The organism is Pseudomonas sp. 14P_5.3_Bac1 (genome assembly GCF_025466135.1).
Lineage (GTDB): Bacteria > Pseudomonadota > Gammaproteobacteria > Pseudomonadales > Pseudomonadaceae > Aquipseudomonas.
Map to the genome: position 1 here is coordinate 57,053 of NZ_JANLOF010000022.1, position 115,343 is coordinate 172,395.

General features: G+C 57.5%; 88 protein-coding genes and 4 pseudogenes (2 of these 92 running past the window's edge). 55 read left to right on the forward strand and 37 right to left on the reverse strand.

Annotated features, from left to right (window positions below):
• The 9 genes from NTD89_RS05380 to NTD89_RS05420 all read left to right on the forward strand — a co-directional run.
• On the forward strand, positions 1 to 1,583 hold the end of the coding sequence (locus NTD89_RS05380; RefSeq protein ID WP_262206660.1) for an amino acid adenylation domain-containing protein. 2,686 nt of this gene lie to the left of the window's left edge; only the last 1,583 of its 4,269 coding nucleotides appear in the window; its start codon lies off the left edge, out of view; its stop codon occupies positions 1,581 to 1,583.
• Complete coding sequence (locus NTD89_RS05385) at positions 1,580 to 6,910, forward strand: non-ribosomal peptide synthetase (protein ID WP_262206661.1); 5,331 nt, start codon at positions 1,580 to 1,582, stop codon at positions 6,908 to 6,910. The genes NTD89_RS05380 and NTD89_RS05385 overlap by 4 nt, the downstream gene beginning before the upstream one ends.
• A complete protein-coding gene (locus NTD89_RS05390) occupies positions 6,907 to 7,956 on the forward strand; it encodes a Gfo/Idh/MocA family oxidoreductase (RefSeq protein ID WP_262206662.1) in 1,050 nt (349 codons plus the stop codon). The genes NTD89_RS05385 and NTD89_RS05390 overlap by 4 nt, the downstream gene beginning before the upstream one ends.
• Positions 7,953 to 9,680, forward strand: a complete 1,728-nt coding sequence (locus NTD89_RS05395; RefSeq protein ID WP_262206663.1) for an ABC transporter ATP-binding protein — start codon at positions 7,953 to 7,955, stop codon at positions 9,678 to 9,680. Before NTD89_RS05390 ends, NTD89_RS05395 begins: the two co-directional genes overlap by 4 nt.
• The gene (locus NTD89_RS05400) at positions 9,677 to 11,365 is read left to right on the forward strand and encodes an ABC transporter ATP-binding protein (RefSeq protein ID WP_262206664.1); all 1,689 of its coding nucleotides are present in this window, start codon (positions 9,677 to 9,679) and stop codon (positions 11,363 to 11,365) included. The genes NTD89_RS05395 and NTD89_RS05400 overlap by 4 nt, the downstream gene beginning before the upstream one ends.
• A gap of 158 nt (positions 11,366 to 11,523) precedes the next feature.
• On the forward strand, positions 11,524 to 13,599 hold the full coding sequence (locus tag NTD89_RS05405) for a TonB-dependent siderophore receptor (protein WP_410017202.1): 2,076 nt from the start codon (positions 11,524 to 11,526) through the stop codon (positions 13,597 to 13,599).
• Positions 13,599 to 13,868, forward strand: a complete 270-nt coding sequence (locus NTD89_RS05410) for a hypothetical protein (RefSeq protein ID WP_145160526.1) — start codon at positions 13,599 to 13,601, stop codon at positions 13,866 to 13,868. The genes NTD89_RS05405 and NTD89_RS05410 overlap by 1 nt, the downstream gene beginning before the upstream one ends.
• The gene (locus NTD89_RS05415; RefSeq protein WP_262206666.1) at positions 13,865 to 15,352 is read left to right on the forward strand and encodes a PepSY-associated TM helix domain-containing protein; all 1,488 of its coding nucleotides are present in this window, start codon (positions 13,865 to 13,867) and stop codon (positions 15,350 to 15,352) included. Before NTD89_RS05410 ends, NTD89_RS05415 begins: the two co-directional genes overlap by 4 nt.
• 13 nt (positions 15,353 to 15,365) lie before the next feature.
• Positions 15,366 to 16,592, forward strand: a complete 1,227-nt coding sequence (locus tag NTD89_RS05420; protein WP_262206667.1) for a RhtX/FptX family siderophore transporter — start codon at positions 15,366 to 15,368, stop codon at positions 16,590 to 16,592.
• A gap of 117 nt (positions 16,593 to 16,709) precedes the next feature.
• Here NTD89_RS05420 and NTD89_RS05425 read toward each other — a convergent pair whose 3' ends face one another.
• Complete coding sequence (locus tag NTD89_RS05425) at positions 16,710 to 17,915, reverse strand: MFS transporter (protein WP_262206668.1); 1,206 nt, start codon at positions 17,913 to 17,915, stop codon at positions 16,710 to 16,712.
• A 141-nt stretch (positions 17,916 to 18,056) separates the two neighbouring features.
• Here NTD89_RS05425 and NTD89_RS05430 point away from each other — a divergent pair, with 141 nt between their 5' ends.
• The 7 genes from NTD89_RS05430 (at position 18,057) to NTD89_RS05460 (ending at position 28,739) form a co-directional block, all read left to right on the forward strand.
• Positions 18,057 to 18,968: a LysR family transcriptional regulator gene (locus tag NTD89_RS05430; RefSeq protein WP_262206669.1), complete on the forward strand. Its 912-nt coding sequence runs from the start codon at positions 18,057 to 18,059 to the stop codon at positions 18,966 to 18,968.
• A 163-nt stretch (positions 18,969 to 19,131) separates the two neighbouring features.
• Positions 19,132 to 20,850, forward strand: coding sequence for a hydrogenase maturation protein (locus tag NTD89_RS05435; RefSeq protein ID WP_262206670.1), 1,719 nt, complete (start codon positions 19,132 to 19,134; stop codon positions 20,848 to 20,850).
• Positions 20,851 to 21,433: 583 nt separating this feature from the next.
• Positions 21,434 to 23,020, forward strand: a complete 1,587-nt coding sequence (locus NTD89_RS05440; protein WP_262206671.1) for an SAVED domain-containing protein — start codon at positions 21,434 to 21,436, stop codon at positions 23,018 to 23,020.
• A 46-nt stretch (positions 23,021 to 23,066) separates the two neighbouring features.
• Entirely contained in the window at positions 23,067 to 24,236 is a 1,170-nt protein-coding gene (locus NTD89_RS05445) for a nucleotidyltransferase (RefSeq protein ID WP_262206672.1), read from the forward strand.
• Between the two features lie 1,020 nt (positions 24,237 to 25,256).
• Positions 25,257 to 26,381, forward strand: coding sequence for a DUF4062 domain-containing protein (locus tag NTD89_RS05450; RefSeq protein ID WP_262206673.1), 1,125 nt, complete (start codon positions 25,257 to 25,259; stop codon positions 26,379 to 26,381).
• A 5-nt stretch (positions 26,382 to 26,386) separates the two neighbouring features.
• Positions 26,387 to 28,156 (forward strand): alkaline phosphatase family protein, encoded by a 1,770-nt coding sequence (locus NTD89_RS05455; RefSeq protein ID WP_262206674.1) that lies wholly within the window; start codon positions 26,387 to 26,389, stop codon positions 28,154 to 28,156.
• Between the two features lie 34 nt (positions 28,157 to 28,190).
• Complete coding sequence (locus tag NTD89_RS05460; protein WP_262206675.1) at positions 28,191 to 28,739, forward strand: hypothetical protein; 549 nt, start codon at positions 28,191 to 28,193, stop codon at positions 28,737 to 28,739.
• A gap of 147 nt (positions 28,740 to 28,886) precedes the next feature.
• Here NTD89_RS05460 and NTD89_RS05465 read toward each other — a convergent pair whose 3' ends face one another.
• From NTD89_RS05465 to NTD89_RS05475, 3 genes are read right to left on the reverse strand one after another with little or no spacing between them, the layout of a single operon-like run.
• Positions 28,887 to 31,226 (reverse strand): AAA family ATPase, encoded by a 2,340-nt coding sequence (locus tag NTD89_RS05465; protein WP_262206676.1) that lies wholly within the window; start codon positions 31,224 to 31,226, stop codon positions 28,887 to 28,889.
• Positions 31,201 to 31,866 (reverse strand): ABC-three component system middle component 1, encoded by a 666-nt coding sequence (locus NTD89_RS05470; RefSeq protein ID WP_262206677.1) that lies wholly within the window; start codon positions 31,864 to 31,866, stop codon positions 31,201 to 31,203. Before NTD89_RS05470 ends, NTD89_RS05465 begins: the two co-directional genes overlap by 26 nt.
• Positions 31,863 to 33,089, reverse strand: coding sequence for an ABC-three component system protein (locus NTD89_RS05475; RefSeq protein ID WP_262206678.1), 1,227 nt, complete (start codon positions 33,087 to 33,089; stop codon positions 31,863 to 31,865). Before NTD89_RS05475 ends, NTD89_RS05470 begins: the two co-directional genes overlap by 4 nt.
• Positions 33,090 to 33,824: 735 nt before the next feature.
• Here NTD89_RS05475 and NTD89_RS05480 point away from each other — a divergent pair.
• A complete protein-coding gene (locus NTD89_RS05480) occupies positions 33,825 to 34,325 on the forward strand; it encodes a hypothetical protein (protein WP_262206679.1) in 501 nt (166 codons plus the stop codon).
• Positions 34,326 to 34,704: 379 nt separating this feature from the next.
• On the opposite strand, the gene NTD89_RS05485 is transcribed toward NTD89_RS05480, so the two are convergent.
• The 13 genes and pseudogenes from NTD89_RS05485 to NTD89_RS05545 form a co-directional block, all read right to left on the reverse strand.
• Entirely contained in the window at positions 34,705 to 35,547 is an 843-nt protein-coding gene (locus tag NTD89_RS05485; RefSeq protein ID WP_262206680.1) for a hypothetical protein, read from the reverse strand.
• Positions 35,535 to 36,773, reverse strand: a complete 1,239-nt coding sequence (locus NTD89_RS05490; RefSeq protein WP_262206681.1) for a hypothetical protein — start codon at positions 36,771 to 36,773, stop codon at positions 35,535 to 35,537. The genes NTD89_RS05485 and NTD89_RS05490 overlap by 13 nt, the downstream gene beginning before the upstream one ends.
• Positions 36,770 to 37,387, reverse strand: coding sequence for a condensin complex protein MksE (locus tag NTD89_RS05495; RefSeq protein ID WP_262206682.1), 618 nt, complete (start codon positions 37,385 to 37,387; stop codon positions 36,770 to 36,772). Before NTD89_RS05495 ends, NTD89_RS05490 begins: the two co-directional genes overlap by 4 nt.
• The gene (locus tag NTD89_RS05500; protein ID WP_262206683.1) at positions 37,384 to 41,166 is read right to left on the reverse strand and encodes an ATP-binding protein; all 3,783 of its coding nucleotides are present in this window, start codon (positions 41,164 to 41,166) and stop codon (positions 37,384 to 37,386) included. The genes NTD89_RS05495 and NTD89_RS05500 overlap by 4 nt, the downstream gene beginning before the upstream one ends.
• Before the next feature lie 168 nt (positions 41,167 to 41,334).
• Positions 41,335 to 43,050, reverse strand: a complete 1,716-nt coding sequence (locus NTD89_RS05505; RefSeq protein ID WP_262206684.1) for a DUF6119 family protein — start codon at positions 43,048 to 43,050, stop codon at positions 41,335 to 41,337.
• Positions 43,051 to 43,159: 109 nt separating this feature from the next.
• A pseudogene (locus NTD89_RS05510) lies at positions 43,160 to 43,336 on the reverse strand (transposase); the annotation flags it as partial.
• Between the two features lie 601 nt (positions 43,337 to 43,937).
• Complete coding sequence (locus NTD89_RS05515) at positions 43,938 to 44,963, reverse strand: hypothetical protein (protein ID WP_262206685.1); 1,026 nt, start codon at positions 44,961 to 44,963, stop codon at positions 43,938 to 43,940.
• A 433-nt stretch (positions 44,964 to 45,396) separates the two neighbouring features.
• Positions 45,397 to 46,608, reverse strand: a complete 1,212-nt coding sequence (locus tag NTD89_RS05520) for a phospholipase D family protein (protein ID WP_262206686.1) — start codon at positions 46,606 to 46,608, stop codon at positions 45,397 to 45,399.
• 55 nt (positions 46,609 to 46,663) lie between these two features.
• Positions 46,664 to 49,840, reverse strand: a complete 3,177-nt coding sequence (locus tag NTD89_RS05525; protein WP_262206687.1) for a UvrD-helicase domain-containing protein — start codon at positions 49,838 to 49,840, stop codon at positions 46,664 to 46,666.
• Positions 49,837 to 52,455, reverse strand: coding sequence for a PD-(D/E)XK nuclease family protein (locus NTD89_RS05530; RefSeq protein WP_262206688.1), 2,619 nt, complete (start codon positions 52,453 to 52,455; stop codon positions 49,837 to 49,839). Before NTD89_RS05530 ends, NTD89_RS05525 begins: the two co-directional genes overlap by 4 nt.
• 1,250 nt (positions 52,456 to 53,705) lie before the next feature.
• Positions 53,706 to 54,062: a type II toxin-antitoxin system RelE/ParE family toxin gene (locus tag NTD89_RS05535; protein WP_046036275.1), complete on the reverse strand. Its 357-nt coding sequence runs from the start codon at positions 54,060 to 54,062 to the stop codon at positions 53,706 to 53,708.
• Positions 54,063 to 54,064: 2 nt separating this feature from the next.
• Positions 54,065 to 54,355, reverse strand: coding sequence for a type II toxin-antitoxin system ParD family antitoxin (locus NTD89_RS05540; RefSeq protein ID WP_046036276.1), 291 nt, complete (start codon positions 54,353 to 54,355; stop codon positions 54,065 to 54,067).
• 201 nt (positions 54,356 to 54,556) lie between these two features.
• The gene (locus tag NTD89_RS05545) at positions 54,557 to 54,772 is read right to left on the reverse strand and encodes a hypothetical protein (protein ID WP_046036385.1); all 216 of its coding nucleotides are present in this window, start codon (positions 54,770 to 54,772) and stop codon (positions 54,557 to 54,559) included.
• A 519-nt stretch (positions 54,773 to 55,291) separates the two neighbouring features.
• Here NTD89_RS05545 and NTD89_RS05550 point away from each other — a divergent pair.
• The 7 genes and pseudogenes from NTD89_RS05550 to NTD89_RS05585 form a co-directional block, all read left to right on the forward strand.
• The gene (locus tag NTD89_RS05550) at positions 55,292 to 55,603 is read left to right on the forward strand and encodes a hypothetical protein (protein WP_262206689.1); all 312 of its coding nucleotides are present in this window, start codon (positions 55,292 to 55,294) and stop codon (positions 55,601 to 55,603) included.
• A 683-nt stretch (positions 55,604 to 56,286) separates the two neighbouring features.
• Positions 56,287 to 58,527, forward strand: coding sequence for a putative bifunctional diguanylate cyclase/phosphodiesterase (locus NTD89_RS05555; RefSeq protein ID WP_262206690.1), 2,241 nt, complete (start codon positions 56,287 to 56,289; stop codon positions 58,525 to 58,527).
• A 512-nt stretch (positions 58,528 to 59,039) separates the two neighbouring features.
• Positions 59,040 to 59,582 carry a redoxin domain-containing protein gene (locus NTD89_RS05565; RefSeq protein ID WP_078047885.1) on the forward strand — a complete coding sequence of 181 codons (543 nt, stop codon included), beginning with the start codon at positions 59,040 to 59,042 and terminating at the stop codon, positions 59,580 to 59,582.
• Positions 59,583 to 59,593: 11 nt separating this feature from the next.
• A complete protein-coding gene (locus NTD89_RS05570) occupies positions 59,594 to 60,133 on the forward strand; it encodes a DsbA family protein (RefSeq protein WP_078047886.1) in 540 nt (179 codons plus the stop codon).
• A 98-nt stretch (positions 60,134 to 60,231) separates the two neighbouring features.
• The gene (locus tag NTD89_RS05575; protein WP_262206691.1) at positions 60,232 to 61,332 is read left to right on the forward strand and encodes a low temperature requirement protein A; all 1,101 of its coding nucleotides are present in this window, start codon (positions 60,232 to 60,234) and stop codon (positions 61,330 to 61,332) included.
• Between the two features lie 228 nt (positions 61,333 to 61,560).
• Entirely contained in the window at positions 61,561 to 61,863 is a 303-nt protein-coding gene (locus NTD89_RS05580; protein ID WP_023047152.1) for a putative quinol monooxygenase, read from the forward strand.
• 194 nt (positions 61,864 to 62,057) lie between these two features.
• A pseudogene (locus NTD89_RS05585) lies at positions 62,058 to 62,240 on the forward strand (potassium transporter); the annotation flags it as partial.
• A gap of 38 nt (positions 62,241 to 62,278) precedes the next feature.
• Here NTD89_RS05585 and NTD89_RS05590 read toward each other — a convergent pair.
• From NTD89_RS05590 to NTD89_RS05600, 3 genes are all read right to left on the reverse strand, one after another.
• Positions 62,279 to 63,262, reverse strand: a complete 984-nt coding sequence (locus NTD89_RS05590) for an LLM class oxidoreductase (protein WP_078047889.1) — start codon at positions 63,260 to 63,262, stop codon at positions 62,279 to 62,281.
• A 1,022-nt stretch (positions 63,263 to 64,284) separates the two neighbouring features.
• Entirely contained in the window at positions 64,285 to 64,608 is a 324-nt protein-coding gene (locus NTD89_RS05595; RefSeq protein WP_262206692.1) for a type II toxin-antitoxin system RelE/ParE family toxin, read from the reverse strand.
• A 2-nt stretch (positions 64,609 to 64,610) separates the two neighbouring features.
• Positions 64,611 to 64,901, reverse strand: coding sequence for a type II toxin-antitoxin system ParD family antitoxin (locus NTD89_RS05600; protein WP_262206693.1), 291 nt, complete (start codon positions 64,899 to 64,901; stop codon positions 64,611 to 64,613).
• A gap of 364 nt (positions 64,902 to 65,265) precedes the next feature.
• On the opposite strand from NTD89_RS05600, the pseudogene NTD89_RS05610 reads away from it, so the two are divergent.
• From NTD89_RS05610 to NTD89_RS05620, 3 genes and pseudogenes are all read left to right on the forward strand, one after another.
• Positions 65,266 to 65,442 (forward strand): annotated as a pseudogene (locus NTD89_RS05610) (DUF3363 domain-containing protein); the annotation flags it as partial.
• Positions 65,443 to 65,672: 230 nt separating this feature from the next.
• Positions 65,673 to 66,833: an MFS transporter gene (locus NTD89_RS05615; RefSeq protein ID WP_262206722.1), complete on the forward strand. Its 1,161-nt coding sequence runs from the start codon at positions 65,673 to 65,675 to the stop codon at positions 66,831 to 66,833.
• Entirely contained in the window at positions 66,823 to 67,464 is a 642-nt protein-coding gene (locus tag NTD89_RS05620; RefSeq protein ID WP_262206694.1) for an alpha/beta hydrolase, read from the forward strand. The genes NTD89_RS05615 and NTD89_RS05620 overlap by 11 nt, the downstream gene beginning before the upstream one ends.
• A gap of 33 nt (positions 67,465 to 67,497) precedes the next feature.
• Here the strand turns inward: NTD89_RS05620 and NTD89_RS05625 are convergent, their stop codons facing one another.
• The 9 genes from NTD89_RS05625 to NTD89_RS05665 all read right to left on the reverse strand — a co-directional run bounded on the left by NTD89_RS05625 (position 67,498) and on the right by NTD89_RS05665 (position 75,288).
• Positions 67,498 to 68,094, reverse strand: a complete 597-nt coding sequence (locus NTD89_RS05625; RefSeq protein ID WP_262206695.1) for a TetR/AcrR family transcriptional regulator — start codon at positions 68,092 to 68,094, stop codon at positions 67,498 to 67,500.
• Positions 68,095 to 68,262: 168 nt separating this feature from the next.
• Positions 68,263 to 69,087, reverse strand: a complete 825-nt coding sequence (locus NTD89_RS05630; protein ID WP_262206696.1) for an HpcH/HpaI aldolase/citrate lyase family protein — start codon at positions 69,085 to 69,087, stop codon at positions 68,263 to 68,265.
• Positions 69,084 to 69,926 carry a MaoC family dehydratase N-terminal domain-containing protein gene (locus tag NTD89_RS05635; RefSeq protein WP_262206697.1) on the reverse strand — a complete coding sequence of 281 codons (843 nt, stop codon included), beginning with the start codon at positions 69,924 to 69,926 and terminating at the stop codon, positions 69,084 to 69,086. The genes NTD89_RS05630 and NTD89_RS05635 overlap by 4 nt, the downstream gene beginning before the upstream one ends.
• Positions 69,927 to 69,945: 19 nt before the next feature.
• A complete protein-coding gene (locus tag NTD89_RS05640; RefSeq protein WP_262206698.1) occupies positions 69,946 to 70,875 on the reverse strand; it encodes an electron transfer flavoprotein subunit alpha/FixB family protein in 930 nt (309 codons plus the stop codon).
• Between the two features lie 2 nt (positions 70,876 to 70,877).
• Entirely contained in the window at positions 70,878 to 71,627 is a 750-nt protein-coding gene (locus NTD89_RS05645; protein WP_262206699.1) for an electron transfer flavoprotein subunit beta/FixA family protein, read from the reverse strand.
• A gap of 49 nt (positions 71,628 to 71,676) precedes the next feature.
• The gene (locus NTD89_RS05650) at positions 71,677 to 72,879 is read right to left on the reverse strand and encodes a CaiB/BaiF CoA transferase family protein (protein ID WP_262206723.1); all 1,203 of its coding nucleotides are present in this window, start codon (positions 72,877 to 72,879) and stop codon (positions 71,677 to 71,679) included.
• A gap of 61 nt (positions 72,880 to 72,940) precedes the next feature.
• Positions 72,941 to 74,104: an acyl-CoA dehydrogenase family protein gene (locus NTD89_RS05655; protein WP_262206700.1), complete on the reverse strand. Its 1,164-nt coding sequence runs from the start codon at positions 74,102 to 74,104 to the stop codon at positions 72,941 to 72,943.
• A 69-nt stretch (positions 74,105 to 74,173) separates the two neighbouring features.
• Positions 74,174 to 74,770, reverse strand: a complete 597-nt coding sequence (locus NTD89_RS05660; RefSeq protein ID WP_262206701.1) for a thiamine pyrophosphate-dependent enzyme — start codon at positions 74,768 to 74,770, stop codon at positions 74,174 to 74,176.
• Entirely contained in the window at positions 74,758 to 75,288 is a 531-nt protein-coding gene (locus NTD89_RS05665; protein ID WP_041481079.1) for a thiamine pyrophosphate-binding protein, read from the reverse strand. The genes NTD89_RS05660 and NTD89_RS05665 overlap by 13 nt, the downstream gene beginning before the upstream one ends.
• Before the next feature lie 419 nt (positions 75,289 to 75,707).
• Here NTD89_RS05665 and NTD89_RS05670 point away from each other — a divergent pair, with 419 nt between their 5' ends.
• Positions 75,708 to 77,003, forward strand: coding sequence for a dicarboxylate/amino acid:cation symporter (locus tag NTD89_RS05670; protein WP_262206702.1), 1,296 nt, complete (start codon positions 75,708 to 75,710; stop codon positions 77,001 to 77,003).
• 481 nt (positions 77,004 to 77,484) lie between these two features.
• Here NTD89_RS05670 and NTD89_RS05675 read toward each other — a convergent pair whose 3' ends face one another.
• Positions 77,485 to 78,852: an MFS family transporter gene (locus NTD89_RS05675; RefSeq protein ID WP_262206703.1), complete on the reverse strand. Its 1,368-nt coding sequence runs from the start codon at positions 78,850 to 78,852 to the stop codon at positions 77,485 to 77,487.
• A 348-nt stretch (positions 78,853 to 79,200) separates the two neighbouring features.
• Between NTD89_RS05675 and NTD89_RS05680 the strand changes: the two genes are divergently transcribed.
• Complete coding sequence (locus NTD89_RS05680; RefSeq protein ID WP_262206704.1) at positions 79,201 to 80,124, forward strand: LysR family transcriptional regulator; 924 nt, start codon at positions 79,201 to 79,203, stop codon at positions 80,122 to 80,124.
• Positions 80,125 to 80,446: 322 nt separating this feature from the next.
• Here NTD89_RS05680 and NTD89_RS05685 read toward each other — a convergent pair whose 3' ends face one another.
• The gene (locus NTD89_RS05685; RefSeq protein ID WP_027616434.1) at positions 80,447 to 81,049 is read right to left on the reverse strand and encodes an XRE family transcriptional regulator; all 603 of its coding nucleotides are present in this window, start codon (positions 81,047 to 81,049) and stop codon (positions 80,447 to 80,449) included.
• A gap of 160 nt (positions 81,050 to 81,209) precedes the next feature.
• On the opposite strand from NTD89_RS05685, the gene NTD89_RS05690 reads away from it, so the two are divergent.
• Positions 81,210 to 81,905: a B3/4 domain-containing protein gene (locus tag NTD89_RS05690; protein WP_262206705.1), complete on the forward strand. Its 696-nt coding sequence runs from the start codon at positions 81,210 to 81,212 to the stop codon at positions 81,903 to 81,905.
• Positions 81,906 to 81,934: 29 nt separating this feature from the next.
• Positions 81,935 to 82,828: a dihydrodipicolinate synthase family protein gene (locus NTD89_RS05695; protein ID WP_027616436.1), complete on the forward strand. Its 894-nt coding sequence runs from the start codon at positions 81,935 to 81,937 to the stop codon at positions 82,826 to 82,828.
• Between the two features lie 55 nt (positions 82,829 to 82,883).
• Here NTD89_RS05695 and NTD89_RS05700 read toward each other — a convergent pair whose 3' ends face one another.
• Positions 82,884 to 83,366, reverse strand: coding sequence for a DinB family protein (locus tag NTD89_RS05700; protein ID WP_027616437.1), 483 nt, complete (start codon positions 83,364 to 83,366; stop codon positions 82,884 to 82,886).
• Between the two features lie 238 nt (positions 83,367 to 83,604).
• Here NTD89_RS05700 and thrC point away from each other — a divergent pair, with 238 nt between their 5' ends.
• The 13 genes and pseudogenes from thrC (at position 83,605) to NTD89_RS29475 (ending at position 95,460) form a co-directional block, all read left to right on the forward strand.
• Positions 83,605 to 85,008 carry a threonine synthase gene (gene thrC, locus NTD89_RS05705; RefSeq protein WP_027616438.1) on the forward strand — a complete coding sequence of 468 codons (1,404 nt, stop codon included), beginning with the start codon at positions 83,605 to 83,607 and terminating at the stop codon, positions 85,006 to 85,008.
• 14 nt (positions 85,009 to 85,022) lie between these two features.
• A complete protein-coding gene (locus NTD89_RS05710) occupies positions 85,023 to 85,460 on the forward strand; it encodes an Lrp/AsnC family transcriptional regulator (RefSeq protein ID WP_027606629.1) in 438 nt (145 codons plus the stop codon).
• Positions 85,461 to 85,577: 117 nt separating this feature from the next.
• Positions 85,578 to 86,627: a homoserine dehydrogenase gene (locus NTD89_RS05715; RefSeq protein WP_041021436.1), complete on the forward strand. Its 1,050-nt coding sequence runs from the start codon at positions 85,578 to 85,580 to the stop codon at positions 86,625 to 86,627.
• Positions 86,628 to 86,629: 2 nt separating this feature from the next.
• Positions 86,630 to 88,048 (forward strand): aldehyde dehydrogenase family protein, encoded by a 1,419-nt coding sequence (locus tag NTD89_RS05720; RefSeq protein ID WP_262206706.1) that lies wholly within the window; start codon positions 86,630 to 86,632, stop codon positions 88,046 to 88,048.
• Between the two features lie 51 nt (positions 88,049 to 88,099).
• On the forward strand, positions 88,100 to 89,302 hold the full coding sequence (locus NTD89_RS05725) for a trans-sulfuration enzyme family protein (RefSeq protein ID WP_027616441.1): 1,203 nt from the start codon (positions 88,100 to 88,102) through the stop codon (positions 89,300 to 89,302).
• A gap of 142 nt (positions 89,303 to 89,444) precedes the next feature.
• Entirely contained in the window at positions 89,445 to 89,762 is a 318-nt protein-coding gene (locus NTD89_RS05730; protein WP_027616442.1) for a DMT family transporter, read from the forward strand.
• 173 nt (positions 89,763 to 89,935) lie between these two features.
• A complete protein-coding gene (locus NTD89_RS05735; RefSeq protein WP_027616443.1) occupies positions 89,936 to 90,718 on the forward strand; it encodes a transporter substrate-binding domain-containing protein in 783 nt (260 codons plus the stop codon).
• A gap of 51 nt (positions 90,719 to 90,769) precedes the next feature.
• On the forward strand, positions 90,770 to 91,498 hold the full coding sequence (locus tag NTD89_RS05740) for an ABC transporter permease (RefSeq protein ID WP_262206724.1): 729 nt from the start codon (positions 90,770 to 90,772) through the stop codon (positions 91,496 to 91,498).
• A complete protein-coding gene (locus NTD89_RS05745; RefSeq protein ID WP_027616445.1) occupies positions 91,495 to 92,205 on the forward strand; it encodes an ABC transporter permease in 711 nt (236 codons plus the stop codon). The genes NTD89_RS05740 and NTD89_RS05745 overlap by 4 nt, the downstream gene beginning before the upstream one ends.
• Positions 92,206 to 92,257: 52 nt before the next feature.
• Positions 92,258 to 93,019: an ABC transporter ATP-binding protein gene (locus NTD89_RS05750; RefSeq protein ID WP_027616446.1), complete on the forward strand. Its 762-nt coding sequence runs from the start codon at positions 92,258 to 92,260 to the stop codon at positions 93,017 to 93,019.
• Positions 93,020 to 93,031: 12 nt separating this feature from the next.
• The gene (locus NTD89_RS05755; protein ID WP_051550466.1) at positions 93,032 to 93,535 is read left to right on the forward strand and encodes an Lrp/AsnC family transcriptional regulator; all 504 of its coding nucleotides are present in this window, start codon (positions 93,032 to 93,034) and stop codon (positions 93,533 to 93,535) included.
• A gap of 35 nt (positions 93,536 to 93,570) precedes the next feature.
• Positions 93,571 to 94,602: pseudogene (locus NTD89_RS29470) on the forward strand (cache domain-containing protein); the annotation flags it as partial.
• Positions 94,603 to 94,695: 93 nt separating this feature from the next.
• Complete coding sequence (locus NTD89_RS29475; RefSeq protein ID WP_373682479.1) at positions 94,696 to 95,460, forward strand: methyl-accepting chemotaxis protein; 765 nt, start codon at positions 94,696 to 94,698, stop codon at positions 95,458 to 95,460.
• Positions 95,461 to 95,487: 27 nt separating this feature from the next.
• Here NTD89_RS29475 and NTD89_RS05765 read toward each other — a convergent pair whose 3' ends face one another.
• Positions 95,488 to 96,123 carry a LysE family translocator gene (locus tag NTD89_RS05765; RefSeq protein WP_027616449.1) on the reverse strand — a complete coding sequence of 212 codons (636 nt, stop codon included), beginning with the start codon at positions 96,121 to 96,123 and terminating at the stop codon, positions 95,488 to 95,490.
• 371 nt (positions 96,124 to 96,494) lie between these two features.
• The gene (locus NTD89_RS05770) at positions 96,495 to 97,409 is read right to left on the reverse strand and encodes a LysR substrate-binding domain-containing protein (RefSeq protein WP_010210548.1); all 915 of its coding nucleotides are present in this window, start codon (positions 97,407 to 97,409) and stop codon (positions 96,495 to 96,497) included.
• 247 nt (positions 97,410 to 97,656) lie between these two features.
• Here NTD89_RS05770 and NTD89_RS05775 point away from each other — a divergent pair, with 247 nt between their 5' ends.
• From NTD89_RS05775 to pgm, 4 genes are all read left to right on the forward strand, one after another.
• Positions 97,657 to 98,679, forward strand: coding sequence for a zinc-dependent alcohol dehydrogenase family protein (locus NTD89_RS05775; RefSeq protein ID WP_106578091.1), 1,023 nt, complete (start codon positions 97,657 to 97,659; stop codon positions 98,677 to 98,679).
• Positions 98,680 to 99,402: 723 nt separating this feature from the next.
• On the forward strand, positions 99,403 to 100,836 hold the full coding sequence (locus tag NTD89_RS05780; protein ID WP_262206707.1) for a hypothetical protein: 1,434 nt from the start codon (positions 99,403 to 99,405) through the stop codon (positions 100,834 to 100,836).
• Entirely contained in the window at positions 100,833 to 102,239 is a 1,407-nt protein-coding gene (locus tag NTD89_RS05785) for a PLP-dependent aminotransferase family protein (RefSeq protein ID WP_262206708.1), read from the forward strand. The genes NTD89_RS05780 and NTD89_RS05785 overlap by 4 nt, the downstream gene beginning before the upstream one ends.
• Positions 102,240 to 102,344: 105 nt before the next feature.
• Positions 102,345 to 103,988 carry a phosphoglucomutase (alpha-D-glucose-1,6-bisphosphate-dependent) gene (gene pgm, locus NTD89_RS05790; RefSeq protein WP_106578094.1) on the forward strand — a complete coding sequence of 548 codons (1,644 nt, stop codon included), beginning with the start codon at positions 102,345 to 102,347 and terminating at the stop codon, positions 103,986 to 103,988.
• Positions 103,989 to 104,052: 64 nt separating this feature from the next.
• Here pgm and NTD89_RS05795 read toward each other — a convergent pair whose 3' ends face one another.
• On the reverse strand, positions 104,053 to 104,748 hold the full coding sequence (locus NTD89_RS05795) for a pirin family protein (protein ID WP_262206709.1): 696 nt from the start codon (positions 104,746 to 104,748) through the stop codon (positions 104,053 to 104,055).
• Positions 104,749 to 104,967: 219 nt separating this feature from the next.
• Here NTD89_RS05795 and NTD89_RS05800 point away from each other — a divergent pair, with 219 nt between their 5' ends.
• Positions 104,968 to 107,418, forward strand: coding sequence for a UvrD-helicase domain-containing protein (locus NTD89_RS05800; RefSeq protein WP_262206710.1), 2,451 nt, complete (start codon positions 104,968 to 104,970; stop codon positions 107,416 to 107,418).
• Positions 107,419 to 107,485: 67 nt separating this feature from the next.
• On the opposite strand, the gene NTD89_RS05805 is transcribed toward NTD89_RS05800, so the two are convergent.
• Entirely contained in the window at positions 107,486 to 107,758 is a 273-nt protein-coding gene (locus NTD89_RS05805) for a DUF1652 domain-containing protein (RefSeq protein WP_145160542.1), read from the reverse strand.
• A 256-nt stretch (positions 107,759 to 108,014) separates the two neighbouring features.
• On the opposite strand from NTD89_RS05805, the gene NTD89_RS05810 reads away from it, so the two are divergent.
• Genes NTD89_RS05810 through NTD89_RS05825 form a run of 4 tightly spaced genes read left to right on the forward strand, consistent with a single transcriptional unit; the run spans position 108,015 to position 111,788 of the window.
• Positions 108,015 to 108,824, forward strand: coding sequence for a helix-turn-helix transcriptional regulator (locus tag NTD89_RS05810; protein WP_262206711.1), 810 nt, complete (start codon positions 108,015 to 108,017; stop codon positions 108,822 to 108,824).
• Between the two features lie 49 nt (positions 108,825 to 108,873).
• Positions 108,874 to 110,280: an NAD(P)/FAD-dependent oxidoreductase gene (locus NTD89_RS05815; protein ID WP_262206712.1), complete on the forward strand. Its 1,407-nt coding sequence runs from the start codon at positions 108,874 to 108,876 to the stop codon at positions 110,278 to 110,280.
• A gap of 26 nt (positions 110,281 to 110,306) precedes the next feature.
• Positions 110,307 to 110,648, forward strand: a complete 342-nt coding sequence (locus NTD89_RS05820; RefSeq protein ID WP_262206713.1) for a cupin domain-containing protein — start codon at positions 110,307 to 110,309, stop codon at positions 110,646 to 110,648.
• A 60-nt stretch (positions 110,649 to 110,708) separates the two neighbouring features.
• Entirely contained in the window at positions 110,709 to 111,788 is a 1,080-nt protein-coding gene (locus tag NTD89_RS05825; protein WP_242196897.1) for a polyamine ABC transporter substrate-binding protein, read from the forward strand.
• A 264-nt stretch (positions 111,789 to 112,052) separates the two neighbouring features.
• On the opposite strand, the gene NTD89_RS05830 is transcribed toward NTD89_RS05825, so the two are convergent.
• A complete protein-coding gene (locus NTD89_RS05830; protein ID WP_262206714.1) occupies positions 112,053 to 112,838 on the reverse strand; it encodes a helix-turn-helix transcriptional regulator in 786 nt (261 codons plus the stop codon).
• A gap of 199 nt (positions 112,839 to 113,037) precedes the next feature.
• On the opposite strand from NTD89_RS05830, the gene NTD89_RS05835 reads away from it, so the two are divergent.
• Both NTD89_RS05835 and NTD89_RS05840 read left to right on the forward strand, forming a co-directional pair.
• Positions 113,038 to 114,402: an APC family permease gene (locus NTD89_RS05835; protein WP_262206715.1), complete on the forward strand. Its 1,365-nt coding sequence runs from the start codon at positions 113,038 to 113,040 to the stop codon at positions 114,400 to 114,402.
• Between the two features lie 9 nt (positions 114,403 to 114,411).
• Positions 114,412 to 115,343, forward strand: the 5' portion of a protein-coding gene (locus tag NTD89_RS05840; protein WP_262206716.1) for a P1 family peptidase. It continues 172 nt past the right edge of the window; 932 of the gene's 1,104 nt are visible here — the first part of the coding sequence; its start codon is at positions 114,412 to 114,414; its stop codon lies off the right edge, out of view.

Sequence of the window (115,343 nt, forward strand, 5' to 3'; positions counted from 1 at the left end):
CGAGCCTGGCCCGTGGTTATCGCAATGATCCGGTGCTCACCGCCCAGCGTTTTCGCAGTGATGCGCGCGGACGCTGGTATTACACCGGCGATCGCGGGCGCTTCTGGAACGACGGCACCATTGAGTTTCTTGGGCGCATGGACCAGCAGGTCAAAGTGCGCGGGCAGCGTATCGAGTTGGGCGAGATCGAAGCCGCGCTCACGGCGCATCCGCTGATCGACAGCGCCTGTGCCGCCGTGGTGCACGGCAGCCTTGGCGCGGCGGTGGTGATCAACGCTGGCTGTGTGCCGGTTCAAGCGCTGCCCGCGCAGTCGATGCTGGATGACAGCCTGGCAGCCGAACACCGCGTCACGGCTGAATTGCTGCAACGCCTGCTGCAAGACCCGCCGCCCAGTGCGCTGCTCGACACCTGGCGCGCGTGGCTCGCTAGCTACGTCGAGCCCATCAGCCTGAGCGATGCAGTGGCGCAGCTGGGTTGGCGCGAAGCCGACCTGCACCGCATGGTCGGCGCATTGCAGGTGCTGTTGCGCAGTGAAGACGGCGCCGCGCAGGTGCTGTTCGACCCGCTGCTGGCGCCTCAGGCCATGGCCTTGAACCTGCCAGCCGGTCGCCAGGTGCTGGACGCCATGAGCCGGGCCCTCCAGCAGCACGCCACACCGCTGAAGGTGGCGGTACTGGATGTGCGCGGTGGGCAATTGCTGGACCAATGGCTGAACCATGCACGCTCACGCGACCTGCAACTGACCGTGTTCGACACCAGCGCCGGCCCGCTGGCGGCCGCTGCCGGCCAGCGCCAGCGCGTGGCGAGCCAGCAGGTGGTGGACGGCGTATTGCCTGCTGAGCACTGGTCGCAGTACGACGTGGTGATCAGCTTCGCGGCGCTGCACAGCTACGCCCAGCCGGCCGATGGCTTGAACCTGGCGCAGGCATTGCTCAAACCGCACGGCCAACTGCTATTGGCAGACCTGCTGCGCGACTCGCCATTGCGGCTGGTCAGTGCGGCATTGTTGGATTCGCGTGAGCCGGTATTGCCGGACGCTCAAGCGCTGACGCAACGGCTCGGCCAGAGCGGCTTCAGCCATCTGGCATGCCTGTGGCAAAACCCCGCGATGGTGCTGGTGAGTGCGCAGGCAGCAGGCGAGGGTTTGACCTGCGAAAGCCTCAACCACTGGCTGCAACAGCGTTTGCCCCAGGCGATGCGCCCGGAACACCTGTGGTGCGTGCCGCGTTTTGCCCTGAATGCCAACGGCAAAATCGACCGTACGCGCCTGCAGGCCAACCTCGGCGACGCGTGGCAACGCCGCCAGCCTGCCCACCACGAAGACGCCGCATTGAGCACCGACCTGTTGCCACTGGCGGCCTGTTGGGAAGCCATCCTGGGGCGGCCGGTGCACAGCGCCCACGCGAGTTTTTTCAGCCTTGGCGGCGACAGCCTGCTGGCAACTCGCTTGCTGGCCAGCGTGCGTGAACAGGTGGGCGTGAGCCTGCGCATGGGCGACTTCTACCTGCAACCGACCCTGGCCGGCATGGCCGCGCTGCTGCTGCGCAGTGACGACGTGGCCATCGAGGAGGGCGTGTTATGAGCCTGGATGATTTGCTGCACCTCTGCCGTGAGCGTCAGATCGAACTCTGGGCCACTGCAGGCAAGCTGCATTTTCGCGCCCCCGAAGGCGCGCTGGACCCAGCCTTGGCCGAGCGTATTCGCGCCCAGCGTGAGGCCTTGATGGTGCATCTCTCGCCGCAGGATTGGCAGGCGCAGCCGGAACATGCGCTGCAACCGTTCGCCCTGAGCGCGGTGCAGGGCGCCTACGTACTGGGGCGCAACCCGGCGTTCGACTACGGCGGCAATGCTTGCCACTTGTACGTCGAATACCCATGGCCGGCGAATGTCGATACCGAACAACTGACCCAGGCCTGGAACGCGCTGGTGCAACGCCACCCGATGCTGCGCGCGGTGGTGCAAGACGACAGCCGTCAATGCGTGCAGGCCCAGGTGGCATGGCAACCATTGCCGGTGCATGACCTGCGCCAGGCCAGCCCAGAGGCCTTCGAAGCGCACCTGCAAGCGCTGCGTACACGCCTGGACCATGCCTGCCACGCGCTTGATCAATGGCCGATCCTGCTGCCCGAAGTGAGCCTGGGTCGCGAGCAGGCGATTGTGCATTGTTCGGTGGATTTCACCTTGCTTGATTACGCCAGCCTGCAACTGTTGCTGGTGGAATGGACCCAGCGTTACCTTGAACCGACGCGCCATTGGCCGGTGCTGGAGGCGACGTTTCGCGACTATTTGCAGCACGAACAACACGCGCGCACCAGCGCCGCCTGGCACGCCGACAAAGCCTGGTGGCTGGCACGCCTGGACAGCTTGCCCGGCCGCCCGGACCTGCCGCTGAGCGAGCACGCGGGCCTGGGCTCGACGCGCTTTATTCACCACCACGGCGTGCTCGGTACCGAGCAATGGAACACCCTGTGTTCCCTCGCCAGCGCCCAGGGCCTGAGTGCCGCGGGCGTGACCCTGGCCGCATTTGCCGAAGTGATCGGCCGCTGGAGCCAAAGCCCGGACTTTTGCCTGAACCTCACGGTGCTCAACCGCCCGAACCTGCACCCGCAACTGGGCCAGGTGATCGGTGATTTCACCGCCCTGAGCCTGCTCGCCGTGCACGGCGCCGAGGGCGCAAGTTTTGTGCAGCGCGCGCGGCGTATCGGTGCGCAGCTGTTTGATGACCTCGACCACAGCCGCTTCACCGGCGTTGACGTATTGCGCGAGCTGGCGCGGGTGCAGGGGCGTGGCGCCGACCTGATGCCGGTGGTGTTCACCAGTGGCATCGGCAGCGTCGAACGCTTGCTCGGCGATGCCGGGCGACTGTTGCAGCCGCCCAGCTACATGATCAGCCAGACCCCGCAGGTGTGGATCGACTGCCAGGTCAGCGACCAGTACGGCGGCTTGCAGATTGGCTGGGACGTGCGCGTCGGTGTGCTGCCGGACGGCATGGCCGCACAGATGTTCGAGGCCTATGTCGACCTGCTGCAACGTCTGGCCGCGGACCCACAGCTGTGGCAGGCGCGTGGCGACATCGTGTTGCCCGCGCAAGCGGCAACCCCGCAGATCGAGGCCAGCGCCCCGGCCCGCAACATCGCCGCCGGCTTCGCTCAACAGGCCGTGCGCACACCCGATGCCACGGTGATCAGCGATCGCGACGGCCGCTACAGCTACCGCCAGGTGGCCCAACACGCCGCGGCCGTGCGCGCGGCCCTGGAAGCGCTCGGCGTCGAGCGCGGTGCGCGGGTGGCGGTGATGCTGCCCAAAAGTGCCTGGCAACTGATGGCGGTCATGGGCATTACCCAGATGGGCGCGGCCTATGTGCCGGTGGACATTCGCCAGCCCGCCCTGCGCCGTGAAGCGATCCTGCGTGACGCTGGCATTGACGCCGTGATCACCCTGCACGCGCAGGCATTGCCGGACGCGCTTGAGCTGCCGCGCATTGCCATCGACAGCCTCCGGCCCGACCCGCGTTGGCCAACCCGCGAGCCGGTAGGGGTGGCGGCCGAGGCGCTGGCCTACATCATCTACACCTCTGGCTCCACGGGCACGCCCAAGGGCGTGATGCTCAGCCACGGCGCGGTGGTCAACACCCTTGACGATATCAACCAACGCTACGCGGTGAACGCCGACGACTGCGTGCTGGGCCTGGCAGAGTTGAGTTTCGACCTGTCGGTGTACGACTTTTTCGGCGCCACGGCCGTCGGCGCGCACGTGGTCCTGCCTGATCCGGAACGCGGCGCCGACCCTTCGCACTGGGCGCAATTGATGCAGGAGCACGGCATCACCCTGTGGAACTCGGTGCCGGCGCAAGGGCAGATGCTGGTGGATTACCTGGAGACCGAGCCGGCAACAATTCCCGGGCCGCGGTGTGTCATGTGGTCGGGGGACTGGATTCCCACCACGTTGCCCACCCGTTGGTGGCAGCGCTGGCCCGACAGCCAACTGTTCAGCCTGGGCGGCGCCACCGAAGCGGCGATCTGGTCGGTGGAGCATCGCATTCGCCCGGCGGACACCGCCTTGCCAAGCATTCCTTACGGGCGCGCCCTGAAACACCAGACCCTGGAAGTGCTCGACACCCTCGGCCGCCAATGCCCGGTGGGCGTGCGCGGCGAGATCCATATCGGCGGCCTTGGCCTGGCCCTGGGCTACGCCGAAGACCCACAACGCAGCGCCGAACGTTTTATCACGCATGCCAGCGGGCGCCGCCTGTATCGCACCGGCGACCAGGGGCGCTACCTCAATGGCGATGGCCTGATCGAGTTTCTTGGCCGCCAGGACGATCAGGTGAAGATTCGCGGCCACCGCATCGAGCTGGCTGAAATCGACGCGGGCTGGCTGGCCCACCCGCAGATTGCCGCGAGTACCACGGTGTTGCTGGGCGAGCGTCACGAGCGGTCTTTATGCAGCTTCGTCACCCTGCACACCGGCGCGCCGGCGCCACAGCTGCGCGATGAGCTGCAGGAGGTCCTGCGCCCGGCGCGCCAAACCCTTGAGCAAGCCGATTTCGGCCCGCGTGCCGACATCGAGGCGGCATTGCTCGCGCTGGACCGCGCGGCCGACGCTTCGCTGCTGCACTGGTTGGCGGGCAGCGGATTGTTGCTGCCAGGCCAGCACCTGGCATTTGCGTCGCTGTGCCAGGCGTTGAAGCTTCAACCCGGCCAGCATCGCCTGTTGCGACATTGGCTGACGCTGCTGGTCGAGAGCGGCTATCTGCAAACCGACGATGATGGCTGGCGCTGTCAGGTCGCTGTTTTCGATCAAGCGCAGGCGTGGGCGCAGTTCGCCCGGCTGGCACCGGCTGCTCTGTGGCCGGCAGCCCTGGTGGATTACCTGCGCGGCAGCGCGACCCGCCTGGCCGAGCAACTCGACGGACGCCTGAGCCCGGCCAGTCTGATGTTTCCGCAGGGTTCGGCGCACATTGCCGAGGCCATGTACAGCCGCGGTCAACACGCCCAGGTATTGCACCGGGCGATGGCCGAGGCGGTGAGCGCGATTGTCGCGCGTCAGGGCAAGCGGCGCTGGCGCATCCTCGAAGTGGGCGCCGGCACCGGTGCGGCGAGTGCGCTGATTATTCCGGCGCTGGCACCGTGGGTGGCGGACGGGGTGCAGATCGACTACGTGTTTTCCGACGTGTCGAGCTACTTCCTCAACGCGGCCCGCGAGCGTTTTGCTGCGTATCCGTGGGTGCGTTTCACGCCGTTCGACATGAACAAACCCGCCTGTGAACAAGGGTTGCCGGCCGGGTCCCTGGACCTGTTGCTCAGTTCCGGTGCATTGAACAATGCCCTCGACACACCGCGCCTGTTGGCCGGTTTACGCCAACTGCTGCAGGCCGATGCGTGGCTGGTGATTCAGGAACTGACGCGCGAACACCGCGAAATCAGCATCAGCCAAAGCCTGATGATGGAGACGCCCGAGGATGTGCGCGCGACCAATGGGCAACTGTTTGTGCACACCGCCCAGTGGCTGGCGTGGCTGAACAGCGAGGCCGGTGATCAGGCTGAGTCGCTGGCGCCCGCCGACAGCGTGTTGAAACTGTTGGGCTACGACGTGCTGGTCGCCCGCGTGAAAACCGACCGCCCATTGCTCAGCACAGACACCTTGCTGGCATTTATCGCCGAGCGAGTGCCGCGTTACATGGTGCCGGCGCAGGTGCGGGTGCTCGACCGGTTGCCGGTCACGGCCAATGGCAAGATCGACCGCCGCGCCCTCATCACCCAGGCCGAGCAACGGCAACTGCAGCCGGTGCAGCGCGCGAAGGTCGATGTCGCCGATGAACTGGTGCAGCGCTTGATCACGCACTGGGAGCGGGTGCTTGATTGCAGTGGTCTGTCTCCGGATCAGGATTTCTTTGCGGCCGGCGGCGACTCGCTGCTCATCGCCCAGTTGATCGCGGGGCTGCGCGAACAGGAACCGTTGGCGCAGGCGCAACCCTTCGACCGTTTGTTGCGGTGGGCGCTGAGCCAGCCGACCCCGCAAGGCCTGGCCCAGCGTTTGCGCAGTGAATCGAGCAGTGAAGCGCCGACGGCGACGACGGCGGCGCCAGTGCCGGATACGCGCCGGGCGCCGCTGGGTGGGCGCCTGCGTGTGGACGCGTTGACGGAGTTGGTCGACGGCGAAGGCACCGCACGTGTGCTGGTGCACGAAGGGCTCGGCACCTTGTTGCCGTATCGCACGTTGATCGCTGAACTGGCCGGTAGCGGCCCGTTGCTGGGGCTGGCGGTGCACGACAGCGACGACTATCTGCGCCTGCCTGCCGAGCATGTCAACGCGACCTTGGGCAAGCGTTACGCCCAGGCGCTGTGGGACAGCGGCCGGCGCAGCTTCGATCTGCTCGGTTACTGCTCCGGCGGGCTGGTGACCCTGGAACTGGCCAAGGCTTTGCTGCAACTGGGCGCCGAGGTGCGTCAGGTGGACATTGTGTCCAGCTACCGCATTCCGTATCTGGTCGACGATGAAGTGCTGATGCTCTACAGCTTCGCCGCCACCCTTGGGCTGGACGGTGCCGCGCTTGGCTTGCCGTCTGCCGAACAACTGCAAGCCCCGGCGGGGCTGAACCTGGATGTGGCTGTGCTCAAGGCCCGCGTGCTCGCGGCGGCGCAAGGCATCGCCGATGAGCAGCTGTATCGAGTGTTTGTGCATTCCGTTCACGCCAGTCACTACAGCGACGGCGCGCCGTATGTGGGCGCCATCCGCCTGTTTGTGCCCAGTGTTGCCAACCCGATGATCCCCGATCACCACGCCAGTTTGCAGGCCTGGTGGCAGGCGGCGTCGCTCGCACCGTTGACGGTACATACGCTGCGCGGCAATCACTTTGAATGCCTGAACGCCGGGCTGAGTCGTTATTTGCTGGAGGAACACCCATGACGTTCGCGTTGAAAACCCTGGTGGTGGGCTCGCGCTTCGGTCAGTTCTATGCGGCTGGGGTTGCCGCCGCCGAGCACTTGGAACTGGTCGGCGTGCTGGGGCAGGGCAGTCGGCGTTCCCAAGCGCTGGCGCGGTATCTGGAAGTGCCGAGTTTCGACGCCCTTGAGCAAGTGCCGACCGACACGCACTTGGCGTGCGTCGCGGTGGGCGGTGCAGCGCGGGGAGAGCAGGGCCCGGCCGTGGCACAAGCGCTGATGGAGCGCGGCATGCATGTGTTGATCGAGCATCCGCTGTTGCCCCAGGAACTGCACGAGGTGCTGCGCACGGCGAACCGCCTGCAACGGCGCTGCCTGCTCAACAGTTTTTACCCGCAGCTGCCGTGCGTGGCGCGCTTTATCGAACTGGCGCGGCAGCTGCATCGCCAGCAGGGCATTCGGCATATCGAGGCCAGCTGCGCAGTGCAAGTCAGCTACGCGACGCTGGACGTGTTGGCGGCGCTGCTGGAGTCGGTGGGGCCATGGTCCGTGGACTGTGTGGCGCCGGCACTCTCGGCCTGGCGCGATATCAGCCTGGTGATGGCGCAGGTGCCGGTGTCGCTGCGCGTGCTCAACGAACTGGCCGCCAATGATGACGGGCGCATGCAGATGTTGCTGCGCCTGAGCATCGCCACCGACAGCGGCACGCTGTTACTGGCGTCGCCCCACGGGCCGCTGCTGTGGATGCCCGCCGTGCGCGCGCCGCAGGAGGACGCCGAGGGGGTATTTGACCTGTTCGGCCCGCTGGCCGGCCAGCCGTTGCCCTGCGCCGAAGTGCTGGAGGCCGCCGCGCCGGATTGGGCGCAGGTTTACCGCAGGCTCTGGCCGGCCGCCGCGGCCAGCGCGCTGCAACCTTTGATCACCGGTGTTGGCCTGGCGCGTCTGCAACAGCGCAGCCTGGAAGTGGTCGGGCTGTGGCAGCAGGTGACGGCAGCTATCGGTTTTCCGCAGCAGCCGGCGCAGGCGTTGCCCGCGGCCAACCTGGCCCAGGCGCTGGAGTGCATTCGATGAGCCCTCTGCGCGAAATCCTGCGCCCGTTTCGTGGGCGCTTATACCTGGCGGTCGCGTTGCAGGCGGTCGCCGGGATCTGTTCGCTGCTGCCACTGATCGCGCTGGCGCACTTGGCCGACAGCCTGCGCCAGGCGCCGCCGCTGGCGGCGTCGGCCATGGCCTGGGTGGTGCTGGCGGTAGTGGCATCCGCCGTGTGGTTGTGTGGCCAGACCCTGGCGCTGCACCTCACTCATCAGGTGGATGCCGACCTCTGCGACCGCCTGCGCGTGCGCCTCGCCGAGCATCTGCAGCGGCTGCCGCTGGGCTGGTTCGCACGGCTGGGGCCGGATGGCGTGACCCGTTATGCCGAGCAGGATGTGCGGGCGCTGCATCAGTTGGTTGGGCATGCGCCGACCGACTTGGTCAACCTGTTGCTGATCCCCCTGGCGACCTTCGGGTATCTGCTGTGGAGCAACAGCGGTCTGGCGCTCTGGTGCTTGCTGCCGCTGGCGTTGGGGGGGCTGGGTTATTGGCGTCTGGGCTCGGCGCACTACCGCGAAGCGGTGGCGCAGCGAAACGGCGCGATCCAGCGCCTGTTCAGCGACTACAGCCAGTTTGCAAGCAACCTCGGTCTGGTCCGGCAATTTCCGGATGCGGGTATTCATCGCCGTGTGCAGGAGGCGGTGCAGCAGTTTGATCAGCGCTTCAGCCACTGGGTAAGCCGTGCAGGACACTTGGCGGCGTTGATCCAGGTGCTGCTGAGCGCGCCGTGGCTGTTGGCCTGGGTGGTGCTTGGCGCGTTGTTGATCGGGGTGGCGGATGTGGGAGCGGCGCAAGTCTGCGGCTTTTTATTGTTGGTGCGTGCGATGGCGGCGCCGGTGCTGGCGATGGGGCACGGTTTTGATGCGCTGAACTCGGCAGGCGAAAGTGCCCGGCGTTTGCAGGCCGTTTTGACGACGCCACCGCTGGCCGAGCCCGAGGCGCCGCAATCGCCCAGGGATGCCAGCGTGGAGATGCTTGAGGTGAATTTCTCCCACGGTGACGTGCCGGTCCTCAACTCGATTACGTTGCGCCTGGAACCCGGCACCACGACCGCGCTGGTCGGGCCGTCGGGTGCGGGCAAAAGCACCCTGGCCGGGTTGATCGCACGCTTTATGGACGTGGACAGCGGGCAAGTCCGCGTGGGCGGGGTGGATGTTCGGCAGATCGCCAGCCGTGCGCTGCAACAGCACCTGGCGCTGGTGTTCCAGCAGGCGGGTGCGTTGCGCCTGTCGCTGGCGCAGAACATCGCGTTGTATCAACCCGACGCCAGCCACGCGCAGGTTCGCCGCGCTGCCAAGGCCGCGTGCCTGGACGCCTGGATCATGGGGTTGCCCAAGGGCTACGCCAGCGTGGTGGACGAAGACGTGCGCTTGTCCGGTGGCGAGTTACAGCGCCTGGCGATTGCGCGGGCGCTGCTGTCGCCTGCGCCGATCATGTTGCTGGATGAACCCACGTCCGCCACCGACCCGCACACCGAGCGCGCACTGCGCGCCGCCCTGCACAACGACGCGGCCGGGCGTACGCGGCTGATCATCGCCCATCGCCTGGAAACGATCCGCCATGCCGAGCAGATTCTGGTGCTCAGTGACGGGCGCATCGTGCAACGCGGGCGCCATGCGGACCTGTTGGCCATGGACGGCCTCTACCGACAGCTCTGGAACGAGCAAACCTCGAACGCCGATCAACTGGAGCCTGTGTCATGAGTGTTGTTTCGCTGTTGCGTCATTTGCCCGACCTCGCCCGGCGCGCGCTGCGCGGCGCCTTGGTGTGGATGCTGCTGGCCGCCGTCCTCGATGGCTTGGCGGGCTTGGCGCTGGTGCCGTTGATACTGGCCTGGTTCGAGCACCAGAACTTGCAGTCGAGCGTGCTGGTGCTGCTGGGGTTGACGCTGCTGCAGGCGGGCGTCAGTTACGTCGCGCAGCGCCGTGGTTATCTGGCCGGTGCCGGGTTGGCTGCGGGCCTGGTCTGGCAGTTGGTGCAACACTTGCCGCTCCTGCCGCTGACCCGTCGAGGCCAGCTGGAAGGGCTGGTGAGCGGGCCGGTGTTCAACAGCATGGGCATTCCCGCGCACCTGCTGGCACCGTTGGTCACCGCGCTGGTCACGCCAACGGTGGTGGTGCTGGGACTGTTCTTTATCGAGCCGCGTCTAGCGCTGGTGTTGGCGCTGGCGTACCTGCCGCTGTTCGGCCTTTTACGTTGGGCCGGGCGGCGCAGCCTGGATCTTGAGCAACAGCGTCAGGCCGTGGATCGCCACGCCGCGCGGCTGCTGCAGGCGTTCGCGCAGCAACAGGCGTTGATCCGCAGTGCCGGCGACGCCAGCCTGGGCCAACGGGCCCTGCGCGAGGCGCTGCATGAGCAGCACCAGGCGACGCGCAAGCTCAATCGCCGGGGGTTGCCCGCCGGCCTCGGGTTTGCGGCCGCGGTGCAGATGGTGTTTGCGCTGGTGCTGGCAGGCGGCGTGCTGGCGGTGGCCGCGGGGCATTTATCCGGCGCGCTGCTGGTGGCGGTGCTGGTGCTGCTGGTGCGCTTTATCGAGCCGCTGTCGCAATTGGCGTATCTGGACCAGGCCCTGCGCATGGACTGGCAGGCGCTCTCGCAAGTCTTGGCGGTGTTGGCGGCGCCGACGTTGCACAGCCCGCAACCCGGTGAGCAACCGCAGGATGCGAGCCTGGAAGGGCAGCGCCTGAACAGCTTCGGTGAGGCGGGCGAGCACCTGCTCAAGGACCTCGATGTGCATTGCGCCGCGGGCACGTTCACGGCAATCGTCGGGCCCTCAGGGGCGGGCAAAAGCACCTTGCTGGCCTTGCTGGGCCGCGGCATGGACCCGCAGACCGGGCAAGTGCGCCTCGGCCAGGTGGACATCCGCCAGATAAGCGAACACACCCTGGCCCAGCACATGACCCAGGTGTTCCAGGACAGCGGCCTGTTCGCCGGCAGCCTGCTGTGGAACGTGAGCATGGCGCGGCCGCACGCCACGCCCGCGCAATTGCAGCAAGCCGCCCGGGACGCTGCACTGGACGACGTCCTCAGCCGCCTGCCGGAGGGTTGGCACAGTGAAGTGGGGCCGGGCGGCGCATTGCTGTCCGGCGGCCAACGGCAACGGGTTGGCCTGGCGCGTGCGTTGCTGTCACAGGCGCCGGTCCTGCTGCTGGACGAACCCACCGCCAGCCTCGATGCGCGCAGCGAGGCACGGGTCAATCGCAGCCTGCAGGCGCTGCACGGCAGGCGCACCTTGGTGTTGGTGTCGCACAACCCGACGCTGGTGCGCGATGCCGACCAGATCCTGGTGCTGGAAGACGGCAGTGTCAGCGGCTGCGGCAGCCATGAGCATTTGCTCGCTACACACCCGTGGTATGCGCAGTTCGTTGAGCAGCACCGAGGTAAATGAGTGCCGGGCAGCCATTGAAAAAGTCCCTAAATCGAAAAGTCGGCCCGCTCGTTTAAACGATACTAATGCGAATTATTATCGAATGGGGCGCAGCAATGTCACACCGGGGAGCAACAAAGGTTGGGCGGGGCTTCAAGCGTAACGGGGCACACGTGGGGATCGCGCTGGTACTGGGCCTGAGCCCGCTGGCGCCGGCGCGTGCCGCCGTGCAGTTGGACAGTATCGAGATTGCCGGCGACGACACCTCCGGCGATGTGACCCCGCCGGGCGTGACCACCCTGGGCAAGCTGCCACTCACGCTGCGGGAAACCCCGCAGTCGGTGAGCGTGATCGACCACGAGCGCATCGAGCAGCAGAACCTGTTCAGCCTCGACGAAGTGATGCAGCAAGCCACCGGTGTGACGGTGCAACCCTTCCAGCTGCTGACGACTGCCTATTACGTGCGCGGCTTCAAGATCAACGCGTTCGAGCTGGACGGTGTGCCGGCGATGCTCGGTGAAACCGCCGGTTCGCCCCAGGACATGGCGGTGTACGAGCGCGTCGAAATCCTGCGCGGCGCCAACGGTCTGCTCCACGGCAGCGGCAACCCGGCGGCCACGGTCAACCTGGTGCGCAAACGCCCGCAAAAGCAATTCACCGCCAGCACCACCCTCAGTGCTGGCAGTTGGGACCGCTACCGCGGCGAAGTCGATGTGGGCGGGCCGTTGACGCAATCGGGCAACGTGCGTGGCCGAGTGGTGGCCGCTTATGAAGACCGCGACTACTTCTACGACGTCGGCAAACAAGACACGCAGTTGCTCTACGGTGTCACCGAGTTCGACCTGAGCCCCGACACGCTGCTGACCCTGGGCGCGCAGTATCAGACCATCGACCAGGTGACCAATATGGCCGGCGTGCCGATGGCCAAGGACGGCTCCAGCCTGCACCTGCCGCGTTCCACCTACCTGGACGTGGACTGGGACCGCTTCAAGTGGACCACGCGCCGGGTGTTCGGCGCCCTTGAGCAGCAACTTGATCACGACTGGAAAGCCAAAGTCGCCGCCGAATACCAGGACGCTGACTCCAGCCTGCGTTACGCCGGTGCGTACGGCGCCATCGATCCGCTCACCGGCGATGGCGGGCACTTGATGGGCGCGGCGTATACCTTCAACAGCACTCAGAAGAGCGTGGATGCGTCGGTCGATGGGCCTTACGCGTTGTTCGGCCGCAGCCATGAATTGCTGCTGGGCAGCAACTACAGCCAGGGCGAAACCGAACAGCACAGCGCTCAGTTCACCACGCCGTTGAATGTGCCGGTGAATGTCTATCGCTGGGACCCGAGCAGCGTGCCCAAACCCGGGATCAGCGCCTACACCTCGCCGGGCTCGACCATCACCACCTCCAAAGGCGTTTACGCGCTGACCCGCTACAAACTGCTCGACCCGTTGACGCTGGTGATCGGCGGCCGTGCCAATTGGTGGGATCAGGACGCGCCGACCAGCCACTTCAAGCCCGGTCGGGAAATTACCCCGTATGGCGGCCTGATCTGGGACTTTGCGCAGAACTGGTCGTGGTACGCCAGCTACGCCGAGGTCTACCAGCCGCAAACCGGGCAAACCTGGAGCGGCGACCTGCTCAAGCCGGTCGAGGGCAAGACCTACGAAACCGGCGTCAAGGGCGAGTTGGCCGATGGCCGCTTGAATGTGTCATTGGCGGTGTTCCGCATCGATCTTGAAAACAACCCGCAGGTCGATCCCGAACACCCCGGCGCCGGGCCGAACACTTATTACATCAGCGGCGGCAAAGTGCGCAGCCAGGGCTTCGAGCTGGAAAGCACCGGCTACATCACGCCTGAGTGGAACGTCTCCGCTGGCTACACCTACACCACCACCGAATACCTCAAGGACACCAACAACGCCTCGGGCGAACGCTACGCCGAATTTACCCCGCGCCACATGGCGCGGGTCTGGACCGAATACCAACTGCCGTGGCAAGAACATCGCTGGAGCGTCGGCGCCGGCGTGCAGGCGCAAAGTGATTACTCCACGCAATCCGGCGCAGTGACCCTGGAGCAGGGCGGCTACGCCTTGCTCAACGCGCGCGTTGCTTATCGCATCGACGAGCATTGGACCGCCGCGGTGAACGGCAACAACCTGGCCGATCGCAAGTACTACCAGAGCCTGTCCAACGTCAATTGGAACAACCGCTACGGCGAACCGCGCAGCCTCAACATGACCTTGCGAGGTACGTTCTGATGCTCGGCGCCTGGCCGTTGCGCATCGGCCTGGCGTTGGCCGGCAGTCTGCTCAGCAGCCTGCAACTGGCGGTGCTGCTGGCGCGGCATTATCCGTGGGGCGACGGCCTGGAACGGCTGTATGCCGGGGTGTTCCTGGGGCTGGGCTTTCTGGTGACGGTGCTGCTGTGGTCGCTGCTGGCGCCGGATCGGCCGCGTGTGGTGTATCGATCCAGCGCCTGGCTGCTGCTGTTTACGCCCTGGCTGCTATGGGATGGAACCTGGTCATGAAACTGATGGGAGCCCCGAGGGCGCTGGTGCAGCGCGTACATGCCGGGATGGGCGCGGTGTTTGGCGTGGTGCTGTTTGGCATCCTGCTGACCGGCGCCTGGAGCATGGCCCATGAAGACTTGCGCGCCTGGTTTCGCGGGCCTTCCGCGTTAAGCCATAAGCCGGCGATGGCGGTGGAACAATGGCTGGAGGTCGCGCGTGAAAAGGGCATGGCGCTGGACGAATTGCGCATTCGTTTGCCCGACAGCCACCACTCGGTGGTCGAGCTGTGCGCTTCGCCTGGCGATTGCAGCGTCGCGCTGGACCCGGCCAACGGCCGTGCGGTCGCGTCGGGCGATGCGGCCGACATCCTGTTCAATCTGCACAAAAGCCTGTTCATCGGCTTCCCCGGACGGGTGCTGATCAGCCTGCTGGGCGTGGTGTTGCTACTGATGATCTGGGCCGGCAGCGCGTTGCACAGTGGGCGTCTGCAAGACCTCAAGCGCTTGCGCCGGGACCGTGGCGCGCGGGTGTTTGCCCATGACCTGCACAGCCTGATCGGGCGGTGGTGCGGGCCGTGGTTGCTGCTGTTCGGCGTGACCGGCGCGCTGTCGGGCCTTGGCGCGCTCGGCACGCTGGGCCTGGCCGGGCAGGCGTTTCCAGGCGCACCGCAGCAGGCCTTCATGCACTTGCTGGGCGCGCCGCCGCAGGTCAGCGCGCAGGCAAGTGCGGCGCGGGTCGATCTCGATCAGCTATTGCGCGAGGACGCCGCTGCTCATCCCGGGTTCTTGGCGCAAAACCTCGCCTTGCACCGCTGGGGCGAACCGGGTGCCTGGGTTGAAGTCAGCGGCATCCAGCAAGGGTTGCCCAGCACCGCGGTGTTTGAACGCCATGCCTACGCAGGCGCTGACGGCGTGGCGGTGGGCACCCGCAGTGCCAGTGGGCGCGGCCTGTGGTTGCAGGCGTTCATCGCCGTGCAGCCGCTGCACTTTGCCGATTACCGCTGGGTGCCCTATGGCGGGCCGCTGCTGCGTGCCGTGCATTTCGCCATGGCGTTGGCGGCGGCGGTGCTGGTGCTCAGCGGCTTGTACCTGTGGCTGGAGCGCAGGCGGCTCAAGGCGGGCGCCGGTTGGCAGGTGCTGTTGCGCCTGGTGGTCGGCGGTGGCGGCGGGTTGCTGACGGCCACCGCCGTGTTGCTGTGCGCGGGGGCGCTGGGCAGCGGCGCGTTGGCGGGGTGGTTCTGGGGCAGTTGGCTCGCCAGCCTGTTGCTGGCGTGCGTGATGCCGCCGCGCCGTCAACCGCTGCACCTTTTGTTGGCGGTGGCGGGCCTGGCCTTTGTCGCTGCGGGCGGGGTGCACATGGTGGGGAGTGTGAGGCAGGGCGGTCTGCCGCTGTGGCCCATCGACCTGGTGTTGTTGCTGTGCGGTGCGAGTGCCTTGTGGGCATTGCGCCGGTTGATTTCTTTTACGCGTGCGGCACGGGCTGCCGACGCCAACGTTGCCTGATGGGAGAGTTGTGATGCTGGAACTGTTGAAACACTGGCGCATGGTGCTGACCTTCGCACTGCTGTACCTGTCCCAGGGCATTTGCTTCGGCATTGCGATGGACGCCTTGCCGACCCTGCTGCGCCATGACGGCGCTGCACTCCATGCGCTGGCCTTCCTGCCGTTGGTGGGCTTGCCGTGGGTGATCAAATTCATCTGGGCGCCCCAGGTGGATAACCACTGGAGCCCGCGACTGGGACGGCGGCGCAGCTGGATCATACCTATGCAGGTGCTGGTCTTGATGTGCATCGTCACCCTGGCAAGCATCGGCCTGAGCGTGGCCACCGCAGGCGTGGCCGTGGGCCTGTTGATTGTCGCCTCGCTGGCCAGCGCCACGCAGGACATCGCCACCGACGGCATGGCCGCCGAGTACTTCACCGACAACATGCTGGCGCGGATCAACGCCATTCAAGTCGGCGGCACCATGGTCGGCTTTTTCGTCGGCGGCGCCGGCACCTTGTTGCTCAGCGGGGCTCTGGGGCAGACCACGGCGTTCAGCCTGCTGGCTCTGGTGCCGTTACTGAGCCTGGTGTGCGTCGGCTGGCTGCACGTGGCCCCCGCCAAAGACACACAACCGGACGTGGCGCATGCTTCGCTGTGGCGGTTTATCAAGCGGCCAACGGCGCTGGCGTTGGTGCTGCTGGCGCTGTTGTCAGCGATGACCTCGGTGTCCGGTTTCGGCTTGTCCAAACTGTTCTTGAATGACGCCGGCTGGTCGTTGCAGGCCATCGGCCAACTGGGCATGAGCGGCGGCATGGTCACCGTCGTCCTCGGCTGTGGCGGCGGCGCCTGGCTGATCCGTGTGCTGGGGTTGTGGCCGACGTTCATTCTGGCGGTCGGCATGGCCGGTATGGCTGCGTTGACCTGGCTGTTGCAAGCCACCGGCATGCTCGCCACGCAAACCGGGCTGATCTGGCTGGCGGTAGGCCTGGGTTCGTTTGCCACCGGTGCGACCTCTGTGGTAATCATGACCGCCTCCATGGCCTTCGCCGCCCAAAGCGATCAGGCGGGGACAGACATGACGGCCGTGCAAAGCACGCGGGATTTGGGCGAGATGCTGTCCTCGACCTTGCTGGTTGGCTTGACCGCGCAGGCGGGGTATAGCGGCGGGTTTCTAGCGGGAATGGTCATGGCCGTGCTGGCGCTGCTGGTGGCGTTGAACCTGTCGCGCCAGGGTAGGCGGGAGAGCGTTGCGGGTTGAGGCGCCAGGTTGAGCGTCGCGTGGTGCAGGCGGCTGGCGGGCCGGTTTTGCCCTTGGCGGTGACGCTGTCACGGTGGCTGCCGGCGCTGATAGTCTGTCCAGGCACTCAATGTGCGCTCACGTCACCGCCTCAGGCTTTGCCTCAACTGACAGGTGCACGCCTAATCCGTAGAGCGCTCCGCCGGCAATGATGAACAGCGCCAGCATGTAAAACATGTGGTGAGCCGGTTGTGTCGTCAGCATCACGCCACACAGCACCGGGCCTAACGCTGCGCCGACGTTGCTGAGGTTTTGCGCGGCGTAATACATGCCTCGCAGGTGATTCGGCGCAATGGTGTCGATAAACATGTATTCAGCCGGGAATACGATGATTTCACCCACGGTGAAGATGGCCATGGCGATCACCCACACCGTCAGCGTGCTCGACAGCGCAAAACCGCCCAGCCCGACGATGAACAGGCTCAGCCCAGCGGCCAGCCACAGGTTCAGGTGCTTGTGGGTAATCCGTTTGCCGAGGCTGTATTGCAGGCAGATAACCATCAGGGCGTTGGTCGCCACGACGGCGCTGATAATGCGGTAGGCCGTCTGCGGGTTGCTGGTGACTATCAGGTATTGCGAGAGGTAGGCGGTGAACTGGCCGAAGACCACCGCGCTCAGCACCCCGCCCAAGGTAAAGCACACCAGGCGGTAATCGCGCAGCAGCAGTTTGCCGACGGCCAAAAATGGAGTGGTTTGCCGGCTTGCCTCGGCCGTTGCCAGGCCTCTGTCGCCCCACACGAAGTAGACAAAAAAATAGCCGGTTCCCAGTCCCGCCGACAGCAGGAACGGCAGGCTGATGTCCAGCGCGGCCGCGCCGGCACCGAGGAACGGCCCGACGGCGTAGCCAATATTGGTCAGCGTGTACTTGATCGAAAACACCTCACTGCGCTGATCAAGTGGGAGCAGGCTGGCAAACCCGGCTTTCACCGCGATATCAATGACCGCATAGGCCAGGTTGATTGCCACCAGGCACGCATAAAACAGCCCGAGACCGGACGCGATGAAGGCGCCGAGAAAACCTGCCGTGAAGACGGCGCAGGCCGTAAGGATGAGCCGGTAACTAGACAGGCTATCGACCAGGAAGCCGCCATACAGGCTCAGCAGTGAGCCGATGATCAGCGTGCTGCCGATCACCAGGCCGACATCGGCAATGCTCAAGCCAAAGTGGCCGGACAAATAAATCACCAGGTAGGGCAGCGTAATGGCCCGGGCGAGGGTTAATACCAATGAAGCGCACAGCAGCAGATTGAGGGTGGCGGGATATTTTTTAAGCGTGGCGAGCATTCGAGCCTCATCGTCCATTTATAAGGTGCAAGCGTGGCAAGTCGCTCGTCCGGATCGACGCAGCTTACTGTTGATCTGAATTCTGATTTAGGATGCTTTTTATCAAAACGCACGAACTGAATTCATGAATAAGGCACGCGTATGTTTTCCTCCGAGCGCTTGAAGGGTATCGATGTGTTCGTCTGCGTCGCGCAGTACGGCAGCTTCACAGCGGCCGCGGAGAAAATGAACCTGACGGCGTCTGCCGTGAGTAAAGGCATCGCCAGGCTGGAAAAGCGCCTGGGCGCGCGACTGTTCCAGCGGACCACGCGCACGTTGGCGTTGACCGATGCCGGTGCCGCGTTTCTGCGTACCTGTACGGGGGTGCTGGCCGATCTGGAAGACGCCGAGCTGTCGCTGCAAGCCGAAAACACCGAGCCTCGCGGGCGCGTGCGCATCGACTTGCCAGGCCCATATGGGCGCGTGCAGGTACTCCCGGTGCTGCTGCCGTGGCTGCAGGCGCACCCGTTGGTGGTGCCGCATATTTCCTTCTCTGACGGCCATCTCGACCCGTTCAAGGAGGGCGTGGACATTGCACTGCGCATTGGTGACGGCCACGCCTGGCCGCACACGGTGGAGCATCGGCTGCTGACGCGTGAGTGGCACGTGTTTTGTGCGTCGCCGGCGTACCTGGCTCGCCATGGCACGCCGTTGTCCGACCGCGACCTGGAGCAGCACCAGTGCATTGCCTATGGCTGGGTGGATGGACGCATCAGCCCTTGGCGCTACACCGGCGAAGACGGCATCACGCTGCACAGGCCACTCACGCCGCAGCTGGTGGTGGGCAATGGCGAAGGGCTGGTGATGGCTGCGTTGGCGGGCTGCGGTATCGTCCAGTTGCCATCCTGGCTGGTCAAGCAGCAGTTGCAGGACGGCGCGTTGGTCGAGGTACTGCCGCAACTGGCGACGCCGGGGTTTGAGGTCAGCCTGGCCTGGGTCAAAAGCCGGCAAAACCAGCCCAAGGTTCGCGTGGTGCTGGAGGCGCTGATTGCCGGATTGAGTGCGCTCGAATGATCAGTGGCTTTGCGGATGGCCACGAATGCGCGATTGGCTGACACAAGATTGATCCTGATCAGGTGACCTGCCTGGCAGCGCCTCTAACCTTATGCTTCCATCAAAGGCCAGGGAGGGCTCAATTGAGTGCCTCGGGTCGCGTATTCTCAAGGAAGAGTCAGCTATGCGGTCATTGAAGATCCTGTTGTTATCGTCGGCGTTCAACGGTTTGACCCAACGCGCCTGGCTGGACTTGCGTCAGGCGGGTCACGCGCCCAGCGTGGTGCTGTTCACCGATGCCGCCACGGTGTGCGAGCAGGTTGAGGCGTCAGGCGCCGATGTGGTGATATGCCCGTTTCTGAAGGACCGTGTGCCACAGCAGCTGTGGAGCAACCCGGAACGCCCGGTCGTGATCATCCATCCGGGGATCGTCGGCGACCGCGGCGCCAGTGCGCTGGACTGGGCCATCACCCGGCAGGTCAGCCGCTGGGGCGTGACCGCCCTGCAGGCGGTGGAGGAAATGGACGCCGGGCCGATCTGGTCGACGCGTGAATTCGACATGCCGGCCGACGTGCGCAAATCCGAGCTGTACAACGGCCTGGTGAGTGACGCAGCCATCGATTGCATCCGCGACGTGGTGGCAAAATTCGCCCGGGGCTTCGTCCCGGCGCCGCTTGATTACACGCAGCCCAACGTCATCGGGCGATTGCAGCCCAACATGACCCAGGCTGACCGCAGCTTCAGTTGGTTCGATTGCGCACGCTTCATCAAACGCAACATCGACGCCGCTGATGGCCAGCCCGGTGTGCTGGCGAGCATCAGGGGCGGGCAGTATTACGTGTACGACGCGCACCTGGACTCACGCCACGGCACGCCGGGCGACATTCTGGCAGTACAGGACGACGCGGTGCTGGTGGCGGCCGGCGATCACAGCCTGTGGATCGGCTCGCTCAAACGCAAAGCCCAGCCCGGTGAGGAAACCTTCAAGTTGCCGGCCCGTCACGTGCTGGCCGAAAAACTCGCAGGCATTCCCGTGCTGGACAGCACCCTCGCCAGCCAAACGTGGAATGAACAGGCCTATCAACCGATTCGCTACCGAGAGTCAGGGCCTGTCGGCGAACTGACGTTTGAGTTCTACAACGGCGCCATGAGCACCGAGCAATGCCAGCGTCTGGTGGCTGCACTGCGTTGGGCCAAGGCGCGAGACACCCAGGTGCTGTTGATCAAGGGCGGGCGTGGCAGCTTTTCCAACGGCGTGCACCTCAATGTGATTCAGGCCGCCACGGTGCCTGGGCTGCAAGCCTGGGCCAACATCCAGGCCATCGACGATGTTTGCAAGGAGCTGCTCACGGCCCGGCAGCTGGTGGTCAGCGGCCTGACCGGCAGTGCCGGAGCCGGCGGCGTCATGCTGGCGCTGGCGGCCGACATCGTTTTCGCCCGTGAGGGTGTGGTCCTCAACCCGCATTACAAAACCATGGGCTTGTATGGCTCCGAGTACTGGACCTACAGCCTGCCACGTGCCGTCGGCAGCGAAGTGGCGCATCGGCTCACGCAAGAATGCCTGCCGATCAGTGCCGACCAGGCCCAGCACTACGGCATGGTTCAGGCCATCGGACCACGGTGCCCACAGGCATTTGGCCTATGGCTCATGCAACAGGCCACCTGCGCGCTCGACGATGAGCACTACGTGCTGGCGCGCGCACGCAAGGCAACGATGGACCTGGATCAGGTTGAACGCTGTCGCGAACACGAACTGGCACAGATGCAGAAAGATATGGTGCACAACCGCCAGCAGTTCGCCGAGAAGTGCCGCAACTTCGTGTTCAAACGCAAGACGTGCCAGACCCCGCAACGCCTGATGGCGCCATGGGCAGTGGCGCGCAAGGTGGCGTTGGTTGGTTGAGGGGGTTGCAGGTTGTTATCAGAGGCTGTCGGGGTCGCCAAAAAACATTTTGACTTGGCTCTAGAATGGTAGTTACAGCCTGACAAACTCCAATTATGCCCCCAGTTTTGCCCCCATTCATACCGGATGTGCGAGCGATCGCGAATGGCGATTTCTGACGCGGACCTGGGTGGCCGTGGCTGGTATTCAGAGCGCCTCCGTACACTGGATGACCAACCCGAAGCCGAAGTAAGCGCCTTCGCTGTTTCTCGTGCCGTCTCTCAATGAAAGATTGCGACATTTCAAGAGCGGTTGAGCTATCTCAAGCCAACATACAGATCGAGATGCATATTGAGAAATGGACCCAATTACTTCCCCTTTTTTGGTGGTTGCATGTACAGTGATAGCATTGTGCGTGGAGCGGTTGCGGTTTTCTCTCTTGGTACTACATGTTGTGTTTATTGTTTTTTATATTGGTATATGTTGTGTTTTTGATCTGGTGATGGCATATTTTGTCGAAAGCTAACTGATCTTCGCCGCCAGGCACATGAGCTGAAGAGTCCTGGTTAGTTTCCATGAACTTGGCAGGTAGTAGGGGTGGTATGTGTCGGTACCTCTTGATGCGATGTATGACCAACAGCTACGTGCCGCGCTTGAGGCATGGCAGTACTCTTCGACCAGTCGTGTGGTTCTGGCAACGGAAGCCGGTGGCTGGAGGTTTGCTTTTTTTCGGTTCGACGCAACCACCTCTGATCCGCAAGAAGCCATCACCGGGGATTTCGGAGTTTTATCCAGAGACCTGGTCTTGCAATGGGCAGGCGACAAACAACTCGTCGCCAAGCTCGAATATGCGGTAATGGACGACGTACCACATGTATCTGTTAACACTGAGTTGTTCGCGGCTCTACTGCTTGCATCTCTGCCCGCTAAGGCAACAAAGAAAGCTGTCCAAGCATTTCTGAAGCAGCGCGACGCTCTGCTGGAAGACATGAAGCGCCCCAACCTGCCGGGCGAAGTCATCAATTGGGTTTTCGCAAGGTCAGCCGGGATCTGTGAATTCGAGGGCTGCCCCGCTGAGCTGTTCAGGGATAACCTGGGCAACTACGGGTACTATGGTTACCTCGCCCACATCGTTGCAGCCAAGCCAAAAGGCCCGCGCGGTGATGACCACCTGTCAGCAGAACTGGCGCAGTCACCCTCGAATATCATGCTGTGTTGTGACATCCATCATCGGCTGATCGATAAGGTCGATCCGGATAGTTTTAGCCGCGAACGACTCCAGGGAATGGTCGCCACTAGGGTCAACTGGCGTACCAATCAAGCAGCTAGTTTGTCTTACCCGATTGTGCATGCCTTGGCATTCATAGGTGATATCGCCGGTCGCACAACGACATACTCACAGCACGATGGCCGACAGGCCTTGTTGGCCGCGCATCTTACGCCTGCGAGCGAACGTGTGGCCGAATATCTCTTACGCGATGCCCAAGGCGGGAACGATGTAAACGATCCCGGATATTGGGCTAACTTCTTGCGAGTTTTCCGGGCACAAATTCTCCACATCCATACCGCGATCAGGGGCGATGGTGCGTTCGGTGCTCAAGCCCAGGAGCTCGCAGTCTTCCCACTAGGCAACATGCCGGCAATGCTGCTAGGCGGGTGGTTGGTGGGAGAAGCGAGACGAGTAGAGCTGTTTAGCTTCCGACGTAACCCGGGAACCTGGGTACGCCCTGACGATTCCGAGCCTGCTGTGGAATTCGAGTGGACTAAGCCCCCAGGCGTGAAAGTTGGCTCGCATGTCTTGATCACACTGGAGATCACCTCAGAAATCACCGATGCAGCGCTAACGGCGGAAATGCTGAACATGTCTCGCATACGGATTTTTTCCACCACCTATGGTGTTGATGTTGTGGCACCCAAAGAGGCGATGGAGAGATTCAGAAATACCTGCCAGGAAGCATGGGCATATGCGGTCGATGTGCTCCACGCTTCAGAAATTTCAATTTGTACGATCGCCCCTGCGGCGGCAATTTTTGCTCTCGGCATGAAGCTTCAGTCGCGTTTGCACCCGCGAATCCACATGTTCCAAATGGCTCCTAAAGCCTTGCCGTTCCACGCCTTCACTTTGGATAGGCATGCGATTAGCGTGCGGCCGCATGCACCTGGCAGCGTGCTCCAGTTAGATGCCTGCTGAGTACAAGCAACATCTTTTCAACATTACCTTCATGAGGGCTTTCCACATGGATATTGAAGAACGCAGCTTGCTTGTCGCAGTAGAGGCTTTAGAGCTTCCGCCTAGTGCTTATGAGAAAGCGGTACAGCGGTATAAATCACTGGGCGAGTGGTTCAGCCGACCTGAATCAACCGTCGCCACGAACGATCCTCACATTTTTGTTCAAGGATCGTTCGCGTTGGGTACGGCCATCCGTCCGTTGCTTGCTGGAGAGAGCTACGACTTGGATCTGTCGTGCAAACTGAGGGAGGGGATTTACCCGCAGACCCACAGCCAGTCGGATCTGAAGGAGTTGGTGGGAATTGAGTTGGAGGGGTACCGCGAAGCCAAGCGTATTCAGGAAGCTCTGGAAGAAAAGAATCGATGCTGGCGTCTCTACTACCAAGATGGGGTCAGCTTCCATATGGACGTTGTGCCCGGAGTTCCCGTGGAAGAAGGTAGGCGCCAGGAGCTGGCTATCACCATGGAGAGCTATGGCGTCAAGCAGGTACTAGCTCAGGACGTTTCTAATCTTGCAGTCTACATTACCGACAAACGCCGTCCAGATTATAAGGACGTCAACGCTGGCTGGATGGTCAGCAATCCGGACGGTTACTGCAAATGGTTCGAGTCCAAGTCAGAGCCAGTTTTTGAGAAAGAATTAGTCACGCTGGAAGCGCAAGTTGATGAGGTCCCATTTTATCAACGAAAGACAAATCTTCAGCGGGCAATTCAATTGCTCAAGCGTCATCGTGATGTGATGTACCGTGACAATCCCGACTCAAAACCAATCTCAGTCATCATCACCACGCTGGCGGCGCAAGCCTATCAGCCAGGTGGCTCATTGAAGGAAGCCGTCGCCTCGTGCCTCGCTGCTCTTAGTACGTTTGTGGCCAGTAATTCCGACACTGTGCCGAACCCGGTGAACCCTAAGGAGAACTTCGCCGATCGCTGGAAGATGCCTGAGGGGGAGAAAGATCGATTGAAAGAGCACTTCCACCTTTGGGTTCGCCAGGCTCTTCAAGATTTCAAGCAAATCAGGGATCTGGATGGGCAACGTCTGGTGGAGCACATCGAGGATTGTTTCGAAACGCCGACCTCGACCGCCGCTCTGGGCATTGCGTCAGCACCGCCTCAGGTCGCCGCCCCTGCCATTGTAGTTTCTCAGCCGCCTCGTCCTTGGGTTAGCAACGGTTGATTAAGCATGGTTCGATGATCGAATCATTTTTGGCCGACTACCCGCGTATGAGGTTTAGGCCGACGGTGGACGGAACGATTTCACTTGTCGGCCGATTGCCATTTTCTGCGTCAGCTGCGGGGCTTCCCGATGTAACTGATGAGTACCGGATACGGATCGACATCGTTGATTCGTTAGACAAGGCGCTTCCTGTCATCTACGAGACTGGAGGAAGAATTTCATCTGCCAGGGACAATCACGTAAATCCGGATAGCTCATTGTGCCTAGGATCACCGCTTAGCCAACGGCTGCAGCTGGGTGCCACACCGACGCTTACTCGGTTTGTCGAGCTGTGTTTGGTGCCATTTCTATATGCGCAGTCATTAAGGGAGAGGGACATTGCTAATTTTCCTTTCGGGGAGCTTGCACATGGTTCCCAGGGGCTGATCGACGACTACAGGATGATATTTGGAGTGAAGGATACTGGCGTCCTCATGGGATTGCTTGATCTGCTTTCAAGGAAGCGCAGAAGGGCTAACAAGCTACCGTGTCCATGTGGGTGTGGCCGTCGATTCGCTTGTTGTAGGCTACATGCAACTGCACATCGAGCGAGGGCATCTCTGTCTCGATGGGATATCAAGCGAGCCTATAAAGAACTTCAGGAACAAATTTAGACCTGATTCGATTCTGAAATATTAGCTCGACTAGGTGCCGTTTTCAGCGCCAGCAGTTACTGTCAGAAGCCATGCTCTCAGGGTCGGAGCTATGCGTATATGATTCGCTTTTAAGTCATGAAGGACCGGTTGAATCCATAGCCAAAAGCGGACGCTCAGCATGAGCAGCATCGCGTACTAAATGCGACCTAACATTTAACTCACCTGAGCCCGGCAAGTACGTCACCACATCGGCGCCCAATAACCGGGCAGGTGTTTAGGCACCGCCAATCGGACTTGTCTGTAGCAGGTAATCGACCACTGCCAACGCCGCGTCTATTCATTGATCAAAGAATTTTGAAGCCTCGGAATTGGGGCAGGAGCAGGGATGGCCCAGTCAAAGAGAATCAAAGTAATGCTGTCCAGTCGTTGTAACGACCGCTTTCCCGCTGACAGCGATCAAACACTCAGCAGTATCCGAGAGCAGCTTAAGCGTGAGATAGAAGGCACCAAGCTGTTTGGCAAGCGGGTGTTTGAAGTTTGGATTAACGAAGATGCACCTCCTGCGGATGGCATGCAGGACAGTTGGGATGCCTGTTTGCAGGCGGTCAGGGATTGCGATGTGCTGCTTGTGTTGTCCAATGGCAATGCCGGGTGGGCTAGCGGTGACGGCGACATTGGTATCTGCCACGCGGAGTACATGGAGGGACTTGCCACCACTCGGGGGAAGGTGCGCTTCATCGCTATGCCAAATATCCCAGCAGGCGATAGCCGGGAAGCCGAGGCTGCACGTAACCAGCGCTTCCAGACGTTTGTTGCACAACAGACACCCTTCAGGGGGGGAATGGTTTCTACCGTGGATCAACTGCGTACCCGTGTTCAGGAAGCGCTTCTTGATGCGTTGGTAGTTCTGACCCAGCGTGGTGTAACCTCCGCGGCTTCGAGCCGTTTCGATATGGGTCAGGCGCTGGATTGGACACGGATGGACTTCCGTCAGCGCAAACGAGCGATGGAAGAGGTGTTACTGCAGGCGCTCAATGGTGGCAAAGTCCCTGCTAGCGAAGCGTTCGCCATTGTTCCAATTGCTGGAGTGAATGTCGTTGTGTTTGTCCATGCAATCCCGGCTGCGTTCACGGTTGCTGCTGCGCGTGAGCTGGTGGGTAAGCCTTTTCTACGTGACCATGAGCATGCTGATCTGTTGAAAGGTGCAGAAGGACCGTTGCATTTAATCGCCTGTCACCGTGGAGCGACAGAGACTCAGGCCACTGCGTTGTTAGGCTTTCCGGATGCTACGGTTGTAAGCGGTTCCTTCGGTATTTTTGTCGCTGATGATGTACAGAAAGTACAGTTTGCCTTCCTGGCCAACTGTCGCGATGCGTCGCAAACGCGCCATGCGCTCCAGCGTTTTAGGGAATGGTTGGATCAAACAGGTGAAGCGCAAATTCTGGCCAAGAGAGCCGCTTCACGCGCCAAGATTGTCAAAGTTATTGCCGCCGAACTTGAAGGGAGATAACAGGGATGTCAAAAGCACTTTTTACTGTGGGGCCCGTGTTGTCCTTCCGAGGCGTAAGCAAAACCGGGCAGTGGCAGGTGACCGCGTTAGTCGGAGTTGTAGCTGGCGCCGCATTTCCTGTTCTTTCTGTTGACGGCCAGGCTTGTCCGTCGCCGAAGGTTTTGATGGAGCGTCCGAAAGAAACGATCCTTCGTTACGACCTGAGCTGTGATCAGCAGGCGCAGGAGCGAACGGTTCAGTTTGGTGTAGGGCAGGGAGGGCCCCAATGGCAGTTCTCCATTCCCGGACAAGATTATGCCCCAAGAATGGCCTACGTCTCTTGCAATGGCTTTTCGGATCCTAGTGGAATGCGCAAGTTAGTGCGCCCTGAAAACGCCGTCTGGGCTGACCTGATCAGCAACCATGACAGTGACTTGCGTGCTGCGGGTTACGTGCTGGACAAGGAGCAGCTTTGGCACGAAGGGCGAATCCATGACAAGGGGTTGAAGCGGTTCCACTTGCTGCTGATGGGGGGTGATCAGATTTACTTTGACTCGATCTGGGAGGATGTGAAGCCTCTCAAGAAATGGGTCGGAATGTCGCGCAAGGAGCAGTTGGCGTTCAAGGTGAGCGTGGCGCTGGAGAAGGAGATCGAATCCTATTATTTCGGGCTCTATGCCAATCGTTGGCTGCCTGATACTCGGCGTGACTGGGGGCACTCCAAACCGAACCTTGATGCCGCTGATGCGATGGCGAGAATCCCTACGGTGATGATGTGGGACGACCACGACATCTTCGACGGTTGGGGGTCCTACAGCCCGGCTATGCAGCACTGTGAGTTATTCCAGGTGTTGATGCGTCATGCGCGTAGGGCGTTCTGGGTGTTTCAGTTGCAGCATGCCCTTGATGATTTGCCGCCGTTGCAATTGCTCCAGCGTGCAAACGTTTCCCAGCAGGATCCACAGTATGAGCCGATGCAATGGAGTGCCCGATTAAAGGGAGATCGATTGGCCTTGCCGCTCTTGGATGGTCAGCCGGGCTTTAGTTTCGGCTATCACTTGGGGCCGGTATCGTTGTTTGTTGCTGATCTGCGCACTGAGCGTTCACGTACCCAGGTACTGGGGGCCGATACCTGGACTGCTATGCAGGCTTGGCTCAACACGCTCCGTGACGGTAAGCCTGCTCATCCTGGAAGCAAGTGTCAGCACTTGATCTTCCTGTCCTCGGTTCCGGTCGCGCACCCCAAATTGTCGCTGGCTGAAGGGTTGCTCGATACGTTTGGGCAGGATCATGTGCTCGATAGTAATGCTGATGACCTTAAGGATCATTGGTCGCACGGGGATCACGAGGGGGAGCGTAAGCGACTCCTGGAGTCGCTGACTCGTATTGCTGAGCAGAGAATGCTGCGTGTATCCATTGCTTCTGGGGACGTGCATGTCGCGGCCTGGGGCAGTTGCTACCGAAGGGATATTCCGCCAACGTCGAACTGGGCGCAGATTCAGCAATTTACATCGTCAGGTGTGGTGCATCCGTCGTTGATTGGAGTGGCCGAACGACTTTTTCTTCAGTTGCTGAACCATACAGCCAGCAAGGTCCAATCCATTGATGTGCAGCACTGTGTCGAGATGATGTTGTTCCCCGGTTTTAATCGGTATGTGATGCCGGCCCGGAACTGGTTGGCGTTTGAGTTGGATATGGGGGGCGAGACGGGATGCAAGCTGTGGGCGACTTGGCGTTGTGAAACTGAGGCAGGTTTTTCCAACCATCTGCAGGCGGTGCATCCGGCTCAGAAATAGTGGTCCTCAGATGGGAGCTTTCAAGGGGGATGATGTGAAAGGCAACGTAGAAGTTGTATGTGATGGCTGTGCGGGGGGATCTTTCTTCGGCAGCGTATTTGTGATGAATGCGATATGGCCAAGTCTTATTGTGTTGATAGTGGATAACAGCTGCATGATGTCCTTGTGGGCGGCAGAGCATTTTTGTGAAGACATTGTGAGGCTTAATGGTAACGAACCCGTTGCAAACCTTTACACTCTCGTTACCAATCACGCGCCTTGGGGGGGCACCGAATTTTTGGAGTACATCGACGAGGATGATGAGGGGGCGGCTGCGAGAAAATACATCATTGAGGGCTATAAATACCAGTCTAGAGTTTACTGTGATGCAAGGCAGCTGGAGGTTCCAATGCTGCGAACGTTCATGACGAAGGCGCACGCGATGGAAACTGAAAAGTCCAACAGGGCAGAGATACGATTGACGGTTACGGTTATTTGGACTCACTTCTTGAAATCGCCCCTGATTCATTGGCTAGCGATGAAATCCGGCGATTCACCGACGAGATGCTCGATTGTATTGCCAAGGCTTACAATGCAGCGGTAACTCTCACATCTTAAGCGTCATTAGAGGCTGCCGAAGATATATAGGTACCAGCCTCTCGCGCATGATGTCTTTTGAATAGGATTTGTCCACGTTCCATTGAGTTTAATAATCAGGGGGGCAAATTGATTGTCCCCCTGCTAGTTTTGCTCAATCAGCAGTGGCCAGGGCGTCTTTGGCCAATCGTTGCATATTGAGGGATCGGGTACTGAGTCCTGCTTTGTTGAATCGGTAACGCATGTAAGCAGAGATGTCATCCTCATGCGAGGAAACGATCAGCTGGCGATTGTTGAATTCACATCGTAGCAGATCAGTCAGGGAGGCGATGTTAACCTCATCCAATGACTGTGATGGGTCATCGATCAGGATCAGAGGTACGGTCGAATAAACTCTATTCAGCGAGAGGAAGAAACCTAGGCTGAGCGCTGAAACCTGTCCTGAACTCATCGACAGAATCGCATCATGCTCAGACTTTTCGGCTGTAAGGAACTTGAGTTCTTTGCCGTCTTTACTCTCGATGAACAGACCTAAGCCGCGCTGATAATTCTGTATGAGACGACCGCTGTAGATATGGAAGATCAACTCAATCTCAGCGATGGTTTGCTCTGAGTAGCTGCGTTCCGTTTTCTCCAAGGTCGCTTTCAGGTTGTTGACCTTATCTTTAGCGACTTTTGCTGCTTCGTTCTCACGCTGGATCACCTGAAGCTCATTAAGGCACTGTTTTAGCCTAGTGCTTTGCGCCTCGTTGGCTTTAGCTGCGATGAAAAGCTCCTTGTCAGTCAGGGCTTGAAGCTCGACGACATAGAAATCCTGTAGGTCTTTGAATGCAGCGGTGATGACCTTTCTCCAGTCTTCCGGCAGAGGCTCAGTTTCGGGAGTTTTCTGTCGTCTAATGGAGGCTGTAAGCTCCTCAGTCCGGGTATCCACCACCTCCTCATTTTCGGAGAACGCGTAGTCGAACTGTACACCTAAAACATTAAGCCGAGCTGCAAGTTGGGCTACTGCAGGCAACCTGGCTTTATCGCGGAGTAGGGCGTTGTGTAGGGCACTGTTGTAACCTACGGATATCTGAGCTTCTCTAGCCTTGATCTGAGCTTCAATGAGCGCGAGCTCAGCAGTCATTAACCCTGCAAGAGTCAGAATGGTCTGGCCATCAGCGCTGAGCGCATTGTTGATTTGGTTCGATCGGAGCTCAATTTTTTGCAGCATGATGTCATGGGCTTGCCAGTCGGCACCGCACAATGGGCAGTGTTGATCGTTCGCATTGAGCTTGGCGTGTTCAGCCATCAGGTCTGCTTTCAGACGATTTAGCTCGGCAGCAGCGCTGGCATTAGTGGTGCTTTTTTGCTGAAGTGCGTCACGCCTTACTATTTGCTCTTGGAACCAATCCAAGCGCCCCGGGGCCCATCCGGAAAGACTCGTAGCCTCATCTGATTTAACTACTGTAGCGCCACGTTTGATGATTCCACCTGCTTTAGTGAGCCCGTTTAATTCATTTTTGATGAGGTCGAGCCCATCCAGTGTGCTCAAGTCGCTCCCAAAGCGTGCAAGGATTTTCACCGAGTCCTTGTTAAGCTCAATATAGTTTTCAATAGAGTCGTTTTTGTCCCTGATCTGTATTGCGCCCTTTAGTGGTACTAAACTTTGAAGTCGCTGAATGCTCTTAACAAAATCCGCATGTATTTCTGTAGAGTATGTAGGGAACGGGGACTCTTTATCCCAGCCCGGTTGCAACTCCGCGGTTGAGATTTTTTTGTATTCGATTGCGCCTAGTGCAGCTTGAATCATTCCTTTGAGTAACGCAGACTCGGTTTTTAATTTTGATGATTCAGCGGCGCGCTTTGGATCGCTCAGGAATTTTGTGAGTCGCAAAGCGATAGCTTTGCAATTGTCAGTTTCTGCTTTCACGTCACTAATGTTGAAGAGGTTGTTCAAAGCCTCCTTGCGCTTGTCTACTCTCGTGTGTAGCAGTTGGTTTTGGCCTTGTTCTAAATAATTCAAATAAGAAAAATTTTCTTTGAAATTTTTACCGAAGATTTCTTCGATGAGATCTTCGTTGCGCCGATTCCCTTCTGTGTAATCGCTAGATTTGAACTCAGGTAGTTCATATAGCTTAATATGGGTAAATTGGTTGGCCCGATTATTTGACTTCTCATCAAAATCCGCGGCGGGAGTGTGCCTTGCTAGAACAAGTTTTCGCGTTCCGTTGACGAACTCGATTTTTATAGCTAGATCTCTCTTTCCAGATCGGTTGTTCCAGAGCAGGTTGTCCTCGTAGTTTGTTCTATTGCCCATCATTAGCGTGGAAAATAACTGATTGATTCGTTTAATGCCGCCAGTTAGCAAAAGTTCGATAGCATCAAAGATGCTGGTTTTGCCGAATCCATTGGGGCCATCCAGCGTGAGAAGGGACGAGTCACTAAAGTCCAAATGAATTTTTTTAAAAGCCTTAAAGCTTGAAACCTCAATTTGGGAGATTTGCCAGTTCATCGCTAATCAGCTCCTTAATTAATTCTTCGACATTGGTTTGGCCCAGCTTTTGTATCGTGATATATGTTTTGGCAAGATCGATTTCGGCTACCGCTTCCTCTATCTGCCGACGCAGCGGCACTAGCTCAATTTTCTTGATGTTGAGCTGTAAGAAAGGGAGCTTGATGAAGATTTTTGCAGCTGCACTGTATTTAGTAGGGGCTGTCGGTTCATTTTTGTAAATGTTGAACTGGGATTTGTCTGAGATTAACTCGTTTATTTCTTCGAAGTTAAGTCCTTTGATGGCTTCAACTTCTGTATCGCTGTAGTAGAGGACATACTTTTTGTAGAAGTGCGGATCTTCTTCAATTTCAAAAATTTGCTCTTCATGGTTTTTGAATTCAGCCAGCTTGTTGAGGTGGTGAATACATATCAGATCGCAGTTTTTTTTGAAGGCTGGATCTGTTAGAAATGCTTCAGGTGCAGACTGGTTGATCATAGCGTTAAGATCGCTAGGTTTCATTAGTTCGTCTAGTCGATGCAAAACCGCGAACCGAATCGCCGTACCGCTTTCTCGAGCATAGAAGCTTGTATTGTCATTCTCGTGCACTTTTGAAAAATTGTGTGCGACCAAAGCTTGGTTAATAATTTCAATTATCATTTAAGTCGAGCCTCTGCGTCGTCCTTGGTTAAAATGCTGATGCATAAGCTTCTCGTGATATTGCTATCGATTCGATCATGATCGTCGATCGAGCTGTCATCGAAGCAATTGGTATATTTAGTATCGACTGTGAAGCTCTCCGATGCCTTGGCAGCGATCAGGTTGTTGAACTCGAATAGTAGTCGCCCCAAGTCGTCGTTATCTTTAACTTGAGCGACTATGTCGGAAGTACAATATTTTCTGTCTGTTGGCTCAGGTAGATATAGGGCCGTTGGTGCGTAGAATTTGTTGTCTCTATCCAGGTAGTGTGGCAGACGCTTAAAAACTGGTTCAGCATCTATCCTGTGCAGTAAATCTGAGTAATTTCGAATGTCAAAATTTTGAATGCGTGAGAATTTTTCGGAGGGCTTCATCAACTGACATAGTATTTTGAAATCGCCTCCTTCAGAGAGTCTAATCAGATCATAGATGCGTCGAGCTCTATCGTAAGCAGCGTCAGACATGCCTGGCAGAGATTCAGCAAGCCTCTCTTCAAGGTGGGAATGAAGGCGCGCCTTCAGTTCGATACCGTAGTAATCCTTTCTCTCGTATGGATTTGTATCAGTTATTCCCGAGAGGATGCATGCTGCAGTGACACGGTGTTCGTAAGCTGCTCTACGCTGAGTATCACCTTCATTTTGTATCCTGGCGTGGATCATTAGCGCTTGTGAGCTGATTCTATCTGACAATAAGCAGTAATTTGCATCTAACAGGTCGTCATCAAAAAGAATATTCTGATTGCCATAAATTTCTCTCATGACCTGCTTGGTCAGCTCTTCTATCTTGTCCAGTTCGCAGTGTCTGAAGTTGCCGTATGCATAAAACTCCACGCGTTCATTATTGGAGTCCACGTAATCACTGTGATCATTTATAGGTTGAGATATATGGAAATATCTTTTTATACCTGCAATGCGATCAAGTTCTAGGCTAGCCGATTTCGTTAAGGCGTCCTTGTAATTGCTACGGTAATCACCAATTTTTGCTTTTACTTGGTGCGCACTAACGAGTTTTTTATCTTTATAGATTGCGAAGTCGTCTGTGCTATCTAACTGCAGTTCAAAATCATTATCGCCGGTATTGATTAATTTGAGGGAGTGATAGAGCGCCACTTTCCCTTGATAAACAAATCCGCTCCAAGTAGAAATGGCACTATGTGGATAATTGCTTGCTTCCTCGTCGCTCACGTTGACTCCTTTCACCACACGATCATTTGATATTCAAAGGCTGACGATATCACGACGCCACTATGTATACACCACGTTCGAAAGCAATTAGCTGACTCGGACAGATGCTGAACCGTTCCGGCAGGCGGAGATCATTTGGTGCTTTTCGGACTGCTGTACGGCAGGAGAGCATCTGCGTAAAAGCTGCGGCTGGAGTAGGGGATCCGCATTGCAGCGTCGGGTTTCCGTAGACATTTGCCCAGGTGGGTCATTTGGCAAGAACCACCGTACAAACTGGGCGGCAAAGCGCTCCGTGGGTGTATGTGATGCTAAGGGCGTGTTCGGTATGCAGATACACTCGGATGTCTGGAGGTGTCCGGCCGGAGCAGCTTGCCCACCAACCTCGCGTCTGAAATCTAACCCGCTGTCTCGCTCAAGGGTAGGGAGTGGCTGTGCCGACCGCTGAAAAAAACCTGATAAATGGTAGCCTTGATGGTTATCTGCCTTGAATCTTGTGAGGGTTGGAATGGCGAAGCATTGCATCATGTGCGAAAAGGCTGCAGGTTCGAAGGAGCACGTCTTCCCCGCGGCTTTCGGGCGGCGGCGGATGAATAAAGGCATGTACTGCTACCAACACAATGAGGATGTTCGACATCATGTGAACGAGCTCATGCCTGCTTTCGTTCTCTTCATTAATCGTTGCTGCTCCGAGCAAAGCCAGCGCAGATCCAACAAGTACGCACGATGAGGATTGATATGTTCAAGGTTAAAAAAACACGTCCAAAATTGCACGTTGTTGCGAGGGCATCCCGGGAGCTGGCACTCGCCTTCGCATTGGGAGGAGTGCCAGTTCTGTTAAATTCAGAGTCGTCAGCTCAGTTTAAGGCAATGCTGGACCTTTTACTCGCCGCACCTTTTTTGATGGGCTACTACGCGTGGCTGTGTTTAGCATTCGCGGTGGCTGCAATTGTTAAATACAAGTGGCGGTTCATGTCCGCTCGGTATCAGCGTTGGCTCGACGCTTTGCATCTTTTTTTAGGTGACATTGGTGGAAGTTTTTTGACAGCAGGCAGAACGGGTTTAGGAGCGATACTGGGTTTTTTAACGGTTTGGCACTGGGTCGAACCGGACTCGTTGAGCGCTGAGAATGTAATTCGTACGTTTGTCATGGTTTTCAGTCTCACTTTACTTAGCGTGATGCTGGCGTTGGGCGAAGAGACTTTGAAAGATCCAAAGCAAGCAGCAGCCAGCAAATAGCTCATAAAAGTGGGAGCACTCTGGCGAGGGAAAACATCTATGGGGGCTAGTACTGCCACTGAGCGGCATTCAGCGTTCGCTGCACATTAAGGCTAAACTGAATTTGCTCGCAGGCTGCTCTGGCTTGCATCGCAAGAGGCATCCGCTGCTGAAATCAGCACCGGATAAGTAGCGGTTTCCACGTTCTCAAAAACGTAGCCAGCCATCTCACCTTTGATTACTTCATCACTCATGTGTTGGCGGTGATGCAGAATTGTCCTCCCTGCTGGGGCAAGACTGCCCCAACATGGATAGTAGATGTCCAGCACATGCGGCCGTAGCCTTGAAGGTTGCTTGGGTCAGCGTTTGTTCGGCAGATGGGTCAATTCCTCATCAGCGCCTACAGTTCTAGGCCTATCAGCTTTTCCTGCGGTAATGCCTTACCCGCCTTACGAACGAGCTGATAAACCCTGACAAGCTCAGGGTCAGTCAAGCTATCGAGAAAGGCCAGCTTCCCTGCGACCTGCTTCTGGTACCGATGTTCGGTATTGATCTCGTCCATGAGTGCCTGGAGGCACTCGTCTGAAGGCGCCAGATACCGAGAGAAGCCGGGGAGGGTGGCAGCAATGCAGATACCCTCAGGATCATAATCAGTGAAGGCTATTACTGGCAGCTTTAGCTCTGCCAACAACGTCTGGCTGCTATCCGTTTTGTAGCTTCCTGGCGCACCTCGAAATACCACTAGCGGATTGCCAGGCACCTGGTGGAGAAAGGGTGTCTCATGAGTAAGCTCAAAGTTTTCCCAGTTTTCGATAAGCAATATGCTGTCATGCGTGCAGTGCTCAATCAACCAATGGCGATCGAGATCCAAGCTTGCACCTGGAGGGAGGTGGACTGGGGTTGGGCCTAGCAATAACGGCCGACCGGGTAGGGCCTTTACTGCTACACGCTTACCACGCAGGCGTTTGGTGGTTAGTTTCTCATCACCGCCTTTCTTCAGCGCGCCATGGCGTGACTCTCCCTCCCACGCATCAAGCGATTGGTTTGGGTCGACCTTGGCCTCGTGCTGAAGGTAGGTTGCGATCTTCGCCTTGTGACTTTGACTGAATCGCCAAATAGATCCGACGCGGTGGCCGACGCTGTAATCCTCACAGAATTCGTTCAGCATCTTGCTTGGGCGAAAGTCTTGCTCCTCTGACTGGAAGATAGACAGGAGCTTCTTGGTGAGGGCTAGCGTTGGCATAGCAGCACATCCTCGATGATCACGTTTCCGCTGAGCGTATCGTCCTCATTCTTGGCAACGTGGTTTATGGACAGCCGCCTGATGATCCTGGCGTTGGCGTTGATCTGTTTCTCGACAAGCGTGAGGAAGCACATCATGCAGGACTCCTGATCCAGTACCTTGGTTTCCTCGGCCTGTATGAAGTAGCCAGCAGCCGAAATCGGGGTGGGGGATTTATCAGCCTCATTGAGAAGGCGCTGACTGACCACTACAAGTGGCGAGCCTTTGATGAGCGCAGCTTTCGGTGGCGCCTCATCGACCGGTGTGCCGGGTTTTCTGGTTTTGACGGGGACAGCCACCGCCTTTTCAATGCTCTTGGCAATATCGACCAATGAGTCTCTGATGTTTTGGGCGCCCAAGTCAGGCACCAGCTGAATCTTCAGAGGCTCGTGATGGTAAGCCCACTCCGGAATCTCAGAATATTCATCTGGGGATCGCACCTCGTACTCAGGATGCTTCTGAAGATAGAGCTGCAGCGCACGAATGCGACGCGCGCGAGGGGCGACTGTCCTGATTTTGTAGAGATAGGTCTTAAGCACATGGATGATGTCGACTGTCCTGGAGCGCCACTCTGAAAGCTTGTCCAAAATGTGGCTCTGATACAGAACCTCTAGGGTCTCGCGCTCCGGTGGAGTCAACTCGTCAAGGATTGCCTCGCCATCGAACATACTCAGGGCCTTGAGGATCCGCTCAAGCTGGTTGAGATAGTGCTCGGTCTGCTTTTCCTTCTCCTTATAGGTCGTAACGTTGCCGAAATTGTTCTCGGCCGCCGTGCGAACATGGAGGAGAAAGTCATTCATGGCCTCAGCCATCTCGTACAGGGTCGCATCGATATCGCCCTGAATGAGTAATGAGTCTTCGATGCGATTCTGTAGGCAGGCGTCGGTGTAGTCGTCCATCAGCTTGATGAGACGTGCCATCTGCTCACCGAAATCGGCCGAGATATCGTAATTCCGAGCACGATGGGTTGCTTCGTTCAGCAGACGATTGAGGGTAGGCGAGAGCCGGTAGGTGTTCTCAACTGCGGCGTTGATACGCACGGCTCTTATCTGCTGCAGCTTCGTTAGCGCTCGGGCATTGTGATCATCCCGGGTGACATACCCGGCCGAATACATCTGTGAGATCACCCTGCGATATTTATGCAAGAGCTCAAGATGATTGGCCACCGACTCTTCGAGCGTGCTCACGACTCGGCTCTCTTGTCGTACTCGCTATCTTCTTCAGAGATCTCGTCGTGCAGCATGAGGTACTCGATAGCTTCCATCAGCCACTCGATGCGGCCAGTGAATATGTAGATCTCGGACTCAGGATTGATGAGGAGCAGGTACCCCTCATTCTGGAAGCGTTTGACGATCTTGTTCAGACGCTCCCGATCGGAACCATCCTTGGTGTTGATGTCGATTGTCGTCTGGCGCAGCTGTAGGTACAGGCTGGGATTTTCAGAGATCCTGGCCATCATTTGATTTAGGTTCAAAACCTGGCCTGCAGCAACAGACTCATCATCCCCAGTGATGCGCATCACCAGTTCAAGGAAAGACACCATGGGGCGCAGAACATTCTTGACCTCTGTGAATCGCTTTTTCGCATCCTTTTTCCCCTCGATGTCGATGTCAGCATGCGCGGCAAAGAATGCACCGCCATCCCGCGTGGTGGTCAACCTGAGGTCAATGCGCCTGAGGTAATGATCTACATCGTCCTGGTTGACTGTGTTGGCCAGGAACTGATGGCCTTCGTAGTCGGTAATCTGGCAGATGAACCCACCCTGCATGAGAGCAGTCGCTACCCGGGCAAAAGTGCTCATTCGCCGTCCTCCCAGGCAAGCTCAAGCTCGCTGTCATCGATTGCTTCGTTTTCCAGGGCAAGTTCGCAATGCACCAGGCGTCGTTCCGCATCCAATTTGTATTTGTGTTCAAACAGCATCAGCGTCTCAGCGTCAGGATCGGGGAACGCGGTGCACAGAGTGATTCTGTTCTGGCCTAGGTAGTTGCAGAGCGACACGATGTTCTCGGCATCAATCGCCTTAAGCTCATCGACACACCAGGTCAGCTGTACAGGAGCGTTGCCCCGAACCTTACCAATGAACCCCAAGAACAGGATGATGAGCACCAGGTAACTGAGCCCGTTCGAAGAGATGTTTTCGAGCTCAGCACGATTGCGGAACTGCCGGAAGTTGCTCTGTTCTCGCACGGAGCCGCGGATACTGACCAACGATTTAAATTGAGCATTGATGCCACGATTGCCATCCCAGATCGCGAGCAACGCGTTCAGATGGGCAACGGCATCCGCGCCGGGCAGACTGTCCTCCTGCGTCCATTCCTCTCGATCATTGGTGATTTTTTTGATCACTGACCAATAGTCGAGCTCTTCAATACCCGAGTAGATGGAGACCTTCAGTTCGGAGAGGTTGTCGAACACCGTCGAGCTGTGCTCCAGATGCTCTTGCAGGGACGTATTGAAGCTGGAGAGCTTCTTGTTGAAGGTCTGCAGCTCACGGTGAAGGCCTTGGATTTCGCCGAAAATGGTTTTGGCATCTGCGACCAGAAGTCGTCGGCTCTTATCATGCTCGGTGGCGAACCAGTCCTCGACAACTCGAAGGGTCACGCGGGCATCGACATCCTCACCAGTTTCAGTGCGGATGTTGTGGAGGCGATCTTGGAAGTAGGTCGACGGGGCAGCAAGGGGTACCTCGTTGAAAGCAGTTCGCATTCTGGATGTAAGCTTGCGCAGTTGACCTTCGGCTTCCGAAATTTGTTGCTGGAACGTGAGCATAGCTGCGCGCAGGGAGCTGGCTTCCCAGGCGCTGTCATAGGCTTGGTGACGACTGGTGGGTTCGTAGAGCTTCAGCCTGTCATCAAGGCAGTTGGCAACGATGACCAATTGGCTCTCAATGGTTGAGATGGCTGTACGACACTCCTTAATGGCGGCGTTTACCAGTTCACGCTTTCGTAGCCAGGTCTCAGTCTCTTCCTTGACAAGCAAGGTGTCTCGGTCGAAGTCTGCCTGCTTTTGCTCTTTTTTGGCCTGAAGCTCAGGAGTCTGCGGGAGCATCTGGCTTTTCCAGACTTGCCACATGGATAAGAGCTCGCTCCACGACTGGATATCTTTGAGCGTTTTCAACAGTTCCGCACGCCGGCTTTCAAGTTCGCTGATGACGTCGACGTCTGCACCTTCGCCCGCGAGCTCTTTCTTCTGTTGTTCAAGGAAGAATTTAATACTGTCGTCGCACGTCCGCTTGTGTGCATCGATACCAGCTTGTATCTCGCGAACCGCGGAGTTCAGTCGTGCTTCATCCTCCGAGATCTGCTTCCTACATTGCTGGGCGAGAGCTGCTTTTTTGCTTGAAATGCGCTCATTGAAGTCGGTGTGAGCCTGTTGAGCATGCCCGTGGAGGCGTTCGCACTCATCCAGTTGAGCGTGGGCAAGCTTGAGAGCTTGGGCAAAAGCATGGCCCAGTTGTTCGTTCAGCCAATCGACATCTCTCTCCAAGCCCTGGGCAGTTGATTTGGCCTTCGTCAGGCTGGAGCGAGCCAGAGCGAGCTCTTCAGTCGCGGCTTTGATCGACTTGCGCAGTTCAAACTGCTCATGAACAGCACGTTCCAGCTGAGCCTCGAAAGCCTCTAGTGCTTGGTTCGCGTCTTCAAGTTTTTCGTGAAGCTTCGACTCGTCCGCCTCGTCAGTGGCCTCAACAAATTCCAGCTCCAGCGCGATCCCGTATAGGTTTTCAGACATCGCTGTCAGTTGCGGGTGGAGATCATTGCGGTATAGGAGTTTGGGGTTGATGACTTTAGCTATGTCTTCTGACCAACCTGGACGATTGGTTCGCAGAAACGCGAGGAGGCTATCCTGATCAGGGGTATGAGCTTGTCGGATGTCAGCAATCAGGCCTTTGTGTTTCTCGATGGAGTCTTTGATCGCTTTGATCGTCAGATCGTGACTGGCTGATCGGTCTTGAAGGTCGTCGACAGAGCGCTGCTGGTCACCGACTAATGTCTGCGAGGCTACGACGGCCTTGTTTGCATCCCTGATCTCGAGATTTTTGTTGTCGATCCTGGCTCGAATTGACGGGTCAACCTGTGGGTTTGCCACGAGCACTTGAGCACGTACCAGATCACCATGACGTTGTTGCGCCTCGCGTACCAAGCGCTGGAGTTCATCGGCAGATGAGTCGTCCACCACCTTCAGTGCATCTTTACAGGCGGCCTCGATCCTGGTCTGAGCCTCGCGAGCTTCTTCCCTGAGGTTGTTGGCTTTCTGGATGGCTACAGCGTGAAATTCGTTATGAAGCCGGTTCTCCTCATTGATCTGCTGCTCATACTTCGCCTTGACCTCCTGAGCAGCCCCTAGAGCCATATTCAGCTTGTTGCCAACGCTTCTGAGTTCGTCTTCATAAACGGCTTTCTGGGCTGTGCGAGCGCGCTTCTCCTCGACACCCTTCCTTTCGTAGTCCTGCCTGGCGACCTCAATTTCCTTGAGATTACGATCACATGAATCGATCTCAAACTGCGCACTATGGATGGCCTGGGTCAATGCCAAAGCGCGCTCGTCGTGGGCGGCGGTCTCGTCGTCGAGGTAAGTTTGCTTTAGCAATTGCTCGCTTTCGCGCTGAGCTTTTGTGAACTGAAGGTGGTCTTGAAGGAAGATGAATTTTTCCTTCACCTCTCGAATGGCATCCTCAGCAGATTCCAGCTCAGATCGCTGCGCCCGAGCGGTTTCGACCAGCGGGGTAATGTTCTTGATGCTTTGGTAGGCGTTGTAGTCTCGCGGCCAGTTTTCTACACGCTTGCGCTCTGTTTGGATGCCGGCGGAAGGTTTGCCTTCGAAAACCCAGTCGGCAACCACCTGCTGGAGATCATCAAAATTGGCCTTTCGAGAGAACATACCTTTGGTGAGCTTCTCAAGATGCCGCAAAGGACGGTTGTAGGTAGTGAATCCGTACATGTCCGACATCCCAAGCAGATAGCGCCTGTGCTTAGGGTCTACGTGCGGCGGCTGCCATCCCTGGATGATGGCCCTGTAGTCAATGTACGTATCTACCAGTCTGTCAGCATGGGGGATTTTCAGGTAGATCAGGCGCTGGCGGAACTCCTTATTGAGTACAAACTGGCCGTCATCGGTGACGAACATGTCACGTCGGAAATGGCTGTTCACGAACCTAAAACGGATCTTGTCGGCGGTAGAGTTGCTGAGCACGACCACGAGCCGGCGGGTTCCATCGGGACGTTTATACTCATACACGAGGTAGGAAGTCTGGTTCGGTAGGTAGTAGTCGATGAACGAATCCTTACCTTGCGAAACCACGTCGCGGGGTTCAACGCCGGCGAAGAGCAGCGCCAAAGAGAGGAGGGAGGTCTTGCCTCGGCCGTTGCGCCCGGTCAGCGCCATGCCACCATCAATACCCATCGTCTGAACTCGCCCGCGGGAAAGCGAATCGATGAGATGGATGTTCATCAGTCGGAAGAGCGCCTCCGGCGCGCTCTGCGGCGTTTCAATTTGCTCCCGGGCCGGCAGTGGCGGCTCCTCGGCCATTACGTCCTCTGGTACCAGAAGGTCGAGATCAGCGTTATGTGTTTCAATATTCATCGCAACTCCTTTGCCGTCCCCAAGTCCTGCTAGCACCAGGCGAGTCCACACGAGTGGATGGTCGTTTGGATGGCGACCAGGTTAGGGAATGTATAAACGTGAACGAGCAGTGAATGGATCGCTCTATCTGTAGGGAAGCGGTGCCCACTGGCGAGCTCATTGAGGGTTTCAAGGCGCTTTGGAGGGCTTCGCGGCGCCTGCCTTAGTAGCGGCCTTTGCTTTTTTCGTCCTGGTTGACGCACCTGACGTAGGTGAAATTTTCTCGATCAGCTCTTTGCCGATCTTCATACCCGTGCGTCGCAGTCGATCACAGGCTGCCATGAAGCTAACTTTGCTGAAGAACGGGATTCCCAAAGAGCCGCCTTTATAGGGTGGCCGCATGATTCCGTATACTACGGTGTAGTCACTACGATTGAAGTCAGATTTTCGCCCGTCCGGGAGTGACTTCAAAAATGCGCTTCCTCCCTTGGTCTTCGAGACGGTGTCCTTCAGCTTCGTGCGGAATTTGCTATCTGCCACGAAGGCCTCAGCACTGACCACACCTTGCATCCACAGGTGGCTGATGGGCCCTGATGAACCGCCATCCTTCAAATGGATGAAAATCTTGTCGTTTGAGTAGAAGTCACAAGGCTCAAGGTTGCCCGCAGTGACGCCCTCGGGATTGATTTTGGTACGGTCTAGCTTGATCAAGTCGGTACGCTTAGCAGTGATGTCCGCAATCAGCTCTTCTTCGTTCAGACATGAGGTTCGACCGATGATGCCGAAATCCGGAATACTATCGAAATGTTTTTCGACCAGATCTTTGAAGGTTGCGGAAATTTCGTACCATTTTCCTGCAAATAGCACGTAGTGCGTCCGCGTCGGCTTGGTTAGCGTGCACTCCCAGTTCAGGCAGTCATAAACCTTCCAGCCAATCGGTTCGCCAGACTTTTGGCTCACGGAACGAACCCGGTGCGAGGACTTCATGACCTCCATCGTTTGAGTGCAGGTCAGCCGATTTAGCTCGTCCACGTAATCGGTGATGGATAGCTTGGTGAACTCGCACTTGCGGCTACCAAAACCGGTGTACCCCAGTTCTGCGCCCTCTTGGTAATCAAGGATCTCTGGAGGGGACATGTGCAATAGGCTGTTGGCGCCTCCGCGAATCGCACGAATCTCGCTATAGAGCTGCCGATCCAAGATCTTCAACCGCTCAGAACTGGTCTCCTCCCTGACGTTGTCAAACCAGGCGTAATCGCGTTTGTAGGCGATTGACTTATAAGCCTTCAGAATTTCCGCGCACTTGTCGTGAAACTCGGACGGAGCCAGCGGGGCGTCTAGGCTTAGCGCGTCTTTGCCGGCAACAAACTTGGCAAATCCATCGTCACTGGGCTGACCGCCCGCCACCCTGGCCAGGTCTCGTAGTGTGTCCATACCAAACTGGCTGAAATCCGAGAGTTTGCTGGCTTGTATCCGCTTCTGAAATGTCACCGCGTCTGGAGTTGCGAGATCGAGGCTAAGCAAGCTACCTCGCGGCACAGTGTTGAGCGCCACCTTCAGTCCAAATTGGTGAACGAAGGCATCTTCCTCGAGCGCGAGGTGGGCATAGCCAAAACAAAAGGCCATCCAGCGGTTTTGTACGTACAAAAAGAGGATGGCTGCAGAACCGCTGGAGTGCAGGCTTCCGAGAGGATCTGATATGTGGGGCTCGAGCAGGGCCAGCCATTCAGGAGTTCGGTCATACACCTGGCCGTAGTAGAGGATGCCTTCTCCGCCACCCTCCCAGTCTTGGCCCTTCAACTCCTTAGCGCCGCTTGGCCCATATTTCGGGCTGAGGCCATCCTCTGGATCTAGGTTCGGCTTCAGTAGCCGCACCGTGATTGAGTTGACGCCAATCCTGCTCATTACCACTCCTTAGCAAATGACCAATTCAGACACATTTGGATCCGATTCTTGCTTATAGTGATGTCAAATTGCAATGAGTGCCGATGTTCTGGTGGCCAGACCGCAGTGACTAGGAACTGTACGAAAAGAAATGTCGCAAACACCGCCGGCAGCGGGCCAATGTGAGCATTCCTGCATAACTTGTTGCGAGCTTGCAGTAGCGAGTCGCCACGCGGCGGTGCTCCTTCAGCCAGCCAAACAAGCGCTCGATGACATTCCGCTCACGGTACTTGGGCTTGTCGAAGAGGGCGTGGGATAAGGCTAAAGTGTTATGCATCTACTGGTGGTGATGACACCGTGTCACAACAAGCTGTCCCTAGGCACTTAGTCTAGGACCTGGATACAGTAGACAGGTAAAGGGCAGGAAGGTGACCTGGTGTGGGCAGCTATTATCTGAGCGGGATAGCGAAGGCGCTGGTGGAGGATGTGGCGCATTCGATTTCTGTTTGTAAGCATTCGGCAAAGTCACCTTCCGAACTCCAGCATTAAGGGCGATGGTACCCGCGTATTTAGTGAACACCATGGCCTTCGGCGGTGGAGTCGGAAAGGTGTGGTCGCCGGCCCCTTACAGTTGACCTTAGACTGGGGGCATCCTTTTCAAACCATCCAAAGCATGCCCTCAGACCCAACGATACCTAAAGACTCTCAGGGTCGCCGCTGAACATCCCGCCTGGTCCGACGGGGTGCTGAATCATGGTGACGTCCATGTGTCGCTGTTTCCTCACGTTGAATAATCAAAGACCTGTAGCAGGCCACTTTCTACTGGGGGAGTACTACTCGACGACATTGTCTGGGCCAGTGCTTCCCAAGATGTTTCGTCCGTACGGGACGATCTGTCGAGCCTTGGTTCAACCTTTGCGCGCCACCCACACCGCTTGAATCGCATCTCGCATCTCTTCTGACGCGTTGAAAACCGTTTGACGGAAGCGATTGCTGGCTCCGGTTGCGGCATTGATCTCATATGCTTTGGGTGCTCGGGAGGACCAGGTATCGGGAGAAGGTAGAGCCCACTCAAATTGAAGTGGGACGAAGAATTTCTCGTCCGCATCCCCGCTGTAATCGGTGATCTGCACCCCCCCGGTTGCCTTACCTTTGGCGATCACCCCTACGCCGGTGTGGTAAAGGAATACAGTGGACCCTTTGCTAATGCGTCGAACCGCATTTTTGCGGTCGTAGTAGGCGGCCGCCTTACCTTTCTTTCCATCGCCAAGCATGTCGCGCCAGGCGTCGTCCATGTAGGTGCGGTTGGTGTTGACGATGAAGATGCCCGGGTTGACCTCCATCAACAGGTCTAGCTCGGGGTTGTAGGTGTCGAACTGGATGAATGGGTTGCCCGCCACCTGATACAGCTTGTACGTCAGGCTGTCGATGTGGACACCCTTTTTCGACCAATACTGAATCGCCTCCAGAGTGTCACGGTCGACACCATTCGTGACGACGACGAATCGCTGGTCTTGATTGAACTCTTGCTCCTTGAGAGGAGCCTCAAGCCCAAAATACTCTTGATGACGCGTACTCAAGGCACCCTCTAGGCGCTGTTGGCTCTGGACCATCGCTTCCAGTTGTACATAGGTATAGCGCCCGAATTTTTGCCCGTAGCGCATGACTTGAAGCAAGTTCTCGGCACTGGATTGCCACCGCTTCAGCTCGAATATAAAAAGGGTGCCCTTGCGGTCGAGGGCCAGAATATCAGCCTCTTCTTGGAACTGTCGTTCCTGGGCTAGCAGCATAAGCTGCTCTTCTGGGATCAACTCCACGAGGTGTGACGCCAGAAACTCCTCGATGTACTTCTCGCTGATGCCTAATGCATCGGGGCGTTCTATCGGTACGCGACGACTGCTAGCGAGAGCCGGTATGGTCAACTCGTAAAGCATTTGTGCTCTTCCTTAGCTCCGCGATCAGCGGGCGCAATGATGGCGATTCAGAATTATTTTGCAGTTTGCCTTCTGTTACGAAGAGTGGAAAGCCGGCTGTACCATCTATGGCGCTAGGGCAATGTCCGCCTCAAGCCTGCTTAGCTCACGATTGCAGGTCTTTGAATAACCAGGCCTTGAACTGCTCCACTGCGGCCTGCCGTCGTTGTCTCCGCGGAAGAACGACGTGATGCCCAACATAGCGCACCGATTCACTGCCACCTTTTAGCGGGGCAAAAAATTTGCCAGCAATCAGTTCTTGGCCTGCACTGCCAGGATGTAGATTTTTTTGACGATGACCAAGTCAGCGACTTCTTCACCATCGGTGAACCTCGGCGGTTTCAAGAGGGGATGGACGTGTCCTGCGTCCGCAGGAAGTCGAAGAGCTGCAGGCTCAACGGGGCGTGTAGTAGATGGCGTCCAGAAGCGCTGCGCGTCCCAACCAGATTTCGGCGTCAGCCGCATTGCTCGGCTGCGGATGTCTCCACCACGGATCACCGTGCATCGGCTCAATGATGCGCTGCCAGTAGTTCTCCAGGTTCGTTGTGCTCGGGCTGACACCGAAGTTTTCGCACAAGTCCTTTCGGTTGGCCGAATCGATGCACACGAATGCGTCAGGCCGCTTCATCGCCAAGAGCCTAGTCGCGGTCGGTAGTCCGCCGACTCGCCCGTCCTGATCGAAGGCTGCTCTGAACGCTTTGCAGTAGCGGTCGTAGTCGTCCTGCGTGACCGCGCCCATCAGGGGGATGAAATCGAGGGCGTGGGAGAGACCTGTGGGCGCTTCGATGACCAGGTTCGCGAACGTCCCACTTGCGCCCATGCTCCCGAAAAGCCCGTAGTCCACGCCTGGCTGCTGAGACTTCTTGCGCCCGAGAGTGCCGGCGACCAGCTTGCGGTCGTCCTTGTTCCACTTCGCGTAGGGTATGCCAGTCGCGAAAAGGGCGCGAGCCTTTGTCAGAACGCCCAAGCGCTCCTTAAACAGGTGCGCAGACGGGTGTGATGAGCTTCGGACCTGCACGAGGTAGTCCGCCCAGCTCATGTCATGTGGCGCTCGCTTGTTATTCAGCTTAGAAGGTGGCCGAACGTCAGCGAACTTGATCAGTTCCTGTCGCGCAGCCGTCTTAGCTGCGTACTGGTGACGGTACCGAAAGAGGAACTCGTGAGAGATGTCCTCCGCCCCTTTCCACGCTTCTGCGACGAAGCGACTGAGGTCTACTAGCGCTGCATCGTCGAGCGAGCCATCAAGCAGCACGCTCGCCTCGACGTTTCGGCTCATCGCCGCCTTCGTGAGATTCGGGCTCCCGACCACGCAGCGTATGCGTTGCCCGTTACGAAACAGGTAGACCTTCGGGTGGAACAGATCACCCGTAGGAGGAACGACGGCTGCGGCCGCTAGCGCTGCAGCCCGCTCAAGCACCTCGGGTTGCGTCTGGAACATATGAGTGCCGACAACGAAGTGCTCGAACTTCGAGCTGTCTTTCATCGCTGCCTCGAAGACCGCGTTCTCGGTAGTCCAGGCTACTGCCCATTGCATCGACTCGCAGTTCTCAACCAGCGCTATGAGTGTCGACTGCGTCTGCGAAGCCGACAGGAACTTCACATCCATCTCTGCTTTTCCTCGTGCTTCTATTGAACTAAGTCCGGTGCGCTTCTGGGAAACGTCAGGAGAGGCGGACTGCTCGTGCAGCGACCGGCATGTAGAGCCATCGCTCGCTCACGGGCTTGCCGGTTGCGTTGAGAAGGGCATGACCGTAGGACTCGAGCTGGGGGCCGTGCTCGGCCACCAGGTCCTCGTCTCTGGCTGAGCTTCCGGGGTTCGACTTGTGGTCCAGGAGAATCCAGCCGTCTGGCAACTCCACCAGCAAATCGATGCGGCCCCTGATACGAGTGCCGTTCGGGCCATCTGCTTCGATGGGTACCTCGACGTAAACGGGACAGTCGGGCCAGCGCTTGGCTATCCAAGCTTGGAACGCTGAGGTCTGGGTGCACACGGCATCCTTATCTACAGAACCAGCCACGGCCCAGGTCTTCAGAATGCCCTCGACGTCAGGGGGAGAAATACCGCCAAGCACGACGGCGCGTGCGATACACAGGTGAAGCGCCGTGCCCAGCGATGCCATGTCGGGCTTGCCTGCTAGGCTTAGCCGAACTCCGACGGCGTCGGTCTCGACAACCGTGAATGCACCGCCCGAAGCAGAACTCGGTCGGTGCCACAAAGGTTCGGCCTGCACGCGCGGACGAGTTGTAAACCAGTGGCAAGCCTCGGAGGCTTTGGCAGGTGGCTCCGTTGAGCACTCATCCTTGTTCCAGGACTTAGATAGCCTGGAAAGCTGCTTGCCTTCGGAAGTCGTTATTATTTCTGAGTCACCGAACAACAGCTCGGCTGCACCTTTAATCTCGCCGACCCAGGCGCGGCCCGGCCCTGACCTGCGTACGAAAGATAGTGCGACGTTCATGTCACGTGCGCGGGTCAGGCCCACATATAGCAGACGCTTGTTCTCCGCCAAGGCCTCTGCCTGCATGGCTTGGCCAGTTACGCTGGCTTCGGCATTGAGTGCGGCTTGGGGCTGGGACCGCTTGCCCCAGGTCTTCAGCCAGCAGTGTACGAAGCGGTTGGCGAGCGGCTGCTGCGGATCGAAACCCCCAACTGTCCTCGCGCGCACGCCCCAAAGTGAACTGCGTGCTGTCGCATCGAGGCTTGTCAGCACGACGATTGGCCACTCCAGCCCCTTGGCCCCGTGATAGGTGAGGACTGAGACCGAGTTGTCTTCTGAAATGGCCCGGTTATCGTCCTCTGCGCTGGCGAGTTCGTCTAGCCAACGAAGCATGCCGCTGACGGTCGCCGGTCGCTTCGCGGCGACACACTCGTCCTCGAAAGTCTTTCCGAGCTCGACCAGTGCCTCGACATTGGACAGCCTATTGCGGCTCTCGTGAGGGGAGGTGGACCATTCGCCGACCCGCCGCACTACTTGGGACTCGGCAGCAGCAAGTCGCAGTACTTCCTGTGGCGTCAAAGCCATTAGCGTTGGACGCAGCTCTTCCAATCGGGCCAGTAGCGGATGGGCGCCGTCACCCTTCGTCAGCCACTCGTGTGACCTCACCCCATCGGTGGCTAGGTATTGCAGCCTGTCTGCAAGCCAGGTCTCGATCGGAGTGCCATCGGCCAGGGTTAGTACCAGCGCCGTGGCGACGGTGTCGGTTGGGTCGTTCATGCGCCTCAGACAGGCCATGACATAGATGGCTTCGGCAGTTCCCAATAAACCGGAGCGTGGGCTGGCTGACGGGATGCCCCAGCGGGTGAGCGACGTAACGGAATATTCGACCTGGTCGTTGTAGCGACAAAGCACTCCGATATCGCCGGCCTGAATCGGACGGAGCTCCTCGGTGTCCTTGTCTTCGACCTTGACCCCGGACTCCAACAGCTCGCGGATGGCCTGGCCAAGACATAGGTAATCCGAGTCGTTTCGGCTGCTCTCGAAGTTCCAGTTCAACAGCGCGGGCTGGTCCGGAATGTCCTTGCGCAGTGGCTGCAACCGAACCTGTTCGGGCGTCAGCTCAGGCTCGAACGCAGAGATGAATAGACCATTAGTGAGCGAGACCAGGCTTTCGTTGGAGCGCCTGGAGGTGTCCAGGGCCTTCCCTACGATTCCGCCCCAGCCCTTGATGGCGTTGAGAACGCCGGAAATGAGGCTTGCGTCAGTTCCGCGGAAGCCATAGATAGCCTGCTTGGGGTCGCCGACCCACACCGACTTCTTAGCCAGCTTGGCCAGCTCGATGAAAAGCGCTAGCTGGAGAGGGCTGGTGTCCTGGAACTCATCAACCATGATGAGATCCAGTTCTGCCGCCAAGACTTCCCGAACAGATGGCTTTGTTCTCAACGCACGTAGCAGCAACACCTCTTGGTCGCTGAAGTCAACGGCACCCAGCGCCTTCTTAGCCTGCTCGTAGGCATTGAGAACGTCGGCGGCGAGGTTGAATATCTGGTCAAGGTACTGGCGGACTTCGGCATGAAAGGCCGGGTGAGACTCGTGGACCTGCGCTGCGGATTTGACTGGCGCCACGATATCTCTGACCTTGGCGCCAGCGTCAAATCCGGCTGCGCCGATCCAGTCGGGCCAGCACCATCGGCCTTCACGGAAGAGTCGATCTAGCTTCTGGAGTCCCTCTAGGCCTTTTAATAGGTTGTCTGCAACTTTGGCATCGACAGCTTGCTGCTGTTCTACGTATGCCGCTACCCCCTTGTGTGCTTCGGCCAGCGCAGTCGCCAATGCTTCGGTTGGGTCCAGCCCCGTAGCCGGAGCAGGCCAATTCGTGAGCATCGCGTCCGCGTTCTGGGAACCCATCACTCGAAGCTCCTCCGGTCCAATATCGTTGTCGAGCGCGGCCTTAACGACAGCCTCAACAGTCTTGGACCAGTCCGCCTGCTCGATGCCGAACCGCTCTGTGAGCCGAACAAGCTCCGTTTGAGCGTCGGCTTCCATCGACTCGGCAAGTGTAGCTTTGAGCAGTCTCTTGGATTGACCTTCGCCCAATACAGTCTGATCGGGAGACAGGCCCAGCTCAAAGCAGAACCGCTTGAGCATCTGGCCGCAAACGCTATTGACGGTGCCCAAGCGGGCCTGGCCGATAGCTGTGGCCAGGTCGATACGTCCATTTTCAAGCAGCCAGGAGCGGGCGCGTTCGCGCAGTTCGGTAGCGGCCTTCACGGTGAAGGTCGTGGCCAATATGGCGTGAGGGCGCGCTGTGCCCGATTCGAGAGCTTGAGCGAGTGTTTCGGTCAGCTTGTAGGTCTTGCCACTGCCGGCGCCTGCACTGATGAATTCTATGTTGTTCATCATTTCCAGCCTCCCAGCAAGATAAGGTGGTCTCGGTCCCATTTGTTTGGACCGTTGACCGGAAGGGTCCCCTCAGGGCCTTGGAACTCGTCACTCGGATCTTCCGGAACGACTTCGATGGTCCCCGCATCCAACTGCTGCTTGCGCCACTCCCACGTGGTGCGGGCACGGTCTAGTAGGTTGGAGACGGTTACGCCGTCGGGCGGTCTTCTGACTTGCGCTTTTGGGAAAATGTCGGCAGCGGTGATGTACAATCCCCCGCTTTCCAGGATGAAATAGCCAAGCGCGGCGGGTGCGACACCGCTTGTTTGCTCTATGAGGCTGGAATAGAGCGCCAACTGTAGGTGCTCACCAGAGCGAAGCAGCCCGGCGTAGTAGGTATCGCCTCTCCACTTTATGTCCACGGCGACAGTTCGCTTGTCACCAAGCGTGACCAAGAGATCAATTTTGCCGATCAGCGGAACTGCTCCCAAGGTTCCTCTGAACTCCACCTCAGTCTGAACCTGAATGGCACCTGCGAGCCTGAGGTGATCGAGGAGACTACCTATGGCTCGTTCGCAAACCTTCCGGAAGTGTTGCTGCGTTACCCCCGCGCCCTGCATGAGTAGTACAGCGCCTTCAGTCAGCAAGAGCGAGTCGGCTTCGGCGCGGAACCAGGCAACGGCATCGGCGTTTGACCAACTCAGGGCATCGTTGTGCGCGAAGAGTTTCTCGAGCACCCGATGAGCGAGGATGCCCAGCAGGCGGTTGCCCTCATCCACCCCCAGGACTGAAGTAGGATCTAGCTTCGCCACTCGTTTCAAAACGAATAGGGCCGCGTCATTGAAGAGCTCGTTGAGCGTAGTAAACGACTGTGAGGCGTCGCCGAGCTGCACGGGATGAGGGAGTTGGATGTGTCGTGGAATAGCGGGCAGCGACTGACGTGCAAGCACCTCGGCAGTTACCCCGAGAAGTGTGGAGTCGAGTGCAATGTCCAGGTCAAGCGAAGCGGACTCGATATCCGGTACGAGCTTCTTAAGAAGCTGGCGAATCGGATGTACTTCTGAACCGGGGGGAGGGTAGACGATGATGAATCTTTTTCTCGCAGCAAGTAGTGGCCGCAGCCACTTCAGTGCTAACGATACAAGCTCACGCGCCGGGTCTCGCAACTGCACACCTAATTGAGTCAGAGCATTCACCTCGGCAGGAGACCAAGGCAGAGGTGAGGGCAGGGCAGGCGTAGATGGCATCCACCAGATCACTTCATCAGCGGCTTCGATGCATGCGGCTGCCGTGCTGGTCGAGCGCATGCAGCCGACATGGGAAACCGCAGCGGGGTTGGTTGCCCCGGCGGGCGTGGCGTGGGCGACCAACTGCTCGACTTGCCGAGGCAGCACCGTGGCCAACCCTTGCCGAGCCAGCTCGATCAATGCTTCATGGACGGCCGCACATTGGCTATGCGCTGCCGTGAAGCTCGCCGCATCAGCGGATTCACCTGAAAGGCGAAGCCGCATAGCCTCCTTCATCCGGGCGACGCGAGCAATCAGTGCATCGACCGGCACTCCATCGGTGCGTGACCAGCGCTCTGACTCCAGCCAGAAGGTAATTTCATCTGCTATTTCCTGGGCATCGTCACCCGCTGCGATCTTGGCCTTAGCCGCCGTCCAGGCTTCGCTCCCAATTCCAGGCTGCTTGGCGACAGCACGAGCGAGCCTGCCTCTCGCAGGACGACTGAATGGGCCAACTGGGTGCGTCAGGAAATCCAGCAGTCGGTTCATGTCTATTGGTTCCCAGCACATTTCCAAGGCAAGGATTAGTGCCTGTAGGGCTGGGCGAAGCTGACTAGGGCGTTCGAACCCGCAGTTGACCCCGCCGGTCGCAGACAGCGACACATCTAGCGAGTCGCCAGCATCCTCAGCCAGGATCAGCCGGTCGCCGGGCTGGTGCGAGTGTTGTGCGCTCAACCAGTGTTCGGCGGTCGTGGCCGCGAGAGCGTGCACTAGCAAGACACTCCTGTCGGTCTGCACGGTCAGATTGCCCGCAGAGCGTCCAGCCAGAACGGTTAGGGCTTGCTCTTGCAACGCACGGAGTTGGCCTTCTCCCTGTGGCTCGGGAAGTCGGACTTCGACCGCTGGCAGGCGCTCGAGCACCTGCCGCCAGAGAAGCGGGAAGTCCTCGGGCGGGTCAACCAGGTGAACTGACTTGATGGGGCCGGGGCCGGACGCACTCAGAGCCTGTATCACCAGGTGCAAGCGCTCGGCCTCTCCGGGCGGCAGCGTTTCGAGAGCTGCCTTTTCAATGGCGGCAAGCTCCTGGATTCGCGAAGTATGCTCTGGATTCGCGCTCCCGTCCCAACCGCCAAGCCGCCACTCGTCACGCCAGGCCAGGAGGCGCGCAGCCGTACCAATACTGTCGGCCTTCAGAGACTCACTGTAGAAGCGCGAGTTGTTGTCATGGATGCGCAGCAGGCCAGAGTAGATGGTCACGCGTTTGGCCTTGGACGCTTCTGGCGCGCTTAGACCAAGGTAGGTCTCCAGCAGGGACAGGAATCCGAGGCGGCCCACTATCGGGGTGTTGAAGAAGTTCGTCGGGGACGGCCCTTGACGGGTATCCAAGAAAAGGCCAAAAGTGATGTGCATGCTACGGTTGACTTCCTTGACGACAATCCAATGCAGGCGTCCTATTGCATCTTGTTCCCCTGCTCCTAGACGACAAGACTAACCGAAAGCAACCATCACGTACGACCGAAAATTACTGAGAGCGGCTGTCAGACCACGACTGCCTGTGTGTCAGATATCGCAGCAAGGTAGACAAGGAACTGCGCCTACTGAATTTTTGCTCTTTACCGTTAGCAGCCTTTGTCCAACTAGAGGTCTGGTAAAGCCTGCTGGCCCACTGGAGTGAGCAGCCGACTTTTGGCAGCGTTTTGAAAAGCGTCGGAGTAATACCTGAATTCAGCTTGGCGACTTACACTTGAAATATTAATTGCACAGGAGGTATGACTCGGTTGCTCACGCACTTGGGCAGAGAAGAGCATCTCATCGGCCTACCTTCACACCGCGGTGTGTGGGAACAACAACGGGGGACTTTTCTAGAAGGGAGCTGTTGGACTTCAGGCTGGGGGCATCCTTTTCAAACCATCCAACGTATGCCCTCAGATGTGCCCCCAATGTTGCAATCTACCGGAAGTAAATGGAACTCCATGGTTTGTGGAAAGGTAGAAATGATCAGCTAAACAGCCTGCCCGACAACGCCTAAAGACTCTCAGGGTCGCCAAAAAACATTTTGACTGGGCTCTAGCACGGTAGTCGCAGCCTGAAAAAAACGAATTATGCCCCCAGTTATGCCCCCAGTTGCGCGTAGTGTTCGAGCGATCGCGAATGGCGATTTCTGGCACGGACTTGGGTGGCTTTGGCTGGTATTCAGTGCGCCTCCGTATACTGGATTAGCAACCCGTATCTGGCAAACCCTTGCTCGTCCGGAAGAGGATATGGGTAATGAGTCGATATCCTTAAATGGTGTTGTTGGGTCTTTCTCTCTGCACCTATCCTGAAATTGACTCCAGAGATGCTCGTGCTCTGCGTGATGTTGCCAGGGCTCTGGATGCTAGGGACGTTGATCCGCATGTCCATCGGCAGTTGCAGCGTAATGCGAGGCGCCTAGGCACGGAAAACGCCTACGAAGCGGTTGTTCAGCATTGAAAGCGGTGGGCAAAATTGAACATCGTGTTTCTTGTCGTGGATCTCGATATTCCGGTCGGGGCCAGAGCATCGTGCTTCAATTGGCCGCCGAATCGGCTGGCAGCGGGGGAGGGGCTCAGGTTGCGATGTAGAGGGGGCGCCTACCTTTGCTGTTCATGGCCGGTTAAACTGTTGTGCCCGGTCGGTGATCAGTCGTTCGGCAAGTGCAACTGCACTTCCATGGCGTCATGAAGGAGTCGGACGACCTCGATCAGGGCGTCATTTGCCACACGATAGAACACGATATGGCGTGGGCTTTTGACCCTCCCATGGGGGTGTTTGACCTGCTGGCGTGAATAGGTGAGGTGATAGCTGCGAAGGCCCGGTGCAAGCTCATCACGGTCGTGGCTGCCAATGCAATAAGGAGTGCTGGCAAGAGCTTGCAACGCCGTGAGTATCAGCGCCTGGTAGCGCTGCCGTGCTTGATCGCCGAACTGCGTCTGGGAGAGCCTGAGGATGTCGACAATGTCGGCGCGCGCCGCGTTGGAAATCCGATACTGCGGCATGCTCAGTGTTTCTCGCTCGCGAGAGTGGTGGCCTCCAGGCTCAAGCCCTCTAGGTAAAGCTCCAGATGCCCTTCGTTCAATTGAGTAAAGCGCCCGTGTTCAAGATCCATGATGCCGATCGAGGTCGCCAGACGCAGCGCCTCAATTTTGGCAGTGTCTTCGGCGACGCGCTGCTCCAGTAAACGCAAACCTTCTCGCATCACTTCGCTGGCATTTTGATAACGGCCGGACTGGACCAGGTCTTGGATAACCTGTTCTTGGTGAGGGGTGAGCACAACGTTTCGCGTCGCCATCATTAGCTCCAACTCTGGGCAAACATATTGTTTCGATCGTTGGCATATTATGCCATTTTACATAAACTCAGGGAGTTTGGGATTTGTATCTGACGAACTGTAAAGTGTGGGGTCATCCTTTGCGCCGAACAGATGGCCCGGACTGTATGCGCACAAAGTCCAAGCAAGGTTGTCGCATGCAGGACGTCGTGGACAGCTTAATTAGTGTGGGCCTCGGGCCTTCAGTTTTGCCAAGCCTTGTTTGATGTGTCCGGCGTTCTCTCCAATCGTTTGTAGCGCGCCGCGGATATTGTCGCCTGTGTCCGTCGTACCCTTGCGCTCAATCCACAACGTCAACTCCATCACCGCCGCCTCTAAGGCGAACTGGTTTTGGTACAGACGCTCAAGGACATCAGGCAGTGAATATTCAGTGGGTATTGTTTCGACTCCAATGAAGGAGCCGAAAGCGTAGCAGCGGGGGAGGCGGATGTCCCGAGCCTCCCGTGAGTTAAGTGAATGAAACGGTTTAGAGTGAGGGTCAGCATTCGCCAAAAACTGCCGTTGCGACAGGCAGCAGACGGCCAAAAGCTGACGTCACCCAAGCCGCTTCCGCTAACGTAGGACGGTCAGCCTGGGTGTGCAAGGTGACATCGGCAGACGCTTACCGAGGTACTTCAGCATCATGTAGATGTCCTCATTTTCGGTGGCGATCACCAGCAACCCCAGCGAATCGAAGCCGTGCGTTATGCGCGGGCCACGTCCGCACTGGAAGGCATTCGACCTACTGAACTTCTGCTCAAGCTGCAGACCCTATTCCTTGGAGGCGAGATCACGATCGAGGAGTCCAACGCTGAGGCGCGACGGCACTACGGTTTGCCCGTTCTGCCTGAGCCCCTGTCACGCCGTGGTGCATTACGAAGTTGATAATCTAGTGCCATACTCAAGGAACGGCGTTCGATGTATGTTTCTTTTAAAACAAATATTGGGAAGGGAAAAGTTATGAGTAGCGAAAATCCGAAAATTGAAGTTGTGGGGCCTAAAGGGACATATCAAATTTGCCTCAAGTCGGGTGCAACTGTTGTGCTAGATGGAGTTGAGCTGTGTACATATGCGCCTATCCCAAATCCTCCAGTTCCAGTAGAACCGCAGTATTTTTTCTTCCAGAAAGAGGGGGGGCGTGTCAGCTTTACGGCACATTTTGTGGGTAAAAATACACACGGAGAGAAGCCGCTGGATGATGTTATTGACGCGATTTTCCGTCTGAAATGATCTGAATGGTTCCCCGGCGCTTATCGCTGAGCAAGCGCAATGCCTTCGGCTTCTGTCCCGGCGCCCTGGAGGCACTCGACGTCGAAATAGAGGAAACGATCGACTTCCTACTCAATCATAGCTCTCGCCCAGGAACGGCGTTCGACGTATTTTCCTGGTCACGCCACACGCGGAACGCGTCCAGCAAATCGCCTTCCGGCCAGCGACCTTTCTCGACCCGCTCAGTAAGGCTGAATCGCCCCTAATTTCGTAGACACGCCGAGTGACCGCTTCTGGCCGATAGCTGCCGTCCACAAATGACTGCTTTCGGCCATAGGGAGTATGACGGGACTCCAGTAGAGCGGTCTGTAGGGCACGGACGAAATCGCTAGGGTGCGGCGTCGTCTTGGCATCGCCCACGCCGTAGCCACGGGTGAACAATCAGGCTTGAAAATCGCAGCGTTCGATGTGGCCACCTGCGGTGTCGTGAACGTCCGTAAAAGGGCGGATTTCCAAAAGTCGAGACAGCGAAGTCAGCCAGACGGCAACAATGTGATCCTGCTTTTTTTGTTAGATCTGAGTCTGTTTTTAACGGGGCGACGCTCTATAGACTGTATATCCGACGCACAAGTGGACAGTGATCGGCCCGCTACTGTTTCTGGCTCTCTGAAGACCGGACGAATCGAGAGTCTTCAGGAATCACCATGAATCCTCGTCCAAGTTTTCAGAGCAAGACCTTCCACCAATCGCAACGTGACATTCTCGGCATGATTGCGACCGATCAGCATCTGGGCGATGTACTCTGCGCCATCTGCCAGATGCTCGACACACAGACTCCCGAAACCTACTGCTCTATCTTGCTGGCGGATGCCGAGGGCAAACACTTGCTTAACGGCGCGGCACCCGGCCTGCCGACCGAGTACAGCGAGGCGATAGATGGCATGGCCATTGGTCCGCAGGAAGGGACCTGCGGCACCGCGGCGTTCCGGCGCGAGCTTGTGGTCACTGAAGACATCGCCCGGGACCCGAACTGGGACCGTTTCCGCAGCTTGGCGCTGGGGCATAACCTGCATTCCTGCTGGTCTGTCCCCTTGCTCTCCCATCAAGGAACGGTGTTGGGGACATTTGCCCTGTACCAAAAGAGCATCCATGCGCCGGACGAGGCGCAGATTCAACAACTGGTTTTTGCCGCGCAACTGGCCGTCATTGCGATCCGTCATGAGCGTGACGGTCGGCGATTGGAGGAGAGCGAACAACGTTTTCGTTCATTGTTCACCTATAACCCCAACCCGGTGTTCGCCCTCGATCTGGCCGGCAACATCCAGAGCGTCAATCCTGCAGGCCTGAAGCTGAAACCGCACACGGCCGTCAATTTCATTGGTCATCACTTTTCCCATCTGGTTCTCGATGAGGATCTGCAACGGGTTAGTCAGCATTTTTGCGCAGCCCGTGCCGGAGCGCCTCAGCGCTTCGAGGCACAGCTTCGCGACGAAAGTGAGCAACTGTTGACCATGGATATCTCCAACCTGCCCATCATGGTCAACGGAGAGATTGTGGGAGTATTCGGCATTGCCCGGGACATCAGCGCACAGAAAAATTTCGAACGCGAATTGAGCTTCAATGCCAGCCATGACCGGCTTACCGGTTTGCTTAACCGTGTTTCGCTTGAAGAGCGACTGGTTCTGGATTGCCACATCAGTCGTCGGCGTAATCGGCGGCTCGCGGTGATGTGCATTGATCTGGATGGATTCAAATCCATCAACGATTCGATCGGGCATTTCTTTGGCGATCAGGTGCTGATCGAAGTGGCGCAACGTATGACCCAGCAAGTTCGTCCCGGTGACACCATCGTGCGCATGGGCGGTGACGAATTCATTGTGCTCCTGCCTGACCTGCTGCGTGACGAGGACGTTGTACCCGTAGCCGAGCGCCTGATGGCGAGCATTGCCAGACCCTACTGCATCCAGGGTATTGACCTGCATGTGAGTGCAAGCGTCGGCATCACCCTGAGCGATGGTTACATCGAGCAGCCGATGCAACTGATTCAGCAGGCGGACATGGCCATGTACAAAGCCAAGCAGGAAGGGCGCAACAACTTTCAGTGGTACACCAGCGACCTCAATCAACGTTTTTGCGAGCACGCGAGCCTGCGCAATGACTTGCAAAAGGCTATCGAAACTCAATCCTTCCAGCTGCATTATCAACCGCAGATAGACGCACGCACGGGGCAGGTGGTCGGGATCGAAGCCTTGCTGCGCTGGGAGCATCCGGAAAAGGGATTTATCTCACCAGCGGTGTTTGTAACAGTGGCTGAAGACAGTGGTCAGATCATCCCGCTGAGCCTTTGGGTACTCGATACGGCCTGCGCGCAGTTGCGTCAACTGGGCGAGCAGGGCATCACAGGCATCTCGATGGCCGTGAATATTTCGCCGATGCATTTCCAGCGTGGGCAGTTCGTCGAGTGTATACAGGCAGTGCTAAACAGGTACGAACTTAGCGCCGGGCAGTTGGAACTGGAGATTACCGAGTCGCTCCTGTTGCATAACGTTGAGCAGGCGATCGACACGTTGCACCAGCTCAAGGCTCTAGGTGTACGCATTGCGCTCGATGATTTCGGCACCGGTTATTCCAGCCTCAGCTACCTCAAGCGCTTACCCATCGACAAAATCAAGATTGACCGTTCTTTCATCCGGGATATCGCTACCGACCATCACGATGCCGCGATCACCCAAGGCATTATTTCCATGGCCCATCACCTCAGCCTGACGGTGGTCGCCGAAGGTGTGGAAACCAAGTCTCAAGTGGATTTTCTCAAGGGCGGTCGCTGCGATGTTTTTCAGGGGTATTACTTTGCTAAACCGATGCCCTATGCTGACCTCGAAGCCTTCCTAAGCCTTCGCGCGTCCCGGTCCCTGACGCCCGATCTTGTCTGTTCCGAAGTTTGAAAAGGCGAATCTTCAGATTCGAACGAGTCCGGTTGCCCTGAACCACACTTCAGTTGCCACTTCGGTCCTGGAGCGTTCCTGTTGAGCGCTTCAGATCTTTTGCCGGGTCCAGAAGCGTTTGGGAAACTGAGCGCTTTAGACCCAAGCTCTGCTCAACACGCCTGGCCGTGGACGCATTAAGCGCGTGACTGTTGTTGGCACTGGAGGGTACAGAAAATTCGTTCAGTTACTACGGTAAGCGTCATCAACGACTATAGTCATTGGTGAGCCAGAGCGAATCCGACCATTCCCCTGCCAACCTGGCCTAATCCAATTCCGCGATTACACGGCGGATCTTCTTGTGTTCCTTGATGCGGAACGTAAACGTTTCGCTGCCGAAATTACTCAGGCTCAGGCTGAGATCGAGGCAGCGTTGTCTTTTTTTTCCCCTTGATGGTGGATGGAGTTATCCCGCCGGGCACGTCGTATCCCACTGAGCACGTCCCAACCACCCATCTGTCAAGGTTCAAGCAATGAATACTTCAGAGTTAGATGATGCACAAAAAACCAATGGCGACCTGGTTCAGGGTCCGCTGCCGGCCGGCACTGTCGCGCCCGACTTCACTCTTCACGCAACCCCTGATCAACAGTTGTCGCTGCGTGAGCTAAAGGGAAATCCCGTGATACTGGCGTTTTATCCCGCTGACTGGACTTCGGTGTGTGGTGACCAACTGACCTTGTACAACCAGTTGTTACCCACCTTCAGAGAATATGGTGCGGTGCTATTGGGTATCTCGGTTGACAGCGCCTGGTGTCATCAGGCCTTTGCCAAAGATCGAAATTTCCACTTCAGCCTGCTGGCCGATTTCGAGCCCAAAGGGGCGGTGGCACGACAGTATGGAGCGTACGAGTCCCAGCTCGGAGTTTGTAAGAGGGCACTGTTCGTGATTGACAAGGAGGGGGTGGTCGCCTGGAGCTACGTCTCACCAATGGCAATCAACCCTGGGGCGGACGGCATTCTGGATGCGCTGGATGCTCTGGTGAATTCGCCACAAAGCACGCCAACCAAAAATTAACAGGTGATTACATGGCCACTCTCAAAGTCCCGGTAAGTGCCAACGACCATCGCCAGGGAAGTGCGCATGCCAAGGTCACCTTGGTGGAATTTGGCGACTATGAATGTCCCTATTGCGGTGAAGCTTATTGGATGGTCAAGAATCTGCAACAGCATTTTCGCGATGACTTGCTGTTTGTGTTCCGTAACTTCCCTCTGACCACCGCTCACCCCCATGCATTGGGTGCAGCGGTCACCGCTGAGTATGCCGGGAGTCGAGGATTCTTCTGGGAGGCCCACGACGAATTGTACGAAAATCAGGATCGATTGGGCCTGCCGCTGTATCGCGCCATCGTTCTCAAACACGGCCTTCCCAAGGAGGAATTCGATCTTGCAATGCAAGAGGATACTTACATTCCCAAAATACAAGCCGATTTCAATGGCGGTGTACGCAGCGGCGTGAATGGCACCCCAGCGTTTTACATTGACGGGCTTCGCTATGACGGAGTTCCAGAGTTCATCGGGATGAGTCAGATGATTGAACTTTTGTTAGTGCGTGGACGAAATCGCTAGAGAGCCAAATCGGCTTAACATCACCCACATCGGAGCCGAGGAAAAACCAACGTTAGCTTCCTTTTACATTAAAGAGGTGGACACGGAGCCGGCAACTAATGAAATCTTTGAAGTATTATGAAGAAAATCGACACGCCACATGGTTGGAGTTGTTTTTTGACCTGACTTTCGTTGTTACGATAGGCCAGGTTACGCACACTCTCGGACATGTTCATGACGGCCACTTTGAACATAAGCAATTATGGACATTCTTACTGCTTTTTGTACCGTTGTGGTGGATCTGGTCCAGTCACACGATTTACTCCAACAGGTTCGATACAGACAGTAATCTTCACCGTTTGGCAACATTATTCATAATGCTCCTGCTCATTGTGCTATCGGCACGGATTGGGGAAGACCTGGAAGTGAACTACCCGCTTATTATTGCCTGCTATTTTGGTATACGAGCGATCATCAGTGTTATGTACATTTCATCCATTAGTAAACTCGATTCTCGCGGCGAACTTTCCTCAAGGCTTGGTTTCGCCCTATTAGTTAGCGCAGTTATTAGTCTTTCATCCGTTATTTTTGACCCGCCCTTGCGTTATCTTGTTGCTTATATTGGGATTGTTCTTGATATTCTGTTTCCTGTGTTTTTCTGGACTAAACTAAAGCCGTTGCCAGCACACACGGAACATATGGTTGAGCGCATAGGCCTACTCACCCTAATCTTATTGGGGGAGTCAATTATTAGCCTTTCCGGAGGCTTGTCTAACATTCAATGGGGTTATTATAATGTGATGGCGGCCATCACCGGATTTATCATGATTTGCAGTATCTGGTGGATCTATTTTGATAGTTTTTACTTATTGAACAAACATCAAAGCAGTATGAGTGGGCACGCCTTAATCTACTCGCACCTTTTTCTTTTTATGGGGCTGGCACTTCTGGCGAATTTGATTAGGCATGCGATCCTGAACGACATTGCGATACGCGATTTTCAGATTATGTCGATCACCGGCATGGCCTTGTTTTTCCTAGGTAAGCAATATGGCTATTTCATAGCCGTGAGTAGAATAAGGAAATACATACTACAAAACACGTTGATAGTGTTTTCTTTGGGCGGGTTAGTCGTGTTTTTACCCCGCGTCGAGTACATATTGGTCGGCCTGACAGCAACCATGATCTCTTATGTTTTTCTAAATTTCAGATATCGTTGAATCATTATTATCAGACCAGAGGGTGGGACCAAGTGAGCAAGCGGCTGACTTGCGGTTATATGCTGCCCACTACGTCGTTCTCACTGCCCGTGCGCTACTCGCCGCTACCCTTGGTCTATTTGGGTTTGTAATCCTGGTATCGTCGACCATAGTTAAGAGTCTCGGATACCCCTCTTAGCTGTCGCGATCTGATAGCGCCAGCCGCATCGTAACAACAGGAGCCACATCATGGTCAAAGTAGCGTTGTTCGTTCGCCTGGAAGCAAAACCCGGGAAAGAAAAGGATGTAGAAAGCTTTCTTTTGGGCGGCCTTCCGTTAGTGGAGGAGGAGCCAGCCACTACAGCCTGGTTTGGAATCCGCTTGGGGCCGTCCACCTTTGGCATCTTTGACGCATTCCCGGATGAAGCGGGCCGGCAGGCTCATCTTTCGGGCAAGGTCGCGGCGGCGCTTATGGCAAACGCTGCCGAGCTGTTTGCCGAACCGCCATCAATCGAGAAGGTTGACGTCCTTGCGGCCAAGCTGCCCGGTTAAGCAAATCCAACAGGAAGTTCCATTCAGTTCGGGGAGGCTCACGATGTCTTGTATGAAAATCAGGATCGCCTGGGCCTGCTGCTGTCCCGGGCGGTGATCAATTAAAACACTTGTATTGAAGATAAATGTCATGGCTAAAGTGCCGTGTCCAGGATTCATGCCATGCTTGCGCGCTCGGTAGAAGTGAAAGGATACGCGCGCAAATCGTGTCCATGGACGGCGTGGAGGCCGCACAGAATCTGCAAGGCAATGTGCTCATCACGGGTTTAGGCTGGGTAGGGTAGATTGTTTGCCGGGCACCGGTCGCTCATGCCGCGAAGATCTCCATCATTGATATAGAACCGGAGGTCATCCGCGCCGTGACACCTTATGGTTTCGTCAAGTGAGCATTCGTCGGCGTAGCAGTGACCGATGTTCAATGAGCTGCCTGACGCGGCTGCACTCCGAACTGCGCAACGATGTGCGTACCCAATTCCTCAATAACTTCCACCGCAGGGCGCTTGCCGTATTTGAGATTGAGAATGACGTGGTCCACGCCGATTTCCTCAAGCGACTCCAGCAAAAATCGTAGATGGTAACGTCCAAGTCTGAACCCCAAATGGATACGTGTGGGTGGCGTTGACGGATTCTCATCGAGATCGATGTACAGCGACTGAGTAAAGGGCTTATACACAGAGCCACATTGTTTCGTGACCTCCAGTCGCCAATCTTCCACGACCAGCCGCTGCATGTTCGGAATGCGTGGATAGTTGATCCATCCGTTGCTCTCACGCGCGATCCAATCCAGTGACTGGCGACTGTTGCCGGTCACGAGCATTGGAATGAATTGGGTGGTAGGTTTCGGAATCAGGTCTGCGCCTTGCATTTCACCAGTGCTCCAGTGGATGGGCTCAAAACTGGTGCTGTGGGCGCGGCGAATCACTTCGTAGTGTTCTCGAAAGATCTCTCCACGCCTTTCGGGATCGACGCCAAACGCCGAAAACTCCACTGGCCGATCTCCCGAAGCAACCCCCAGAATCAAGCGACCAGTGCTCAACTGATCGACGCTGGCTGACGCCTTGGCCGTGTGCAGGGGATGGTGCAGCGGGATGGCGATGGAGGCGGTGCCAAGTGCAATCTCCGAGGTATGGGCGGCCATATAACCCAGGTAAACCCAGGGGTCGAAGACTTGGCCGACATCGCCGAAGCCAGGGTCGCGAAGCGGCACGTCGCGAAACCAGAGCGCGCAGAAGCCCAGCGCCTCGGCTTTTTTAGCCAGTGTGACCTGGTTGAGCATGCTCGGAGTGTCCCCGTCGAACGCCTCCATGGGAAAGAATAATCCAAGGCTCAAATGCCCCTGAGTGAAGGTTCGGCTGAACCCTCGATGCTGCTGGTAAGGAATCGTGCTCGGCCGATACATACGGATTGACCTCATGACAGAACGTGAACAGCGCCCCCGTTTCCAGAGGTGCTGCGGCATCGGTCGCTTTTGAACGGCAGGTGGGGGTACTGGGTTTTACCCGTTGCGCCGTACTGCTGGTTGTGTGGACCGGACTCAGGGGGCAGTTGCTGGCGATAGGCGCGGGTTGGTCCGGGTGGGTATTAAGCGGACGGTCAAAGGAAGTCAGATCTCTCGGCTCTATACCACCAGATGGGCAAGGCGTTCGAGGAATCATTCTATAAGCGTAGGCGGTTTTGCAGCTCTCCGCCATATTCTTACAATCGAGCCGCTGGCGGGCGAAAGTCGCGTATCGAAGGCAGTTATCGGTCGTTTCCTGCCATTCCAGAACGGCCGCTATTGGCCGAGAGCTGTCAGTCATAACTGCTCCATGTTGACAGAGCTTCCAAAAAACATTTTGATAGGGCTCTAGAACAGTAGTTTCAGCTTAAAAAAATCGAATTATGCCCCCAGTTATGCCCCCAATTGCGCCGAGTGTATAAGCGATCGGGAATGGCGATTTCTGACGCGGATCTGGGTGGTCGTGGCTGGTATTCAGTCCGCCTCCGTATACTGGATGACCAACCCGAATCTGGCAAATTCTTGGTGGTTCGATAAGTCGATATCCTTAATCGGAGTTGTCCGGGCTGTCTTTCAGCACCTGTCCTGAAATTGGCTTCGTGAGATGCTCATGCTCTGTGAGATGTTGCAATGGCGGTGGTCGCCAGGGAGATCGATCCGCGTGTCCATCGACAACTGGAGCGTAATGCCAAGCGCCTAGCCAGGGAAAACGCTTAAGAAGGGGTTGTTCGGTATTGAAAGTAGCACGCAGCGTTGAGCATCGTACTTCTGGTCGTGGGTCTCGATAACCCGGTCGGCCCCAGAACCTCTCGCTTCAATTGGCCACTGAGTCGGCTGGCAGCGAGGGCGCTCAGGTTGCATATAGAGGTGGCGCCTTACCTTCGTTGTTCATGGCCATCTAAGCCTTTGAGCCAGATCGGTCATCAGTCGTTGGGCAGGTGCAGTTGCACGTCCATGGCGTTATGCAGGAGTCTGACGACCTCGATCAAGTCGTCGTTTGCCACACGATAAAACACTATATGGCGTGAATAGATGAGGTGATAGCTGCGAAGGCCCGGTGCAAGCTCACGGCGGTCACGGCGGTCATGGCTGCCAATGCGATAAGGCGTGCTGGCAAGAGCTCGCAGCGCCGCGAGGATCAGCGCCGTGTAGCGCTGGCGTGCTTGATCGCCGAACTGCGTCTGGGAGAGCCTGAGGATGTCAACAATGTCGGCGCGCGCCGCGTTGGTAATCCGATACTGCGGCATGCTCAGTGTTTCTCGCGCGTGGGGAGGGTGGCCTCCTGGCTCAATCCCCCAAGGAAATGCTCCAGATCCGCTTCGTTCACCTGAGTGAAGCGCCCGTGCTCAAGGTCCATGATGCCTATCGAGGTCGCCTGACGCAGGGCTTCAATTTTGGCGGTGTCTTCGGCGACGCGCTGTTCCAATAGCCGCAAACCTTCTCGCATCACTTCGCTGGCATTCTGATAACGGCCAGACTGCACAAGGTCTTGGATAACCTGTTCCTGGTGTGGGGTGAGCACAACGTTTCGCGTCGCCATCATTAGCTCCAACTCTGAGCAAACATGTTGTTTCGATCGTTGGCATATTATGCCATTTTAGATAAAAGCAGGAAGTTTGGGATTTGTATCTGACGGATTGTGTCAGAAGGGTAATTTTTTGCGTCGAACCGCTTGCTGACCCGACAGCGCGCTTAAGGTCGAGAAAAAGGCCATCCCAAGGATGTCCGCGGCAACTTGAATAGTGTGGACCTTGGGCCTTCAGTTTGGCCAGGCCTTGCTTAATGCGTCCGGCGTTCTCCCCGATCGTTTGTAGCGCACCGCGGACATCTTCGCCGGTGTCTGCCGTCCCCTGGCATTCAGCTCTTAAGGTCAGGTCCATTACGGCCACCTTTAAGGGGGCTGGCAGCGGGTCATCCTCGCTCGGAATCTGCTGGGAAATCTGCGCAATCGGAAGCTGACGCAGGCAGCCAGGAACATTGCCACCGGAACCGGCCTGGAGCACCGCCCGAACTAGGATAGGCAGCGCTTGGCTGGCATCTACAGGCGTAGCGTCATGTTCGCCAGTAGGTATGGGGTTCTCGCCGGTGTGGTGAAAGTCGGCGATCGAGATCGAACGACGGTTACCTGATATGCCCACATTGTTTAGCAGCTGCCGACCAAGCACTTTAAGATAGTCTCGCGCCATGAGTCCCCATCTGCGCTGCTTTCCGTCGTATGCCCTGCTTGCGATTCGATCCGAATGATTATTGAAGGTTTATCGTGGACGCTGAAGTTCGTCTTCCTGGGAGCCGCGGCGTTTTTTGCCTGGGCATGTTGCAGATTCTGGTTTGGGGCGGATCGTTCTTTCTGCTCGCCGTCATGGGGGAGCCGATCATTCGCGACACTGGCTGGGGCAGCCAGTGGGTGTATGGCGCATTGTCATTGAGCCTTATGATCTCAGCGCTGTTGGCGCCCCTCTCTAGCCGTCTGGTGGCGCGTTTCGGTGGTCGTGTGCAGTTAGCCTGCAGTGGTCTGTTAGTCGCGCTAGGGCTGTTGATCACCGCTGCCTGTCACACCTTGCCGGTTTTCCTGCTGGCCTGGGCCGTTATTGGTATCGGCATGGCCGCGGGGCTTTACGAAGCGCTGTTTTCCACACTCGGGGCGCTGTATGCGGAGCGAGCTGGCAAGGCGATCACCGGTATCACGTTGATCTCCGGGTTCGCCACTACCCTGACTTGGCCGCTGGTTGCATCGGCCGTCGAGCACGTGGGCTGGCGAGGGACATGCGTTGGATACGCAGTGCTACTTTTGCTCTCGACCCCCTTGTATTTGATCGTATTGCCAGGCGGTGGCAAGTTACGTCAGATCAGGGGCCCCAGCGAGCGGAACAACCCACCGGTAGACAAGCGCGTATACCTGCTGTTGATTTGGATCTTTGCGCTGGGCGCGATAATTATGACCGCGATCTCGGTGCAGCTGGTAACGGTGCTGCAGGGGCTTGGCTACTCATTGACAGCAGCGATCGCACTGTCGTCTCTGCTCGGCCCGAGCCAGGTGGCTTCGCGTGTTCTCCAAATGATTGCAGGCAAGCGTCATCCGATCTGGACGGCGCTGGTGTCGGCGATGCTGGTTGCACTAGGGGTAGTACTGGTTGCCTTCGCGCCGGGCGCAACGGCCGTCGGTTTAGTGTTGTACGGTCTTGGCAACGGATTGCGTGCGATCGTCCGAGGAATGCTGCCGCTGGTATTGATGCCGGCATCGCAGTACGTGGCGCTGATGGGCAAGATGTCGCGCCCTTCGTTGATCGGCCAGTCGTTGACCCCCTTGGCCGGAGGCTACTTGATGCAGCATTTCGGGGCGACGGGCGTCCTCGTCACGCTGTGCAGTCTGGCCGTGATAAACGTGGTTCTGGTGGGCCTGGTATTAACGTCTTTGCAACGTTCTCGCGCGGCGGATAAAACGGCAGTAGAGGAAAGTCATGATGGCCGATGAAAAACGGAGCGAGCATTTGATTGAAGGTCCCGCGGGCCTGATCGAATTCATCATTGATGAGCCGAACTGCCCCCCGAAGGGAGTCGTGCTCGTGAGTCATCCCCAACCGCTGCTGGGCGGCAGCCCGCATCACCTGGTGCCATTAACGCTGTCTCGCAAACTCAACGCAGAGGGGTGGCGAGTGGTCCGTCCGAGCTTTCGTGGTGTAGGTAAATCCACCGGTGCGCATGACGAAGGCATCGGTGAAAGCGAAGATAGCATCATCGTCGTCAATCACCTTCAGCGTTTATATCCACAGCTGCCCATCGCCCTGGTCGGGTTCTCATTTGGTGCCCATGTGTATGCACGGGTCGCGTGTGCGCTTAACGACAGACTGCACGCGGTAGCTCTTTTGGGGTTGCCGGTTGGCCTCGTACCTGGTGGACGACTGTACGAACCGCTGGCATTGCCTGCCGAGTGTCTCCTGCTGCATGCAGAACAGGACGAAATGGCCCCCTTGGCAAACCTATTTGACTGGGCGAGGCCGGAGCGTCGGGCGGTGATGGTGTTTCCAGGTAGTAATCACTTTTTTAAAGGTTGCCTGGCGCAAGTCGCGCAGCATGTGGCGACGCACCTGGACCATGCATTCTGATCAACGAGTGTGCATTGCCTCGAATCGTTTCCGTCACAGTGCGGGGCGGTCAGGAGTGTTGGGGCACGACAACAGCGCGATGCTCATTCGTACGATCCAAGCCTCTATCCATGCTTCATCGACCGGCATCGGTCGGTTGCGCATGCCATCGGTAGTGTCAATCAATGCGTAGATTGCCGCGATTGCGCTAGGGATATCCTGCACGTTGAAATGCCCGCACCTCAGCCCTTGTTCTATCGCCTGGCGCAAAGGCGCCTGCAACCTATCAAACGCCTGCGCTAACCAGATGCGGTGGCTTGCTTTGACATGTCGAGACTCATGGCGCAGCAGTAGCTCTTCGCAGGGATGGGAGCGTTGACGCGCCAGGAGAAAGCTAAGGTAACCCCGCAGGTCGCGGGTATAGGGGCCACTTTGCCAAGCCTCCAGCCGCTGCGTGAGTGTGCTCAGCAGAACATCAAGCAGCAGGTCCTGTTTGCTCGCGACATGGTGGTAGAGGCTGCCGGGTTGCAGGCCAGCACGAGCGGCTAGTTGGCGCATGCTCATAGCGCCGTAGCCATGCTCGGCCATCAGTTCACGGGCCGCCTCCAGCAGGAAATCCGGGCAGTACTGAGCGCGCGTGCCTTCAGGCATAGGCCGGCAATCTGGAAAGGGCACGCAGTAGCCAGCAGACAATGCGGCGGCAGCGGTTACGTGAAGGACTCTTGTTCATTATTTTTTCCTCCAAACTACAAATAGCCAAGCAAGCTGCCGGGTTTCTCAGATCTGCGAAAGTAGCCTGCCTGGGACAAACCGCTGTGCTCAGTCGTCTTGCGTAAAGCGCGCAAGCGTTGCACGAGCACGCAGTATTACGGGCGCATCAATCATCTGTCCGTCAATGGTGAACACCCCGGCACCACCTTCGGCGCCCGCTATAACTCGGCGTGCCCAGTCCACCTCTGCTGACGATGGCCGCAACGCCTGGTGAATTGACCTGACCTGGCTGGGATGGATGCACAAAGCGCCGCCAAATCCCATGTCGCGTACGAACTCGGTGTGCCGGCGCAGGCCGTCTGTGTCGTGGATAGAGGGGTACACTCCGTCCAACGGTGCGGCAAGATTCGCCACTCGTGTGTGCAGCAAGATGGCGTAGCGCGCGTGCGCCAACACCTGCTCGGCAGCGTTGCTGCCACTGCGCAGATTCAGGTCGAGCCCCAGGTCAAGGCTGCCGAAAGACAATCGCTCAACGCCGGCGCTTGTCGCCAGCTGGGGCAACGCGGCGAGCCCACGCGCGCTTTCGATAATCGGCCACACAGGCTTGCCTGTCGAGTATGCCAAGCGAACCTGCTCAACTGTCTCGGCCTTAGGCAACAGAATGCCACGTACTCCCGGATGACGCTGACAGAGGTCCAGATCAGCCTCATGTGACCAGTGCTCAGGTGCGTTTATACGGACCAGCACTTGGGCCTGCGGATGCCCCGCCAGGAAGGTATCGAGGTTGTCCCGGGCCTGCTCCTTGGCGCTTTCCTCGACTGCGTCTTCAAGGTCGACGATCACCCGATCGGCACCACTTGCCAGCGCTTTGGGGATGCGTTCCGGCCGGCTGGCAGGAACGAACAGGGCACTGCGTACGATTGCCTGGGTCATAGTGCACTTCCTGTGGTGAACTCAACTTCACCGGATTGCGCCATACCGGCCTCTGCGGTTGCCCAGATCTGCGCCTTGCCGGCGTCCATCAGCCGGCCACCGACCTCGAACGCCTGGGGTGAAATTAGCGGGCGCAAGCCGCGGAAGTTGAAGCGACGCACCCTGGCAGCCGGGTTGGCCTGCTGGAACGCGCGCAGGCTGAGCGTCGCGATCAGCGGGCCGTGTACCACCAACCCTGGATAGCCTTCGGTCTCAGTGACATATGGCCAGTCGTAGTGGATCCGGTGGCCATTAAAGGTGACTGCCGAATAGCGGAACAGCAGTGTTGCATTGGGAATGACGGTCTCCTGCCAGGCGCCTTCAGGGGCTGCCTCGGTGCCGCCGAGCTTGGGCGTGGATGGCTCTCGGTAGACGATATCCTGCTCCTCGACCAATACGTCACGGCCCTCCTGAACATACTCATGCTTGACCGTAACGAACAGCAGTGAGCCGGTGCTGCCGTGTTTGTCTTGTACATTGAGGATGGTCGAGCGCCGTGAAACTTCTGCATCCACCCGCAACGGCGAAAGGAACTTCAGACGGCTGCCTGCCCACATGCGGTTGCGGTTGTCCGCAGGCGGCAAGAACCCACCACGGGCAGGATGGCCATCGCTACCCAGGCCTATAGCGTCGACGGTGTCCTGGAAGAATGCCCAGTGCCAGAGCAAGGGCAGGGCATCGCCTGGACCGGGTGCCGGCTCGCTCAAGGTCGCTGCGATGCGCTTGACCAGGTTATGGGTGATGCGATCGTGGCTGGTTTCAGTGCGGCCGATCCAGGCGTTGAGGTCTTGTGTGGTCATTGTGTGTGTCCTTGTTTGTTCAAAGGTGGCTGGTAAGCGACGGGACTGCTTCAAACAGGTCCGCCACCAGGCCGTAATCAGCCACCTGGAAGATCGGTGCTTCTTCGTCCTTGTTGATCGCGACGATCACTTTGGAGTCTTTCATACCGGCCAAATGCTGGATCGCGCCGGAAATACCGACGGCGATGTACAGCTGTGGCGCAACGATTTTGCCGGTCTGGCCGACCTGCATGTCGTTGGGTACGAAACCTGCGTCGACGGCCGCGCGGGAAGCGCCGACTGCCGCGCCCAGCTTGTCGGCCAGGGCGTACAGGTGTTTGAAGTTGTCACCGTTCTGAATCCCACGGCCGCCGGAAACGACGATCTTGGCAGCGGTCAGCTCAGGACGATCCGACTTGGCCAGCTCTTCGCCAACAAAGCTGGAAGTGCCGGTGTCGTGGGCAGCGGAGACGGCCTCAACGGCAGCCGAACCACCTTCAGCGGCAACCGGGTCGAAACCGGTGGCACGCACTGTGATCACTTTGATGGTGGCGGTCGATTGCACGGTGGCAATGGCGTTACCGGCGTAGATCGGACGCTTGAAGGTGTCGGCGCTTTCGACCGAAACGATCTCGGAGATCTGGTCAACGTCCAACTGCGCGGCAACGCGTGGCAGGATGTTTTTGCCGTTGGAGGTGGCGGCAGCCAGGATGTGGCTGTAGCCAGCGCCCAGCTCAGCAATGAGCGGAGCAACGTTTTCCGGCAACTGGTGAGCGTAGGCGGCGTTGTCGGCCAGCAGTACTTTGCTCACGCCAGCCACTTTGGCAACGGCTTCAGCCACGGCGCCAGCGCCAAGGCCGGCGACCAGTACGTGAATATCGCCACCGATTTTAGCGGCAGCGGCCACAGTGTTCAGCGTGGCCGGGGCCAGCACTTTGTTGTCGTGTTCTGCGATTACCAAGATAGTCATGGTTAGATTACCTTCGCTTCGTTTTTCAGTTTCTCGACCAGTTCAGCCACCGACTTGACCTTGATGCCCGCGCTGCGTGCAGCCGGCGCTTCGACTTTGACGGTCTTGTTGGTGGAGGCGGTGGAAACGCCCAAAGCGTCCGGAGTCAGCACTTCGAGAGGCTTCTTCTTGGCTTTCATGATGTTTGGCAGGGACGCGTAGCGCGGCTCGTTCAAACGCAGGTCGGTGGTGACGATGGCCGGCAGTTTCAGCGAAACCGTCTGCGCACCGCCGTCGATTTCACGGGTGACGGCAACGCTGTCGCCGCTCACTTCCACTTTGGAAGCGAAGGTGCCCTGGCCGTAACCGGTCAGTGCAGCCAGCATCTGGCCAGTCTGGTTGTTGTCGCTGTCGATGGCTTGTTTGCCGAGGATCACCAGCTGAGGCTGTTCCTTGTCGACAACGGCTTTGAGCAGCTTGGCCACGGCCAGGGAGGTCAGCTCTTCTGCGGACTCAACCAGCACGGCGCGGTCGGCGCCCAGGGCCAGGGCGGTACGCAGCTGCTCTTGAGCAGTGGAAGGGCCGATGGAAACCACGACGATTTCAGTCGCTACGCCTTTTTCTTTCAGGCGTACGGCTTCTTCCACGGCGATTTCACAGAATGGGTTCATCGACATCTTGACGTTAGCAAGGTCGACGCCGGAATTGTCCGCCTTGACGCGAACTTTCACGTTGTAGTCGACCATACGCTTGATTGCGACCAGCACTTTCATGGGAAGTATGGCTCTCTGATTATTATTCTAAGGTTGCAAAAAAGAGGGTTCAGATAACCCCACACGTGCGCAGCTCCTCAATACGTTCGGCAGACAGGCCAAGCTGGGCGAGAATGCTCGCGCTGTGCTCACCCAAGTCAGGCACCGCATCCATGCGCGGGCTGAAGGCGTTGCTGCTGGCAGGAGGGAGCAGGCTGGGAATCTTGCCCTTGGGGGTCTCCACTTGCCGCCAGCGTTTGCGAGCCTGTAGTTGTGGATGTTGCCAAACCCCCTGCATATCATTGACGCGAGCGTTGGCGATGCTGGCACCATCAAGGCGGGCAATCACGGTGTTGAAGTCGAGCTGAGCAAATGCTTCGACGATCAGCGCGCGTAAGCTGTCGCGGTTTTCCACCCGTTTGAAGTTCGCCGCAAACCGCTCATCGTCGGCCAGCTCGGGCTGCAGCAGGACCTGCTCGCAGAATAGCCGCCATTCCCGCTCGTTCTGCAGCCCAAGCATGATGGTTTTGCCATCGCCGGTAGGGAAGGGGCCGTAAGGGTAAATGGTGGCGTGCGCTGCACCCGCGCGTGGCGGCGGCGTCGCACCCTCATAGGCGTAGTACAGTGGATAGTTCATCCACTCCACCAGACTTTCCAGCATGGATACGTCGACATGACTGCCTTTACCTGTCTTGCCACGCAACAGCAGGGCAGAAAGCACGCCGGTATAGGCATACATGCCGGCTGCGATATCAGCAATTGAGTTACCTGCCTTGGCCATTTGATCATCCCCAGGGCCGCCAGTGACCGAGAGGAACCCGCCTTCGCTCTGAATCAACAGGTCGTAGGCTTTCTTGTGTTCGTAGGGGCCGCCGGCGCCATACCCTGAAATGTCACATACGATCAGTTTCGGGAAGCGTGCATGCAACGTTTCAAACGACAGGCCCAAGCGTGCAGCGGCGCCCGGTGCGAGGTTTTGCACCAGCACATCGGCTTGCTCCAGAAGTTGGTCAAGAATGTCGCCGGCCACCTTCTGCTTAAGGTCGAGGGCGAGGCTTTCTTTTGAGCGATTAGTCCAGACGAAGTGAGAAGCCAGGCCATTGACCCGCTGGTCGTAACCGCGCGCAAAATCGCCGACACCCGGCCGTTCGACCTTGACCACCCGGGCCCCAAGGTCGGCTAGTTGGCGGGTGCAGAAGGGGGCGGCAATTGCGTGTTCAAGGCTGATGACGGTGATCCCGTCGAGTGGGCGGATGCCCGTGGACTGGCTCATGGTTGTTATCTCTCTTGTCATGGCAGGCCCCTGCCGCTTAAGCGACATGGGGCGACTTCAATCAGAACGAGCGGGGTAACTCCAGCAGGTGTTCAGCGACGTACGACAGGATAAGGTTGGTCGAGATCGGCGCGACTTGGTACAGGCGGGTCTCGCGGAACTTGCGCTCTACGTCGTACTCGTTGGCAAAGCCGAAACCACCGTGCGTTTGCAGGCAGGCGTTGGCGGCTTCCCAGCTGGCCTTGGCTGCCAAGTATTTAGCCATGTTGGCGGCGGCACCAGCATTCTTGCCGCTGTCGTACTCTTTACAGGCGCGCCAGCGCATCAGGTCGGCGGCTTCGATCTCGATGTGCGCCTCTGCGATCGGGAACTGCACACCCTGGTTCTGCCCGATCGGGCGGCCGAACACTACGCGATCACGGGCATACTGGCTGGACTTCTCGACGAACCAGCGACCATCACCGATACATTCCGCGGCGATCAGGGTACGCTCGGCGTTGAGGCCATCAAGGATGTAACGGAAACCTTTACCTTCTTCGCCGATTAGGCTGCTGGCAGGGATCTCCAGGTTGTCGAAGAACAGCTCGTTGGTTTCGTGATTGACCATGTTAGCGATCGGCTGCACGGTCAGGCCGTTGCCGATGGCTTCGCGCAGGTCGACGAGGAAGATCGACATGCCGTCGGATTTTTTCTTCACCTCGGCCAGAGGCGTGGTACGGGCCAGCAGAATCATCAGATCGGAATGCTGGATCCGCGAGATCCACACCTTCTGACCGTTGATTACGTACTTGTCACCCTTGCGCACCGCCGTAGTCTTGATCTTGGTGGTATCGGTGCCGGTCGTGGGTTCGGTAACCCCCATCGACTGCAGCCGCAGCTCGCCGCTGGCCAGCTTGGGCAAATAGTAGCTTTTCTGCTCTTCACTACCGTTACGCAGCAGCGTGAACATGTTGTACATCTGGCCATGGATGGTGCCGGAGTTACCCCCGCAGCGGTTGACCTCTTCAAGGATCACCGAGGCCTCCGCCAGGCCCAGGCCCGATCCGCCATATTCTTCTGGAATCATCGCCGAGAGCCAGCCCGCTTCGGTCATGGCTTTGACGAAGGACTCCGGGAAGCCCTTTTGTTCATCGATCTTGCGCCAATACTCGGCAGGGAAGTCAGTACACAGGGCGCGCACACCTTCACGGATGGCATTGAGTTCTTCGTTGTCGTAGTCGCTCATTATTGTTCTCCAGGCGAGACTGGCTTGCAGCGTCGTCGTGGTTCGGCCGCAAGCCTGTCTCCAACACGGTCAAAGAGGATGGAAGCCCAGGGCAGCGCGGAAACGGTTCTTAATGAAATGGCCATCACGCGGCGGCAGTACTCGTGGCGGGTTCTCAGCCTTGATTTTCACGGTGACCAGCTTCACGCCTTCGCGCGTGGCAAAGCGCTCGCGCAGGTCATGCACGCCTTCCATCTCACGAATTTCGGTAGTCCAACTGAAACCGCAGGTCTGGGCGACCTGGTCGAGCTTGATGCCAAAGCCGGCATGGCTCACCTGCATTCCGGTCTCGCCGAAGTGGCCGTTGTCCAGCACGACGATGGTCAAGTTAGCGGGCTTTTGCAGCGCAACCGTGGCAAGCGCGCCAAAGCCCATCAGTAACTCTCCGTCACCGGTAATCACCACTACTGATTTGTTCGGTTGGGCGTTGGCTAAGCCCAGGCCCACTGTGATGGCGCTGCCCATGGCTGCCCAGAGATAGTAGTTGCCGTCATGGTCACCTGCAGCCATCACATCGTAGGATGCAGAGCCCAATCCGGTGACGACCAATACATCGTTACGATCTGCCAGCAGTGTGCGCACCACTTCACGACGGCACAGGGTGTGGTTAGCGCTTACTTGACCCATTTTTTTTCTCCGATCAGACGCTGACCAAGCAGCAGGGCAGTGGCGGAGTCACCGTTGAAGGCCATAGTGGCTGCGCCATGCAGCAGTGGAGCGACGTCCTCGGGCACGTCCGCACGCCATGTCATCACCTTCATCAACTGCAGGGATGCTTCAGTAGCCTGACCCATCGGGTTCTGCCAGGCATTGAACTCAGCCCAGTCGCCTCGCATGGTGACGACCATCAGCAGAGGGAAACCGGCGCAGTTCTGCAGGGCCAGGGTATTGATGCAGTTACCCACACCACTTGACTGCATCAGCAGTGCACCACGCTCACCGCCGAGCCAGGCGCCGGCCAGATAGCCAATGCCTTCTTCTTCGGTGGTAAGGACGACTGCCTTGATATCAGGATCCTCATAGGACATGCGGATAGCGGCCGAGTGGCCGGCGTCCGGGACGAACACTACGTGCTTGACGTCGTGAGCTTTGAGGACGCGAAAAACGTCTTCTTGCCAGCTTTGTTCAGCTTCTTGCGATGACATGGTTGTCTCCAGTGCTGCTCTTGTTTTGCCTCATCATGAAGTCAAAGGAAGGTACCGACGACTACCGTTTTTCTCTTTGAGATATGCCCGCTCGGCATAGCTTTCGCGGCGCTGCAAGGAGCGTTGTGCTATCGCTAAGATGCATAGCTGTTAGGCCTAGAATGGCCTTAGTCGGCGTGGAGAACTTGGTTAGGCTGCTAGGTCGGTGTCCCTTATCACACCGTGCATGACCCACAAAAATAAAATCCGAGGGTACTACCATGTTCGAACGCCTCCTGCGCTGGCTCACGTCTGCTCAACTGTCCGCAGACTCGCAGCACTCCTCGGCATGTCCCACAGGACATCTTGCAACTGCCTACCTCATTCCGTAATGCGCCGCATGTCCGGCGATACTTTCATTACTCGATAACAGGTGGTCCATGAAATACCGTCTACCTCTAGCAGGTTGGATCCTGCTTGCTATGCTCATTGGTGTGCTGATCGGTTACACCATCTTCCTCAACGCCCCTACTAAAACTAGTGCAACCGAGATTGCCGGGTATATTTCGATTATCTCGGATGTGTTTCTGCGCCTGATCAAAATGCTGATCGGGCCACTGGTGTTTTCCACACTGGTGGTCGGCATCGCTCACATGGGCAATGCCGGTGCGGTTGGCCGTGTGTTCAGCAAGGCCATGCTGTGGTTCGTATCCGCCTCGCTGCTTTCGCTGGCAGTGGGGTTGATGATGGCCAATATTCTCCAGCCAGGTCAGCATCTGGCGTTGCCACTGCCTGACGTCAATGCCACTACGTCATTGCAAACCTCGGCGTTTACCTTGAAAGGCTTCGTCACTCACCTGGTGCCAAGGTCGTTCGCAGAAGCGCTCGCGACCAATGAAGTCCTGCAGATTGTGGTGTTTTCCTTGTTCTTTGGCGTGGCCTTGGCCGCACTCGGCGAGAAGGCCAAAGGTCTGGTTCGCCTGACTGACGAACTGGCGCAGGCCATGCTGCTGATCACCAGCTATGTGATGAGGCTTGCGCCCTTGGCGGTTATGGCGGCGATGGCCTCCACCGTTGCCATTGACGGGCTGTCGATTTTGGCTACCTTTGCCGTGTTCATGCGTGATTTTTACTTCGGCTTATCATTGCTTTGGGGTCTGCTGGTCTTGGCGGGAGCGTTGTTCCTTGGGCGGAGGGTGTTCAGTCTGCTGAGTCTGATCAAGGAAGCATTTCTGCTGGCGTTCGCTACAGCCAGCTCCGAGTCGGCCTACCCGAAGCTGTTGGCGGCGCTTGACCGATTTGGTGTTTCGCGCAAGATCTCCAGCTTCGTGATGCCCATGGGATATTCGTTCAACCTTGACGGTTCGATGATGTACTGCACGTTTGCCGTGCTGTTCATCGCCCAGGCCTATGGCATCGAGATGACACTTGGCACTCAGATTCTTATGCTACTGACGTTGATGTTGACGTCGAAGGGGCTTGCGGGTGTGCCGCGCGCCTCCTTGGTGGTTATCGCAGCCACTCTGGTACAGTTCGATATTCCTGAGGCTGGGTTGCTGCTGATCCTGGGCATCGATACGTTTCTCGACATGGGCCGTTCGGCGACCAATGCGGTCGGTAACTCGATCGCAACGGCGGTGGTGGCTAAGTGGGAGGGAGAACTGCTGGACGAGCCTGACGCGCAGGCACGCGCAATGTCGATGGAGCGTCAAACCAGTAATGTCGTTGCCGGCTAAGAGCCTGCACACTATTTGAGCCCAAACGTGTTTAGGGTTGCCTCTATTCAACTGCATAGCCGAATGGCGGGGTAAGGCAGGTCCATACGGTCTGTATGGGCCTGCCAAATCTTCCAGCAACGGGGTTAATACCCTCACAGGCCAGAAAGGGCCCCTCTCAATCTCATGCTGCCAGAGTTAGTCAAAGGCAGTTGTCGCATCATCCTTCCCCAAAACCCTCACAACCTCGTCCCTCGCAGGCTATCCTTGTGCGCTCGAGCAATGCATACCGGTGCGTGTGGACGCAGAACCGCAACTGATGCTCGGCCAAACGTTGGGTTCTCAGGATGTGCACACGCAGGACAACTTCGTGGAGTATGCCGAGCAGCGCTCGAGCGGGGTGTCGTCAGGCATTAGAAATAACACGGGCACAAAAAAGGGCTTAGATTCGTAACCGCCTATGGCGCGAACCTAAGCCCTTGAGATGTTGAAGCGCTAGCGATTATGGCCGTGCTGTCTGCATCTTGGTCACGGACATGCCTGTATTTTCTTCGATTTTGCCATCGCCACTGATATAGCCATGACGAGTCAGGTTAGGCATCATCATCGAGGCAACGAAGGTCACGCAGAGCACCGCGGCGACGTAGAAGAAAAAGTAGTCCTCGACACCTTCAGCGCGGAACGACAGGGCGACATACTCGGCGGTACCGCCAAAGGCGGCATTCCCGATGGCGTAAGGAAAGCCTACTCCCAAGGCTCTCACTGCAGGCGGGAACAACTCGGCTTTGACGATGCCCGCAATCGGCGTATACAGAGACGCCACCACCAGCCCGCCGAACACCAGCAAAAACGCCATTAATGGACTTTGTGTGCCCTTGATGGCGAACAGTAGCGGAATCACCAATAGAAGAGCAATTCCCGAGAACATCAGCATGTGAGTCTTGATACCCAGTCGATCAGCCATTAGTCCGAACAACGGCTGACAGAGCATGAATCCGATCAGCGCCGAGGTCATGATGAAGCTGACCGTCTGTGCATCGAATCCGGCCGAGATCACCAGGAATTTTTGCATGTAGGTGGTGAAGGTATAGAAGTACAGCGAGCCGCCAATGGTAAAGGCGATGACTAGGGCCACGGCGCGTTTGTGTTTGAACATGCCGCGTAGCGATCCGGCGCCCTCGCGGTTCATGTCTTTTTTGGACGCAGTTTCGTGCATTGAACGGCGCAGATAAACCACTACCACGGCACTCACTGCACCGATAAAGAACGGAATGCGCCAGCCCCACTCACGCAGCTGTTCGTCAGTCAGGGTCTGCTGAAGGATCACCACGGTGAACAACGCCATCAATTGCCCGGCGATGATGGTGAAGTATTGGAACGAACCGTAGAAGCAGCGTCGCCCGGGTGTGGCGATTTCGCTGATATAGGTCGCGCCGGTACCGTACTCGGCACCCACCGAGAGACCCTGGATCAAGCGCGCAACAACCAGCATGATGGGCGCCGCGATGCCTATGGTTTCATAGGTCGGTATCACTGCGATCAGCAGTGAGCCGCCGCACATCATGAACACCGAGATAATCATCGAGATCTTGCGGCCCTTTGTGTCAGCGAGCCAGCCGAAGATCCAGCCGCCCAACGGACGCATGAAGAAGCCGACAGCAAATACGCCCGCAGTAGCTAGCAGTTGGGTGGTGGTATCTCCTTTGGGGAAGAACGATGCAGCGAAGTAGATCGCTGTGTAGGCGTAGATAAAAAAATCATACCATTCGACGAGGTTGCCCGAGCAGGCGCCCATGATCGCTCGGACACGATTGGGTTGGCGGACGCGAGCGTCATCGACATCGGTATTGATTGGCAGTGGAGTGGACATGGTGGTCAACCTCTGGCAAGCACGAGACATCTCGAAGCGAAAACAGGCGCTCCGTGAACGGCTTGGGCATTTGTGTGAATCAGAGCAGGCGCTGGGTTTGCAAACAGATAGGGCGCGGGGTGAGCGGTCCTGCCAGGGGAGGGGGATAGGTGGGTAGCATGTTCAAGACCTCTAGTTTTATTGTTGTGAGGCATCGCGGATCGAGTCGCGACTTACTTGCAAGCTACTCCACAGCGCACGCATGAATAAGGGCGCCAGGCGACTATCTGATATGCTGAGATTCTATAGCTGCTAATAGTTGGGCTGATTAGACTGCCATCCACCCCTCTATCCTAAGTTGGTCTGCCCATGGACGTTGTTCAGCTCAAAACACTTATTCATGTTGCTGAGCTAGGCAGTCTCAGCAAGGCGTCTGATCGGCTGCACATCGCTCAACCCGCACTGAGTCGTCAAATTCGACAGTTGGAAAAAGAGCTGGGGGTGTACCTTTTTGAGCGCCATGGTCGCGGCATGATCATTACCGAGGCCGGGAATGAAGTTCTGCAACATGCCACCCGCATCATGGATGAACTGGAGGCCATTCGCAGTTCGGTCGCGAGAGGTCAAGGGGCCTTCCGTGGTGCCGTTGCTATCGGTACCACACCGACCATCGCTGAAATAATGACGGTGCACCTGGTAAAACGTATTCGCGAGGAAAACCCGGATTTGTCTATCCGTTTCTCCTCTGCCTTCAGTGGCTATTTACTGGACTGGATTCAACGCGGCGAATTGGAACTGGTGATTTCCTATGACCTGGAGCCCTTGCACACGCTGCGCATCGTTCCGGTAATGATGGAAAATCTGGTTTTGGTAGGGCCACCCAGTGCAGGTTTGAAGTTGGACGAGGCCGTTCACTTCTCTAGTCTTGCCCATGAGCATTTGATACTGCCTAGCCCGCGACATGGCTTGCGCAAGATCATGGATCGTTGCGCTGCAGACGTCGGTTTCAAGATTGTTGCCAACGTCGAGGCGGATTCGTTTGGCGCGATGATCGACCTGGTCCGCAACGGTTTCGGGCTAACCGCATTGCCATTGGCATCGATATACGGGCATCTGCAAAGCGGCAGCCTGTGTGCCGCGCCTCTTGTAGAGCCTACGCCGATGCGCAAACTGGTAATGGTGTCGCCCGCCGACAGAAAAGTCAGCCAGGCCACGCGCTATGTCGGCGAGACATTCGTCGAGTTGGCTTCGGAATTGGTGAAGCAGGGAATCTGGGCCGGTCACATGCTCTGAGCGCCCTGACAGAACTGCCTGATCGATTCACATGCCTGATTTAGATGTCGTCCGACATTTAAGCGGTTACGTGAGTGGCTACATGTTATCAGAGCTTCCAAAAAACATTTTGACTAGGCTCTAGGACGATATTTTCAGGCAGAAAAATATCAAATATGCCCCCAATTTTGCCCCCAGTTGCATGCGATGCACTCGCAATTGCGAGTGCACGCCCTGGCGGTGATGTTACGTGGGGCTTGATGGCTTTCGGTGGCGCAGCCCTTTTGAAATTGGCTGGTTCGCCCGCCTTACACATGCTCACTGGCTGCGAGTCTGCCGGTATCTACTGATGCATCTCCGTCACGGACATGGTGAACACCAACTTGGATCTGCCAGCGTTGGAATAGGAATGAGGTACATCGGTTTTCGCCACTGCCGAACTCCCCGCAGGGATGACCAACTCTGTTTCCCCTACCACGCATTTCAGCGTGCCTTTCTCCACATGAAACAGTTCAAGCGTGCCCTGAGGATGCCCCTGTGAAGCGAAAGATTCGCCTGGATGCATTTCCCAACGCCACAGCTCGATCATATTAGGGCCGGACGTTCCCGCCAGGAGGCGCGCCGTTCCTCCCAGGTCACCGGTCCAGAGCGTGGGGATGTCTTGGCTGTCGATGATATGGGCGGATGGGGCTTCGGTCACATTGACGATGTCTGCAACAGACAGTCCAAGCGCGGCGGCGATTTTGCAAAGGATGCCGATACTGGGGTTCGCCGTACATTTCTCTATTTCGACAACCATTCCTTTGCTCACACCAGCACGGCGGGAAAGTTCATCCAGCGTGATCTTCTGTGTTTTGCGTGCCTGTTTAAGTGTGCGCGCAACGGCCAGGCTGACGGCATGAGCATCAGCGCCAGGGGTAGTCGACAGGCTGGTATTGGTGGTCATTGATGAAGGTCATGAGAAAAATGTGCTGGGATTCTCGGCCTTTATAAGTAGCTCCGTCAATCGGCTCAGCCGTTATAGTAGATGATAATGGTCATTATATTGACTTTATTGGTCGTCGCTGACTAGCATGAAATGACATTTAGGTTCCTGGAGGTTTTTGATGCTGTCCGTACTGCCGTTAATCGATCAAGCCGTTGCCGAGCTGGCGCCGGAGTTCAGGGCCCTGAGTATCGTGGTGGAAGCTGCACCACTGGCTCATCCTGAGGTGGCCCAGGCTGCGCTGGACCGTGCTTGCAAGGCTGTGCAGAAAGGTGGGCCAAGCTGGGGAGAAGGCCATCTGGCTGCATGGGCTGAGACCTTTCGAAAGTTTGGGGCCAAGCCGCAGCGCACACCTTGTTCAGCTGAAGCGCTGCGTAAACGAGTTTTACGTGACGGCAGCTTGCCTAGCCTGGATCCCATCGTCGATCTCTACAACGCAATCAGCATTGAGTACGCCATCCCGGTTGGCGGGGAAAACATTGAAGCCTATGTGGGCTCCCCACGGCTCGTAGTCGCTGATGGCACTGAGGCTTTTGACACGATGAAAGAGGGGGCTGCTGCCTTCGAGTATCCGGATGCCGGCGAGGTTGTCTGGCGCGATGACAAAGGCGTGACCTGCCGTCGCTGGAATTGGCGGCAAGGTGTCAGGACCCGTCTCGGTGCTGACGCGAGGAGCATGTGGTTCATTCTGGAGAGTCTGCCGGCGATGCCGCTTGAAGCCCTGACGGAAGCGGGGGACAAACTCATCGAAGGGTTGCAGCAAATGATGCCAGGCGTCCAGATCGAAAGCTCACTGATTGGTCCTGGGTCCAAATAGTCCATAGACCACTGCAAGGAGTGATGACGATGTTTACCGGTCTTAGTGCATTTCCTCTGACCCCTATGGATGAGCAGGGTGTGGACGAAAATGCTTTTACTTGTCTTGTGCAGCAATTGGTGGCAGCTAAAGTAGATTCCATCGGGGCTCTAGGATCCACCGGAAGCTATGCGTATCTTTCTCGAGCCGAACGTTCTCGAGTTGCTCAGTTGGCAGTAGAGGCCGCGGAGGACGTGCCTGTGATGGTGAGCATCGGCGCGCTGCGTACACGCGACGTTTTGCTGCTGGCTGAGGATGCGCAAGCCGTGGGGGTCAAAGCCTTGCTGCTGCCACCCGTGTCATATCAAAAACTGACTCAGGACGATGTGTTCTCGATGTACGAAATGGTTTCGGCCAACGTCTCAATCCCGCTATGTGTCTATGACAATCCTGGTACCACTCATTTCGAATTTACCGATGAGTTACACGGGCGTATTGCAGAGCTACCCAATGTCAGCTCAATCAAAATCCCTGGCGTCCCCGAGGCGCCACATCTGGCCAGGGAGCGTGTGGAGCGCCTGCGGAAATTGATTCCGAGTCACGTGACTATTGGAATAAGCGGCGATGCGTTTGCCGCTGTTGGAATGAATGCCGGCTGCGATGCCTGGTATTCGGTCATGGGCGGTTTGTTCCCCAATACGGCGCTCGCCATCACACGAGCAGCATTGTCAGGTGACGCCTTTGAGGCTATGCGCCTCTCCGAATCCTTGAAGCCGCTTTGGGCATTGTTCAGCCAATTTGGCGGTAGCTTTCGCGTGATAGCCACTGCAGCGGAGCTACGCGGCATTACTCACTCTCCGAGCGTGCCTTTGCCGCTTAGAACCATCGAAGGGGAAGGACGCAAGCAAATTGCAGCGGTGATAGACGCGCTCGAATTGAGCTGAGCACTGCGGTGAACACTCTGCCTCATCATGGTTGAGGAGGCAGAAATCCAACTGCCTACAGTTTCAAAAACGTTGTGAAATGATCTTGGTGTCCCTCCAGGATTTCCCTGGGGAGGATCGTGCTAACACTTCCTCGATGCTGCAGGCCATGAGAAAGCACATGAGCAAGGATTTGTTCTTTGGTCATGTTGCCGGGTTTGCCATCCTTGAAAATAAATTCCACCGGTTCAGACAGCTCCTTTGCAGTGACTGATTTCGTGTAATCGACAAACCATTGATTTGCCGCTGTGAAAGCCTCTTCCAACTGACGAATGTCTTGCCGCTGCTCAGTGACGACGTCGTCAAATTCCTCCGGTTTTCCCTGCAGTCTGGCGATGAATAGTTGGTCCACAATATTGATGTGCCTGAGCCAATAACAGGCCTTCTCCATTTCCACAGGAAACGACTGCGAAATGGGCGCTTTCAAGCACCTGAATAACACATCCTCAGACCATGCCTTGTACTGATAAAGCGAGTGCAGCAGATTCTTGGCACACATGGTGTTCTCCCATTTCTAAGCATTGTCGGCCCTCGCACATCCCATGGGCTTGGACAAAAGGGGGGTTCGTGTAACGGGAACGGAATACCGTTAGCGAGATATAATAGTCGATATATTGACTTTTATGGTCATTGGTATGAAGCTGGATCAAAGGCGATTAACGCTACCGCATTGAATTCCGCAGAAGCCCCAGCTTGCAGGCGGCCGGCTCGGAAATGGCTTGAGGGTGTCTTGGATCATGAAATACGTCAGCACACGGACCCCTGGTAGAACGTACGAATTCAGCGAGGTGCTGATGGGGGCGTACGCGCCTGACGGTGGTTTGTACGTGCCGCACAAGGTTCCCCGCTTCAAAAAGGAGGAGCTCTCAAAGCTCGAATGGTTGCCCTTCCATGAATTGGCTCGCTACGTAATCGAGCCCTTTCTGGGGGGATGGATCGAGCAGGATCTGTTGTCTCGGATGCTTGAGGAGATTTTTGATTGTTTTAAAAGCAACGCAGTGACACCGCTGTACCAGACCGCAAGTAACGAGTGGATACTCGAATTGTTTCATGGGCCGTCAGGCGTCTACCAAGACGTTGGCCTTCAGTTGATGTCTCGCTTTATCGATCATGATTTACTCAGGTCTGGTAAGAAGGCGCTGATTATAGGTTGTACAGGTGGAGATACTGGCGCCGCAGCAATAAAAGCATTTTCGGGAATGAAGGGCGTTACGTTGTTGGTATTGCATCCTTCCATGGGGTTAACGGCGGAGGATCGCATACGCTTACTGAGTACGCACGAAGATAATGTTGTGAATGTTGCGGTCGACGGAGACTATTCTGATTGTCATCGTTTGTGTGAGCAGTTCCTGAAACAAAGTAATAATGCACGGCAGCATCTTATTTCGTTCAACTCAGTGCATTGGGTTCGCGTACTTGCGCACCTCTCCTTCTATTTCTATTCTGCTCTTCAGCTCGGTGCGCCTAAAAGAGAGATTGCTTTCAGTGTCCCGACTGGAAATTTTGGCGCCCTGTACGCTGGTTATATTGCCAAGCAAATGGGACTGCCGATTCGACAGCTTATCGTTGCCACGAATACTAACGCCGGACTGCATAACTTTCTCCAATCAAATCTGTACAGTCGAAATGAAATTCGTGCTACCAAAATTCCCACGATGAATGTTTCATTAGCCTCTAATTTTGAGCGCCTACAGTGGAGCATTTTAAATCGATGCGGAGAAAAAGTAGCTCGTAATATGCAGTTGCTAGAAGGCGAGGGAACTATTCAGTTAGCGCAGGATGAATGGTTGGAGGCACGCAAACTGTTTGACTCACTGGCTGTGGACGATGCAGACGCATTCAGTTGTATTCATGAGGTCTTTGCAGAGAGTGGATATCTGGTCAGTCCCAATACCGCCATCGGCTTGCGCGCTGCACGTGTAAGCAGACGCAGCTTGATGATCCCCATGATTTGCCTGGCAACCACACATCCGTCGAAAGTTGGCACTGCAACCCAAAAGTCAGAGATTGTTGGCCACCTAAATACAATTGGTGTTCCTGTAGTTGCTGAACAAGACTGTACTTCAATTCCCAACGACGTCAGGTCGCTGATCTCACTGGTCAGGGCATTATCAAAAGACACGGAGTCTCACTCGTTATAAGTCCGGAGCCAGAGATGAAACGTGTTTTAGATAAAGTTGATGAAAAGATTTTGGAGGAGCTAACTCGCAATGCACGGTTGGCCCACAACGATATTGCCCTAAAAGTCAATTTGTCCAGGAACGCAGTCAGGCTGCGGATTGAGCGATTGGAGCGCGATGGGTATGTCCGAGGCTACACAATTATTAAAGGTATGCCTTCAGCTGATGCAGGACCCATTAATGCATTAATCTTCGTTTATCGTAAGGATCGTATGCGAGATTCAGAAGTTGTTCGTTCCGTTGGTGCAATGCCTGAAGTTATTTCCTGCAATGTGATGAGTGGCGACCTCGATATTGTACTGACGGTTCAGGCGATGAATGCAGATCGTATCCACAGGGTATGGAGTGAGATCTCGACGCTGCCGGGAGTCCTGAATACCGTAACGTCTTTTGTTCTGTCGAGCACAAAATAGCAAGTTGCGCTGTTGTACGAGCATTTTGCTCGCAACAACGTTCTGTTTGCCATATTCGTAAAGTTAAGTTGGCGGCTTACTATCTCAGCACCACAACATAACAATGAGAACCCTGTCGTGACTGAATACAAAATTGCGTTGCTTGGATTTGGTGGCGTTAACCGCGCGCTGACCCAGCTTATTGCCGATAAGAATTCGCGTTGGGCCGATGAATTAGGTTTTACCTTGAAGATTGTCGGTGTCAGTGACCTTTACCTCGGTTCGATCATTAACAAAGACGGCCTGGACGCTCGTGAATTGGCAGCAGTGCCTGCTGCTAAAGGCAGTTTCAGGACCCTGGCCGGCGGGACTGCTGAGCCGGCAAACGAAACCGTTATCCGCTTCTCTGGCGCCGATATTGTCGCTGAGGCAACGTTCACCAATCCTGTGGATGGTGAACCGGCTACGACCTTCTGCCGCTGGGCTCTGGAAAAGGGCGTCAGTGTCGTGACCACGAACAAAGGGCCCGTGGCGCTGCATGCACAAAGCTTGAAGACGCTGGCCGATAGCACCGGCGCCCGCTTTGAATTTGAAGGTTCTGTCATGAGCGGGACCCCGGTTATCCGTTTGGCCAAGGAGTCACTGGCAGGCTCGGAAATCACCGGCTTCAAGGGGATCCTCAACGGTACTTCAAACTTTGTCCTCTCCAGCATGGAGACGGGGTTGGACTTCTCCAGTGCCGTCGCAAAAGCGCAGGAATTGGGGTATGCCGAAGCTGACCCAACAGCGGATGTAGAAGGGCACGATGTGCGCTTGAAGGTTGTCATCCTCGCCAATGAACTGCTAGGCGCAAAACTCAAACCAAGCGACGTCCTGTGCAAAGGGATTTCTGAAATCACGGCCAAGGATATTGCCGAGGCGACGAAAGCAAATGCCCGCTGGAAGCTGATTGGCAGCGCAGAGAAACGGAGCGATGGTTCGATTTCAGCATCAGTGAGTCCGAAGCTCTTGCCGGCGAGCGACGCGCTCTCAGCCGTGAGCGGAGCCACCAACGCAATTACCTTCAACACGGCCATTCTCGGTCCCGTCACTGTAGTGGGTGCGGGGGCAGGTCGTTTTGAAACCGCATTTGCCTTGCTCGCCGACATCGTAAGCATCCACAACCACAAAACCACGTCAGGTAAGTAATCATGAATAGCTTGAGTCTCTCGCTCGCTGCTGATTATAAGGCCATTACGGTGCTCAGCCCGTTTGACGGCAGCAAAGTGGGTGAAGTGGCAGACATACCCGCATCATCCGCTACCACGATAGTTGACACCGCCATTTTAGGTGCCTTGATTGCCAAGGATCTGCCGCGCCATGAGCGTGCGCGTATCTTGGAAAAGGCCGCAAGCTCAGTCGAGCGTGACAAGGACTCCTTTGCCAAACTGATCGTCGCGGAGTCAGGAAAAACGCTGAAGCAGGCGCGAAAGGAGGTGTTGCGATGCGTCAATACCTTGAAGTTGTCCGCCGAAGAAGCCAAGCGCAATGCCGGTGAAGTCATTCCTTTTGACGCCTATGTCGGGTCTGAATCCCGTCAGGGCTGGTTCACCCGTGAACCGTTGGGCGTCATCGTTGCCATCACCCCTTACAACGACCCGCTTAACCTGGTCGCGCATAAATTGGGGCCTGCCATTGCAGGAGGAAATGCAGTTGTTCTCAAGCCGTCTGAGCTCACACCGCTATCAGCGATCAAGCTGGTGGAGTGCTTGATCGACGCGGGTCTGCCTCCGGTTGTTGCCACCGTCGCAACAGGCGGCGCCGCCCTGGGCAAGGCTCTTGTGGCCCACCGTGCGGTGCGCATGGTGTCTTTCACCGGCGGCTTTGTCACGGGTGAGCAGATCGCTCGTACAGCTGGCCTCAAGAAGCTAGCGATGGACCTTGGCGGTAATGCGCCGGTCATCGTGATGGCTGATTGTGATTTGGATGAAACCGTTGATTCATGCGTGTCGGGGGCTTTCTGGGCGGCCGGACAAAACTGCATCGGTACCCAACGGATCCTCATTGAGGCCTCACTCTATGATGCCTTCAAAACGCGCTTTGTTGAACAGACCTCTAAGTTGATCGTCGGCAACCCTGCTGATGAGCAGACGGACGTAGGGCCGATGATTACCGAGGCGTCAGCCAAGCGTACCGAGGAAGTGGTCAATGACGCCATTGCCAAAGGCGCCACGTTGTTGTTTGGCAACACACGCAACGGCTCGCTCTATTCGCCTACCGTGCTGGAAGGCGTCGACCGCCAATGCAAGTTGTGGTGCGAAGAAGTGTTCAGCCCGGTGGTCATCCTCCAGAGCGTCGCCTCCCTGGATGAAGCGTTAGCGCTGGCTAACGAGCCTGAATACAGCCTGCATGCTGGGATCTTCACCAGCAATCTGAAGGTTGCAATGACCGCCGCTAAACGACTGGAGGCGGGCGGGGTGATGATCAACGACTCTTCCGACTACCGCTTTGATGCAATGCCTTTCGGCGGTTTCAAGTACGGGAGCATGGGCCGCGAGGGCGTACGTTTTGCTTACGAAGATATGACGCAGCCCAAGGTCATTTGCATCAACGGTGTGAGTGGAAGCTAAACAATTCGCTCAACTCAAGAATGAATTACACAACAATAACGAGGAATCGACATGCGCCCCGATAAGCACAACCTTTCGACATTATCTGCAGCGACACTTGCTGTTCATGGCGGCAATGTCGCGGATGTCACCAGTGGCGCCGTCCGTACGCCATTGGTTATGGCGAACTCCTATCTCTTGCCGGAAGACCCCGCGACCATGGACTGGTCGAGTCCGGATGGGCTCGTGTACACACGCAATCAAGGTCACAACCAGGTCTGCCTTGAGAAAAAACTCGCGGCCCTTGAAGGGTGTGAAGATGCGGTGGTATTCGCGACCGGTGTCGCGGCGTTGCACTCAGTGTTTTTTTCATTCCTGAAAAGTGGCGACCATGTCATTGTCAGTGACATCACCTACCAGGCGGTCTGGCGGCTTTTCGCTGAACTCCTGCCTGAGCGTTACGGCATTGAAGCCACCTTCGTGGATGTCGGTGACCTCGAATCGGTGCGTAATGCCATTCGGCCCAATACCAAACTGATCCACACTGAAACGATCGCCAACCCCACCACGAAAGTTGCAGACATTGCCGCATTGGCTGAAATTGCACACGCCCATGGCGCGCTGATCTCTGTAGATGCCACGTTCACGCCCCCTCCATTTTTCCGTGCAAGTCAACACGGCGTCGACTTTGTCATTCACTCATTGACCAAGTACATCAATGGTCATGGTGATGCCATGGGTGGGGTGGTGATCGGCTCCAACCAGTTGATCAACAAGATCAAGAACGATGCCTTGGTTGACCTCGGTGCGACCATTTCTCCGTTCAATGCATGGATGATAATGCGCGGATCGGTCACGTTGCCTCTGCGTTTAAAGCAATTGCTGAACTCGGCCGAGAAGTTGGCTCACTTTCTGGACAACGACGATCGGATTGCCTACGTCTACTACCCCGGTTTGTCCTCCCATCCACAGCACGAGTTGGCGCGCCGGCAATTTGCGGGCAAGGGCTATGGTGCAGTGATGGCGTTTGCCGTAGAGGGTGATCCTGATGCCCAGAACCGCTTTGTATCGAACCTGCGCATCATCACGTCGGCCGTTTCATTAGGGCACGACGAATCACTGATCGTGCACGTAGGTGCAGAGGGTCGAGGTGGCTTTGACAAGTACCCCGAAGAGTTCCGCCAGTACGGTCATTTGCGCTTTTCAGTCGGATTGGAAGATCCAGATGACTTGATCAAGGATATTGCGTTCGCGCTGGACGCAACATTCAAGTGATTGAGTTGAAAACATCACGAAACTAGGGTTTGGTCAACCCGTCTTTACCCCCGTCCTCGCGGGGGTCTTTTTAATAACGTTGACGTTTTAATTGCGTCTGGCGCGAACAGTCTATGCGTTTTTTATCGTTTAGGAGTTGCTCATGGCTTGGGTGAGTTTGATCATTGCAGGAGTATTTGAAGTGGTGTGGGCTTTTTCGATGAAGCAATCTGAAGGGTTTACGCGATTAGTGCCCACGGTCATTACATTTGTAACCGTGATTGCCAGTTTTGCGCTGTTGTCCTTCTCGATGAAGAGCTTGCCGCTGGGTACGGCATACACCATCTGGACGGGGATCGGCGCTGTGGGAGCTTTTGCTGCAGGTATTTTCTTCATGGGTGAACCCGCCACGCTGTTGCGTATCGTGGCCGCCGTATTGATTGTCAGTGGACTGTTAATGATGAAATTGGTGTCTGCTTGAAAGGCGAGCATTTTGCTCGTGATAACGTTCAATTTGCCATATTCGTAAAGTCGCCGTACTCAGGTAACGTTCAAGTCCAGACGCAGGTCTCGCTAAATAATAACGAGCGTCATGGTTAATGCTGTCGGATGTTTACTGCCCTTAATCCAACTACAATATCTAGGGATGTAATTATGATTTCGCTAAAGAAGCTATGTTTAGTAATGGGCTTGGCGTTGTGCACAAGTGCAGTGTCTGCCAAAGAATACTCCACCTTGCGTTTCGGCGTAGATGCCAATTACGCGCCGTTTGAGTCCAAGGCCGCCGATGGCAGCCTCAAGGGATTTGATATTGACTTGGGCAACGCGATTTGCGCCAAGCTTTCAGTCAAATGCATCTGGGTGGAAAGCGATTTTGATGGCCTGATTCCAGGCCTCAGGGCCGGCAAGTTCGACGGTATCCTGTCATCCATGACCGTGACGGCCACTCGTGAAAAAGCCATTGATTTTTCAAGCGAGCTTTTCTCCGGATTCACGTCCTATGTGTTCAAGAAGGGGTCGGACCTGAGCACGGATGTGGCATCACTCAAAGGCAAAACGGTTGGCTATTTTCAAGGCAGTATCCAGGAAGCTTACGCCAAGGCCGTGCTGGACAAAGCCGGGATAAAAATCCAGTCCTATCAGAACCAGGATCAGGTGTATTACGACCTGGTAGCGGGGCGGCTGGATGCATCCCTTCAGGATGCGCTTCAAGCCCAACTGGGTTTTATCAACTCCCCCCAGGGCGCTGACTACGAAATGAGCCCGTCGGTCGAGAGCCCTTATCTTCCCTCCAAAACAGCCATCGGCATCGCCAAGGGCAATACAGAGCTCAAGGCCTTGCTGGATAAAGCGATCCAGGCTCTTCACGACGATGGCACCTATGATTCGATCCAGAAGCAGCATTTTGGCGATCTGAATCTTTACAGCGGCAAATAACCACCCGGCGCTCGTCCGCTGGATGGGCGTTTTCGCTATAGGTTGTTGATCATGTTTGAACCATTATTAGGCGTATTGGGGCTCTCTGCATTCAGCTTGCAAGGCTTCGGCCCGCTGCTGCTCGAAGGCACCTGGATGACCGTCAAGCTGTCCCTGTGCTCTCTTTTGCTTAGCGTATTGCTCGGGTTGATGGGCGCCAGCGCTAAACTGTCCAGTCTCAAGCTGCTGCGTATGCCCGCGCAGCTCTACACCACACTGATTCGTGGGGTGCCGGATCTGGTGCTGATGCTGTTGATTTTCTACAGTCTGCAAACCTGGCTGACGGTCATCACAGTGGCATTGGGCTGGCAGTACATCGAAATCAATCCCTTCGTCGCAGGAATCATCACCCTTGGTTTTATCTACGGCGCCTATTTCACCGAAACTTTCCGCGGCGCCATGCTGGCCGTACCCCGTGGACAGGTCGAAGCCGCTACTGCCTATGGGTTAAGTCGCGCCCAGCGTTTTCGCTTTGTGGTATTCCCGCAAATGATGCGGTTTGCCCTCCCGGGGCTGGGTAATAACTGGATGGTAATTCTTAAAGCCACCGCATTGGTGTCGATCATCGGCCTGGCTGATTTGGTAAAGGCTGCCCAGGACGCAGGAAAAAGTACCTATCAATTGTTCTTTTTCCTGGTACTGGCTGCACTGACCTATTTGATCATCACCAGCATCTCCAACTTCGTCCTGCGCTGTCTGGAAAAACACTACGCCGCGGGTTTACGGGAGGCAGTGCGATGATCGAACTACTGCAGGAGTACTGGAGGTCATTCGTCTACAGCGATGGCCAGCAAATCACTGGTCTGGCCATGACACTATGGTTGCTCAGCGCATCGCTTTTCATCGGCTTTATCGTATCTATTCCATTGTCCATCGCACGCGTGTCCCCCAGGTTTTACGTGCGCTGGCCAGTGCAGTTTTATACCTACCTGTTCAGGGGGACACCGCTCTACATCCAACTGCTGATCTGCTACACCGGAATCTACAGCCTCGCCGCAATACGCGCTCAGCCTGTGTTGGACGCATTCTTTCGCGATGCAATGAACTGCACCATTCTTGCCTTCGCTCTGAACACGTGCGCTTACACCACCGAGATATTTGCCGGGGCCATTCGCAACATCGCTCATGGCGAAGTCGAGGCGGCAAAAGCGTATGGCCTCTCGGGATGGAAACTCTATGCGTTTGTGATCATGCCGTCAGCCTTGCGTCGCTCGCTGCCGTATTACAGCAACGAAGTGATCTTGATGCTGCACTCAACCACGGTGGCATTCACCGCCACGGTGCCGGACATTCTCAAAGTTGCCCGTGACGCGAACTCAGCGACCTTTTTAACCTTTCAATCGTTTGGGATTGCGGCACTGATTTACCTGGCGGTCACCTTTGCGTTGGTCGGAGTGTTCCGAATTGCCGAACGTCATTGGCTGGCCTTTTTAGGGCCGACTCACTGAGCCCTGTATCTGACAGGGCCGCTCCCAACCCGCTTAGAGGATGATTGCGAAAATGTACAAATTGACGGTTGACGGACTACACAAGAGTTACGGTACCCATGAAGTACTCAAGGGTGTTTCCCTGCAGGCCAAAACGGGCGATGTCATTAGCCTGATCGGCGCGAGCGGTTCGGGAAAGAGTACGTTCCTGCGCTGTATCAATTTTCTCGAAACACCCAACGACGGTGCCATGAGTTTGGATGGCAAACCAATTTGCATGGTTAAAAATCATGCTGGATTACGTGTGGCGGATGACCGCGAGCTGCAACGACTGCGTACCCGCTTGGCCATGGTCTTCCAGCATTTCAACCTGTGGGGACACATGACCGTGTTGGAAAACATCACCATTGCCCCGCGTCGGGTGCTAGGCATCAGCAAAAAAGACGCAGAAGACCGTGCGCGGCGATACTTGGATAAAGTCGGCTTGCCTGCCCGTGTTGCCGATCAGTTCCCTGCATTTCTTTCCGGTGGTCAACAGCAGCGGGTAGCGATCGCCCGCGCCCTCGCCATGGAGCCCGAAGTCATGCTGTTCGACGAACCCACCTCGGCGCTTGACCCTGAGGTGGTGGGCGAGGTGCTCAAAGTCATCCAGGGGCTTGCTGAAGAGGGGCGCACCATGATCATGGTGACCCATGAAATGGGGTTTGCACGCAAAGTGTCGAACCAACTGCTGTTCCTTCATCAAGGACTGGTTGAAGAGCAGGGCGGACCTGAAATTCTGGATAACCCCAGAAGCGAGCGCCTGCAGCAGTTTCTGTCCAACGGGCTTAAGTGAAATGCTTTGGCTATGACCAGCGGAACAAAGAACCACGCGGCCCATGAGGGTTTGGGACGCATCGACGCGGCCATCGTCGACGTATTGCGCCGCAATGGGCGCATCACCTATAAAAAACTCGCCTCACTGGTGCACTTGAGCGAGAGCCCTTGTCAGCAACGCGTTCGCAAGCTGGAGAGGCTGGGCGTCATCCGCGGTTACGGGGCATTTATTGACGAGCGCAAGCTATTACCCGGTTTATCACTGGTGGTTCTAGTGACACTGGATGAGGGCAGGAGATGCAGCACGCAAAAGGTATTTGAGGCGCTTGTCAGTGCTTGCCCGCAAGTCATTGAGTGTCACTTGGTGAGTGGTGCGCTTGATTACTGCCTCCGAATACGCTGCCGGGATATGGAGCATTTCCGATCAATCACTGAATCATGGCTGGAGAGCACTGAACTGCACCTCGAGAAACTGGTGGCCTATCCACAGCTGGCCGTCATCAAGCCTTCATCGACGCACCTTGGTATCGAATAACAATTACAACACTTCACGCCTAGAGATAAACCATGATGATTGCGAACCTGAAGTTCAGTCATAAGGTATTGCTTGCAGCATCATTCGTTGTTGTCGCAGCGTTTTCGCTTTTTACGCTTTACAACGACTCGATTCAGCGCAAAACCATTCGCTCGAACCTTGAAAACCACCTAGAGGAAATGAGCAAGATCACGGCTGCAAGCGTTCAGTTCTGGCTCTCTGGGCGGGTACTTCTAATAGATCATGTTGCCCAGGAGGTTGCCAATGATCCCTCGTCGCAAAACATCACGCGGCTGCTGGAGCAGAGGTCGTTGCTATCGACGTTTACCTTCACTTATCTAGGCAGTCGTAACGGTAGTTTCGTCATCCGGCCAAAGGACGATCTACCTGCTGATTACGATCCTCGCACCCGGCCTTGGTATACCGACGCAATGGCTGCAGGAGGGACAACGCTGACTGAGCCTTACCTCGATGTGACGACAGGGCAACTGATGATGACCATTGCAACGCCGGTCAGTCAGGACGGCCAGCCGCTTGGAGTGGTAGGCGGGGATCTTACACTGGAGACGCTGGCGACCATTGTCAGCTCGCTCGACCTAGATGGAATTGGCTATGCCTTTCTGGTCAACGCAGATGGCAGGGTGTTGGTTCATCCAGAAAAAGAACGGGTGATGAAGCAATTGAGCGATATTTACCCCCTGAACACGCCATCACTTAGCTCCCATATCAGCGAGACGGAGCAGGACGGAAAACCTCAAATTTTGATGTTCTCGCCGATCAAGGGACTGCCTTCGGTGAACTGGTATATCGGTTTGTCCATCGACAAAAGCAAAGCTTATGCGGCACTTGATGATTTTCGCACTTCCGCCATTTTGTCGATGGTTATTGCCGTTGCGACCACGCTGCTTTTGCTGGGCTTGCTTATTCGCGTACTGATGCGGCCCCTGAGGTTGATAGGTACAACCATGCGGGATATCGCCCAGGGAGAGGGCGACCTTACCCGCCGCTTGAGTGCGCATTCGAAAGATGAGTTCGGAGAACTGGCCGCAGACTTCAACCTTTTCGTGGAACGTATTCAGCACTCAATACGTGAAGTGTCTTCTGCTACCGAGCATGTCAATGAAGTGGCCAGGCGTGTAACGCAGACCTCTAGTGCGTCAATGTCGAACTCGGACGACCAGGCCAATCGCACCAACAGTATTGCGGCCGCGATTAACGAACTCGGCGCGGCGGCCCAGGAAATCGCGCGTAACGCGGGTGACGCTTCCCTTCAGGCGTCGGATGCCCGGTGCCAGGCTGAAGATGGCCGCGAGGTGGTGACCCAAACGATAAATGCCATGGGCGCGCTCTCTGGGAAAATCCGCACGTCATGCAGCAACATAGAGGCGCTGAATGGTAAGACCGAAAATATCGGTCGAATTCTTGAAGTCATCAAGGGCATTTCCGAACAGACCAACCTGCTGGCACTCAATGCCGCGATCGAGGCCGCGCGGGCGGGTGAAGCCGGGCGTGGGTTTGCTGTTGTAGCTGACGAAGTTCGCAGCCTGGCTTACCGCACGCAGACGTCAGCCCAAGAGATCCATACAATGATTGCAGAGCTTCAGATGGGCGCACGTGAGGCGGTACTCACCATGAACGAAAGCGAGCGCTACAGTAAGGACGGCGTGATTATCGCCAACCAGGCCGGTGAGCGGCTGGGCAGCGTCAGTCAGCGCATCGGCGAGATTGACGGAATCAACCAGTCGGTGGCGACAGCAACTGAAGAGCAAACTTCGGTCATCGGTTCACTGAACATCGACATCACCGAGATCAAAAACCTCAACCAGGAAGGGGTGGAAAACCTGCAGGCCACACTGCTTGCTTGTGACGATCTTGAACGACAAGCCACACGACTCAAGCAGCTGGTGGATGGCTTTCGAACTTAGGCCATCCCTACAAGAGCAGGCATTGAATCACGCGCGCGAGAACAGCAGCTTAAAACCTGCTGCGCCAAAGACCAACGCAAGGGTGCCTTCAATCCATCGGCGCGCCCTGCGATAACCCCGAATCATCGGTGCCGTGGAGAAAACGATCGCATAACCGCAGAAAATAGAAATGCTCAACACGGCACAGCCAGCCAGGATGATCATAACTGTTACAGGTGTCGCTTGTGGTCCCAGGCCGAGCGTCATCGTGGCGATCCAACCCAGTAATGCCTTTGGGTTGGTCAGGTGCATAAGCAAGCCCCGCCGGTAGAGGCCAAAACCCGAGATAGGCGGTGCTGCGCCCAGCGCTTTCTCAATTTTCTCGTCAGGTGTCAGGGCAGAACGTCCCGCTTTCAGGGCTAGGAACAGCAAGTATGCTCCGCCGACGATCTTGAGCACGAAGAGTGCCTCTGCGAACTGAAGCAGAATGGCCGAGACGCCTGTGGCGGCCATCGATCCCCAAAAAAAAGAACCACTGATCACTCCGGCTGCAAGCATCAGCGCAGGTTTTCTGCCTTGGTGCATGGCAACGCCCATGATCCGCATATTGCTGGGCCCCGGGCTTGCCGCTCCAACAATGTAGGCGGTAAAAACGAGTAGAAGGTGGTGGAAATCAAATGACATCAGTCGACCCTCGAGCTGCTTGTAATAGCTCGCAGCTTAAGTGTTCATAAGCTATTCGTCATTGGGTTCTTTAGCTGAATTTTCTGGCTTATTTGATTCTCATCTCGTGGGACTGGATCGCGCTCAATGGGATGTTTTCCATCGCCAACTTCCTGTAGTCCTACGCCGAGTTTGCCCCTGCCAATCCCGTCATCAGCGTGTGATTTTTCGAGATTTGGGCTGCTAGACCTTAGACTGGGGGCATCCTTTTCGAACCATCCAAAGCATGCCCTCAGATATGCCCCCAATGTAGCAATACACTGGAGGTGGATGGATCTCCATGGTCCTTGAAAAGGCAGAAGTGATCGGATAAACAGCCCGCCATCCGGCCCCTAGAGACTCTCAGGGTCGCCAAAAAACATCTGAATCCGCGAGCGCAACCAGCGCTCTCCCGGATCGTTGTCCTGCGAGCCACGCCAGGCCATGTGCAATTCGAACGAGCGTACGGGCAACGGCGGGTCTTCTGCGCGCAAACCGCCTGCTGAGGTCAGCGCCTCGGCGGCGTAGTCCGGCACGGTGGCCAGGATATCGGTGCCGGCCAGCAATGTGCCCAGGCCGTTGAACTGCGGCACGGCTAGGACCACGTGGCGTTTGCGGTCGAGTTTTTCCAGCTCTTCATCAATAAACCCGCTCAGGTCGCCGGCGAATGACACCAGGGCGTGGGGGCGGGCGCAGAAATCATCCAGGCTCAGCGAGCCGGGCACGCTGTCGGCGCGCAGCAGTTTCGGCAGGCTGCGGCGCAGAACCTTGCGCTTGGCGTTGGCCGGCAGGTCGGCGGTGTAGCTTACGCCGATGGAAATTTCGCCGGAGGCCAGCAGACCCGGCATCAAGATGTAATTGACCCGGCGCACCACCAGCACGATGCCCGGCGCTTCGGCGCGCAGGCGTTTGAGCAGTTGGGGGAGCAGGGCGAATTCGACATCGTCCGACAAACCGATGCGGAACACGGCCGTGCTGGTGGCCGGGTCGAACTCGGCGGCGCGGCTCACGGCGGTGGAAATCGAGTCCAGGGCCGGGGAGAGCAGGGCGAAAATCTCTACAGCGCGGGCGGACGGCTCCATGCTGCGCCCGGTGCGCACAAACAGCGGGTCATCGAACAGTCCGCGCAGGCGCGACAACGCCGCACTGATGGCCGGCTGGCCAAGGAACAACTTCTCGGCGGCACGGGTCACACTGCGCTCATGCATCAAGGTTTCGAATACGATCAAGAGGTTAAGGTCGACACGACGCAGGTCGTTACGGTTCATCTTGTGTCCTGGAAGAGTCAGCGAGCTTGACGAGAGCGGCCACATGTAAACAATGACCGGCATGAATCTTACGGGGAAAGGCTGGTACTCTGCACCGGCTAATTGAGTTTTCCTACAAGATCTGGGGTCCATTCCTCAGTTGCGGAATCAATGGCAGGCATGTCGACTATTAACGGCGACCGGTGGTCTTACCTGGAAAGCCCAGATAGAGTTCATGGCATTAGAGGTTACTTTGACGAGGTTTGCGATGTCCCGCACGATCCGTTTTCACAAGTTTGGTCCGGCCGAGGTGCTCAAGTGCGAAGAGCATGTAGCCGCGCTGCCCGCACCGGGCGAAGTGCAGGTGCGTGTCGACGCGATTGGCATCAGCTGGTATGACATTTTGTGGCGCCAGAACCTGGCGTCTTCCCATGCACGTCTGCCTTCGGGCCTTGGCCACGAGATGGCCGGGGTGGTTGTAGCCCTCGGCGACGGCGTGGATGACTTGGCGGTGGGCGATAAAGTGGCCAGTTTTCCGGCCGAGAGCCCCAATGATTACCCGGTGTATGGCGAACAGATCGTCCTGCCCCGTTCGGCCTTGACCCGTTATCCGGACGTGTTGAGCCCGATTGAAGCCAGCGTGCACTACACGCCGCTGTTGATTGCCTACTTTGCCTATGTGGACCTGGCGCGGGTCAAGCCCGGCCAGTTTGCCCTGGTGACCGACGCCAGCCACTGCGCCGGCCCCTCGTTCGTACAACTGGGTAAAGCCCTGGGTGTGCGGGTGATTGCCGCGACCAAAGACAGCGCGGAGCGTGAGTACCTGCTGTCCCTCGGGGCAGAAAAGGTGATTGTCACCGAAGAACAGGACTTGCTCATGCAGGTCAACAAGTTCACCGACAACCGCGGCGTCGACGTGGTGTTCGATGGCTTGGGCGGCCCACAGATGTCGTTGCTCGGTGACGTACTGGCACCGCGTGGCAGCCTGGTGCTGTATGGCCTGCAAGGCGGCAACCAGACACCGTTTCCGGCGTGCGCAGCGTTTCAGAAGAACATTCAGTTCTTTGTGCATTGCATCGGCAACTTCACCGGCAAGCCGGAGCTGGGCATCATTCAGGACCAGGTGGCCTTGCAGCGTGCGCTGCGTGATATCAACCAACTGACGGCCGACCGCGTACTGGTGCCGTTGAAAACGACGGTGTTTCCGTTCAATCAGTTCGTGGAAGCGCACCGCTATATGGACGAATGCCCGTGTCGCGAACGCGTTGCGTTGCAGGTTGAAGCTGTTTGAGGTGTAGGAATATTCGCAAATGAGTCATCCGAGCCCTGGGCGTATGAGACAAATGCGCCATTTAGCAGGGCTTAACCCGCGCGTTGCATGAAAGGCGCGAGCGTCTGTCGGTCCTGTAAACGATACCTTTGCCCCTGCCGCCGCCCTGATTTTCAGCGCGGCGTCTTTGTGTGCGCGCTATTTACGCGGCAACGGATAATTATCTGAACTGGTTTTCGACCGGCTTCTGTATCTGTTAATCATTATTCCAGTCCTGATAATTGAGTCTTCACGTTCAACTCAAGGACCGAGTAATGATTGATACTCTGATACCCCAGCAGGCAGTGCCTGCAACTACCCACGATAATGCAGCAACTGCCTGGACCCGAGGATGCGGGTACTTTCCAGGCGAACCTCAATCGATAAACCAGCGGAGGTCAAAGTTAGAAGATTTTTATGTGTCAGATTCATCTTCTAGTTCAAGGATAAATGAGTGTAGGGGGCCGTCGGAGCATTCCTAGGATTGCCGCATTGACGGCCTGGACGCCTCACGCACGGCCTGTTGGCGCAATGGATGCTCCAACGGTGCGCCGGTGCATATTCCATGTCGATTAATTGCAGAGTGCTAGTGTTTATTTATCGCGAACACGGTAGCGCGGGCACCCCTTCTTACAGATGCAATAGACCGGGCAGTGCGTCTCGGTAGTTGCTTGAAACTGATATTTCAACTCAGGTAGTAGAGCTATGAGCGCTATTCACGAACAAGCTATGAATTATGTTTACCAGCAAGTACTGCAACGGCTCATCGGGCACTTCAATCGTGCAGAACGTACAGCACTTCAATTGTTGATACAGCGGATTGTCGTTGCCGCTGGCGGTATGGAGCAGGTGGGCGATTACAAGGTGCTGGTGGCCCATGGCGGCGGTGAAGTGAGCAGCTACACCCTGGCGCTGTTGCGTGCCGCGCAATTGAGCATCGCCGGCCGTGCCCCCAGGACGTTCCAACTGCGGGTGGCCACCTTGCGTCACAGCGGCATGACCCAAGGCACGCTCGACACGCTTCACCGCGGCTACAGCCAGTTGTTTTTTCACGACGACCCACGGGTTGAACTGCTGATGGTGGAAAATCACCAGGTGCTGCCTTTCAACCACCAGCGCCCGGCCTCCGCCACTGGGCGGGAGGCCAGCCAGCGCAACATGCTGATGATGGGGCATCTGTCCTCCGGTGACGTTCGCGCAACACTGTGCAACGAGACCTATCTGGCCCTGGGCGACTTCTACCAGCGCGTCACCGCCTGGGACGGTGGCGTGCATGCATTGGTCAGCGGCGATTGCGCGCGCAAGCAGGGCCAGTTGCTCGCCTGGCTGAAAAAGACCGCCCAGGCCGCAGGCGTTCAGGTTCCTGCGGGCAGGCCCGCGACGCTCAATGGGCTGTTCGCGCGCATGGATCAGTGGAGTGACGACATTTATCGCGACTTGTACGGTGAGCACTATGTGGCGAAGAGCGACACCAGCCCGGGTGGCCACCGCCACCTCGCGTACATCGGTATCGCCGACCTGCTGGATGGCATTGACCGCGGTTGCGCGCCGTTGCTGACCGAGTTCATGGCCTATAACCCGGACCCATTGGGCTTTCATCTGAGTCATCCGACCTTTGCCAACCCAATGTTGATGGCGCACCTGCGCGGCCTGCAGGCCGAGAGCCTGAGGGCGCTGGATTACGAAGCGGGCGTCGAAGGGTTCATGCTGCAGGCAGCGAATTACCTACGTCGTCGACAGGTGTGCGAAGCATTGATCACCCAAACGGTCAGCCGCGAAGGACGCGCCGTGTCGGCCCAGCACGCCCAGCGGTTTTTTGGCCTGGATGAGGGCCAGTTGATCTGTCTGCTGTTTTCGCCCTTTATCCACCACGGTGAGCGGCTGGAAGGTTATTTGCGCCAGTGCCACTCGGGCATGCTGGTGGCGCTGCCGGAACTGCACAAAGTGCTGCAGGGCAAGCCCGCTGCCGAGATGCTGCAGCAATGGGTCACCGACGCCAGCGGGCTGCCGCTGCCGTTGCTCCAGCATCTGTACCGCAAGCGGCCAATGCCGGGCGGCCCCGGCAGTACCGCTCGTGGTTGCCGTCAGGAACGGTCGACGGCCACTGCCGACATGGCCTTGCAGCTGTCCGGGCGATGACCCTGCGTGGCGTGCGGCAGGCGGATTTCGCCTATCAGGCGGTGTATCGCTACATGATCAACCTGATTGACGAGGTCAGCAGCGATAGCCGGGTGAAGCTGCCGTCTCTGCGCCAGTTATCCCAACGCCTGAACGTGTCCATCTCCACCATCCAGTACGCTTACTCGCTGCTGGAGAAAGAGGGAAGGGTGTACTCAGTGGCCAAGTCAGGCTATTACGCCTGGCCGCTTGCCGGCAGTGCCTCGACGTGGCCAAGCGGGGATTTGCTCGAGCGCCTCTATGTGGCCGCGCGACGCCCGGGCATGGTCGTGCTCAGTGGCGATGAGCCTGCCTTGTTGGCGTCGCTGGACGGCACACTGTTGCGCCTGGAGCGGGAGCTGGTGCGCCAGTACCCGCACCACTTGCAGCCCTGGTCCCAGCCATGTGGGGTGTGGGAGCTGCGCGCAGCGCTGGCGGCGCGTTACACGTCGTCGCCGACGCGCTGCTGGCACGCCGACGACGTGTATATCGGTGCCGACCTGCGCGGGGTGCTTGATATCCTCATCGAGGTGCTTGGCCTGCCCGGTTCTACGGTAATTATCGAGTCGCCCTGCGACTGGCTGATCCTGCGCCTGCTGCAGGATGCCGGCATCCGCCTGCTCGAATTGCCCTGGGCGCACGACGGCAGCCTCGACCTGGTGTCGCTTGAAGGCCTGCTGCGCGACGAGCGTGTGAGCCTGGTGCTGCTGTCATCGACGGTCAGCCAGCCCTCCGGCGTGGCGATGGCGTTGCGCGATCGCCTCAAGGTGGCGCAATTGCTCGACCAGCATGGGTGCTGGCTGTTGGAGAACGACACGTGCGGGGAATTGAGTTTCAAACCACCCCACACGGCCTTGCGCGATCTGGTGAACCCGGAGCGGCTGATGGTGTTTTCCTCCTTCGAGAAAATTCTCGGCCCAGAAGCGCCGTATGGCTACGTGCTGTCCCGGCACATGAGCAGCCAGTTGCAGCGCCAGTTTCTGCTGCGTTCGTTCCGGTTGTCGTCAATTCGTCAACGCGCGATTGCCCGCCTGTATCAGAGCGGGCAGATTGATCAGCACCTGCGCACCCTGCGTCAGTTGCTGCGCGAGCAAGCCGGGGCAATGAGCCAGCTGCTCGAGCAGCATTTGGGCGATCAAGTGACTTATCGGATGCCCGCCGGCGGCGCGACCTTCTGGTTGGGTTCGACCCAGGCGGTGGATATGCGCCAGGTGTTCCAGTATTTGCTGGCCCGGCAGGTGGTGGTGGCGCCCGGCGAGTTGTTCAGTGTCGGCGGCCTGCACCATCAGCACATGCGTTTGAGCCATACCTTTCATGGGCAGCCCAACCTGGAAGTTGCGCTGGCGGCACTGGCTGATGCCCTGCGGCAGGCACAAACAGGCTAGATGCGTGAAATTTCTCTGAGTTTTGTAGGATCGATACCGTCGCGTAGTAGTCCAACTCTCAGTAAACTGTCGTTTTTTCCAAATCCTTCTTTTCGAGGTTCATGCATGACTATCAGTCCTTTTGCGGGCAAGCCGGCGCCAGCTCAGTTGCTGGTGGATATCCCGCGACTGGTCACGGCCTACTACACAGGCCAGCCTGATGCAGCGATCTCCACCCAGCGCGTGGCTTTTGGTACCTCCGGCCACCGCGGCAGCTCGTTTGAGCTGAGCTTCAACGAGTGGCACGTGCTCGCCATCAGCCAGGCCATCTGCCTGTATCGCGAAGCCCAAGGTATCAATGGTCCTTTGTTCGTCGGCCTGGATACTCATGCGCTGTCGACACCGGCCGGTGCCAGTGCGCTGGAAGTCCTGGCGGCCAATGGCGTGCACGTAATGCTGGCCGAGGGCGATGAATACACGCCGACCCCGGCAATTTCCCACGCCATCATCTGCTATAACCGCGGCCGCACCACGGGCCTGGCCGACGGCATCGTGATCACGCCGTCGCACAACCCGCCGCAAAGCGGCGGCTACAAGTACAATCCGCCCAATGGCGGCCCAGCCGATACTCACGTCACCAAGTGGATCGAAGCCAAGGCCAACGAACTGCTGGCCAACAAACTCGCCGGGGTCAAGCGCATCACCCACGCCCAGGCGCTCAAGGCCGATACCACGCACCGCCACGATTACCTCAACAGCTACGTGGCCGACCTGGTCAACGTGATCGACATGGACGCCATCCGCAGCGCCGATTTGCGCCTGGGCGTCGATCCGCTGGGCGGCGCAGGGGTGCGCTACTGGTCGGCGATTGCCGAGCACTACCGCTTGAACCTGGACGTGGTGAACACTGAAGTCGATTCCACCTTCCGCTTCATGAGCGTCGACTGGGACGGCCAGATCCGTATGGACCCGTCCTCCAGCTATGCGATGCAAGGCTTGATCGGCCTCAAGGAGCGGTTCGACGTGGCCTTCGCGTGCGACCCGGACCACGATCGCCACGGCATCGTCACGCCGTCCGGCGGCCTGCTGGCGCCGAACAATTATCTGGCCGTCTCTATCGATTACCTGTTCCAGAACCGCCCGGACTGGCGCGCCGATGCCGCCGTGGGCAAGACCGTGGTCAGCAGTGGCTTGATCGACCGCGTGGCCGCGCGTATTGGCCGTCGTCTGTACGAAGTGCCCGTAGGCTTCAAATGGTTTGCCGATGGCCTGTTTGAAGGCTCCCTGGGTTTTGGCGGCGAAGAGAGCGCCGGTGCCTCGTTCCTGCGCAAGGACGGCACGGTGTGGAGCACCGACAAGGATGGCTTGATTCCGGCCCTGCTGGCGGCGGAAATGACCTCGCGCAAAGGCCAGGACCCAAGCCAGATCTACCGTGGCCTGACCGACGCACTGGGCGAGCCCTTCGCGATCCGCGTCGACGCCAAGGCCACCCCGGCGCAGAAAGCCTTGCTGGGCAAGCTGTCGCCGGAACAGGTCACGTCCACGCAATTGGCCGGCGAAAGCATCCAGCAGATCCTCAGCCATGCACCGGGCAATAACCAGGCGATTGGCGGTTTGAAGGTGATGACCGAAAACGGCTGGTTTGCCGCGCGCCCATCGGGCACCGAGGACATCTACAAGATCTACGCCGAGAGCTTTGTGGGCGAGGATCACCTCAAGCAACTGGTGGAAGAAGCGCAGGTGCTGGTCGACGGGGCAATCAGCCAGTAATCACGCCATACCGGATGTAGGAGGGGTTGTTCCCTCCCACATTTTCAGGTTAACGAACGTCACTTCAAGCCAGATCGACCAGCACGATCTCGCTGTCCTCAATCGCCGTCACCCGCAACAGTTGCTCATCCTCAACCGCCACGCCGTCTCGAGCTTGCGCACGCAAGCCATTGACTTCAATCACGCCCGTCGCCGGCACCAGGTACGCGCGGCGCCCGCTGTCCAGCCGATACTCGGCACTTTCGCCCGCTTTCAGGTTGGCCGCCACCAGGCGTGCATCAGCGCGGATGCGCAGGCTTTCGCTGTCACCGGCCTTGCCGCTGGCCAGGGTCACAAAGCCCTCGCGATCCCCTTGGGGAAAGGGTTTGGCGCCCCATGAAGGCGGCAAGCCGGCTTCGTTTGGAATAATCCAGATCTGGAAAATCTTGGTCGGCGTGGCCTCCAGGTTGTATTCGCTGTGGGCGATCCCGGTGCCGGCACTCATCACCTGCACATCGCCGGCCTCGGTACTGCCCTTGTTGCCCAGGTTGTCGGCGTGGCTGATGGCGCCTTCGCGCACGTAGGTGATGATTTCCATGTCGCGGTGCGGGTGCTGCGGGAAACCAGTGCCCGGCGCGATAATGTCGTCGTTCCATACCCGCAGGTTGCCCCAGTGCATGCGCTTGGGGTCGTGGTATTGGGCGAATGAAAAGTGGTGATGGGCGTCAAGCCAGCCATGATGGGCGCCGCCCAGCGTGTTGAAAGGTCGAAGTTCGAGCATGAGGGTCTCCTGTTGATGGAGGCCATGATCCGCCAGTGCATGATCGATAAAAAGCGTAAAAATTGCCGTATTCTCATCTAATTATTCGATTGGTTGCAGGCGTTTCAACTTTCACTTCATCGCCTAACTGCATGACGTCAAAGCAATTGGCTGGAACTGAGCGCCGATTCCGGCGACCATGGCGCCTTCGCCAAAACCAACCTCATCGCTGGAGTCCGCGTGCCGCAACAAACGCCTGATTTGCCCCCTGAGCTTCGACCTCTGGCAGAAATGCCGCTGCTGAAACGGCTGGCCGCCCGCTTGTTTGGCCACGGCCTGACGCGTTTACGTGCGCAGCATCGGTTTTCCTGGCTGCACGGCCAGGCTGACGGATTTCGCAGCGGGCACGAAGCCGGTGTGGAATATGGCTATCGCGAAGGCAAGGCTGACGGAATAGAAGAGGGCCGTCAGGTATTGCTGATCCGTGACTTCCGTCCCGATGAGCACAAGGCGCCAGGTGTGGATGACAGCCTGTTCGACGACTGGCGGCTGCCGCTCAGCGCCGACGTGAAGAAGCGCATGAAGGCGGATGTGGCGCGTTTACTGCCGGCCCATGCACAGCCGAGCAGTGCGCAATGGAAAATGATCTTCAGCGACACGCCTTCGACGTCGGTGATCGCCGGTGCCGGTGCTGGTAAGTCCACCTCTCTGGTGCTGCGGATCCTGTTGCTCACCCATTATCTGGGCTTTGAACTGAGCTCGATGACCGTGGTGACCTTCACCCGCGAATCACGCAAGGACTTCATCAACAAGCTCATGGAAATTCTCAGCCTGTGGGGCCAACCCCTTGGCAGCAAAGAAGCCCAGGCCGTGGTGCGTACCTTCCACTCACGCATCCTGCCGATGGTACGCAGCTTGCCTGGCTTTGAACGGCTGCAGGCGTTCGAGAACCTCAGCAGTGGTGTCGAGGACGCGGACAGCAACCCATTCGACCTGCGCATCGGCGATGCCCAACGCCAACAGATGAATGCCTGCTACCACCAGCTGCACGGCCGGCACGAGCGTTTCCGTGAGCTGATTGCACCCTTGGCCCGTCATGGCCTGCAGCTCAAGGAGCTGGAGCGTGATCATCCGGATGTGCAAAAGCGTATCGCCGTGACCGAGCTGGCCGCCAAGCGTGATGAAGAACTTTGCGATGTCATCGAAGACCTGTGGTTTCGTGCGGGCGCCTGGCCGATCAAGGGCATTGAGCCGAGCCGTCAGACCTTTGAGATCAATGGCGCGCAGTTTCACTGTCACGGCTATATTCCGCAGCTGGACGCCTGGGTGATGCTGGGCTTCGATTCACGCGAAAACGCTCAGATCAGTCGGCCGAATTCGAAGCTTTCGGTGCGCGCCGAGTGGGCAGTAAAGCGCACACTGTTTCAAGCTTTCTGTCGTAAGCCTATGATTTGGCTAGATAGTTATGAATCTTCCAAGCGTCTATTAAGCAGCTTGGCCGGCGATGCTGCCGCAGGGCCGGGCTTCGATTACAAGGTCAAAGGTGAACTCGCCTCGGCGCCACTGCTGGACAGCTTTGTCATGGCTGCCGGGTTCGTTGAGAACCTCGGCCTGGACGTGCCGACTGCCGTGGGCCAGATGAGCTTTGCCAAGGACGATCCCGACCGGTTGTTTTTTGAAGCCCTGAGCATCTTCTGGAAAGCCCTGGAAGATCACCTGCTCGACCAATCGCCGCCGATCATGACCTACAACCGGATGTTTTCGTTGTTCGGCGAAAATACCCCGGAAAATCTCAAGCTGCTCAGCGATCCGTTGCTACGGCCGATGTCGCACTTGATGATCGACGAGTTTCAGGACGTGTCACCGCAGATCGTGTCGTGGATTCGCGCCAGTCTGCGGGAAATCCGCGCTCGCGGCCCGGCGATGCATGTGGGCCGCGGCGCTCAGCGTTCATCCTTGCTGTGTGTGGGCGATGACTGGCAGTCGATTTATGGCTGGCGCGGCAGTTCGCCCCAATACTTCATGGCGTTCAACACCGAATTCCCGTCGCCGAGCACCACCCGCGTGATGCTGAGTGAGAACTACCGCAGCCACCAGCACATCATCGACGCCGCCGAGCATATTGTGCGCGCCGCCCCGGCAATCCCCGGCAAAAAAGCCAAGGCCAGTGGCGAGCCCAAGGCGTTGGTGCCCGTGACGGTGCTTGAGCGCGACGACGCTGCGTTGGCTCGGCAGTTGCTGACGCACTACCAAAGAGGCGAATCGGTGTTAATGCTTTATCGAAAAAGTATCGATAAGTTATTGATTCAAGAGCATATTCAGTCTGTAGTTAATGCTGATTCTAGCTTGCCGTTACCGGACCGCAGGCTGAGACAGCTGACTTATCACAGCGCCAAAGGGCTACAGGCCGATGCGGTATTTCTGCTGGGTGATTGTCAGCATGTGACCAGCTCGCCCTACAAGAATCAGGTCTACCGCATGGCTGGCCTGGGCAAGGACGGTGACAGCGAGCCGTATGACGCTGCCCAAAAAGACGAAGTGCTGCGCCTGGCCTATGTCGGTATCACCCGAGCGGTAAGCCATTGCTATTGGTACGTGGAAAAACCGGAGGGCCAGGGCGTGAATGTGCCCAGGGCTTCGGAACGGGTAGATGGCAAGAAAGCGTTTTTTGACGATCACCGTGGCCAGTGAGTGCAACGTGATGTGGGAAGGCGCCAGCCGTTCCCACATGAGCTATACGTCGCCTGATAACCTGAGGTCAGGCCCGCAGGGACAGCGGCGGCACAAAACACTCCAGCTCAGCTTCGACGGCTTCGATGATGCGCTCTACATCGGCGGCATTCATCACGGTGGCACAGGGAATGCCGGCAATCGCGATCAACGTTTCGCCGCTGCTGCGATCAAACAGGCGGGCGACCATGCTGCCGGGGGCGTCCATGCTGCCCTCAAACCCCATCGGATGAAAATGCCAGCGCATCAGCTGGCAAGCGTTGGGAAATGTCACTTTATTCATGTTGCCCACCTTCTTCATTGAGCGCTTCCTTTAGCTCGCGGCAGGGGCCATGACCGTCACTGGTCAGGGCATCGAAGAAGTTCAAAATAGCACCCGTTCGCAAGCGCAAGGTGACTTTTTTAGGCCCGTTGGGCAGTTCTTTTTCAATACCTTGATGTGGGTCATCTCCTACTACAAACTAGGCAAAAGGCCATTATTCAGAAGCGCCAATTGACCATTGAAGGCTGCCCTGAAATTCGGCACTCTCCAGGGTTTACCCGCAACCGAGCCGCCCATGCCGCAGACCGCTCCGGACGATGATTGCCAACACACCCAAGCCACGGGCGATCTGGTGCTGCGTCACCACCTGTGCTGGCGCCATCGCGATCTGGATGGCGTGATGTCCTATTACCATCCGGACATCCAGTACCACGACTTCTTCCAGAACCGCGTCATCGGCTACACCGAACTGCGTGAATACCTGCAAGCCAGCATGCCGCGCGGCGCCGATGAAGCCATTGAGCACACCGACCGCATTCGTGCCGACGGCGACACCGCGTTCATCCAGTACCGCATCACCTTGCGGGGCGGCCAGGGCCTGGTGTCGTTTCGCACCAGCGAGGCCATCACTGTGCGTGACGGGCTGATCTGGCGGGTCAACGAATACGCGTCACTGGTGCACGAACAGCCGACCCAGGCCATGCGCCCCACGGTCAGCCGCCTGGGTTTGTCGCCCCAGCAATTGGGGCACATGGCCAATGACCTGCAACACTATTTCGAACTCAAGCAGCCCTACCTGGATCCGGAACTGGACCTGCAACGGGTTGCCAAGGAATGCGGCTACAGTCGCAATCAAATTTCCTACCTGTTGAACCAGGTGCTGGGGCAGAGCTTCTGCCGCTACGTCAACCAGGCCCGGCTTCAACACTTGCTGGCCGCGCTGGATAACGCCGTACCGCCGATAAAGGTCGATGACCTGGCGTTCGCCGCCGGTTTCAATTCACTGTCGGCGTTCTACAGTGCCTTTCGCCAGCACACCGGCCAGTCGCCCAAGGCCTACGTCAAACAAATTTCTCTGCGTGCACGCGCGCAAGACAGCCCATAACAGCGCGCTCTAGGATCCAGCCTATCGAAACGAGGTAGGGGAGCTTGGCATGCCGGCATGGCGCAATATCAGTTTATGGATGGACCAGTTGGACGACCCGCTGCTGGCGCGGCCGGCCTTGGAGCATGACCTGGACGTCAACGTGGCCATCATCGGTGCCGGCTACACAGGCCTGTGGACGGCCTATTACCTGAAACGCCAGGCACCCGAGCTGAAAATTGCAATTATCGAAGCCCAAACCGCAGGTTTTGGCGCCTCAGGCCGCAACGGCGGCTGGCTGATGGGCAATTTGCTCGGCGAAGATCGCCTGCTCGCCGGGCTTGACCCGCAACAACGCCGCGCCTCCTTTGACCTGCTGCACGGCATTCCCGATGAAGTGGCGCGAGTGCTGGCCCGTGAGGGCATCGACTGTGACTACCGCAAGGGCGGCGCGCTGTACTGCGCCGCGCGCTACCCCGAGCAGGAAGGCAGCCTGCGCCGCTACCTCGAAAAACTCTACGCCCAAGGCCTGACAGCAGACGATTACCGCTGGCTGAGCCCGCAACAGCTGGCCGAACAGATCCGTATCGCCAAACCCTATGGCGGCATCTACGCGCCGCATGTGGCGACGATCAACCCGGCCAAACTGGTGCGTGGCCTGGCGCGCGTCGTGGAGAGCATGGGCGTCACCCTCTACGAAAACAGCCCGGTCACCCATTGGCAGTCCGGCAGCCTGCGCACCGCCAAGGCGGGTGTGCGGGCCGCTTGGGTGGTGCCGGCGGTGGAGGGCTATGCCACCACGCTGCCGCCGCTGGGTCGCTATCAATTGCCGGTTCAAAGCCTGATTGTCGCCACCGAGCCGCTGCCCGCCAGCACCTGGGATGAAATCGGCTTGAGCCACGGCCAGGCATTCGGCGAAAGCAGCCGCCAGGTCACGTACGGCCAGCGTTCGGCCGACAATCGCCTGGTGTTCGGCGCGCGGGGCGGCTATCAGTTCGCCGGTAAATTGCGCCACAACTTCGACCTGACCGACAGCGAAGTGGAACTGCGTCGCTACCTGTTTGGCGAACTTTTCCCACAGCTGAAGAAGGTTCGGATTACCCACTCGTGGGGCGGCAACCTCGGCATGTCACGCAACTTCCGACCGCACATGGTGTGTGACCACAAGACCGGCATCGCGCTGTCCGGTGGTTACGGCGGGGAGGGCGTAGGCGCCAGCAACCTGGGTGGCCGCACCCTGGCTGACTTGATCCTGGGCCTTGATACGCCGCTGACCACCCAGCCCTGGGTGATTCGCGAACGTGGCCTGGACGCGCTCAAGGCCTGGGAGCCCGAGCCGTGCCGCTGGCTGGGCTACAACGCGATCATTCGCAGTTTTGTCCATGAAGACCAGGTATTGGCCAACCCCAATACCGCGCCTTGGCGCCGCAAGTTGGCGACCGGCGTGGCCGGGTTCATGGAAGGTTTCATGCACTAAGACGTTTCACTCACACGGGAAAACCCATGAGCATCACTCACTTCAAAGACACGCTGAATGCCCACTTGCCGGACTCCTCATCGGTGGCCGTGCCCTTGGGCGAACCCATCGCCGTGGCCTCCACCTTGAGTGTGGAACGCAGCGACGGCGTCGAAACCGGCATCTGGGCGTGCACGCCAGGGCGCTGGCGTCGGCAGATCAAGTCCCAGGAGTTTTGCCACTTTATCCAGGGCCGCTGCACCTTCACGCCCGATAACGGTGAAGTCGTCCACATACAAGCCGGTGATGCACTGATGTTGCCGGCCAACAGCACCGGAGTCTGGGATATCCAGGAAACCGTGCGCAAGACCTATGTATTGATTCTGTAACGCTTTGATCCTTGATCGCCTGCCATAAAAACAGCCCTAAAACCGCCAGGAAATCGAACCATGAAAGCCATTGCCCTGTTGCCCTTGATGTTGGTGGCCACTATCAGCCAGGCCGCCGAGACGGTGAAGATCTACAACTGGTCGGACTACATCGCGCCGGATACCACCAAGCACTTCCAGCAAGAAACCGGCATCGGTTTCACTTACGACGTGTACGACAGCAACGAAACCCTCGACGGCAAGTTGATGACCGGCAAATCCGGGTATGACGTGGTGTTTCCGTCCAACCACTTCATGGCCCGGCAAATCCAGGGCGGCGCCCTCAAAAAGCTCGACAAGAGCCAGTTGCCGAACTGGAAAAACCTCAACCCGGTGCTGCTCAAGGCCCTGGAAAACAACGACCCGGGCAACCAGCACGGCTTCCCGTACCTGTGGGGCAGCACGGGCATCGGCTACAACATCGACAAGGTCAAGGCCGTGCTGGGCGACAACGCCCCGGTGGATTCCTGGGACCTGATCTTCAAGCCGGAGAATATGGCCAAGCTGCAAAAATGCGGCGTGGCGATCCTCGACAACGGCCCGGAACTGCTGCCGGCGGCGCTTAACTACCTGGGCCTGCCGCACCACAGCAAAAAGCCCGAGGACTACAAGAAGGCTGAAGACCTGCTGATGAAAGTGCGGCCGTACGTGGCGTACTTCCACTCATCGAAGTACACCGCTGACCTGGCCAATGGCGACATCTGCGTGGCCGTCGGCTTCTCCGGCGACATCCTGCAAGCCGAAAGCCGCGCCAAGGAAGCCAAGAACGGCGTGAACATCGGCTACAACATTCCCAAAGAAGGCGCCGCCATCTGGTTCGACATGGTCGCCATGCCGGCCGACGCGCCTGACGAAAAGGCCGGCTATGCGTTCATGAACTACCTGCTGCGCCCGGAAGTGATGGCCAGCATCACCAACTACGTGCACTACGCCAACGGCAACGCCGCCGCCGACAGCCTGGTGGACCCGGCGATCAAAGCCGACACCAAGGTGTACCCGAGCCCGGAAATGATGGGCAAGCTGTTTGCACTCGAAGCCATGCCGCTGAACATCGACCGGGTTCGTACGCGGGTGTGGAACACCATTCGTACCGGGCGATAGGCTTAGCTGCTGTGGCGAGGCCCTGTTGTGAAAAACGGGCTTCCCGTGTCGAGCGGGCCTGTTGTGGTGAGCGGGCTTGCCCCGCGTTGGGCTGCGAAGCGGCCCCAAAACCTGCCGCTGAGGACTGCCTGATACACCGCATTCATCCCAACTGGGGCCGCTTCGCGCCCCAACGCGGGGCAAGCCCGCTCGCCACAGCAAGCCTGCCCACCACAGTAACCCTGCCAGCCACAACAACCCGGCTCATCACAACCGCGCATGCAGTCAGGGGTTTTCCAAATCGTGCCCCAGCGACTGGATAAACAGCGAAAACAGCTCCGGCTGTGACGAGATATCCAGCTTTGCGTACAGGTGTCGCCGGTGCACCTTCACGGTGTCCGGCGAGATCTTCAGGCGTTCGGCCATGGCCTTGGACGAGAACCCGCGCAGCACCAGGCGTGCCACTTCCAGCTCCCGCTCCGAGAGCACACCACTGCCGAAATGGCTCAGCGCATCCCGGATCTGGCTGTCCATCGCCGGCGCGCGTTGGGTACTTTGCTGCCAATGCTGGTGCATCAACGGCAACACCCAGGCTGCCAGCATCGTCATCAACCCGGTTTCCTCAACGCTGAACCGCCGCTGCATGCCCAGCGATAACGACAAGGTCCCTGTACCCGGCACTTGCAGGATGAACTGCACCTCGTCTTCCAGCACGTTGTCGTGAAAGTAGTTGAGGAAGTATTCACTCTGGCGGAAATGATCCGGCGCGACTTCCTCCAGGCGATACACACCACTGGCATAACCCTCGCGGCAGGCCTGGTAAAACGGGTCGAGCAAGTACAGGCCATTGAGGTACACCAGCATCGACGCCGGTTTACTGCTGGGCTGGGCGTCGTATTCTTCCAGGGCCTGGGGCGGGCCGTCGGCAGGATAGAAAATCGCCAGCGCGTTATCGAACGGCAGGCATTGGTGCAGCAACAGTACCAGTTGCTTCCAGAACCGCTCGGTGCCGATATGCGCGACGGTGCGGCCCAGGCCTGCGTGCATGCCGACCTCTCTGAACAGGCTCATCTCACAGGCTCCCACCCTCAAAATATCGGCCAAGGGTTCGGCTTTTAGCGCGTACCGTCAAGGGGAGTACGCCAATAGGGGAATTGGCCTGCCTACACGCAGCGTTTACTTTCTCGACCATCCAGTGGGAAACATATCCCGCAAACGCCAGACCTTTCGTTTCTGCCTCACATCAAAAACAACGACAGAGGATAACGATATGAGTGCTTCCCCCGCGCCAGACGGCGTTCTCAAACCCACGCTGAGCGTGTTCGATGTGGTCGCCATCACCGTTTCTGCGGTGACGCCGGCCAGTTCCGTGTTTGTGATTGCCCCGTTTGCCATCCAGCAAGCGGGCAGTGGTGTGTTCCTGGCGTTTGTGATGGCCGGCTTGCTCGCCTTGATGTTCGCCTTCTGCTACGCGGAGCTGGGCCGCGCGCACAACAGTGCCGGTGGCGAATACGTCTACGCCAAGCGGGTGTTTGGCGGCATGGCCGGCTACGCGACCTTCCTGACCGTGCTGGTGATGCTGCTGTTTATCCCACCGGTGTTGGCCACTGGCGCGGCGACCTACCTGAACAATGCTCTGGGCACGCAGTTCGATTCGCAAACCGTCGCCCTGGTCATCGTGGTGTGCAGCTACGCGCTGGGCATCCTCAATATCAAGCTCAACGCCTGGATCACCGGCACCTGCCTGCTGCTGGAAATCGCCGCGTTGCTGGTGATTGTGTGCATCGGCTTCGGCAACCCGGTGCAGCCGGCCAGCGTGTTGTTCCAGCCGCAAATCGTCGAAAACGGCGTGCTGCACCTGGCGCCGTGGGGCTTGGTGATCGGCGCGGTCGGTATCGGCTTGTTTTCGTACAACGGTTACGGCCCCGCCGTGTTGTTGGCTGAAGACATGAAGTGTGGCGGCAAAGGCGTGCACAAGGCGGTGCTGTGGTCACTGGGGCTGGTGGTGGTGATCGAACTGGTGCCCATCACCGCGCTGTTGATCGGCGCGCCGTCGTTGAGTGCGATGATCAGCAGCCCGGACCCGATCGGCTACCTGCTGACCAGCCACGGCAATGAAACGCTGTCGCGGCTGGTCAGTGCGGGGATCTTCCTCTCAGTGTTCAACGCGATTGTCGCCATCGTCATCCAGATTGGCCGCGTGGTGTTCAGCAGCGGCCGCGATGCGCTGTGGACGCCGCGCATCAACACATTGTTCACGCGCATTCACCCGCGCTGGGATTCGCCGTGGCTGGCAACCTTGTTCCTGGCCATCCCGTCGGCGCTGTTGAGTTTCAGCTCCAATCTGGCGGACCTCACATCCTTCAGCGTGTTACTGATCATATTGGTGTACCTGGCGGTGGCCTTGTGCGCGCTGATGAGCCGGGTGCTGCTGCGTGATCGCGAGCATCCTTATCGCATGCCGTTATGGCCGCTGCCGGCGGTGTTGGCCGTGCTGGGCGCAGGTTACCTGCTGGTGACCTTGATCTACGCGGCGTCGGTGCGCGACATCATGATCATCATCGGCTTGCTCGCGCTGTCGGTCATTTTTTATTGCATCAGTGGCCGGTTGAGTCCGGCGTATCAAAAATTGTAAGGAGTGGGTATGCGTGCACGTCAATTGGGCATTACGTTGGGGCTGGGCATGCCCGGCGAATTGAATGCCATCACCGATGTGCCGGGCGTTCGGGTCGGCCACAGTACGCTCAAGGCGTGTATCGACGGCAAACAAGTGCGTACCGGTGTCACCGTGATCCAGCCGCGCGAAGGCGAGGCGCGGCACCAGCCGTGCTTCGCCGGGTATCACGTACTCAACGGCAATGGCGATGCCACCGGCCTTGAATGGATCAGCGAAGCGGGATTGCTGACCACGCCCGTGGCCATCACCAACACTCACAGCATCGGCGTGGTGCGTGACACCTTGATCGCCCTGGAGCGTGAGCGCCTGGCGGACCCGGCGGTGTATTGGTGCATGCCGGTGGTGATGGAAACCTACGACGGGCTGCTCAATGACATCTGGGGCCAGCACGTCAAGCCCGAGCATGTGCGCGAGGCGCTGGATAGCGCCCAAGGCGGCGCGGTGCAGGAAGGCGCAGTGGGCGGCGGCACCGGGATGATCTGCCATGAGTTCAAGGGCGGCATCGGCACCGCGTCACGGCGCTTGCCGGCTGAGGAGGGCGGCTGGACCGTCGGCGTGCTGGTGCAGGCCAACCACGGCAAGCGTCAGGAACTGCGGGTCGACGGTTACCCGGTGGGCCGCCACTTGATGGGCATTGCTTCGCCGTTTGCCGCGCGTGGCACGCCGGGCATGGGCTCGATTGTGGTGATCATCGCCACCGACGCGCCCTTGCTGCCGCACCAATGCCAGCGCCTGGCGCAACGCGCCTCGATTGGTATTGCGCGCACCGGCGGTGGCACCGAGGATTCCAGTGGCGACCTGTTCCTGGCATTCGCCACCGGCAACCACGAGCTGCCACCGGCCGATTACGGGCGCAAGAACCTGCCACTGAGCAGCGCGTTGCAGATGCTCAACAACGA

Bases quoted from the DNA above. Each gene is read 5' to 3' on its own strand.
- NTD89_RS05450 (WP_262206673.1), top strand. From the start codon at position 25,257: ATGGCCCAGTCAAAGAGAATCAAAGTAATGCTGTCCAGTCGTTGTAAC.
- NTD89_RS05400 (WP_262206664.1), top strand. From the start codon at position 9,677: ATGAGTGTTGTTTCGCTGTTGCGTCATTTGCCCGACCTCGCCCGGCGC.
- NTD89_RS05420 (WP_262206667.1), top strand. From the start codon at position 15,366: ATGCTGGAACTGTTGAAACACTGGCGCATGGTGCTGACCTTCGCACTG.
- thrC (WP_027616438.1), top strand. From the start codon at position 83,605: ATGAAATACGTCAGCACACGGACCCCTGGTAGAACGTACGAATTCAGC.
- NTD89_RS05720 (WP_262206706.1), top strand. From the start codon at position 86,630: ATGAATAGCTTGAGTCTCTCGCTCGCTGCTGATTATAAGGCCATTACG.
- NTD89_RS05415 (WP_262206666.1), top strand. From the start codon at position 13,865: ATGAAACTGATGGGAGCCCCGAGGGCGCTGGTGCAGCGCGTACATGCC.
- NTD89_RS05485 (WP_262206680.1), bottom strand. From the start codon at position 35,547: ATGCCAACGCTAGCCCTCACCAAGAAGCTCCTGTCTATCTTCCAGTCA.
- NTD89_RS05725 (WP_027616441.1), top strand. From the start codon at position 88,100: ATGCGCCCCGATAAGCACAACCTTTCGACATTATCTGCAGCGACACTT.
- NTD89_RS05595 (WP_262206692.1), bottom strand. From the start codon at position 64,608: ATGCCGCAGTATCGGATTACCAACGCGGCGCGCGCCGACATTGTTGAC.
- NTD89_RS05770 (WP_010210548.1), bottom strand. From the start codon at position 97,409: ATGAACCGTAACGACCTGCGTCGTGTCGACCTTAACCTCTTGATCGTA.
- NTD89_RS05470 (WP_262206677.1), bottom strand. From the start codon at position 31,866: ATGATAATTGAAATTATTAACCAAGCTTTGGTCGCACACAATTTTTCA.
- NTD89_RS05615 (WP_262206722.1), top strand. From the start codon at position 65,673: ATGTTGCAGATTCTGGTTTGGGGCGGATCGTTCTTTCTGCTCGCCGTC.
- NTD89_RS05410 (WP_145160526.1), top strand. From the start codon at position 13,599: ATGCTCGGCGCCTGGCCGTTGCGCATCGGCCTGGCGTTGGCCGGCAGT.
- NTD89_RS05675 (WP_262206703.1), bottom strand. From the start codon at position 78,852: ATGTCCACTCCACTGCCAATCAATACCGATGTCGATGACGCTCGCGTC.
- NTD89_RS05660 (WP_262206701.1), bottom strand. From the start codon at position 74,770: ATGGGTCAAGTAAGCGCTAACCACACCCTGTGCCGTCGTGAAGTGGTG.
- NTD89_RS05775 (WP_106578091.1), top strand. From the start codon at position 97,657: ATGTCCCGCACGATCCGTTTTCACAAGTTTGGTCCGGCCGAGGTGCTC.
- NTD89_RS05520 (WP_262206686.1), bottom strand. From the start codon at position 46,608: ATGGATGTGAAGTTCCTGTCGGCTTCGCAGACGCAGTCGACACTCATA.
- NTD89_RS05740 (WP_262206724.1), top strand. From the start codon at position 90,770: ATGTTTGAACCATTATTAGGCGTATTGGGGCTCTCTGCATTCAGCTTG.
- NTD89_RS05435 (WP_262206670.1), top strand. From the start codon at position 19,132: ATGCGGTCATTGAAGATCCTGTTGTTATCGTCGGCGTTCAACGGTTTG.
- NTD89_RS05390 (WP_262206662.1), top strand. From the start codon at position 6,907: ATGACGTTCGCGTTGAAAACCCTGGTGGTGGGCTCGCGCTTCGGTCAG.
- NTD89_RS29475 (WP_373682479.1), top strand. From the start codon at position 94,696: ATGTCGAACTCGGACGACCAGGCCAATCGCACCAACAGTATTGCGGCC.
- NTD89_RS05750 (WP_027616446.1), top strand. From the start codon at position 92,258: ATGTACAAATTGACGGTTGACGGACTACACAAGAGTTACGGTACCCAT.
- NTD89_RS05645 (WP_262206699.1), bottom strand. From the start codon at position 71,627: ATGAAAGTGCTGGTCGCAATCAAGCGTATGGTCGACTACAACGTGAAA.
- NTD89_RS05695 (WP_027616436.1), top strand. From the start codon at position 81,935: ATGTTTACCGGTCTTAGTGCATTTCCTCTGACCCCTATGGATGAGCAG.
- NTD89_RS05805 (WP_145160542.1), bottom strand. From the start codon at position 107,758: ATGAAGAAGGTGGGCAACATGAATAAAGTGACATTTCCCAACGCTTGC.
- NTD89_RS05835 (WP_262206715.1), top strand. From the start codon at position 113,038: ATGAGTGCTTCCCCCGCGCCAGACGGCGTTCTCAAACCCACGCTGAGC.
- NTD89_RS05810 (WP_262206711.1), top strand. From the start codon at position 108,015: ATGCCGCAGACCGCTCCGGACGATGATTGCCAACACACCCAAGCCACG.
- NTD89_RS05690 (WP_262206705.1), top strand. From the start codon at position 81,210: ATGCTGTCCGTACTGCCGTTAATCGATCAAGCCGTTGCCGAGCTGGCG.
- NTD89_RS05425 (WP_262206668.1), bottom strand. From the start codon at position 17,915: ATGCTCGCCACGCTTAAAAAATATCCCGCCACCCTCAATCTGCTGCTG.
- NTD89_RS05650 (WP_262206723.1), bottom strand. From the start codon at position 72,879: ATGAGCCAGTCCACGGGCATCCGCCCACTCGACGGGATCACCGTCATC.
- NTD89_RS05445 (WP_262206672.1), top strand. From the start codon at position 23,067: ATGGATATTGAAGAACGCAGCTTGCTTGTCGCAGTAGAGGCTTTAGAG.
- NTD89_RS05635 (WP_262206697.1), bottom strand. From the start codon at position 69,926: ATGACCACACAAGACCTCAACGCCTGGATCGGCCGCACTGAAACCAGC.
- NTD89_RS05620 (WP_262206694.1), top strand. From the start codon at position 66,823: ATGGCCGATGAAAAACGGAGCGAGCATTTGATTGAAGGTCCCGCGGGC.
- NTD89_RS05755 (WP_051550466.1), top strand. From the start codon at position 93,032: ATGACCAGCGGAACAAAGAACCACGCGGCCCATGAGGGTTTGGGACGC.
- NTD89_RS05505 (WP_262206684.1), bottom strand. From the start codon at position 43,050: ATGAGCAGGATTGGCGTCAACTCAATCACGGTGCGGCTACTGAAGCCG.
- NTD89_RS05825 (WP_242196897.1), top strand. From the start codon at position 110,709: ATGAAAGCCATTGCCCTGTTGCCCTTGATGTTGGTGGCCACTATCAGC.
- NTD89_RS05535 (WP_046036275.1), bottom strand. From the start codon at position 54,062: ATGCCGCAGTATCGGATTTCCAACGCGGCGCGCGCCGACATTGTCGAC.
- NTD89_RS05795 (WP_262206709.1), bottom strand. From the start codon at position 104,748: ATGCTCGAACTTCGACCTTTCAACACGCTGGGCGGCGCCCATCATGGC.
- NTD89_RS05430 (WP_262206669.1), top strand. From the start codon at position 18,057: ATGTTTTCCTCCGAGCGCTTGAAGGGTATCGATGTGTTCGTCTGCGTC.
- NTD89_RS05815 (WP_262206712.1), top strand. From the start codon at position 108,874: ATGCCGGCATGGCGCAATATCAGTTTATGGATGGACCAGTTGGACGAC.
- NTD89_RS05395 (WP_262206663.1), top strand. From the start codon at position 7,953: ATGAGCCCTCTGCGCGAAATCCTGCGCCCGTTTCGTGGGCGCTTATAC.
- NTD89_RS05735 (WP_027616443.1), top strand. From the start codon at position 89,936: ATGATTTCGCTAAAGAAGCTATGTTTAGTAATGGGCTTGGCGTTGTGC.
- NTD89_RS05665 (WP_041481079.1), bottom strand. From the start codon at position 75,288: ATGTCATCGCAAGAAGCTGAACAAAGCTGGCAAGAAGACGTTTTTCGC.
- NTD89_RS05625 (WP_262206695.1), bottom strand. From the start codon at position 68,094: ATGCCTGAAGGCACGCGCGCTCAGTACTGCCCGGATTTCCTGCTGGAG.
- NTD89_RS05570 (WP_078047886.1), top strand. From the start codon at position 59,594: ATGGCCACTCTCAAAGTCCCGGTAAGTGCCAACGACCATCGCCAGGGA.
- NTD89_RS05500 (WP_262206683.1), bottom strand. From the start codon at position 41,166: ATGAATATTGAAACACATAACGCTGATCTCGACCTTCTGGTACCAGAG.
- NTD89_RS05590 (WP_078047889.1), bottom strand. From the start codon at position 63,262: ATGTATCGGCCGAGCACGATTCCTTACCAGCAGCATCGAGGGTTCAGC.
- NTD89_RS05550 (WP_262206689.1), top strand. From the start codon at position 55,292: ATGTATGTTTCTTTTAAAACAAATATTGGGAAGGGAAAAGTTATGAGT.
- NTD89_RS05710 (WP_027606629.1), top strand. From the start codon at position 85,023: ATGAAACGTGTTTTAGATAAAGTTGATGAAAAGATTTTGGAGGAGCTA.
- NTD89_RS05700 (WP_027616437.1), bottom strand. From the start codon at position 83,366: ATGTGTGCCAAGAATCTGCTGCACTCGCTTTATCAGTACAAGGCATGG.
- NTD89_RS05555 (WP_262206690.1), top strand. From the start codon at position 56,287: ATGAATCCTCGTCCAAGTTTTCAGAGCAAGACCTTCCACCAATCGCAA.
- NTD89_RS05540 (WP_046036276.1), bottom strand. From the start codon at position 54,355: ATGGCGACGCGAAACGTTGTGCTCACCCCTCACCAAGAACAGGTTATC.
- NTD89_RS05385 (WP_262206661.1), top strand. From the start codon at position 1,580: ATGAGCCTGGATGATTTGCTGCACCTCTGCCGTGAGCGTCAGATCGAA.
- NTD89_RS05530 (WP_262206688.1), bottom strand. From the start codon at position 52,455: ATGCACATCACTTTTGGCCTTTTCTTGGATACCCGTCAAGGGCCGTCC.
- NTD89_RS05515 (WP_262206685.1), bottom strand. From the start codon at position 44,963: ATGCTTTACGAGTTGACCATACCGGCTCTCGCTAGCAGTCGTCGCGTA.
- NTD89_RS05765 (WP_027616449.1), bottom strand. From the start codon at position 96,123: ATGTCATTTGATTTCCACCACCTTCTACTCGTTTTTACCGCCTACATT.
- NTD89_RS05495 (WP_262206682.1), bottom strand. From the start codon at position 37,387: ATGAGCACTTTTGCCCGGGTAGCGACTGCTCTCATGCAGGGTGGGTTC.
- NTD89_RS05465 (WP_262206676.1), bottom strand. From the start codon at position 31,226: ATGAACTGGCAAATCTCCCAAATTGAGGTTTCAAGCTTTAAGGCTTTT.
- NTD89_RS05745 (WP_027616445.1), top strand. From the start codon at position 91,495: ATGATCGAACTACTGCAGGAGTACTGGAGGTCATTCGTCTACAGCGAT.
- NTD89_RS05630 (WP_262206696.1), bottom strand. From the start codon at position 69,087: ATGACCCAGGCAATCGTACGCAGTGCCCTGTTCGTTCCTGCCAGCCGG.
- NTD89_RS05685 (WP_027616434.1), bottom strand. From the start codon at position 81,049: ATGACCACCAATACCAGCCTGTCGACTACCCCTGGCGCTGATGCTCAT.
- NTD89_RS05575 (WP_262206691.1), top strand. From the start codon at position 60,232: ATGAAATCTTTGAAGTATTATGAAGAAAATCGACACGCCACATGGTTG.
- NTD89_RS05670 (WP_262206702.1), top strand. From the start codon at position 75,708: ATGAAATACCGTCTACCTCTAGCAGGTTGGATCCTGCTTGCTATGCTC.
- NTD89_RS05640 (WP_262206698.1), bottom strand. From the start codon at position 70,875: ATGACTATCTTGGTAATCGCAGAACACGACAACAAAGTGCTGGCCCCG.
- NTD89_RS05600 (WP_262206693.1), bottom strand. From the start codon at position 64,901: ATGGCGACGCGAAACGTTGTGCTCACCCCACACCAGGAACAGGTTATC.
- NTD89_RS05565 (WP_078047885.1), top strand. From the start codon at position 59,040: ATGAATACTTCAGAGTTAGATGATGCACAAAAAACCAATGGCGACCTG.
- NTD89_RS05655 (WP_262206700.1), bottom strand. From the start codon at position 74,104: ATGAGCGACTACGACAACGAAGAACTCAATGCCATCCGTGAAGGTGTG.
- NTD89_RS05455 (WP_262206674.1), top strand. From the start codon at position 26,387: ATGTCAAAAGCACTTTTTACTGTGGGGCCCGTGTTGTCCTTCCGAGGC.
- pgm (WP_106578094.1), top strand. From the start codon at position 102,345: ATGACTATCAGTCCTTTTGCGGGCAAGCCGGCGCCAGCTCAGTTGCTG.
- NTD89_RS05480 (WP_262206679.1), top strand. From the start codon at position 33,825: ATGTTCAAGGTTAAAAAAACACGTCCAAAATTGCACGTTGTTGCGAGG.
- NTD89_RS05580 (WP_023047152.1), top strand. From the start codon at position 61,561: ATGGTCAAAGTAGCGTTGTTCGTTCGCCTGGAAGCAAAACCCGGGAAA.
- NTD89_RS05730 (WP_027616442.1), top strand. From the start codon at position 89,445: ATGGCTTGGGTGAGTTTGATCATTGCAGGAGTATTTGAAGTGGTGTGG.
- NTD89_RS05820 (WP_262206713.1), top strand. From the start codon at position 110,307: ATGAGCATCACTCACTTCAAAGACACGCTGAATGCCCACTTGCCGGAC.
- NTD89_RS05830 (WP_262206714.1), bottom strand. From the start codon at position 112,838: ATGAGCCTGTTCAGAGAGGTCGGCATGCACGCAGGCCTGGGCCGCACC.
- NTD89_RS05780 (WP_262206707.1), top strand. From the start codon at position 99,403: ATGAGCGCTATTCACGAACAAGCTATGAATTATGTTTACCAGCAAGTA.
- NTD89_RS05680 (WP_262206704.1), top strand. From the start codon at position 79,201: ATGGACGTTGTTCAGCTCAAAACACTTATTCATGTTGCTGAGCTAGGC.
- NTD89_RS05525 (WP_262206687.1), bottom strand. From the start codon at position 49,840: ATGATGAACAACATAGAATTCATCAGTGCAGGCGCCGGCAGTGGCAAG.
- NTD89_RS05785 (WP_262206708.1), top strand. From the start codon at position 100,833: ATGACCCTGCGTGGCGTGCGGCAGGCGGATTTCGCCTATCAGGCGGTG.